Here is a 115,343-nt window from a genome sequence, read left to right as displayed (position 1 = left end):
GTCGCTGTACGGCGCTCATTACCCAATGTCACACAGACTGCGCTCTGTTTTCACGAAGGGTTGATTCACTGCAGGTATAGATTCACTGCAAGAGCAACGCCAGCGTCCCCCACGCCCGCGCCGATCCCCGATTACTACCTCGCTGCCTGAACGGGCGGCTGGGTACGCCACTCTGCACGCCTTTCGAGCCCCCTGATGAACACGATGCCTCCCTTCAGTCGTCCAATGCCGTCCCCTGTCGCGCGCAAGACGAGCCAGCGCTCGCGCCGGCGTGATGTGCGCGGCCGATTCGTCCCCGCCGTTGCATCGGTGGATCGTGGCGAGCCGGTCCTGTTCGTCGTTTCTGAAATGGCCGACTTCATCAAGGCCGGTGGCCTCGGTGATGTCGCCGCTTCATTGCCGCGCGCGTTGCGCGGTGCGTGTGATGTGCGGGTGCTGATTCCGGGCTATCCGGAGGTGCTGTCGCGGCTGCGCTCGATCGAAGTGGTCGGCAGCGTGGCACCTCGCGGCCACCTGCCAGCCTGCCGCATCGGACGGGCGATGCAGAGCGACGGGCTGCCGATCTACGTACTGCTCAACGGGCCCTTGTTCGACCGCGAAGGCACGCCGTACGTCGACCATGCAGGCAAGGAATGGAAGGACAACGCGATCCGCTTCGCGACCCTGTCGCACGCCGCGGCGGAAATCGCCGCGGGCCGCACCGGCATGGAATGGAAGCCCGGCCTGTTGCACCTCAATGACTGGCCGACCGCGCTGGCGGCCGCCTACGTGCGCTGGGACGGCACCCAGGTGGCGACCCTGCTGACCATCCACAACCTGGCCTATCAGGGCCTGTTCCCGTACGCGCTTTCCGAGGCGCTGGGGATCCCGGCCGGGCACCTGGAGGAAATGCAGTTCTTCGGCCACATGTCCTTCCTGCAGGCGGGGATCGTCAATGCCACGCGACTGAATACCGTAAGCCTGAACTATGCCGAGCAGATCACCGCACCGGCCGATGGGTGCGGGTTGGATGCGCTGCTGGCGCGACGCGCCGCGCGCGGTCATCTGAGCGGTATCGTCAACGGCATCGACGCCAGCTGGGATCCGCGCTCGGACCAGCACCTGAGCGCCCATTTCAGCGTGCAGCAGTGCGCTGGCCGGGCCGACAATGCCGCCAGCGTCCGCCAGGCCTTCGGCCTGCGCGACAGTGGCGGCCCGTTGTTCGCAGTGGTCAGCCGGCTGGTGCACCAGAAGGGCCTGGACATCACCTGTGACGTGGCCCCGCAGATCATCGCGGCCGGTGGCCAGCTGGTGGTGATCGGCGGCGGTGAGCCGCAGGTCGAACAACAGGTCCGCGCGCTGGCGCGGCGTTTCCCCGGCCAGGTCGGTGCGTGGATCGGATTCGATGAGCAACTGGCCCGGCAGATGTTCGCCGGCGCCGATTTCCTGCTGATGCCCTCGCGCTTCGAACCGTGCGGGCTGAGCCAGATGTATGCACAGCGGTTCGGCTGCCTGCCGATCGCGCATGCCACCGGCGGACTGGTGGATACCGTGGATGACGGCGTGACCGGCTTCCTGTTCCATGAGGCCACCGCCAACGTGATGCGTCGCTGCGTGGAACGCGCCCTGCGCACCTTCCGCATGCCGTCGCTGCTGCGGTCGATGCAGCGTGCGGCGATGCTGCGCCCCAGTGGCTGGGACATCGCCGGGCGGCACTACCTCGACCTGTACCAGCAGGCAAGGCAGGTGGCGGCATGATGGATGGTGAGCATGGTCCATCGCCTGCCGTGGTGCGCGAAACGGATGTATCCGCAATGATTGATCCCCTTCCTGAGCCGTTGCTGGCGCTGTCGCGCGGCGAACCGGTGGACCCGTTTGCCTGGTTGGGCGTGCATGCCGATGGCAAGGGCGGGCACGTGCTGCGTGTGCTGCTGCCGGAAGCCCGGGCGGTGTGGGCGCGGATGCCAGGCCAGGCGGCCGAACAGGCGCTGGCTGCCACGGCGGCCGATGGGCTGTTCCAGCTGGCGGTGCCGGGCCCGGGCCGGGCGATGCTGCGGATCAGCTGGGCCGAGGGTGAGCAGCGGATGGAAGATCCGTATGGGTTCTGGCCGCTGCTGCCGGATGACGTGCTTGCAGGAATCCGCGACGGTGACGGCGAGGCGATGCGCGCGCTGGGCGCCCTGCCGATGCAGGTCGACGGCGTGGACGGCGTGCGTTTTGCGGTGTGGGCACCCAATGCGCAGCGCGTTGCGGTGGTCGGTGAATTCAACGGCTGGGACGGGCGCCGCCACCCGATGCGGCTGCGCCATGATGGCGGCGTCTGGGAGCTGTTCCTGCCCGGCGTGGCGGCCGGTGCGCGCTACAAGTACCGCATCACCGGGGCCGACGGCACGATCCTGGCCGACAAGGCCGACCCGATGGCGCGCTGGGCTGAACTGCCGCCGGCCACCGCCTCGCGCGTGGCGCCGGCCGAGGCACGGCAGTGGCAGGATGCGCAGTGGATGCAACAGCGCACCGCCGCACGCCACGCTCCCCTGTCGATCTACGAAGTACATGCCGGATCCTGGCAGCGCGATGCGGAGGGCAACGCCTACGACTGGAACGCGCTGGGCGACCGCCTCATCCCGCACGTGCAGGGACTGGGCTTCACCCACATCGAACTGTTGCCGGTCAGCGAGCATCCCTTCGGGGGCTCGTGGGGCTACCAGCCGCTGGGTATCTACGCACCGACCGCGCGCCACGGTACGCCGGAGGATTTCGCGCGCTTCGTCGACCGCTGCCACCAGGCCGGTATCGGCGTGATCGTCGACTGGGTCAGCGCCCATTTCCCCAATGATGCACACGGGCTGGAGCGTTTCGATGGCACCGCGCTGTACGAACACGCCGACCCGCGCGAAGGCTTCCACCAGGACTGGCACACCCTGATCTACAACTACGGCCGCAATGAAGTGGCCGGCTACCTGATCGGCAGCGCCTTGGAATGGATCGAACGTTTCCATGTCGATGGCCTGCGCGTGGATGCGGTCGCTTCGATGCTGTACCGCGACTACAGCCGCAACGAAGGCGAGTGGGTGGCCAACGAACATGGCGGGCGCGAGAACCTGCAGGCGGTCGCCTTCCTGAAGCGGATGAACACCACGCTGCAGGCACGCTTCCCCGAGGTGATGGTCATCGCCGAGGAATCCACCGCATGGCCCGGGGTCACCGCGCCGGTGGAGCAGGGCGGGCTCGGCTTCTCGCACAAATGGAACATGGGCTGGATGCACGACTCACTGCGCTACATGCAGCATGACCCGGTGCATCGCCAACACCACCACAGCGAGATGACCTTCGGCCTGGTCTACGCGTTTTCCGAACGGTATGTGCTGCCGCTTTCGCATGACGAAGTGGTGCACGGCAAGGGCGCGCTGCTGGCGCGCATGCCCGGCGATGAGTGGCAGCGCTTTGCCAACCTGCGCGCCTACTACGCACTGATGTGGGCGCATCCGGGCAGCAAACTGCTGTTCATGGGCGGGGAGTTCGGCCAGGCCCACGAATGGAACCATGACGCTGCACTGGACTGGGAGCAGGCCGGACGCCCGTTCAACCACGGCGTGGCCTCGCTGGTCGGTGACCTCAACCGGCTGCTGCGCGCTCAACCGGCGCTGCACCGCGACGAGCAGGACGAACGCACGTTCGAATGGAGCATCGGCGATGACCATGCCAACAGCGTGTTCGCCTTCGTCCGCCACGATCCGCACGGGCACGCTCCGCCGTTGCTGGTGGTCAGCAACCTGACCCCGGTGCCACGCTACGATTACCGCGTAGGCGTGCCGCGCGCCGGGCAGTGGCGTGAGGTGCTCAACACGGACAGCGCCTTCTACGCCGGCAGCAATGCGGGCAACGGCGGTGCACTGCATACCCAGCCGCACAGCATGCACGGGCAGCCGCACTCGCTGCAGCTGACCCTGCCGCCGCTGGCCACGCTCTACCTGCAGGTCGACGCATGACGCCAGCGGGGAGGGGGCGGCTGGGCGCATGGCCGCTCGGCGACGGACGCTATGCGTTCAGGCTGTGGGCGCCCGATGCCGGGCAGGTTGCACTGGTACTCGATGGCGAGGTGCATCCGATGCAGCCCGAACACGAGGGCTGCTTCTTCCTGGAGGCCTCCGGCAGCAGCGGAACGCCGTACCGGTTCCTGCTCGATGGCCAGGTGCAGGTGCCCGATCCTGCGTCGCGCTGGCAGCCGCACGGGGTGGACGGCGCCAGTGCACTGCTTCCCGATGATGGCCACGCGTGGCAGTCACGATGGGACGGGCGGCCCTGGCAGGAACTGGTCATCTACGAGGTGCACCTGGGCTGCAGCGGGGGCATTGCCGGGCTGATGGCGCAGTTGCCTGCGCTGGCCGCGATGGGTATCACCGCGCTGGAACTGATGCCGGTGGCGCAGTTCCCGGGGCGGCGCAACTGGGGCTACGACGGCGTCTTCCCGTACGCGCCCGCCGAGGCCTACGGGCATCCGGACGCGCTCAAGGCGCTGGTCGACGCCGCCCACGGACACGGCATGGCGGTGCTGCTGGACGTGGTGTACAACCATTTCGGGCCGCAGGGCAACCTGCTGGACACCTATGCCTCGGCATTCTTCAAGCGCGATGCACCCACGCCGTGGGGCGAGGCCATTGATTTCACCCAGTCGCAGGTCAAGCGCTTCTTCGTCGACAACGCCTTGATGTGGCTGCAGGAGTATCGTTTCGACGGCTTGCGGCTGGACGCGGTGCAGGCGATCACCCCGAATGCGTTCCTGGGCGAACTGGTGCAGGCGATACGCGAGGGCTGCCCGGGGCGGCCGCATGTTCACCTGGTGCTGGAAAACGAGCGCAACCAGTCGCGCTGGCTGCGGGGGGACTACCAGGCGCAGTGGAACGATGACGTCCACAATGCGCTGCACGTGATGCTGACCGGCGAAGTGGAAGGGTATTACGCCGACTACGCCGGGCGCGCACCCCAGTTGCTGGCGCGCGCGCTTTCGGAGGGATTTGCGTGGCAGGGCGAGCGCAACCACAAGGGCGAACTGCGCGGCGAGCCGAGCGCGGACGTGCCGCCGCAGCGCTTCGTGGTCTTCGCCCAGAATCACGACCAGATCGGCAACCGGGCATTCGGCGAGCGGCTGGTGACACTGGTCCCCGCTGCGCATGCGCGCGCCGCGCTGGCGCTGGTGCTGCTGCTGCCGATGGTGCCGTTGCTGTTCATGGGCGAGCCGTGGCAGGCGCGGCAACCGTTCCTGTTCTTCACTGATTACGTGGCGCCGCTGGATGACCTCGTACGCGAGGGGCGACGGCGCGAGTTCGCCGGTTTCGCCGCGTTCGCCGATGCCGAGCAGCGCCAGCGGATCCCCGATCCCAATGCGCGCGCCACCTTCGATGCGTGCCGGGTCATGCTGCCTGCGGCCGGTGATGCAGATGCCGATGCGCATCTTGCCGTGTTCACCGAACTGCTTGCGCTGCGTCGTCGCTACCTGCAGCCGGGACTGGCGCAGGCGCGCTCGCTGGGCGCGCGGGTGCTGGGACGGCACGCGGTGCAGGCAGGCTGGCAGCTGCCGGAGGGGCAGTGGTGGATCGCGATCAACGTGGGCGAGTCCGAGGTGGAGCTCGCGCTTCCCGATGGCGCGCTGGTGTGGGAACAGCAGCCCGCCGCGGCCGGCAGGATCGCCGCCGGCAGCGTGCGGGTGCACTGGGTGGCAGGATGAGCGGCCGCCATCCGTTGCAGCAGCGCGCTGACCAGGCCGGCCTGCAGGTACGCTGGACCGACGTGGCCGGCGTGGAGCGCGACGTGGCGTGGGATGTGGTCGAAGCGGTGTTGCTGTCGCTGCAGGGCAACACCGACGAGGACGGCGTATCCCCGCCGCTGCTGACCTGCATCGCTGGCCAGGGACTGCGGGTGCCTGCTGCGGGATCCGGGCCTGCCTATTGGATAGGCGAACAGGGTGAGGAGCTTCCGGCGCAGCAGGTCGGTCCCGATCAGTGGCTTGCGCCGGCAACGCCGGGCTATTGGCACTGGCGCCAGAGCGAACGCCTGCAGGCGGTGGCCGTGGCGCCGTTGCACGCATGGTTCCCCGACAGGGCCGATGGCCCCCGCTACTGGGGCATTTCCACGCAGGTGTACGGCGTGTCGGCCTCAGGCGATGGCGGGATCGGTGACAGCGGCGGGATTGCAGCGTGGCTGCCGCGCCTGCAGCGCCATGGTGGGGACGCGATCGGGCTTTCGCCGATCCACGCCAACATGCCGATCCGCAGCAGCTTCAGTCCGTATTCGCCGAGCGACCGGCGCTGGCTGGAGCCGTTGCATGGCGCGCCCCTGCAGCACCTCGCCGAGGCGGCCCTGGCGGTGCGTGCCGCCGATCCCCGGCTTGATGCCGATCTTGCCCTGCACGAAGCGGCCGGTCAGATCGACTGGCCCGCGGCGGCGGCGGCGAAATGGCAGTGGATAGGCCGGTTGCCCGCGTGGCTGCAGACGCACCGCCCTGGCCATTGGCACCTGATCGAATCGGAAATAGCCGCCTACGGTGCGCCGCTGGCGTCGTGGGCCAGCCAGACCGCCGCCCTGTCCCGTACGCCGGCTTCAGTGCAGGCGTTCGGGCAATGGCTGGTGCAGTCGAGCTGGCACCAGGTGCAGCGTGATGCACGTGAACGCGGCATGGCGATCGGGCTGATCGCCGACCTGGCGATCGGCTTCGATCCGGCCGGGGTGGAGGCGCATGACAACGCCGGTGCCGTGCTGCAAGGGCTGGAACTGGGCGCACCCCCGGACGCCTTCAATCCGCATGGGCAGGCGTGGGGCATCACCGGGTATGCGCCACGTGCGCTGCGCGCGCAGGGCTATGCGCCCTTCATCAGCCTGCTGCGCGCGGTGATGGCGCGGCGCGGCGGCGTGCGCATCGACCACATCCTGGGCCTGCTGCGGCTGTGGGTGCTGCCGCGGGGTGCCGGCGCGGGGCAGGGCGTCTACCTGCGCTGCCCGTTCGATGATCTGCTCAACCTGCTGGTGCTTGAATCATGCCGCCACCGCTGCGTGGTGATCGGCGAGGACCTGGGGGTGGTGCCCCCCGGCATCCGCGATGCCCTGGCGTCGCGCGGCGTACTGGGCATGGACGTATTGGCCTTCAGCCGCGATGGACAGGGATTCCTGCCGGCCAGGCAGTGGCGTGCATCGGCAGTGGCGATGAGCTCCACCCATGACCTGCCACCTGTTGCAGGCTGGCTGCAGGGCCGCGACCTGCAGTGGCGGCGTCGACTGGGCTGGACCGGCGAAGCGGCGCAGCAGCTGCAGCTGGAACAGCGCCAGGCCGAGGTGCGGCAGCTGGCCGCGCAGGTGCAGGCCGAAGGACTGGACAGTGGCGACCTGCAGCGCGATGCGTTGGCCTTCACCGCGCGTACGCCGTCGGTGCTGGCGCTGCTGCCGCTGGAGGACGCGGCGGGGATCATCGAGCAGCCGAACCTGCCCGGTACCGTGGACGAGCACCCGAACTGGCGGCAGCGGTTGCGGCTGCAGGACGACGACACTGCGCTGGACCAGCGCCTGTCTGCGTTTGCCGCGCAGCGGATGCCGGCGGTGGGCGCATGACCGCGCTGCGTGCCAGCGTGCGCCTGCAGCTGCATGCCGGCTTCGATTTCGATGCCGCCGCAGCCCAGGTCGATTATTTCGCCCGTCTGGGCATCAGCCACCTGTACCTTTCACCGATCGCGGCGGCCGTACCGGGGTCGACGCACGGTTATGACAACATCGACCCCACCCGGATCAGCCCCGAACTGGGCGGCGAAGCCGGTTTCGCGCGGTTGGCCGAGGCGGTGCGGGCACATGCCATGGGCATCCTGCTGGACATCGTGCCCAACCACATGGCGGCGCATCCGGGCAATCGGTGGTGGAGCGACGTGCTGCGGCATGGACGACGCAGCGCGCATGCAGGCTGGTTCGATATCGACTGGGAGGCGCCCGGGTGCGAGGGCACGCTGTGGCTGGCGGTGCTGGACAGGCCGCTGGCCGCTGCGCTTGCCGACGGCGTACTGAGCCTGGACATCGGTGCGACCGGTCCCTGCCTGCGCCACCACGACCTCACTTTGCCGCTGTCACCGCTGAGCTTCCCGGCGGCGGCCGACAGCTGGCCGGCCTGGGTCGAGCGCTGCCAGCGCTCGCCGCAGCGGTTGCATGACCTGCTGCAGCGCCAGGCCTACCGGCTGGCGTGGTGGCGCAGCGGCGCTGACCGCACCAACTACCGTCGCTTCTTCGACATCGATGGGCTGGTCGCGTTGAAGGTGGAAGAAGCGCAGGTGTTCGAGGCGGTGCACGCGCTGCCGCTGCGGCTGGTCGCCGAAGGCCACGTCGATGGCCTGCGTATCGACCATGTCGACGGGCTGGCCGATCCGGCCGGGTACCTGCAGCGGCTGCGGACGTGCCTGGACGGCGTGGCCGCGCAGCGCAGTCTCCCGCCCGGTTCGATCACCCTGCACGTGGAGAAGATCCTCGCCGACGGTGAAGCACTGCCGGCCGACTGGACCTGCGATGGCACCACCGGTTACGACTTCATGGACCAGGTGGGTGCCTTGCTGCATGACGGCGCGGCCGAACCTGCCCTGCAGGCGCTCTGGCAGGCGCAGAGCGGGGACGGACGCGGTTTCGATGCCTGGCAGCAGCACGCCCGGCTGCAGATGCTGCAGGGCTCGCTGCGCTGCGACCTTGATCGGTTCCTGCGCGGCCTGGCCGAACCCTGCGCGAACGATCCCACGGCTGCGGACCTGACCGGCGGCATGTTCGAACGTGCTGCGATCGCCCTGCTGCAGCATTTCCCGGTGTATCGCACCCACGGGATGCGCTCGGCGGCCGACCTGCAGTGGCTGAACCGCGCCGCCACGGCAGCCGCTGCGCAGCTGGGTGAAGGCGATCGCGCGGCGCTGCGGCATGTCTGCACGTGGCTGGGCGAGCAGCCGGCCCTGCGCACCCGGTTCGAACAGCTGACCGCGCCGCTCAACGCCAAGGCAGTCGAGGACACCACGTTCTATCGGTACGCGCGGCTGCTGTCGCGCAACGAAGTGGGCAGCGACCCGGGCCGGATCCACCTGCCGCTGGAGCAGTTCCTGGAATGCGCCGGGCAACGCGCGCAGCAGTGGCCGCAGGCCCTGCTTGCCGTGGCCACCCACGACCACAAGCGCGGTCCGGATGCGCGCTGTCGGCTGGCGGTGCTGAGCTGGAACGTGGCGTACTGGGCAGGCCAGCAGCGCCACTGGAATGCGCTGGCGGCCGCGGCCGGGCATCCGTGCCCGCTGCCGGGTGCCGAAACCAGCATGCTGTGGCAGACCCTGGTCGGCAGCTGGCCACTGCAGGCGGAAGCCGTGGATGCTGCCTTCATCGCGCGCGTCGGTGGGTGGTTGCAGAAGGCCCTGCGTGAAGGCAAGCGGGTGAGCAGCTGGAATGACCCCGACCCGGGCCTGGAGCAGGCGGCGGCCGACTGGTTGGCGTGGTTTGGCGGCAGCCCGGAGGCGGCGGTGCTGCGTTCGGCCGTGGAGGCGTTCGTGCATGGCATTGCGCCACATGCGGCGCGCCTGGGACTTGTACAGCTGGCGCTGCAGCTTTGCTGCCCGGGGGTGCCGGATATCTACCAGGGCAACGAGGGCTGGGATACCAGCATGGTCGATCCGGACAACCGCGGCGCGGTGGACTACGCGCAACGGCGTGCATGGCTGGCCGCTGCACCGGACTGGCAGCAGGCACTGCGGGCCTGGTCCGATGGAGCGCCCAAGGCGCTGCTGCTGGCCACGCTGCTGCGCTGCCGCGCCGCCATGCCGGACCTGTTCAGTGCCGCCCCGTTGACGGCGCTGGCCGCACACGGTGCGGTATGGGCGCTGGGGCGGCTGGCCGGCCCGCACGGCATGGTACTGGTGGTCGATGCCGCCGCGTCGGTGGACATGGCGCTGGCCGGGCCCAGCCTGTTACGGCAGGGCGCCGGCCACGCCGGCCGCGTCACGCTGCCAGTGGGACACTGGCGCAGCCTGCTGGATGCACGGCGGTGTGAAGGAGGGCAGGACGTCGATGCGGCCTCGCTGCTCGATGGGGCCCCCGTGGCGATCTGGGTTCTGGACGACGGAGATGAGGATGGATGCTGAACAACGCACGGCGCGCACCGCCGCGCTGGCCCACCAGATATGGGAAGCCGAAGGTCGTCCCGATGGGCAGCAGCAGCGGCACTGGCAGATGGCCGAACGGCTGGTGCTGGCCGATATAGCAGCCGCCCATGAAAGGGACCCGGAGGCAGACAGTGGCCCTTCGTAAGTGGACGCAGACGTCGCGGGTCCGCGAAGGGCTGCCGTATCCGCTGGGTGCCAGCTGGGACGGGCTGGGGGTCAATTTCGCGCTGTACTCCCGGCATGCCACCCGCGTCGAGCTGTGCCTGTTCGACGAACGCGGGCGCGAAAAAGAACGCATCGCGCTGCCCGAATATACCGACGAAATATGGCATGGCTACCTGCCTGATGCGCGCCCGGGCCAGCGTTATGGGTACCGCGTGCATGGACCCTACGCGCCGGATGCGGGGCATCGCTTCAACCCCAATAAACTGCTGCTTGACCCCTATGCCAAGCAGATCGTGGGTGAACTCAAGTGGGCGCCGCACCTGTTCGGCTACACCATCGGCCATCGCGACCGCGACCTGAGTTTCGACAAGCGTGACAGCGCCGCCTACATGCCGCGTTGCGCGGTGATCGACCCGGCGTTCAGCTGGGGCAGTGAACGGGCCCCGGCCACCCCGTGGGACCGCACCGTGATCTACGAAGCGCACGTGCGCGGGCTCACCATGCGCCATCCGTCCGTATCCAAGGACGAGCGCGGCACGTTCTCCGCGCTGCGCCACGATGCGCTGGTGGACCATCTCAAGCACCTGGGCGTGACCGCGATCGAGCTGCTGCCCGTGCATGCCTTCGTCGATGAGCAGCACCTGCTGCAGCAGGGCCTGCGCAACTACTGGGGCTACAACTCGATCGGCTTCTTCGCCCCGCACCCGCGCTATCTGTCGCTGGGCACGGTGGCCGAGTTCAAGCAGATGGTCGCGCGCATGCACCATGCCGGGCTGGAAGTGCTGCTGGACGTGGCCTACAACCACACCGCCGAAGGCAACGAGCTGGGCCCGACGCTGTCGTTCAAGGGCATCGACAACACCAGTTATTACCGGCTGGGCGATGATCGTCGCTACTACATCAACGATACCGGCACCGGCAACACCTTCGACCTGACCAACGCCGGTGCGCTGCGCATGGTGATGGATTCACTGCGGTACTGGGTGACGGAAATGCGCGTGGATGGTTTCCGCTTCGACCTGGCCACCATCCTGGGCAGGGAAAGGCATGGCTTTGACCCGTCCTGCAGTTTCCTGGACGCGGTGCGCCAGGATCCAGTGCTGAGCCAGGTCAAGCTGATCGCCGAGCCCTGGGACATCGGTCCGGGCGGCTACCAGCTGGGGGCCTTCGCGCCGGGCTGGGCGGAATGGAATGATCGATTCCGTGACACCAGCCGTGCGCTGTGGCGTGGTGATGGCGGGCAGCTGCCGGGCTTCGCCGCGCGCTTCACCGGCTCGGCGGACCTGTTCGACCACCACGGCCGACGTCCATCGGCCAGCATCAACTTCGTCACCGCCCACGATGGGTTCAGCCTGCACGATCTGGTCAGTTACGAGCACCGGCACAACCTTGCCAACGGGGAAGAGGGGCGCGACGGACACGGCAACAACCTGTCCAGCAACCACGGCGTGGAAGGACCGACCGAACAGCCGGCGATCCTGGCGCTGCGGGCGCAGCAGATGCGCAACCTGCTGGCGACGCTGCTGCTGTCACAGGGCACCCCGATGCTGCTGGCCGGCGATGAATTCGGTCATACCCAGCAGGGCAACAACAACGTCTACTGCCAGGACAACGAGCTGGCGTGGATCGACTGGGAACGCGCCGAACAACCGTTGGCGCAGGCCCAGCTGGCCTTCGTCCGCCGCCTGCTGCTGCTGCGTCGCCGCTATGGACTGCTGCGCCGCAACCGGTTCCTGCGCGATGCAGGACAACGCAGCGGCGATATCCACTGGTTCACCCCGGAAGGACACCGCATGCAGGAGGTGCACTGGCATGACGGTGAGCGACGGGCGCTGACCATCGTGCTCGATGGCCGCAGTCCGGACAGTGGCCTGCAGGAGCCGGGCCGGCATGTCAGCCTGGCGCTGTTGATCAACACCGGCACCACGCCGCAGGCCTACCGCGTGGGACTGGACGGCATGGAATTCCGCAAGGTCCTGCTGCAGACCCCGGAAGCGCCGTTGCAGCAGGACCACGAGGGTCAGTGGCAGCTGCCCGCCCACAGCCTGTGCCTGCTGGCGGCAAGCAGCAGCTGACGGTGCGGCGCAGGGCAGGGCGGCCGCTGCCGGCGCCTCAGCCCTGCCCGGGGCGGCGGATGCGGGCCAGGCGGGCAACCAGCTCGGCATGCAGCTGCGGGTACTGGTCATCGCTGAAGGCGGCGGCCATCGGCGAACCGGCCAGCTGCCGCGCTTCGTCGGCGCGTGCGGCATCCAGCGCATCGCTGCGCGCGGCCAGGTCGGCCAGCACGATCACCTCGCCGGGTTGCACTTCGACGTAGCCGCCGGACACATGCAGGTACAGCGGCGCGCCGCCCTGTTCCGGGAACAGGTGGATGAAGCCTTCCACCAGCGGTGCAAGCAGCGGCAGGTGGCCGGCCATGATGCCGAACCGGCCGTCCGCGCCGGGCAGGCTGGCTTCGCGCACCCGTCCTTCCCAGCACAGTCCGGCCAGGCTGACCACGCGAAGGGGAAAGCCTTGGCGGGCGCCGGAAATAATCGGTGGAACGTCGGCCGGGGTCATGCAGCGGGCCTTGTGGTCGGGCCTCCAGCTTCCTACGTTGCCGCGGCTGCCGCTGTGACGTAGCGCAATTGCCATGTCAAAGGCCTACAAACCTTCCCGTCACGTTGCGTTGCGGTGCACTACGCTCATCATCTGGCTGTATTCATGGCCGCCGCGACGAGGCGGGCCTACCTCTGGAGGCGATGTGTGACGGTAACGAACGTGGACAATGGCGGGCTGGCGGGCAAGCGGGTGCTGGTCGCCGAAGACGAATACAACATCGCCATGTTCCTGGTGGAATATCTGCAGATGAAGGACGTCGACGTGGTCGGTCCCGCCGGCAACCTGAAGGCGCTCGATGCATTGGTGGACGCGCATGCCATCGACGGTGCGCTGTTGGACATCAACCTGGGCGGTGAGCTGGTGTATCCGCTGGCGGACCGCCTGCTGGAACGGAACATTCCCTTCGTATTGACCTCCGGCTACGACGACAACGTACCCGAGCGTTTCGCCGATGCACCACGCTGTGGCAAGCCGTACCGGCTGGAGGCGCTGACCCAGGCGCTGGAGCAGGCATTACAGGCGCGCGGCGTGCCGGGCAGCGGCTGAGGTGACCATGGCCAGTCGACTGGACCCGCGCAGCGCATCGCAGGGCCGCCTGGCCGGCGCTGCCGGTGCCATGGCGGCCTGCGCGCGGGCCAGCATGGCCGAACGCATCCGCAGTCATGACTGGTCGGCCTCCCCGCTGGGGGGCATGGGCAGCTGGCCTCCGCACCTGCGTGCCAGCGTTGACCTGATGGCCGCCCATGGGTTCCCGATGATCCTGCTGTGGGGTCCGGACCTGCTGCAGATCTACAACGACGGCTATGCCGAAGTGATGGCCGACAAACATCCAGCGGGGCTGGGCCAGCCAACGGCCGAGTGCTGGCCCGAAGTCTGGCACATCAACGAACCGCTCTACGCCAAGGTGTGGCAGGGCCAGACACTGACCTTTTCGGACAAATGCTATCCCTTGCAGCGGCACGGTCGCCTGCAGGACGTCTGGTTCACCATCACCTACAGTCCGGTGCGTGACTGCGATGGTGCGATCGAAGGCGTACTGGTCACCATGTTCGACACCAGCGCCGAGCACGTCGCGCGGGTGGCACGCGAACGTACGGAGCGGGAGTTGCGGCGCACCAACGCCTCGCTGCAGGCCAACGAGGAACGTTTCCGCCAGTTCGCTGCCGCCTCTTCCGATGCGTTGTGGATCCGCAGCGCCGATACCCTGGAAACCGAACTGCTGAGCAGCGCATTCGACGGGGTGTACGGGTTGTCGTCGGGGCAGGCGTCCGGCGCGCTTCGCTGCTGGGCCGCGCGGGTGGTTCCCGATGATCGCCAGGCCGCCATCGACAGCGTGGCAAGCGTGCGCGACGGCACCCCGCGGGTGCACGAATTCCGTGTGCAGCGCGAGGACGACAGCCAGTTCCGCTGGGTGCGCGACACCGTGTTCCCGTTGTTCGACCAGGACGGACGGGTAAGCCGCATCGCAGGCATCGCGCGCGATGTCACCGACGAACGACGCTGGGCCGAGCACCAGTCCGTGCTGGTGGCCGAGTTGCAGCACCGGGTGCGCAACATCATGGCCACCATCGGCTCGATCACGCTGCGCACGCGCGAATCGGCGACCAGCGTGGAGGACTATGCACAACGCTTGTCCGGCCGGGTGATGTCACTGGCGCGCACCCAGGCGTTGCTGACCCGCGCCGGCAATGTCGGCATCGACCTGCGCGGCCTGTTGAACGACGAACTGTCCTCCACCGCCTACGGTGAAGGCCGGTTCCTGCTGGACGGACCCGCCGTCATGGTGCCCCCGAAGGCGGCCGAGGTGATGTCGCTGGCGATCCATGAGCTGGCCACCAACGCGCTGCGCCATGGCGCCCTGCGCGACCCCGACGGCAGGCTGGACGTGAGCTGGAAGTTGCGCGAGGACGCACAGATGCAGCGCTGGGTGGACCTGCGCTGGGTTGAAACCCACGCCACCCGGCCTGGCTGGCAACCGCCGGCGCGCCGCGGCTTTGGTACGTCGCTGGTCGAAGACCGCATTCCCTACGAACTTGAAGGCGAGGGCCACCTGCAGGTCGCCGCCGATGGCACCGAGGCCTGCATTTCCTTCCCGCTGCGGCACCGTGACAGCATCCTGCAGACCGATGCCCCGCAGGGCACGGCGATCGGCGGAGGCTCCGTCGACCTGGGGGATGCTGGGCTGCTCGCCGGCCATCGGGTGCTGGTGGTGGAAGATGATTTCTACCTGGCCCATGACACCGCGACCGCGCTGCGCAGCGCCGGTGCGCTGGTGCAGGGGCCGTGTTCGACCGTGCAGGCTGCGCTGCAACAGCTGGACGGCGGTGCGGTGGATGCGGCGATCATCGACATCAACCTCGGCAACGGGGCGCGGACCGGGATCATCGTCGCGCTGCAGCGCGCCGGGCTGCCGTTCGTGGTGGTCACCGGCTACGACGAAGGCGCGGTGCCGGTCGATGGCGGCCGGTTCGTGCGGCTGCAGAAGCCGGCCACGCCGGCCGGCATTGCGCGCGCACTCGCCCAGCTGGTGCAGACCGGCACGGGCTGACTGCCGCCGGGATTGCGTCTGCGCGAAACCTGAAAGCCATTCGACCTGCGCTTTGTTTCAATTGCCCTGCGCCGCCGATACGGGGCGCGCCCGGATCCAGTCGTTGGCAACGGGTTATGGCTGTACGAAGCAAGGAGGAGGCGTTGCGGACGCGGGTTCGAGTCCCGCCAGCTCCACCACCTGGGTATTGGGGGGCCAATGGCCAGGTGAAGGGGCTGTACTGGTTTCGACGTGGCGAGCAATCGGCGTGGACAGCCCGGGAGGCGACCGACGTTATCGGCGCAAAAACCATAATCGCCAATCAAGTCGATTATCATCAGGCCCGCATCGCGGCCTGATCCACGCAAGCGCACGTGGTCATCGAACGCGCGACACCCCGCCGGCAACGGCGGGGTGTTTTCGTTGGGGCGGCTGGCTCAGGCCGGGCGCGCAGTGTCCACGCTGTCGGCAGCCTGCAACGAGGGCACGCTGGCATCGACCGTTACCGGGGTCGTGCCGCGCAGCAGGGCGCGCGCTTCCTGGTCACTGGCCACTGCCGGCGGCGAACCCCGCAGTGGCAGGCCAGCGGTCTCGCGTACGAACAGCATCGTGACCAGCCCGATCACCGCCGCGCCCATCAGGTAATACGCCGGCACCATCGGGTCGCCGCTGCGTTCCACCAGCCACGCGGTCACCAGCGGGGTAGTGCCGCCGAACAGCGAAACCGATACGTTGAAGGCGATCGACAGCGCGCTGTAGCGCACCGGCGTGTAGAACAGCGCAGGCAGCGTGGAAGGCATGGAACTGGTGAAGCAGACCAGCGCGATGCCCAGCAGCATCAGCCCCAGGAAGATGAGCCCGTCCTCGCCGCTGCGCACCAGCAGCAGGCAGGGAATGGCCAACAGCAGCAGCGCGATGCAGGCGCCGATGATCATCGGGCGGCGGCCGAGTCGATCACTGAACAGCCCGCCGACGATGTTGAGCGGCATCATCACCAGCATCACGATGATGATCAACAGCAGGCCCTTGCTTTCGGCATAGCCCAGGGTGACGGTGAGATAGCTGGGCATGTAGGTCAGCAGCATGTAGTCGGTGACGTTGAACACCAGCACCAGGCCCATGCAGATGAGCAGCTGGCGCCCGTGCACGCGCAGCAGTTCGCCCAGCCCCGGGCGCTCATGGTCGCGCTTGGCCGCTTCTTCGGCATACGCGCGGAACGCCGGGGTTTCCTCCAGCCGCATGCGCATGTACAGGCCGAGCAGGCCCAGCGGACCGGCCACCAGGAACGGAATCCGCCAGCCCCAGTCGAGCATCTGCGCGCCACTGAGCAGCAGGTGCAGGGTGGTGACCGTGGCCGCACCGGCGATGTAACCACCGAGCGTGCCGAACTCCAGCCAGCTGCCCATCAGGCCGCGGTTGCGATCGGTGGCGTACTCGGCGATGAACGTCGCTGCGCCGCCGTACTCACCGCCGGTGGAAAATCCCTGCACCAGCCGCGCCAGCAGCAACAGCACCGGCGCCCAGATGCCGATGCGCTCATAGGAGGGAATCAGGCCGATGGAGAAGGTGCCCAGGGCCATCAGGATCATGGTGAATGCCAGCACCTTCTGCCGGCCGTAACGATCGCCCAATGGGCCGAACACCAGTCCCCCGAGCGGGCGCACCAGGAAGGCGACGGTGAAGGTAGCGAAGGTGGCGATCAGCTGCGCGGTGGGATTGCTGGCGGGGAAGAACACCTGGCCCAGGGTCACCGCAAGGTAGCCATAGACACCGAAGTCGAACCATTCCATGGCATTGCCCAGCGCAGCGGCGCCCACCGCGCGGCGCAGCATGGGTTTGTCGACGACGGTGATTTCTTCGACGTCCATCTGGCGGCGGCGTTTGAACCAGCCGAAATGGGGGTGTGCAGAGGAGGGGTCCTGCATCGTTTTTCTCCTGTGGAAAAGCAACAGCAACAGCAACGGCGGGCCGGCGGCCAGGGGCCGCAGCAGACATGGGGTGAACGGACGGACTGGCTGGAATCAACACAGCGCAGCACCCGCAGGTGCACGGCAACGCGCACCGCGTGGAACGGCAGGCCCGGGGGCTGCAATCAACGAGGGGGTCTTCAAGCATACGTCCGGTCAGCGGGCCACGCTTTGCGGAGTGGGGCGGTGCAGCGTGCCGTGCTGGGCCGGGGCGGGCACTGATGCTAGCCTGCACTGCCCTGCAACGCAGCTGCGCCCATGGATTACCGGCTTTTCCTGTTCGATCTGGATGACACCCTGCTGGATTTCCGCGCATCCGAACGTCTCTCGTTCGCGCGTACGCTGTCCAGCCTCGGTATCGAGCAGCCCGTGGAGCCGCTGTATGCCACCTACCAGCAGTGCAACCGCGCGCTGTGGGAGGCGCTGGAGCAGGGAAGGGTGGACAAGGATTTCCTCAAGGTCGAGCGCTTCCGCCGGCTGTTCGCCGCGCACGCCATCGACGCTGATCCAGTACGCGCCGGCCAGGTGTACCTGGAATGGCTGCCGCAGACGGTGGTACTGGTGGACGGAGCACGCGCCGCCTGCGAGGTGCTGGCCGCGCACGGCGAGATCGGCATCATCACCAACGGCATCGAACAGGTCCAGTCCCGGCGCATCGCGGTATCCGGGCTCGGCGACCTGATCCGCTTCGTCGCCACGTCCGAGGCCTGCGGCCATGCCAAGCCCGATGTGCGTTTCTTCGCTTACGCCACCGCCATGGCCAGCGCCTTCGAACCGCACCGCACGATCATCATCGGCGATCGGCTGGAAGCGGACATCCTGGGTGCCAACCGTTACGGAATAGACAGCTGCTGGTTCAATCCCGCTGGTTCACCCCGGCACGGCGAGGCGATCCCGACCTGCGAAATCAGCAGGCTGGATGCGTTGCCCGCAGTGCTTGGCCTGGCCTAGGCGGCGATCCGCGGCGCGTGCGCGATCAATTGTTGGAAAAGGTGCACGGCATGCACACGCCGGTGTTGCAGGATGCTTACATCGCTGCCTCTACGGTGGTGACTCACGCCGCAGGCAACCCCGCAGAGGAACCACCATGACCGAGCACACCCCCATTCCCGAAGGCACCCTCATCGTCGTCGCCGACGGCGGCTCGGCCCGCGTCTTCACCAACGTCGGCAGCAAGACCGAGCTGAAGCTCAAGCAGCAGGATGAACTGGTCCTGCGCGATGTCAGTGAGGCCGGCGTGTCCGGGCAGGGGCCTTCCGGTGCGGTGCCCAAGGACATGAGCATTTCCCAGCTCAACGAAGCGACCTTCGCCAAGCAGCTGGCCGAGCAGTTGAACGATGATGCACTGAACAACCGCTACGCCCACCTGGTGCTGGTGGCCGATCCGCAGACGCTCGGCCGGATCCGCCCGCAGCTGCACAAGGAAGTCCAGTCGCGCCTGGTGCGTGACCTGGCCAAGGATTTCACCAACGCACCGCTGGAAGACATCCAGCGCGCGCTGGCCTGAGCCATGGCAACGCCTGCAGGAACGCCGCAACCGGAGCCGCTGCGATCGGCTGTCGATGCCAGCGAAGGCTGGCTGCTGCTTGAATTCGGTGCGACGTGGTGCGGTCACTGCCAGGCCGCCAAGCCGGCGGTGCAGGCGTTCGTGCAGGGCCATGCGCTGGACCACCTGTGGGTGGAGGACGGCAAGGGGCGCCCGTTGGGGCGCTCGTTTGCGGTGAAATTGTGGCCCACGTTGATCCTGCTGCGTGACGGGCAGGAGCTGGCGCGGGTGGTGCGACCGTTGCGGGAGCAGGACCTTGCGCTGCTGCAGAATGCGATGACCGTCTAGCAACAACGCAATGCAGCATGAACGGCGCGCGCGCCGATGCTAGGATCGGGTTCCCTGAATCGATCTAAATGCCGCCCATGCCAAACCGAGCGAAGCGTCGATGGATACTCCTGGCTGCCGCCATGCTGCTGGGCCCGACGGCGGCAGTGGCCGGTGCCGCCAGCGTGGGTGAGCGCGCCTATGCCGCCGTTGATCCGTTCATTGGCACGGCAGGCGAGGGGCATACCTATCCGGGCGCGACGGTCCCGTTCGGGATGGTGCAGCTGAGCCCGGATACGCGCATCCAACCGCGTGAAAAGGCCTATGACTGGGCCGCGGGTTACCGCCACGACGACACCAGCATCGTGGGTTTCTCGCATACCCATTTTTCCGGCTCTGGCCATTCCGATCTCGGCGACGTGCTGTTGATGCCCTATACCGGCGAGCCCGGGCTCGAACGCGGCGATCCGGACAAGCCGCGTAGTGGCTATGCCTCGCGCTTCAGTCACAAGGACGAGCGCGCCGAACCGGGCTATTACGCCGTGAGCCTGGACGACTACCGCGTGCGGGCCGAGCTGACCGCGAGCGAGCGGGTCGGCGTGCACCGCTATCGTTTCCCGGCAGGGGAGCAGGCCAAGGTGCTGCTCGACATGCGCACCAGCCTGTATGACTATCCGGGCAAGATCCTGTGGTCGCGCCTGCGCGTGCATGCCGACGGCACGGTGACCGGTTTCCGCGAGACGCGTGGCTGGGCGCCGGGGCGCCAGTTGTATTTCGCGATGCGTTTCTCGCGCCCGGTCACCGGCCATGCGCTGCACAACACCGAAACCGACATCGCCTACAAGGGCTTCCCGCCACCGGGGCACGGCTCACCGCTGCAGCGCGCGCAGGTGGAGGGCCGCCAGTTGGTGGCGACCTTCGATTTCGGCAAGCTCGACGGCCCGCTGGTGGCCAAGGTAGCCATTTCTTCGGTCAGCGAGGCAGGTGCCATCGCCAACCTGGAGGCCGAGGTGCCGGCCTTCGACTTCGACCGCGTGCGTGCCGATGCGAAGAAGAAGTGGATGGACGCGCTTGCGGTGGTGGACATCCAGGCGCCGTTGGCTGACCGTCGCAGCGCCTACACCGCGCTGTACCACTCGCTGCTCGGTCCGACCCTGTCGATGGACGTGGATGGGCAGTACCGTGGTCCGGACAACGCGGTGCACCGTGCCGAAGGATTCCGTCACCATTCCACGTTCTCGCTGTGGGATACCTACCGCGCCCTGCATCCGCTGCTGACCCTGGTGCAGCCGGAGCAGCGCAACAGTGATTTCATCAATTCGCTGATCGCACACCAGGCGCACAGCCCCTACGGCATGCTGCCGGTGTGGTCGTTCCACGGCCAGGAAACCTGGTGCATGATCGGTTACCACGCCGTGCCGGTGATCGCCGATGCGTACCTGAAGGGCATCCGCGGCTTCGATGCCGACAAGGCGCTGGAGGCGATGGTCGCCACCGCCAATTACGGCCCCTACGATGGCATCGCGCAGTACCGCGAGCTGGGCTGGGTGCCGATCGACGAGGAAGGCGAGGCCGCCAGCAAGACGCTGGAATATGCCTTCGACGACTGGACCATCGCGCGCATGGCGCAGGCGATGGGACGCACGGAGGTCGCCGCCGAGTTCGGCAAGCGCGCGGGCAACTGGCGCAACGCATTCGACAAGGAAACCGGCTTCATGCGCGCGCGCAAGCGTGACGGCAGTTTCCGCACGCCATTCGATCCATCGGCCAGCGGCTATGGCACCGACTACACCGAAGGCAACGCCTGGCAGTATTCCTGGTACGTGCCGCAGGACGTGCAGGGCCTGGCCGATGCGCACGGTGGCAGCGATGCCCTGCTGCAGCGGCTGGACCAGGTATTCGAGGCCAAGGTCGACCCGGCCGTGTTCGAACACATGGAAGACATCACCGGGCTGATCGGCTGGTATGCGCACGGCAACGAACCCAGCCACCATGTCGCCTACCTGTACGCCCACGCCGGCCAGCCGTGGCGCACCCAGGCGCGTCTGAAGCAGATCATGGACACCCAGTACGCCGATCGCCCCGATGGCCTGGCCGGCAATGATGACCTGGGCCAGATGTCGGCCTGGTATCTGTTCACCGCGCTGGGCTTCTATCCGGTGGCACCGGGCAGTGGCGAGTACATCATCGGGCGGCCGTTCCTGCCCAAGGCCACGTTGAACCTGCCCAATGGCAAGGTCTTCACCATCGTCACCGAAGGCTTGACCGCCGGCCACGGCTACATCGCGTCGGCCACGCTCAACGGCAAGCCGCTGCAGCGCGCCTTCCTGCGCCATGACGAGATCGTCGCCGGGGGCGAGCTGCGATTCGTGATGCAGGCCAAGCCGAACACCGCATGGCCCGGGGAAGACGCCGAAAGGCCGTACTCGATGTCCGGCATGCAGCAGCAGTAACCGGCGCCTCGCATCGGCGCACCTGCCCATGGCGGCGAGCCCTGCTTGCCGCCATGATCGGTGACACGGAACCCGCAGGTGGCACGATGTCGATGGTCTTATCGCTGATGATGCTGGGCGTCACGCTCACGCACGCACCGGGTGCGGCCGTCGCCGCAGCGTCGAAAGTCCCATCCGATGCCGAGGCGCGGACCGCGATACGCGCGGAGCTGCGCCGCATTCCCGGCAGTGACATCGAACACGACTTCCGTCCCTTGCAGGTCCACGTAGCGGACCTCGATGGCGACGGTATCGCCGAGATCATCCACATTTACAGTTCCACCTATACCGGTGGAACGTTTGAACAATCCAATGAGCTGGTGGTGATGACCACGCTCTCCGAAGGTGATCGCCGCGGTCAGGTGCCGCATCCGGGTGCAAACGCCATCGATGACAGCGACATGGCAGCGATACGCGCAGCTGGCTATGCCACCGATGCCGAGGAACACGTGCCGGGCCGGCTGGACGCGCTGCAGGTGGTTGGTGGATCGATTATTGTGCGCTTCACCGCTGCGGCGGGCTCCACGTTCTGCTTCGAAGAAGACCGCGCGCGTGCGAAGCTGGAGGACTGCCCGACGCCTGGGGCGCATGTGTGGCGGTTCGCTTGGCGCCCGGGGCAATTGCAACGCATCCGCTGAGCCCTGCCTTTGTTTTTTTATCTGCGCCGCGCAGCTGGCGGCCACCGGAACCTGTCGGACGGTCGGGCGGTGGGGGTGCGCGGGGGCGTTGAGCGCCATGGATGGCGCGAACGAGGCCCGCAGGATGCGGCTCCTGCCGTCCCCCGTGCAGCCGCACCGCCCGGGCCGCCCGCACAGCATTCAAGACTTCCTGCGGTCCAGGAATCAGGGATCCAGCAGTCCCAGGGAACGTGCATGCGCCAGGTCCTGCGGGGTGTCGATGTCCAGTTCCAGCCCGTCGGCCGGCAACAGCAGCAGCGCATCGTCGGCCAGCGCGCGCAGCCGCGCGCGGAAGCCGGCATTGGAGGCGGATTGCGGCAGCTGCGTGAACCAGTGACCGGGCACCACCGCGGGCACGCCGGCGAGCCCCTGCAGCCGGGTGGCCGCGCAACCGGAGCGTGACCGGCGCGCGCCATCCAGCAGCCGCTGCAGATGCACAGCTGTCAGCGCCGGCTGGTCCGACATCAGCACCAGCACCTGCGCATGGTCGGCTACCTGCCGTGCAGCAACCTGCAGGCTGCTGGCCAGGCCATCGGCCGCGTTCTCGTTGATGACGGTCACGTGCGGCAGGTCCTGCAACTCGGCCTGGTAGGCGGTCGGGTCGCTGCCCAGTACCACGACGAGCACCGCGGGGCGGGTCTCCAGCGCGATGCGCGCCGCCCGGTGCAGCAGGGTTTCGCCGTCGCGGCGCAGCAGCTGCTTGGGCTGGCCCAGCCGCGTGCTGCTGCCGGCGGCGAGCAGCACCACGGCATGTCCGCCGCGCCCGCTCATGCAGACGCCATCACACCGTGGCGCCACGACTGCAGCTGCGCGGCAATGCTCAACGCGATCGCGTCGGGGCCGCGCCCACCGAGATCCAGCCCGACCGGCGAATGCAGGCGTGGCTGCAACGCGAGCCGGGCCGTGTCGGGCAGCAACGAGAACAGGTCATCACGGCGCCGGGTCGGGCCCAGCAGGCCGATGAAGGGCACGGGGCAGGGGGCCAGCGCCTCCAGCGCCTGCAGGTCGAGTTCGAAATTGTGATGCATCACCAGCACGACATCGGGCACGACGGAGGCGTCGGCCAGCGCGGCCGGAGCCGCCAGTGCCTCGACCTCGACGTGGCTGCGCTCGCGCCATGCAGCGCGCGGGTCAACCCCACGCACCTGCCAGCCGAGACCCCGCAGCATGGGCCACAGCGCGGTGACTTCCGGTCCCGCACCGAGCAGCAGGACGCGCGGTGGCGGCATCCAGCGCAGCGACCACAGGCCTTGGGTCGCACCGAACGCACAGGGATCGGAGGGCAGCAGCTGATCCACCACCTGACCGGCGCAGGCCAGGTGCACGCCGCCGCCGGCATTCATGTCCAGCTGCAGCGGACCGTGGCCGCGCAGCCAGGCCTGGAGCACCTCCGCGCACCCGGCCAGCGCGGCCAGCGGCAACAGCAGCAGGCGCTGGCAGCCGCGGCAGCCGACCGCGTTGCCGGAAAACAGCGCGGAATCATCGCGGGTATCGATCTCCATCCAACCGATGCGGCCTGCATCGGCGCAGTCCCGCGCCACGCGTTCGATCTCCGGTTCAAGGCAACCGCCACTGAGCCAACCGACCTGGGTGTGTTCGCCGAACAGCACCATGGTGCCGGCCCGCGCATAGGTCGAGCCTTCCGTCTCCAGCACCACCGCCAGCGTGACCGGCTGGCCAGCGCCGCACGCGGCGGCCGCCGCCTCCAGCACCCGGGTCATCCCGGCATCGTGCACGTCCACCACGGGGATCGCAGGCAACCGGGTCATGCGATGTCCGGCAGCCCACCGAGCAGCTTGTCCAGCGTGATCGGATAGCTGCGCACCCGCACGCCGGTCGCGTTGTAGATCGCGTTGGCCACCGCCGCACTCACACCGCACAGGCCCAGCTCACCCACGCCCTTGGCCTTCATCGGCGAAGAGATTGCATCGGCTTCATCCAGGAACACGACCTCCTGGTGCGGCACATCGGCATGCACGGGAACTTCGTATCCGGCCAGGTCATGGTTGACGAAGAAGCCCAGGCGGGTATCGACGGCCAGCTCTTCGGACAGTGCCGCGCCGATGCCCATCGTCATCGCGCCGATCACCTGGCTGCGCGCGGTCTTGGGATTGAGGATGCGGCCTGCGGCACAGACGGCGAGCATGCGGCGGATGCGACTTTCGCCGGTGGCCACGTCCACGCCGACTTCCACGAAGTGTGCAGCGAAGGTGGACTGCTGGTACTTCTCTTCCAGCGTGGCGAACTCAATGCTGTCTTCGGCCACCAGTTCGCCATCGGCGGCAGCCTTGCCCAGCGCTGCCGAGCGGTTGCCATCGCGGACCTTGCCATCGGCGAAGGTGGCGGTGTCGGCGTCGTAGCCGAGCTTGCCGGCAATGGCTGCGCGCAGCTTGGTGCAGGCCGCGAACACGCCGGCGGTGGCGCTGTTGGCGCCCCACTGGCCGCCCGAGCCGGCCGAGGCCGGGAAGCTGGAATCCCCCAGCTTCACCGTGACCTGGTCCAGCGTCACGCCGAGCATTTCCGCGGCGGTCTGGCCCAGGATGGTGTAGCTGCCGGTGCCGATGTCGGTCATGTCGGTTTCGACGGTGACATGGCCCTTCGAATCCAGCCGCACGCGCGCACCGGACTTCATCACCAGGTTGTTGCGGAAGCCGGCTGCCACGCCCATGCCAACCAGCCAGCGGCCATCACGACGCTGCGCCGGCACGGCCGAGCGCTTGTCCCAGCCGAAGCGCTGCGCACCGTCCTGCAGGCACTGCACCAGCTGCCGTTGCGAGAACGGCCGTTCCGGGTTGGAGGGATCCACCTGGGTGTCGTTGCGGATGCGGAACTCGACCGGGTCCAGCTTGAGCTTCTCGGCCATCTCGTCCATGGCGATTTCCAGCGCCATCAGGCCCGGTGCCTCGCCCGGTGCGCGCATGGCATTGCCTTCCGGCAGGTCCACGGTGTGCAGGCGCAGGCCGGCCAGACGGTTGGCGCCGGCATACAGCAGCTTGGTCTGCTGCACGGCTTCTTCCGGCGAACCGCCGCTCAGGTTGCCCGACCACGATTCGTGGCCGATCGCGGTGAGCGTACCTTCGGCCGTGGCACCCAGCCGGATGCGCTGCACGGTGGCAGGCCGGTGGGTGGTGTTGTTGGCGATCAACGGGCGTTGCAGCGCCAGCTTGACCGGTCGCTTGGCCGCACGCGCGCCAAGCGCCGCCAGCACCACGTCGGAACGGATGAACAACTTGCCGCCAAAGCCGCCGCCGATGTATGGCGACACCAGGCGCACCTTGTCCTCCGGCAGGCCGAGCGTGGTCGCCAGGTCCTTCTTTCCCCACGCGATCATCTGGTTGGAGGTCCACACGGTCAGCTGGTCGCCGTCCCATGCGGCCAGCGAGGCGTGCGGCTCCATCATCGCGTGCGACTGGTCCGGGGTGTGGTACGTGGCGTCCAGCGTGACCGGTGCATCGCCGTAGGCCTTTTCAAAGTTGCCCACGCGCGCATCCGGGTCGGTGTCCTGCAGCGGGTTGCCGGCCTTCTTCGCAGCATCCAGGTCGAACACCCCTTTGGTCGGGGCATAGCGGATCCGCACCAAGTCCGCGGCGGCGCGTGCCTGCTCGAAGGTTTCGGCCACCACCAGTGCCAGGGCCTGGTGGTAGTGGTCCACCTTCGGGCCTCCCAGCAGCGGGGCGGTATTGCGGTCGCCCTTGTGCAGGGTGCCGGCGTTGTCGGCGGTGACGATGGCCAGCACGCCGGGCGAAGCACGTGCGGCGTCGAGCTCCATCGCGGTGACCCGGCCCTTGGCGATGCCGGCGCCGACCACGTAGCCATACGCTGGCGATGCGGCGACGTCGTGCCACTCATACGCGTAACGGGCGTGTCCGGTGGTCTTCTGCGGGCCGTCGATGCGGTCCAGCGGTTTGCCGACCACCTTCATCTGGTCGATGGGATTGGTGCCTGCGGGGGTATCGAATTTCATGGATCAGCTCCTCGCCTGCATCAGGACCGAGGCCAGCGTGCGTTCGGCAAGCTGTACCTTGAACTGGTTTTCTGGACTGGGCGTGGCGCCCTGCAGCAGGCTTCCCACTACCGCGCGCGCGCCCTGCGGCAGCAGTGCGTCGGCCGCATCGCTGCGCCACGGCTTGTAGGCTACCCCGCCCAGCGCCACGCGGCCGCTGCCATCGGCTTGCAGCACGGCGGCGACCGACACCAGCGCGAACGCGTAGGAGGCACGGTCGCGGACCTTGCGGTAGATATGCGTGCCGCCCAGTGGCGCAGGCAGGGTGACGGCGGCGATCAGCTCGCCCTTGTCCAGCACGCTGTCGATGTGCGGCGTCTTGCCGGGCGCGCGGTAGAAATCGTCCAGCGCGATGCGGCGGGTGCTGCCATCGGGGCGCACGGTCTCCACCGTTGCATCCAGCAGCATCATCGCCACGGCCATGTCGCTGGGGTGGGTGGCGATGCACGCGGGGCTGGTGCCGATCACCGCCAGTTGCCGGCTGACGCCGCCGATGGCCGCGCAGCCACTGCCGGGCAGCCGCTTGTTGCAGGGCTGGGCGGTGTCGTAGAAATACGGGCAGCGGGTGCGCTGCAGCAGGTTGCCGGCGGTGGTGGCCTTGTTGCGCAGCTGTCCGGACGCGCCGGCCACCAGCGCACGGGTCAGCAGGGCGTAGTCGCGGCGGATGCGGCTGTCGGCGGCCAGGTCGGTGTTGCGCACCAGCGCGCCGATGCGCACGCCACCATCGTCGGTGGCCTCGATGGTATCCAGCTTGAGCCCGTTGACGTCGATCAGGTGGCTGGGGATCTCGATCTCCAGCTTCATCAGGTCCAGCAGGTTGGTGCCGCCGGCGATGAAGCGGGCACCCTGGGTGCGTGCGGCCGCCGCGGCGGCTTCGGCCGGGGTGCGTGCGCGTTCGTAGGTGAAGGCTCTCATGCGCGCTGGCCCCCCACGTCTTCGATGGCTTCGATGATGTTGGAGTAGGCACCGCAACGGCACAGGTTGCCGCTCATGCGCTCGCGTATTTCCTCGGCGCTTGCCTCGCTGCGCGCGCCCAGGTCGGCGGTGACGTGGCTGGGAATGCCGTCCTTGATTTCCTTCAGTACCGCAACGGCCGAGCAGATCTGCCCCGGCGTGCAGTAGCCGCACTGGTAACCATCATGTTTGACGAAGGCGGCCTGCATCGGGTGCAGGTCATCGGGGGATCCCAGGCCTTCGATGGTGGTGATCTCGGCGCCTTCGTGCATCACTGCCAGGCTCAGGCAGGCATTGATGCGGCGGCCGTCGACGATCACCGTGCAGGCGCCGCACTGGCCGTGGTCACAGCCCTTCTTGGTGCCGGTAAGGTGCAGGTGCTCGCGCAGGGCGTCGAGCAGGGTCACGCGGGTATCCAGCTTCAGCGCGCGTGCCTTGCCGTTGACCTTGAAGGCGACCTCGGCGGTGACCGGGGCGCGCGCGGGGGATGCGATGCCGGGCACGTCAGCCATGGCGGCAGGTGCGACCAGCACCGATGCCGAGCCCGCGCCGAGCTTCAGCAGGGTGCGCCGGCTGAGCGCGAATTCGGGAGGGGTAGTCATGCAAGGCAGTTCCTCTGTGGCTGATGCAGGCGTGGCTGAGGGGACTGCGGCGCTGCGTGTGGGACACCGCGCCGGCGCGTGCAGCATGGCCTGCAGCCGGTAATCATGAAGTGAACCGGTCATCGGCGTGACCGTCGGGCTCGTGGATCGGGCAGCCATTGAAGCCACTGCGGAAGGTGCGCGAGGCCTGCATCACCACGCGGCGGGCGCGATTGATGCTGCCCAGGGGCCGATGCGCGGCGAGTGTGTGCCAGGGCGCGAAGGCGAGCTTGTCTTCAGCCTGCGGTGACGCCGAAGGATCCCATGCCGCCTGCTGGCCAACGATGAGGTGCGCCACGGTCTGCCACGGGCTCAGTTCCTCGGGCCAGGCCACCGACGCGTCTTCCAGCGGCATCTGCGCGAGGTCGCGGCACAGCTGCACGCGCAGGGCCCATACCGCAGGTTCCTGCAGGGCAGCGAAGAAGGCGACGACCGCCTCGCGCTGGGTGTCATCGGTGGACGCCAGGGCTTGCCCATGCAGTGCCTGCAGTGCGGGGGAGACGGGGGCCAGCGAGAACTTCGCCATGAAAGGACCATACAAATACGGGACCTGGCTGAAATAGGTTTCACCCAGTGGGTGTCGCTGCGGCTCGCCGCCCATTCCCTTCAGCGTACTGCTTTGGCCACCGACGCTTTCCAGCGCGGCCTCTGCGGTGCGCAGCGTCGCGGAGATCACCTTCTTGGTGCGCGGCATGCGTTCGGTGGTCGCCGCGAGCAGCTTGGACGAGCGCAGGAAGCCGGCCACGCCGGGTGTGCTGAAGGCCGGTCCATTGACCATCAGGAAATCCTGGGTGTGCTGCTCCTCGTCGCCGGGCAGGCGCTGGCCTTCGACATCGAGCACCTTCAGCGCGATCGCGCGCGGGGTGGATACGCTGTCCGGAAGCTGCTCGGCCGGCGGTGATGACAGCCGCACCAGTGCGTCGTGGCGTCCCGGCCTGGCGAACAGCCCGTGGGCCAGCTCGGACGGCAGGCCTTCGAAGATCTGCAGTTCGGCCTTGAGCAGGCCCTGGCCCTTGGCATGTACGGCCCGGTGCGCATGGCCTTCGGCCTCGGCGACAGTCTGCGACATGCGGGTGAACACATCGGTCAACGCTGCGATGTGGGCGGCTTCGTCGGCCTCGGGTTGTTCGTAGGCGGGATCGAAGCGGAGAGGGGGAGGCGTAGCGGTCATGGGGCGTCCTGCATCTGCTGTGGAAGGGCTGTCGATGGATGGCGTTCCAGCCTCCAGCGTGCTCCACGCGCGGTGCAGGGCGCGTGGCGGTGCGCCCACCCCGGCTTCACATGTGCGCCGCTGCGGCCCGGTCAGGGCGTCGGTGACAGCGCGGGGCGCGCTGCCCAGGCACGCAGCAGCGGCAGGGGATCGTAGGCACCGTCCGCACCGTAGATGCCCCAGTGCAGGTGCGGCGGGGTGCCCTTGGCATTGCCGGTATCGCCGACGTAGCCCAGCAGCGTGCCTGCATCGACCACCTCGCCGCGCTCCAGTCCTTCGCGCCAGTCGTCCAGGTGGGCGTAGTAATAGCGCTCCATTGCCGGCCCCTGGATCCACACCTGGCGCCCCCCCAGTCCGCCCTCGCGGACGTCCGTCACGATGCCGCGGGTGGCGCTCCGCACGGCGGTGCCGCGTGCGGCGAAGATGTCCACGCCGGCATGCGTGCGGTCGGCGCCGCGTGGGGCACCGAAGGTGTCGGCCACCTGGCGTGCGCGGACGCCGTCGACCGGGACCGGCAGCGCGGTGGGTGCGGGCAGCCGCGAAATTTCCCACATCGCGCGGGGTACGGCGGCCCAGCGGCTGTTCCAGAACGCACCGCCGGCGACGATCAGCACGGCGATCCACAGCACGCGCAGCAGCCAGCGGCGGAGTTGTCGGGCCCGCGAGGGCCTTGCAGGTGCAGTAGCGGGATCAGGCAAAGGGCGCAGCCGGTCTGGGCAGGGGGCCCCAGCATGGCAGCGCCGGTATCAACGGCGCGTCGCCGTCGGCAGGTAACTCAGCCCTGCAGCCACTGCGTGCAGCCGGTGGACGCCGCGCGCGACGGCGCGGCACCGGCCGCGGTTGGACAGTGCTGCTGCATGCGCTCGCGCAGCCGGGCCAGGGTTGGCGCGCCGGCATGTTCGCTGCTCCACGCCTGCAACTGGCTGCCGAGGCGTTCGAAGCGCTGCCGGGTACGCTGGTGGTAGCCGGCCGGCTGCTGGTCCAGTTCGGCGATGACCCGGGTTGCCGCCGCCTCGATGGCGGCCGTGTCATCCGGCGCCAGCCGCAGCAGGCCCTCTACGTACAGCACGCCCCACTGCACCCGCGTGGCAGGACCCTGCGCGCCCTCGTACGCTTTGCGCAGCCAGTCCACGGCGGCGGTCCGGTCACCGCGCGCTTCGGCCAGCTCGGCCAGTTCGGGCATGTAGTAGTAGGGCGTCTGGCTGCGCTTGAGCTCGGCCAGCAACAGCGCTTCTGCAGCGGCGTCGTCGCCGGCCTGGCGCAGCGCATGGGCGGCGGTACCCAGGGTGGCCTGGCGCTCGTGCGCGCTGGTTGCTGCGGCATTGGCCGCCTGCACCCGTTCGCGCACGCGGGCGGTCAAGCCGGCGGGCAGTTCGCCTTGCGGTTGCTGCAGGCGGGCCAGGGCGATTTCGGTGATGGCGCGCGACAGGGCATCGTCCGGCCGATTGCCGCGCGCGGCATCGGCGCGCTGCAGGGCCGCCAGCAGTTGCCGGCCCAGCGCGTCGGTGGACGCCGGCCCGGTGCTGGCCAGCTTGACCAGCGCTGCGCCCCGGTAGCCAAGCAGATCGCGGTTGCGGCGCACTTCGTCCGGCTGCGCGAGCACCACCTGCAGCAGTTCACGCACCCGGGTGGCCGGTGCCTGCGCGTCGTCGGTGCTGGCCAGTGCCAGCAGGGCAAAATGCCGCTGCAGCGCTGGCTGCGGCGCAGCAGCAGCCAGTTCGCCGAGCAGGCTGGCGCTGTCCTGGCTGCCGCTCAGGCGGCTGGCGTCGACCTCCCAACCGTAGTCACCCAGGACCTGCCAGTCTTCAGCGCTCAGCTTTCCGGGTTCGGCCAGCGCCAGCTTCAAGGTGTCGGCCACCGCGCTGCGTCGGCCGGCCGCAACGGTGAGCACGCGGGTCAGTTCGGCGCTGTCATTGCCGCCGGCCACGCGTGTCAGTTCGTTCTGCTGGGGATCGAGCACGATCAGGGTCGGGTAGCCGCGCACGCCGAAGCGTTCGCCCCAAGCCTGGGCGCCTTCCTCGTCACCGTCCAGGTAGACCGGCACATAGCGCTCGGTGAGCGCGATGAAGGCAGGATCCTTGAACAGCCCCGCCTTGAGCTGGTTGCACGGCGGACACCAGACCGCGCCCCAGTACAGCAGCACCGGCTTGCCACTTTCCTTGGCTTCGGCAAAGGCATCGTCGACATCGCCATGGCGCCACGCGATCTGCGCAGGTTCGGCCTGGGCTGCTGCCTGGGCAGCAGGAGCATCGGCCGTGGGCGGAGAGGGCGTGCAGGCAGCCAGCAGGCCGACGATGCAGGCGACGTGGACAGCAGGGATCAGGCGCATCGAAGGAATCCGCAGTGGGGGAGGAGGGGCACGCAACGGCATTGCGCATTGTAGGAATCACGCCGGCGGCATGCGCGGCGTCGCTGATGCCCGCTGCTCATGTGCACACATCCGGCGGCGATATGCGATGTACGGCAGGCGCGTGCGGCGGGCGTGCGTAGCGGCTGGGCGTGCATCGCACGGTGACGATTGTCACGAAAGCACCGATCGCCTTCATCGCCAGCGGCAAGTTGCAGATAACCACTGCGTATTTCCCGGTTCGGCGTCGGGCAGGGTTAATGAATGGGCACCACCTTTTCCTCCCCCGACGTGTGTTCCCTTCAATGACTCCTGCTCGTACTTCATTGCGCCGGCATGGCCTGGCGCTGGCGATCGTTCTCGCCACCACTTCCCCTCTGTTGCACGCACAGTCCACTACCGGCGCGATCAGCGGCCAAGCGCCCGCGTCCAGCGCGCGCATCATCGTGCGCAGCGATACCGGCCTGGCCCGCGAAGTGGCCGTCGATGCGCGCGGCCGCTACAGCGCGTCGCAGCTTCCGCTGGGCCGCTACACGGTGGAGGCGCGCGATGCCGATGGCAACGTGCTGCAGACCCGCCAGGACATCGCGCTGACCGTGGGCGCGAGCACCGACGTCTCCTTTGCCGCGGTGACCAGCCTGTCCGGCGTGCAGGTGAGCGCAGATCGCGCCGCCGCCTCGATCGATGTCAGCAGCGTGGATTCGCGCACCGTGGTCACCGCCGAACAACTGCAGCGGCTGCCGCTGGGACGCTCGGCCGAAGCCATCGCGCAGCTGGCCCCTGGGGTGGTGGCCAACAGTGGCAACGGGACCTATGCCGGACCGACCGGCGCCCAGCTGGTCAGCTTCGGCGGCTCTTCCGCTGCGGAGAACGCGTATTACATCAATGGCTTCAACACCACCGATCCGCTGCGCGGGCTGGGTGGCCTGACCTTGCCCTACGGCAGCATCGACCAGCAGGAAATCTATACCGGCGGTTACAGCGCCAAGTATGGCCGCAGCGATGGCGGGGTGATCAACGCCGTCGGCAAGCGCGGTACCAACCAATGGCGTTTCGGTGGCCAGCTGACCTGGGAACCGGCCGCCACGCGCGCAGACAAGGACGATGTCTACTACCCCGCCAACGGGGCGCTGTACGCTCCGGAAAGCCAGGACCGCCAGTGGGTCACCACCAGGAGCGTGTATGCCGGCGGTCCGCTGCTGGAGGACCGGCTGTTCTTCTTCGGCTCGTATGAGCTGGAGCAGCGCGAAGGAACCGACGTCAAGAACGTGGAGTCGACCAATTCCTACTCGCGCTACGAATATGACCGTCCGCGCTGGTACGCCAAGCTGGACTGGAACATCACTGACAACCACCTGCTGGAGCTGACCGGCGCCTCCACCCGCAATGTGTTCCGCGGCGACAGCTTCGCCTACGACTACGACACGCTGAGCCGCGGCGCACGGCGTGGCGCCGAAGACACCACCAAGACCGGCGGCAGCCTGTGGACGGCCAAGTACACCGGCTACCTGACCGACAACCTCACCGTCAGCGCGCAGTACGGCAAGCTGCGTTCGGACGACTACGTCGGCAACCCGGCCTACGATGGCAGCCTGGTGTACCTGTCCACGCCGAACCTGCAGAATCCTGCGCTCAACGGCGGCAGCCCGATCACCAACGCGCAGACCACGTCTTTGCTGGTGGATCCGGACCGCGGCAACCGCAGCGACAACCTGCGCCTGGACGCGAACTACGTCTGGGGCGACCACAGCATCACCGTGGGCATCGACAACCAGAACGCAAGGGCCCTGAACCGCGGCTCGGTCGGCTCGGCCGACGGGTATTACTGGATCTACGGCCAGTCCAACCCGGACCTGCCGATCAATACCGGCCTGGGCGTGCCGGCCACCGGCGGCTTCGTCAATGGCCAGGACGGCTATTACGTGCGCCGTTATGACTACAGCGCACTGGCCTCGGTGCGCTCGGCGCAGCGGGCGCAGTACATCGAAGACAACTGGCAGGTCACCGACAACCTGCTGCTCAACCTCGGCCTGCGCCTGGACCAGTTCACCAACTTCAACCGCGATGGCGATACGTACATCAAGCAGACCAGCGGCCAGTGGGCGCCACGACTGGGCTTCAGCTGGGACGTGGACGGTGATGGCCGTTTCAAGGTGTACGGCAACGTGGGGCGCTACTACCTGGCGTTGCCGTTGAACCCGGCATTCAACGCAGCCGGGGCCACCCTGGCCACGTCGACCTATTACACCTATGGCGGCATCGATGCCAATGGCTACCCCACCGGGCTGACGCCGTTCTCCGGGGCGGTATCGTCCAACAACAACTACGGCCTGCTGCCGGACCCGAAGACGGTGGCGACCTCCGGTATCGAACCCTCCTACCAGGACGAGTTCATCCTCGGCTTCAACAAAGCGTGGGGGCAGGACTGGGTATACGGCGCGAAGGCGACCTATCGGGTGCTGCGCAGTGGCGTGGATGACTACTGCGACATCGACGCGGTGCTGTCCAAGGCCGGTGAACTGGGTTACGACGTGACCCGCGACAGCAATCCGGTCAGCTGCTGGTTGATCAACCCCGGCCGCGCCAACACCTTCAACCTGGTCGACACCGCCGGCAATTACGTGAGCGTGCCGCTGAGCAATGCAGAGATGGGCTTCCCGCGCTTCAAGCGCAATTACTACGCGGTGAACCTGTCACTGGAGCATCCGTTCGACGGCCGCTGGTACGCACGTGCCGACTACAACTGGTCGCGCAGTTACGGCACCACCGAAGGGCAGCTGCTGTCCGGCATCGGCCAGACCGCGGTCTCCACCACCCAGGCCTGGGACTATGCCCAGCTGATGGAGCACACCAACGGGCCGCAGAGCAACGATGCCACGCACCAGTTCAAGCTGCATGGCTACTACCAGATCACCCCGCAGTGGCTGGTATCGGCCAACCTGAGCGTGATCTCCGGGACGCCGTTCAGTGCGTTGGGCTCCTATGGCCCGGACTTCAGCGATCCCTCCGGCTATGGCACCGCCTACCACTTCTACAATGGCCAGCCGGCGCCTCCGGGCAGCCAGGGCCGGTTGCCGTGGCGTCGCCAGCTGGACCTGGGCGTGTCCTACCGGCCGGCGCTGGCCGACGGGCGGCTGGGGTTCAACCTGGATGTGTTCAACGTGTTCGACAGCCAGGCGGCGCTGTGGCGCTCGCCGTACTCGGAGCTGGATCCGGGCCAGCCGGACCCGCTGTACGGCGCGGCCACCGTGCGCCAGGCACCGCGCTCGCTGCGCGTCAGCGTGAGTTACGACTACTGATCGGGGCAGGGTGCCTGCCGAGGGTGGGCACCCTGCGCGCAGCAACGGTCAGCTGCTGCGCTCTTCGTCCAGGTTGCCGCGCACCGCGCGCGCCAGGTCGATGCGGGTGAAGGGCTTGGGCAGGATCGCGATATGCCGCCCCAGGTGGTTGTTGGCCTGGTGGTCGCGCGGATAGCCGGAGGTGAACAGGATGCGCAGCGCCGGCTTGCGCTGGCGGGACTGGCGGGCCAGCTCCCAGCCGGTCATGCCGGGCATCACGATGTCCGAGAACAGCAGGTCCACGTCGACGTCCGGGCGGTCCAGCAGGCGGATCGCCGACGGTCCGTCATGCGCTTCCAGTACGCGATAGCCCAGCTGGCGCAGCGCTTCCACGGTGTAGGCGCGTACGTCGTCGTTGTCCTCGGCGACCAGGATGGTTTCATCCTGCGCCTCGTATTCGGCATAGCCGTTCTGCTCGGCCAGCCGCGGACCCGGCAGCGGCAGGTCCGAGCGCGGGAACAGCATGGTGATCACCGTGCCGGCACCCGGCGTGGACTCCACCTGCACGTGGCCACCGGACTGCTTGACGAAGCCATACACCATCGACAGGCCGAGGCCGGTGCCGCGGCCGACTTCCTTGGTGGTGAAGAACGGCTCGAACACCCGCGCCATCGTTTCCGCGCTCATGCCCTGGCCATTGTCACGCACCCGCAGCACCGCGTACTGGCCCGGCGGCACGTCCGGGTTCTGTTCGGCAAAGCCTTCATCCAGCACGCCGGTGCCGGTCTCCAGCAGCAGCGTGCCGCCATCGGGCATCGCATCGCGTGCGTTCACCGCCAGGTTGAGGATGGACGCTTCCAGCTGCCCGGGATCCACCTCCACGCACCAGACATCCGGGGCGACGGCAATCTCCAGATGCACCAGTTCGCCGAGCGCGCGCTGCAGCAGCTCCTGCATGCCCAGCACCTGCTCGTTGAGGTTGACGGCCTGGTTCAACAGCGGCTGGCGGCGGGCGAAGGCGAGCAGGCGCTGGGTCAGGCTGGCCGCGCGCATCACGCCCTTCAGGGCGTTGTCGAGCGGACGCGCAATGGACTGGGCACCGTCGCCAAGGCGGTCGGTCAACAGCTTGGCATGTTCCACGTTGCCGGCGATGACGGTCAGGATGTTGTTGAAATCGTGGGCGATGCCGCCGGTCAGCTGGCCGACGGCCTCGATCTTCTGGCTCTGCCGAAGCGCCTCTTCGGCGAGCCGGCGCGCGGTGGTTTCCACCGCTTCGCAGACCACCGCGGTGACGGTGTGCTGGTGGTCAAGCAGCGGCCGGAATGAAAAATCGAACGAACGCGTGCCGGTAGGCAGCTGCAGTTCCAGTTCGTGGCGCGACTCGCTGCCCTCGGCGGCGGACTGCACCGCGCTGCGCACCGTCTGCGCCGCATCCGGACTGGCCGAAAACCAGGCCGACTCACAGAACAGCGCGTCGCTGACGTCGGCCTTTTCGCTCAGGATCGCCGCCAGCGAAGCGCGGTTGGCGTCCAGCACGCGGCCGTCGGGACTGATCAGCACCTGCAGCTGGAAACTGGACTCGAACACGGCCTGCAGCCGGCTCTCGCTCTGGCGCAGGTCGGCGGTCCGCTGCTCGACCTGCTGCTCGAGGAAATCGTTCGCATCGCGCAGCAGCAGCTCGGCCTGCTTGAGGTCGCTGATGTCGCGCGCCAGCGTGTAATAGCCGGCCACTTCGCCTTCTGCGGTGATCTCCGGCACGCCGTCCAGCAGCACGTGGCGCGGGCTGCCGTCGGCGCGCTGCAGCTCCAGTTCGAAGCTCACGCGTTGGCCCTGCAGTACCTGCTGCAGGTGGGGCAGGGCGGCATCGAACAGGCCGGCGCCGACCACGTCGCTGACCTGCAGGCCGATCAGCTCCGCCGGTGGACGACCATGCCAGGCCTCGTAGGCATTGTTGGCGAAGCGGTAGCGGTGGTCCGGCCCCAGGTGCGCGATCAGTGCGGGCATGGAGTCGGTGATCAGCTGCAGGCGGTCGCGGCTCTGCTTCAGTTCCACTTCGGCGGTGCGCAGCTTGGCGCGCGATTCCGCTTCGCGGATCGCCCGCAGGATGGCATCGGGCAGGCGCTGCAGGCGCTGCTTGACCACGTAATCGCGCGCGCCGCGGGTCAGCGCCTGCACCGCCAGCTCTTCGGTCAGCGTGCCGGAGACGAAGATGAAGGGCAGCTGCGGCACCTGTTCGCTGGCCAGGGTCAGCGCGGTGTCGCCGTCGAAGCCGGGCAGCACGTGGTCGGCGAGGATCACGTCATGGCGTTCGGCGTCGAGCTCTGCGATGAAGGCGTCGCGGGTCCATACGCGATGGACCTGGAAGTGCATGCGGGCGCGCGTCAGCTGCGCCTCGATCAGTTCCGCGTCGAGCGCACTATCCTCAAGCATGAGGATGCGGATCGGCGCATCCCTGGCAGTTTCAGTCATTCGTGCGGCCTTGGCCTGAGGGTCGGATCGGGTGCGGCGGCGGATTGTTGGTGATGCCCCAGAACATGCCCAGCCCCTGGATGGCGTCGAAGAATTCCTTGAAGTCCACCGGCTTGACCACGAAGGCGTTGACGCCCAGCTCATAGCTGCGCACCAGGTCCTGCTCCTCGCGCGAGGAGGTCAGCATCACGATCGGGGTGCGGCTGAGATGGCGGTCGCCGCGCACTTCGGCCAGCACTTCCAGTCCGTTCAACTTGGGCAGTTTCAGGTCCAGCAGCACCACCACCGGGCCGCCGTGGTTGAGGTCCTTGTAGGCGCCTTCGCTGCGCAGGTACTGCAGCGCTTCGACACCGTCGCGCACGTGGGTGACCTGGTTGAGCAGCTGGCAGCGTGCCAACGCATCGAGGGTCAACTCGGCGTCCTTCGGGTTGTCTTCTACGAGCAGGATGGGTCGCAGGTCCCTCATGCAGTGCCTCTCTGGGAATACGGAATGGTGAAATAGAGCGTGGCGCCCTTGCCGAGTTCGCCCTCGGCCCAGGTACGGCCGCCGTGGCGGCTGACGATGCGGTGCACGTTGGCCAGGCCGATGCCGGTGCCCTCGAACTCGTCGGCATGGTGAAGGCGCTGGAACACGCCGAACAGCTTGTCGACATAGCGCATGTCGAAGCCGCAGCCGTTGTCCTTGACGAAGAAGATGTGCTCGTTGTCGCCGCGCTCGGCACCGACCTCGATGGTCGGTTCGGCACTGTCACGGGTGAACTTGATCGCATTGCCCAGCAGGTTCTGCCACACCAGGCGCAGCATGCTGGAGTCGGCTTCCACGCGGGGCAGGGGGGCGATGTTCCACTGGATGGTCCGTCCTTCGGTTTCCATCACCAGGTTCTGGCGCACGTCCTCCACCAGCGCGCCCACGTCCACGTTCACCAGGCCCATGCTGGAGCGGCCCATCTGCGAGAAGCTCAGCAGGTCATCGACCAGCGTGCCGGCCGACTTGGCCGACTCGACGATCGTGGCCAGGAAGCGTTTTTCGGTATCGGTCAGCTTGTCCGCCGCCGAACTGCCAAGCAGCTCGGAATAGCCGACGATGTGCCGGAATGGCGCGCGCAGGTCGTGGCTGACCGAATAGGAAAATGCCTCCAGTTCCTTGTTGCTGCGCAGCAGCTGCTCGTTGAGTTCGGCCATTTCCTCGGCCTTGCGCAGCACGATGTCGACGATGGCCGTGCGCAGCTCCAGCGCGGCGTCGCGGTCCACGTCCTGCCAGGGCGTGGACTGCTGGCGTACGGTTTCCTTCCAGGCTTCGAAGGACAGCCGCGGCGACAGCGTGCCATCGACCACCGCCTTGCGCGGTTCGCCCCCCCAGCGCACGGTACGCATCACTTCCGGGCGGAACCACAGCACGAAGCTGTCGTGCAGCTGGGAAATGGAGATGGCCATCAGGCCGCTGGCGACGTCGGCGAACGCGCCGGCCTCGGCCCACGACGCGGGCAGCGAGTCGGTCTGGAAGACGTCCTCGCCGGCGTGTTCCCGGGTCAGCCAGTCCACCAGCGCATTGACCTGGGTCTGTCCCGGCGTCTGGCCCAGCAGCACGCACTGGCCACGGTGGATGATCGCCGCACCCGCCGCGCCGGTGAGGTCCAACAGGCTCTTCTCATCGCGGCCCAGCGCGGCCATGAAGTCTTCGTCGCCGGCCATCCGGCCGAGCAGGCGGACCTGGATGGCGCGGCGCGAGATGCGCTCTTCCACGACCATCGCGCGTTCTTTCAGCGCGATCTGCAGCGACAGGATCTGGCCGATGAACTCGCACGCGGTGCGCACGTGGTAGGGCACGCGCCGCGGCTGCTGGTTGTGGCAGGGCACCAGGCCCCACAGCCGACCTTCGCTGACCAGCGACACCGACATCGAGGCGCCCGTGCCCATGTTGCGCATGTACTGCAGGTGCACCGGGGACACGCTGCGCAGCACCGCCAGGCTGAGATCGGTGGGCGCTGCGTCGGCATGGGCGGCGCTGCGCAGCAGCGGCACGGCCTGGTAGTCACTGTCGGCGATCAGCCGCACGCGGTTGCGGCGGTACAGCTCGCGCGCCTGGGCGGGGATGTCCGATTCGGGGAAGCGCAGGTCCATGTAGGACGGCAACCGGTCGTTGCGGTCCTCGGCCACGACCGCGCCGTTCCAGTCCTTGTCGAACTGGTAGATCATCGTGCGATCGAAATTGGCCAGCGCACGTACGTGGCGGGCGCCGATCTCGCACAGCGTGGCAATGTCGGACACGGTTTCGATCTCGCCCATGAAGCGGCGGATCTGCGGATACAGGTCTTCCAGCGAGCCGGGCTCGCCTTCCACCGGTTCTTCCAGCTCGACCAGGAAATGGGTGTCGCTGCGGTGGGCCAGCACATGGTGGCGGCCGAAGCGGCCCAGCTGCACCGAGCCCAGGAAGACGCTGGAGCCCGGTGCCAGCAGGTCCAGGTGGCGCCGGTAGGGCGCCAGGGCGCCGCCCAGCACGCCATCCAGGTGCTGGTCCAGCGGGTCCCCGAAGTACTCCAGCACCTGGGCCTGGGTGATCGCGCGTTCCTGCACCTGCATCGTCAGCGGGTCCACGACCAGCAGCACGCCGTAAGGCTGGATGGCCCCGGGCGTGTGGATCGGCTCGCGCGCGCAGCTCGACAGGTCCAGACCCGCGTCGGTGGCATCGTTCATGGGAACTCCTGGGTAACAAACCCGCCCACGGCGGCGAAGGCAGCGCGGGCGCCGTCCTCGACCTGCCGCTCGTCGGTTTCAGGCAGGACGATGGCGTTCAAGGCGGTGGTGAAGCTGCGCCAGTGGGCGGCGATGCCCCCGGCAGGAGGAGCGAGGTGGCTGGCGCCAAAGGCCTGGTCAAGCCCCAGTGGCGCGGCCAGTTTGTAGATCACCGCCCCACCCAGCGCCGCGCCCTCGGCCACGTACAGCCAACCGAGTGCGGCAGGCACCGGCAGCGCAGCGGGCAGGCTCGGGACGGTGGACGGCAAGGGCGCGCGCAGGTCGGTCAGGTCGCGGGTGATGCCGGGCAACCGGCGCCGCGTTTCCAGTCCGGGCAGCAACGGCTGCAGCGCGGCGCGGGCGTAAAGCGTGTCGATCTGCTGGTGCAGGCGATGCTGCACGCGCAGGAACGCGGCGAAGCGCTCGCGGCTGTCGAAGATCCGTTGGGCCATGATGCGCTGGTCCAGCCGCTCGTGCGTTTCATGGGTGGCGCGTTTCAGGCGCTCGGCACGGGTAGGCGGCAGGGCCGGGTCAAGTACTGGCATCGACGACGACGGGCAGGACGCACGATAGGGGAGACGCTGCAGGTTATCAGATGGGCCGATCGCGTCGTGTCAACGTAATTTCATGCGGAATGCCCCAATCTGTCCGGCAACGGCCCGCTGCGCTCGCCGACCATGGGTCGGCGCTACCGCATGGGTGCCCGCGATCGGGTAGCGCCGAGCCGTGCTCGGCGGAATCTGTCCGCCAACGGCCCGCTGCGCTCGCCGACCATGGGTCGGCGCTACCGCCCGGGTGCCCGCGATCGGGTAGCGCCGAGCCGTGCTCGGCGGAATCTGTCCGGCAACGGCCCGCCGCGCTCGCCGACCATGGGTCGGCGCACCGGCCTACATCAGGCCCAGCGTCAGCAGCGCCAACACGGCGTAGCGTCCGGCCTTGGCGATCACCACCAGCGGCAGGAACACCCGAAGTGGTTCGCGCATCACGCCGGCTGCCAGGGTGATCGGATCACCAATCACCGGTGCCCACGACAGCAGCAGCGACCAGCGGCCGTAGCGCCGGTACCACGCCTGCGCCTGTTCCAGCCTGGCCGCGGATACCGGAAACCAGCGCCGCCCCTGGAAGCGCTGCACCTGCATGCCAAGCCACCAGTTGACCAGTGATCCCAGCACGTTTCCGGCAGTGGCCACGGCTACCAGCAGGACCGGTGGCCCACCCTCCAGCAGCAGCGCCACCAGCACCGCTTCGGACTGCGCAGGGATCAGCGTGGCCGCGACAAAGGCAGCCAGGAACAAGCCAAGAAGAGAAAGCATGCGCCATTCTACGGTCGCGCATCACCGGCGAGCTTGAGCAGATCGGCCAGCAGTACCTGGTAGGCCGCGTCCGCGGCCGGGCCATCGCCCTGGCGCAGCACCCAGGAGGGATGCACGGTCACCAGCGCGCGGGTGCCGTCGTGCAGCGTGTGCCACTGCCCGCGCCCCTCGCTGAAACGGAACGAGGCGCCCAGCAGGGCCGACGCGGCGGTAGCCCCAAGGCAGACCACGGTATCCGGACGCACCTGCTCGATCTCCCCCGCCAGCCAGGACCGGCACGCCTGCACGTGCTCGCGGTCAGGGCGCTGGTGCACCCGCACCTTGCCACGGCGCTGGAAGCGGAAATGCTTGACCGCGTTGGTCAGGTACAACGTGCTGCGGTCGATGCCCGCCTCGCCCAGCGCGCGATCCAGCAGTTTCCCCGCCGGGCCCACGAACGGTCGGCCGCTGAGGTCTTCGCGATCCCCCGGCTGCTCACCGATCAGCATCACCCGCGCGTCGGCTGGACCCTCGCCGAACACCGTCTGGGTGGCAGGCTCCCACAGCGCGCAGCGCCGGCAGGCAGCGGCACGATGCCGTTGCAAGGCCAGCGAGTCGGGCAGGGTGTCGGCGGCGCGCGCAGCGGCAGCCGAAGGCAGCAGCGGCGCCTCCGGGATCCGGCGCTGCGGCGCCACGGCTTCGCGCGCATGCATTTCCTCCACGCGCGTACCGGCATCGCGGACGAGCCGGGGCAGCAGCGCGGCCTCCGGCAGGTGTTTCCAGTATTTGACCGGCATCTCCTGGCGCATCATCCGTTCATTCAGACGCGCCGGATTGAAAATGCTGGCGTAGTAGGTGCGCCACAGTTCCTCGCGGGAGTCATCGGCGGGGGCGTCGCTGCGCTGCGCACCGGGGCCGGCGCTCAGGCTGCTGCCATCCCAGTACGCGCTGCGCGAAGGCGACAGGATCGCCCAGCGCATGCCGGCGAAGCGACGCGCGAAGAACGGCGCGACGCGGTCCACGATGTGGTGGTCCGGTTCGAACCAGGCAATGAAGGCATCGTCCTCGCCGGGCACCTCGCGGAACCGCACGAAGGCCTTCATCTTGTGCGCATCGCGGCGTACCGCCTGGGCCAGCGCATGGGCGCGCTGCACATCGGCATCGGCGGGGTTGGACAATACCTCGCGCTGGCCATGGGCGATCCGCCACAGCAGCCGGTACAGCAGGGGCAGGCGCTGCGGATCGCGATGGCACAGCACGCTGGCCGCCAGCTCCAGGAAGGCCTTGGACACGCGCGGGCCGGCAGCGCCACCGGCATCACCGGACATCGGCGCGCCGGCAAGCGCCGGTGCATCCAGCAGCGAGGCATCGGTGCCCTCCAGCCAGTCGATCTGCTCGGGTGCCACGCCGGCAGCCAGCCCGAGGCGCGCGGCCGCTCGCCAGGCATCCAGTGACCACGGCGGGTCGATCCGTGCCGACCAGCGCAGCATCTCAGCTGGCAAGGCTTTCGCCGAACAACGAGCCCTGTCGCGGCGGCGGCGCCAGGCTGGCGCGCAGGCTGGCTGGATCGTCCAGGCGGCGATGCGGATGGTGGTCCAGCAGCTGCACGAAGGGCAGCAGCTTGCGCATCGGCGCCCGCAGCCGCGCGACATCGGCTACCCGCAGGCGGCCGTGGCGGCGCGCCATGAGCACGCGCTTGACGTTGCGCACACCCAGCCCCGGCACCCGCAGCAGCAGCTCCTTCGGTGCCAGGTTTAGGTCGACCGGGAACTGCTCGGGATGGCGCAGCGCCCAGGCCATCTTGGGGTCGATGTCCAGGTCCAGCATGCCGTCCTGGGTGGTGTCGGTGATCTCTTCGATGCCGTAACCATAGAAACGCAGCAGCCAGTCGGCCTGGTACAGGCGATGCTCGCGCTGCAGCGGCGGCGGTTGCAGCGGCAGCGCCTTGCTGGCATCGGGGATCGGGCTGAAGGCGGAATAGTAGACCCGGCGCATGTGGTAATTGCCGTACAGCTGGTCGGAGGTGGTCAGGATGTCGCGGTCGCTGGCCCCGTCGGCACCGACGATCATCTGCGTGCTCTGGCCGGCCGGCGCGAAGCGCGGCGCCCGCTTCTGCGCGCTGCGGTCGGGCGCGGCCACCCGTGCCGGCCGTGCACGCTCCTCCCTGGATTCCTCGATGCGCCAACGCAGCTCACCCATCGCGCCGCGGATGGTGGGCATGGTCTTCTCCGGCGCGAACGCGGCCAGCCCGGCTTCGGTCGGCAGCTCGACGTTGATCGACAGGCGGTCGGCGTACCTGCCCGCCGCCGCCAGCAGCTCCGGCGAGGCTTCGGGAATGGTCTTGAGATGGATGTAGCCGGCGTAGCGGTGTTCTTCGCGTAGCTGGCGTGCGACTTCCACCATGTGTTCCATGGTGTAGTCGGCGCTGCGGATGATGCCGCTGGAAAGGAACAGGCCTTCGATGTAGTTGCGCTTGTAGAAGTCCAGCGTCAGGGCAACCACTTCGGCCACGCGGAAGCGCGCGCGCGGCACGTTGCTCGATACCCGGTTCACGCAATAGGCGCAGTCGTAGATGCAGAAGTTGGTCAGCAGGATCTTCAGCAGGGACACGCAGCGACCATCGGGCGTGTAGCTGTGGCAGATGCCTGCACCCTCGGTGCTGCCGATGCCGCCGGACTTTTTCGAATCGCGCTTGCCGGCCCCGCTGGAGGCGCACGAGGCATCGTACTTTGCCGCGTCGGCGAGGATTTCGAGTTTGCGCAGGGTTTCCATGGGACCACGCTAGAGAGGGCGCGTCTCAGGCTGTGAGACGGACAGCAACGGCAATCTGAAGATTTCAGCCGAGCTGCCATGACGGTTTCGGCTCTGTTAGCAGGAATACTAACAGGTGCTGGCTGTCATCTGTGTGTATGCGTGCGCCGGCAAGCTGAGCGGCCCCGCAGTTGACAGGACATTCCACGTGGCATTCTTCGGCAGCCCCCGATCCGCCTTGCTGCTGTTGCTGGCCCTGGCCCTGGGCCCGGCCGCTGCCGCCGCAGCACCTGCGGCGGTGCGGCTCAACGATGTGCTCGCTGTCGGTACCCACAACAGTTACAAGCTGCCCATGCCGAACGCCCGGCTGCAGGCGCTTGCCGGACGCGATCTGGACATGGCGCAGGCGCTGGACTATGCCCACCGTCCCTTGGCCGAGCAGCTGCAGCACGGGGCGCGGCAGCTGGAGCTGGACGCCAATTACGATCCGCAGGGCGGCCATTACGCGGCCGGATCGGCCGACCCGGACCTGCAACGGCCGGGCTTCAAGGTGCTGCACATGCCCGGGCTGGACAACGCGAGCAGCTGCGTACGCCTGCAGCAGTGCCTGCAGCAGCTGCGCGCCTGGTCCGATGCACATCCCCGGCACGTGCCGATCCTGCTGTTGGTCAACGCCAAGGATGACCAGAACGCACGGCTGGGCGGCATCGATGCGCTGCGCTTCGATGCGGCGGCGTTCGACGCGCTGGATGCGGAAATCCGCTCGGTGCTCGGGCCCGGCAAACTGATCGTGCCCGATGACGTGCAGGCCGGCTACCCGACCCTGCGCGAGGCCGTGCTGGCGGGAAACTGGCCGGTGCTGGAACACGCACGCGGTCGCTTCCTGTTCGCCCTGGACGAAGGTCCGGCGAAGGTGGCGCTGTATCGGGGCGATCGCCCTTCACTGCAGGGCAGGGTGCTGTTCGTCAACACCGATGCCGACTCACCGGCCGCCGCCTACATGACCCTCAACGACCCGATCGGCCAAGCGGAGCAGATCCGCCGCGCGGTGCAGCAGGGTTTCATCGTGCGAACGCGCGCCGATGCGGAAACCCGCGAAGCGCGCACCGGGGACACCCGGCGGCGCGAGGCGGCACTGGCCAGCGGGGCCCAGTATGTATCGACGGATTATCTCTGGCCCGATCCGCGCTTCGGCACGGAATACCAGGTGCCGCTGCCGCGCGGGGCGGCAGCGACCTGCAATCCGCTGCGCGCACGCCACTGCGCGCTGCCGGATCTTGAAGCCATGCCCTGAAGCGCAAGCGGCTCAGGGCACCATCGCGGCCGAATTCACCAGGCCCACGGCGATCGCCACGCCGGCCGAGAACCAACCGGCGCTTTCGTTGCCGGCGTCGATCTGGTCAGGGCCGCGTCGGGTGATGATGGCGCGGGAGATGCCAAAGGCCAGCACCTGCATCACCGCAGCGATGGCCGCCCAGATCGCGGCATCCACCAGCGAGACCGAGTTGCTGATCACTGAATTGATCGGCAGCGCCAGGCCGATCAGGGCACCGGCCATGCCGATGCCCGCGGCCTTGTTGCCCTGCCGGATCAAGGTGATTTCCTTGTGCGGGGTAATCAGCGCCACTAGGGTGATGGCCAGCAGCAGGATCAGCAGGCCGATGCCCATGAAGGCGGCGAAGGCGAGGAACGACTGGCCGGTGATGACGTAGTGCATGCAGATCCTTTGGAGGTCGTGAGGCAGATAGCCCCCAAACCTACCGCATCAGCCCACCGATTGCCTGAAGCCTGCGTCGCGGACGCGAAGACTCAGGCCGCCTGGTACGGCGGATAGTCCACGTAGCCCTTGGCACCGCCGCCGTAGAAGGTGCTGCGATCCGGCGGCGTCAGTTCCCAACGGTTGCGCAGTCGGGCCACCAGGTCCGGGTTGCTGATGAAGCTGGCACCGAAGGCGGCCAGATCGATCACCCCCTCGGCAATCAGCGCCTCGGCACTGTCGCGGTCCAGTCCGCCGGCCAGGATCAGCGCCGTGGCGGGCAGCGCCTGCTTGATCTGCCGCAGCAGCGCGTCGAAGCCGGATTCACCACCGGCGTCCACCGTGGTGCCGCCGACCTTGAAGCCGGACTGGTTCATCACGTGCACATAGGCCAGCCTGCGGCGTCCGATGTGCTCGGCCAGCGCGGTGTAGGTCTCGTCGATGCGGTCATGCAGCGGCATGTCGAACAGCTGGCCGTACGGCGAGATGCGGATGCCGGTGCGCGCGGCGCCGACGCGGGCCACCACCGCATCGATGACCTGCAGGGTGAAGCGCAGGCGATCGTCCAGCGTGGTGGCGGCGTACTGGTCGTTGCGGTCGTTGACCAGCGGGTTCATGAACTGCTCGAACAGGTAGCCGTTGGCGGCGTGGATCTCGACGCCGTCGAAACCGGCTTCGATGGCATTGGCGGCCGCCTGCGCGAAGGTGTCGACGATCCGCGGAATCTCATCGGTCGCGAGCTGGCGCGGCGCCGGCGGTTCGACCAGCGCCGGATTGCCCGCCGCGTCGCGCCCAAACGCCTGCGCGCCGACCGGCTGGCGCGAACTGGCACTGACCGGCAGCTGCCCGTCCTGCTGGATGGTCGGGTGGGATACGCGGCCTACATGCCACAACTGGGCGAACATGCGCCCGCCCACGGCGTGCACCGAGTCGGTCACCAGCCGCCAGCCGGCGATCTGCTCGGCGCTGAAGATGCCCGGGTTGAACAGGTAACCCTGGCCTTCGCGCGAAATCGGGGTGCCTTCGCTGACGATCAGGCCGGCCGTCGCGCGCTGCGTGTAGTACAGCGCGGTGCGCTCATCGGCAATGTCATGCGGCGCGCGTGCACGGGTCAGCGGGGCCATGACCACGCGGTTCTGCAGGGTCAGGCCGGAAAGGGGGAACGGCTGGAACAGGGAGCTGGACATGGGGAGCCGATGCGGAAGGGGAGAATGGCGGTCATCGTAGACAGGTGCCGAGGGAGCTACAATCCGCCATAACGGCAATTCATTATTGCGATAATCGCAATCGAGGCATGCGTGCAACTCAACGCCCTGCGTTACTTCCTGATGGTGGCCAGCAGCGGCAGCTTCCTGGCCACGGCGCGTCACTACCAGGTGCCGGCGTCATCGGTGTCGCGTCATGTGGCGGCGCTGGAAAAGGACCTCGGACGCCAGCTCCTGTATCGCAGTACGCGCGCGGTCAGCCTGACCGAAGAAGGCGAGCGTTTCCTGGCCCAGGCGCGCGAGGCGATCGAACTGCTGGACCAGGCGGCGGAGGAGATCGGCGGCAGCAGCGGCGAGATCCGCGGGCTGGTACGCATCAATGCACCGGAGGCGTTCGGCCGCCTGCACGTGGCCGACGCGGTGCATGCGCTGCAGGACCTGCACCCCGGGTTGAGCGTGGAGCTGACCCTCACCGATGCGTTCATCGACCCGGTGCAGGAGGCCGCCGACATCATCATCCGGATCGGCGTGCCGGTGGATTCGGGCTTGATCGGCCATGCGGTCCCCGGCAACACGCAGCGCCTGCTGGCCAGCCCCGGCTACCTGCAGCAGCATGGCGTGCCGTCCGCCCCTGCCGACCTGCTGCAGCACCGCTGCCTGGTCTACAAAGGCCAGATGGGCGCACAGCGCTGGTACTTCCAACGCGCCGGTGAGGGGCGCGTGGAGACGATCAACGTCAGTGGCCCGCTGCGCAGCAACAACGCCGAAGTGCTGCTGGCAGCGGCGCTGAAGGGCAGGGGTATCGTGCTGTTTCCCACCTGGCTGCTGGACCCCGGCAGCCTGCAACGCCGTGAACTGGTTGCGCTGTTGCCGGAGTGGTCGGCCTCGGCGATGGCCGAACAGGCGCAGATCCAGCTGCTGTCACCGCAGAGCCGGTTGCGTTCGCGCAAGATCCGCGAAGTCACCGCGTTCCTGCAGCAATGGCTGGGGTCGCGGCCGTATGTCGACCCGGTGCCTTGGCAATGATGCGACGTGAGGAGCACCGTAGAAAGGCGATGACGCAGCCTGCACGCCCGGCAGCAGAGTCTTGCCTGTCCCAGGCCGCACTCCCGCCGCCTGCCCAGCGAGCAGCCCATGCGCGATACCGTACACGCCCGTTATGCCACCCCCTCGCGCGTTCGTGAGGGCCGTCCGTTCCCCCAGGGCGCCACCTTTGATGGCAAGGGCACCAATTTCGCGCTGTTCAGCGCCCACGCTACCCGCGTCGATCTCTGCCTGTTCGATGAAGCCGGCAACGAGCAGCGGATCGAACTGCCCGAATACACCAACGAGGTCTGGCACGGCTACCTGCCGGATGTGAAGCCGGGACAGCGCTACGGCTACCGGGTCCATGGCCCGTACGCACCCGCCGAGGGCCATCGCTTCAACCACCACAAGCTGCTGTTGGACCCGTATGCGCGCGAAATCGAGGGCGATCTCACCTGGAGCGACGAGCTGTACGGCTACACCATCGGCCATCCCGACGCGGACCTCAGCTTCGACGAGCGCGACAGCGCCCCGTTCATGCCCAAGGCCGTGGTGGTGCACGACGACTACGACTGGGAGGACGACCAGCATCTGTTGACCGCCTGGAACAGGACACTGGTGTACGAAACACACGTGCGCGGCTACACCATGCGCCATCCGGAGGTGGCCGAAGCCGTGCGCGGCACCTGCGCCGGGCTCGCCCATGATGCCGTGCTGGACTACATCAAAGGGCTGGGCGTCACCGCGGTGGAGCTGCTGCCGGTGCAGGCCTACCTGGATGACAGCCACCTGCTGGAAAAAGGACTGCGCAACTACTGGGGCTACAACACGCTGGCGTTCTTCGCGCTGAAGAGCCGCTACCTGGCCAGCGGCCACCGCGACGAGTTCCGTGACATGGTCAAGGCCATGCACCGCAAGGGGCTGGAAGTGGTGCTGGACGTGGTCTACAACCACACCGCCGAGGGCAACCAGCTGGGCCCGACGCTGTCCTTCAAGGGCATCGACAATGCCACCTACTACCGGCTCGCCGACGACAAGCGCTACTACATCAACGATACCGGCACCGGCAACACCTTCAACCTCAGCAACATGCAGGCGATGCGCTTCGTCACCGATTCGCTGCGTTACTGGGCGCAGGAGATGCATGTCGATGGCTTCCGCTTCGACCTGGCGACGATCCTGGGGCGCGAACCGAGCGGTTTCGACCAGCGCGGCAGTTTCCTCGATGCCTGCGGGCAGGATCCGCTGCTGTCACAGGTGAAGCTGATCGCCGAGCCCTGGGATTGCGGCCCGGGTGGTTACCAGGTGGGCCGCTTCCCGCCGGGCTGGGCCGAATGGAATGACAAGTTCCGTGACAACGCGCGCAGCTTCTGGAAGGGCGACGAAGGCACGCTGGCCGAGTTCGCCACCCGCTTCACCGGCTCGGCCGACCTGTTCGATCGCCGCGGCCGCCGCCCGTGGTCGTCGGTGAACTTCATCACCGCCCATGATGGCTTCACCCTGCATGACCTGGTCAGCTACAACGAAAAGCACAACAGTGCCAACGGCGAGGACAACCAGGACGGGTCCAACCACGATGGGTCGTGCAACTACGGCGCCGAAGGCGAGACCGACGATGCGGACATCAAGGCGCTGCGCGAGCGGCAGATGAAGAACCTGCTGGCCACGCTGCTGCTGGCCCAGGGCACGCCGATGCTGCTGGCCGGCGATGAGCGGGCACAGACCCAGGGTGGCAACAACAACACCTACTGCCAGGACAACGAAACGGCCTGGATCGACTGGCAGCGCGACCCCAGCGACGGCCGGCTGGCCGACTTCGTGCGCGAGCTCACCGCATTGCGCCGCCGCTATCCCATCCTGACCCGTGGCCGCTTCCTCAATGGCCAGTACAGCGAGGAGGCCGGGGTCAAGGACCTGTCCTGGCTCAATCCCAGCGGCGCGGAAATGGCGGACGCCGACTGGCATGACGGCGGCGCACGTGCGGTGGGCCTGGTACTGGAAGGCAAGGCCCAGCAGTCCGGTGTGCGCGAGCACGCCACCGATGCGACCTTGCTGATCCTCATAAACGCGTGGCACGAAGGGGTGAGCTTCAACCTGCCCGATGACGAGGACATGCCGCTGCACTGGAAGCTGATGCTGTCCACCGATGAAGCGCTGGACCGCGAATCGGTGCCGAAGGGGGCAAGTGATTTCCTGGCGCCACCGCGCAGCGTGACCGTGTTCGAACGGCGCACCTGAAGGTGTGGAAGTGAAGGAGGGGAGGGCGGCGCTGGCCGCCCTTTCCGCAACCGCGTGTCAGACGATCTGCGCGGTGGGTTTGTGGGTGGCCAGCCAGATCGCCTGCCACAGGCCGGACAGGCCGATCAGGGCGTAGATCGCGCGCGGCCACATGCTGTCCGCACCGCAGGCCAGCCCGATCAGATCGACCTGGAACTGCCCCTGCAGTCCCAGGCAGATGGCACCAAACAGCACCATGATCAACGTCGCGATGTTGAACGCTCGCACTGCCTTGCCCCTGGTTTCTTTCGTGGATGGCGACAGGGTGGCGCCTGCGGCGTGCGAGCACCGTGATCCTGTGCTTCACGCCTCGTCAACCGCAGCGTCCACCTGGGCTCCACGCGCGCCTGCCTATGATCAGTGCACCCCCGTCCCGGCAGACCTCCCGCATGATCCCCACTTCCTATTGGCGCAAGAGCTGGGGCAGCTTCGTGCGGCCCAACACCGGGTCGTTCGACATTCGTGATGTGTCCTGCCTGCAGGAACCGACGTCGCTGCGCATCGTGCACCTGTACCGCATCGATGCCTGCTGCCTGGGATGCAACCACGTGTTCTCTGCGCGCGACGGCCACGGCATGGCCACGGTCACCGGCGCCCGCGTGCTGACCTGTCCGGGCTGTTCCGCCAGCCAGGCGGTGTCCAACAGCGAACTGGCCGGTTTCTTCACCGCCGGCACGGCCACGGCCACCGCGCCGGTCACGCCGCAGGCTCCCGGGCAGGTAGCGGCTGCGGCATGAGCCTGGCCGCATCGGCTTGCTCGTAGGCCTGCACGCTGGCGGGCAGCTCGGCATGCAGGAAGTCCACGAACAAGGCGATCCGCCGCGAATACATCGACTTGACCAGGTGGGTCTCCGAGAACATCCGCGGTTCGCCTGCGGTTTCCGGCAGCACTTCCACCAGGCGCCCCGTACGCAACAGGGCGGCCACTTCCCAGCGCGAGCGCTGCATCACGCCCAGACCGGCCACCGCCCAATCCAGCAGGGTGTCCGGGTCGTTGGACCGTGCGACAGCGTTGAGGGCCACGCGCTGCCGTTGCGTCCCCGATCCGATCGTCCATAGCGGCGCTTCGCTGTTCCTGCTGCCGTTGTCGATGCAATGGTGCGTGGCCAGCGCGTCCACGCGCATCGGCGTGCCATGGCGCTGCAGGTAGACAGGGCTGGCCACCAGTATCCGCTGGCTGCTGAACAGTGGCCGCGAGATGAAGCTGGGATGCGGTGCGATGCCACCGCGGATCGCCACGTCGATCGAGTCCCCGATCAGGTCCACCGCCGCCCGTGACATCTGCAGGTCGATGCGAACCTCCGGGTGCCGGGCCATGAAACGGGCCGACAGCGGCCCCACGATGTGCCTGCCGAGTGGCACCGGGCAGGCCACGCGCAGCGTGCCGGCCTGATCGTCCCGATCCGCGTGGGCCTCCAACGCGGCCTGTTCCAGCAATTGCAGGATTTCCTCGCTGCGCCGCAGATAGGCTTCGCCGGCGGGGGTGAGCGACTGCCGCCGGGTGCTCCGCACCAGCAGCTTGACCCCGAGCCGCGCCTCCAGCTGGCGCAGGCGTTCGCTGACCATCGACGTGGCCATGCCCAGGGTGCGCGCGGCGGCGGTGAGGCTGCCCGCGCGCGCTACGGCGACGAAGGCCCTCATCTCGGCGAAATCATTCATGGCAGGCAGATATTCGGCTACGGCGAAAACAGTTTTCACCATATCCCGGTTAATTGCGCAGGGCCAGCTGCACATAGTGGTCGCAATACGCGTGACACACTGCAGCACGCACTGCACTACACGCCAGCCAGATCGCACCGGAGCCAGCGATGTCCAACGAAAACAACGAAGCGAGCGCTTCGCCGTCACGGCGACGCTTTTTCCAGGCCTTGACCCTGGTTCCGGTAGTCGCCGCGCTGCCCGCCTGCAAGGAAGCGCCGAAGGGAGCGTCGGCCGGCGCATCGCCGGCGCAGGACAGCGCGCCCTACCAACCGGCTTTCTTCAGCGCAGCGGAGTGGGCGTTCGTGGTGGCCGCGTGTGATCGCCTGATCCCGGCCGATGACATCGGCCCCGGGGCAGTGGAATCGGGGGTGCCGGAATTCCTCGACCGCCACATGCAGACCCCGTACGCCAGCGGTGCGATCTGGTACATGCAGGGGCCGTTCCTGGAGGCGCCGTCCGAATTCGGCTACCAGGGCCGGCTGGCGCTGAGGGACATCCTGAAGGTCGGCATCGCGGCGATGGACGCGCATTGCCGCAGGGCGTTCGACGGCAAGGGCTTCGCCGCACTGACGGTGGAGCAGCAGGAACAGCTGCTCACCCAGGCCCAGGATGGCAAGCTCGGGCTGGAGGAGATCAGCGACAAGGTGTTCTTCAGCAACCTGCTCAACGAGGTCAAGAACGGCTACTTCGCCGATCCCAAATATGGCGGCAACAAGGACATGGGCGCGTGGAAGATGATCGGTTACCCGGGCATGCGCGCCGACTACATCGACTGGATCAGCGTGCGTGACAAGCCCTATCCGCTGGGTCCGGTCGATCTGTCCGGACGGAGGGGCTGAGCGTGGCGATCAGCAAACCGAAAGTGGATGTCCTGATCGTGGGCATGGGCTGGACCGGGGCGATCATGGCCAAGGAGCTCACCGATGCCGGGCTGCACGTGGTGGCGCTGGAACGCGGCGGCGACCGCGATACGCAGCCTGATTTTGCTTATCCCAACGTGGTGGACGAGCTGGAAGGGTCGGTGCACCGGCGTTACCTGCAGAGCCTGGCCCAGGATACGTTGACCATCCGCCACAAGGCCGCCGATACCGCCGTGCCCTACCGGCAGATGGGCTCGTTCAAGCCCGGTACCGGCGTCGGCGGGGCCGGCAGCCACTGGTCCGGCTGCCATTTCCGCGCGCTGCCGGAAGACTTCCGCCTGCGCAGCAACATGGAACAGCGCTACGGCCGCGGCTTCATTCCCGACGACATGACCATCCAGGATTTCCCGGTCAGCTACGAAGACCTGGAGCCGCACTTCGACCACTTCGAATATGTCTGCGGCACGTCCGGCAAGGCGGGCATCATCAATGGCGTGCTGCAGCCGGGCGGCAATCCGTTCGAAGGCTCGCGCAGCCGCGAGTTCGCATTGCCGCCCAACCCGGACTACCTGGGCGCGGAAATGTTCTACAAGGCGGCCGAGGGCATGGGCTGGCATCCGTATCCCATTCCCGCGTCCAACACCTCGCGCGCCTACACCAACCCGTATGGCTGCCAGATGGGCCCCTGCAACGCCTGCGGGTTCTGCAGCGACTACGGCTGCCTGAACTATTCCAAGGCCAGTCCCAACGCCTGCATCCTGCCGGTGCTGCGGCAGCGCGACACCTTCGAACTGCGCACCCATGCGCAGGTGCTGAAGGTCAACCTGGACAGCACCGGCAAGAAGGCCACCGGGGTGACCTACCTGGATGCAACCGGCCGCGAGATCGAACAGCCAGCCGACCTGGTGCTGCTGTGTGCGTTCTCCTATATCAACGTCCACCTGATGCTGGTGTCCGGCATCGGCACGCCATATGACCCGCAGACCGGGCTGGGCACCGTTGGCAAGAATTACTCCTACCAGAACCTCAACCGGGTGGTGCTGTTCTTTGACAAGAGCGTGCAGGCCAATGGCTTCATCGGCATCGGCGGTGCCGGCGCCACCATGGACGACCTCAACGGCAACCAGCTGGACAACGGCAAGGCCGGCTTCGTTGGCGGCGGCCTGGTCTGGGCGCGGCAACCCGGCGCGGGCCCGGTGCGCGGCATCAACGTACCGCCCGGCACGCCCTCGTGGGGCAGCAAGTGGAAGCAGGCCGCGGTGGATTCGTTCCGCCATTCGTTCTATTACGAAGTGCAGGGCGCGTGCATGTCCTACCGGCAGCATTACCTCAGCCTGGATCCCACCTACCGCGATGCGTTCGGGCGTCCACTGCTGCGCATGACCTTCGATTGGCACGACAACGAGATCAAGGCCTCGCAGTTCCTGGTCGACAAAGCGCTGCAGATGAGCCGGATCCTCAATCCAATTGCGGTATCCGGTGATGCGAAGAAGGACGGCAGCCACTACGACATCACCAAATACCAGAGCACCCACACCTGCGGCGGCGCGATCATGGGCCATACACCGGCAGACTCCGCGTTGAACCGTTACCTGCAGTCCTGGGACGTGCCGAACGTGTTCGCCATCGGTGCCAACGCGTTCCCGCAGAACAACGGCTACAACCCGACCGGCATGGTCGGCGCGCTGGCCTACTGGGCGGCCAAGGCGATCCGCGACAAGTACCTGGCCGATCCCGGCCCGCTGGTCCAGGCATGAGGGCGCGGGCATGAAGAAGATCCTGCTGACCCTGCTGGCGCTCGCCCTGCTGGTGCTGTTGGCGTTGTTCGTCTACGCCAGGCTGCCCACCGAAACCCGTCCGGTCACCGCGTCGGGGGGCATGGAGCGTGCGGCGATGATTGAACGCGGGCGCTACGTGGCCACCGCCAGCGACTGCGTGGCCTGCCATTCGACCCCAGGCGGTGCCGCGTTCGCCGGTGGCCTGCCGATCGCTTCGCCGATCGGCACCATCTACAGCACCAACATCACGCCCGACCGGAAAACCGGCATCGGCGAGTACAGCCTGGATGACTTCGACCGCGCGGTACGCCATGGCATCACCCCGCACGGCGACACCCTGTATCCGGCGATGCCGTATCCGTCCTACGTGCGCCTGACCGATGCGGACATCGAGGCGATGTACACCTACTTCATGCACGGCGTGGCACCTGCGCAGGCGGAGAATCGCCCAGCCGGCATCCGCTGGCCGTTGTCGATGCGGTGGCCGCTGGCGATCTGGCGCAAGCAGTTCGGCCCGGATCCTGCGCAGGCAGGAAAAATGCAGGGCAGTTACCCCGACGAGGAAATCGCCCGCGGCGCGTATCTGGTGCAGGGCCCTGGCCACTGCGGCAGTTGCCACACACCACGCGCGCTCACCCTGCAGGAGAAGGCGATGGACGAGTCCGGCGCCGAGTACCTCGCCGGCGGCCAGGTGATCGATGGCTGGCTGGCGGTCAACCTGCGTGGCAACAAGGCCGACGGACTCGGCAACTGGAGCCGGCAGGACATCATCGACGTGCTGAAGACCGGGCGCAGCGAGCGCCATGCGGTCGTCGGCAGGCCGATGGCCGACGTGGTCCAGCACAGTACCCAGCACCTGACCGATGCCGACCTCGGCGCGATCGCGGCGTACCTCAAGAGCCTGCCTGCCACCCAGCAGGACCCATCTTCCTTTGTGGCCAATCCGCAGACCGCCAGCGAACTGCGTGCGGGGGTCAACAACAGCCGTGGCGCCGAACTCTACGTAGACAACTGCGCGGCCTGCCATCGCAGTGATGCCGAGGGCTATCCGCGGGTGTTCCCCAGCCTGGCCGGAAACTCGACGATCCTGGCCAAGGATCCGACCACGCTGGTGCGGTTGGTGCTGGAAGGAAGCGAGATGCCAAGCACCGTGCATGCGCCGTCCAACCTGGGCATGCCCGGCTTCGCCGAGCGCCTGAGCGATGCCGACGTGGCCGAACTGGGCACGTTCCTGCGCGGCAGCTTCGGCAACAAGGCGCCTGCCGTGACGGCGACGCAGGTCGCCAAGGTGCGGCGGGATATCGAGAAGATGCGCACCGAGCACGACGAGGCGGCGCACGATCCGACCGAGGTGGAGTAGGCGGATCCGCGAGCATTATCGACACGTGTCGTGAAGACGGCCGGGCTCGGCCGTCACACTTTCGATCCAATACGGGAGCGACACTGAAGCCACGAAAACGTGTCACGGATACCATGACCATCACAACTGCTACCCCCTCGGCGGCGCCACGAATCCTGGTCGTTGAAGACGAGATCGAACTTTCCACGCTGCTGCAGACCATTCTCAACGGCGAAGGCTATGGCGTGGAACAGGCGTATTCGCTGTCCGATGCACTGCATTCCATCGACGATGAAGTCTTCGATGCGGCGGTGCTCGACGTCGAGCTGCGCGACGGCGTCGTGTTCTCCGTCGCCGATGCGCTGAAGGCACGCGGCATCCCGTTCTTCTTCCTGTCGGCGGTGTACAAGGGCGTGGTCCCGGTGGCCCACCGCGACGTGCCGTTCCTGAGCAAGCCGTATGAGATCGAGGAGCTGAAAAGCTACCTGACCGACACGCTCGGCCAGCGCAGAAGCAGCCGGCGCAGCGGGCATCACAGTCCCTAGCAGGGGCTGATGGCACCATCCGGGTCACCTTCCACCGTACCCAGGAGCAGATTCCATGGTGTCCAGCCCCTCCCTTCATCGAGCGTGGGTAATCCACCCCGTTCATGCTGCCGTGCTCGGCGGCGTACTGCCGCTGTTCCTGGCAACGCTGCTGGCGGATTACGCCTACTGGAGCAGCCATGAAATCCAGTGGAGCAACTTCGCTGCCTGGCTGCTGGTCGGCGCGATGGTGATGACCACGCTGGCCCTGCTGGCCGGCGTCATCGGCCTGGCCCGTCATCGTCACGGCCTGGCCTATGTGGTGGTCCTGGCGGTCACCTGGGTGCTCGGTTTCTTCAATTCGCTGCACCATGCGCGTGATGCATGGGCGGTCATGCCCGGTGGGCTGGTGATGACGGTGATCGGCACGCTGCTGGCACTGGTCGCCACCTGGATCGGCCTTTCCACCCTGCGCGTGGGAGGTGTCCGATGAGCCGCCAGATGATCAAGGTTCTCTCCGTTTCGGTGCTGGCCACCGCGCTCGCCGCCTGCGGTGGCAAGGCGCCGCAGATGGACCAGTACGGCGCCACCCCGGACATGCCCGCGCCCAAGCGCGACCTCATGCCGGACATGACCATCGCCAAACCTACGGCCTGGGGCGATACCGTGCCCACGGTTCCGGCCGGCTACCGCATTTCCGCCATTGCGACCGAGCTGGGCATTCCGCGCCAGACCCTGGTGCTGCCCAACGGTGACATCCTGGTGGCCGAAGGCCGCGGCGGCAATGCGCCCAAGCTCAAGCCGAAGGACGTCATCGCCGGCAAGATCAAGGCCAAGGGCAACACCGCCGTGAAAAGTGGCAACCGCCTGACCCTTCTGCGTGATGCCGACGGTGATGGTGTGTATGAGATGAAGACCGTGTTCGCCGACAAGCTCAACGCACCGTACGGACTGGCGATGATCGGCAACGTGATCTATGTCGCCAACCAGGACGCGCTGGTGCGTTTCGACTATGTCGATGGGCAGACCCAGGCCAGCGCGGCACCGACCACGGTCACCGAACTGCCTTCGGCGATCAACCATCATTGGACCAAGTCGCTGGCCGCAAGTGCCGACGGCCGCTACCTGTACGTGGGCATCGGCTCCAACAGCAACATCACCGAACGTGGCATGGCCGCCGAGGTGGATCGCGCGGTGGTATGGCAGATCGACGCGCAGACCGGTGCCCACAAGACCTATGCGACAGGCCTGCGCAATCCCACCGCGCTGGCGATCCAGCCGGGTACCGGCACGGTCTGGGCGGTGGTCAACGAGCGCGATGAGATCGGTCCCAACCTGGTACCGGATTACCTGACGTCGGTGAAGGAAGGCGCGTTCTACGGCTGGCCTTACAGCTACTGGGGCAAGAACGTGGACGATCGCGTGATGCCGCAGGATCCGGCGAAGGTGGCCAGTGCCATCGCTCCGGATTACGCACTGGGCTCGCACGTGGCCGCGCTGGGCGTATCGTTCTCCGGGCCGACCATGGGCGCGAAGTTCGCCGATGGCGTGTTCGTCGGCGAGCACGGCAGCTGGAACCGCAACCCGCCGGTGGGCTACAAGGTGGTCTTCGTGCCGTTCCGTGACGGCCGCCCGGCCGGTGAGCCGATCGACTTCGTGTCCGGCTTCCGCGGCGAAGATGGGCTGACCCGTGGTCGCCCGGTCGGCGTCACCGTCGATCCGCGCGGTGCGTTGATCGTGGCCGATGACCTGGCCAACACGATCTGGCGCGTCACCCCGGACACGGCCACGGCACCCGCGCCGGCCGAGACGCCGGTGCAACCGCCCGCACCGATCACCCCCTGACCGATCTCCCGGCAGCGCCGAGCCATGCTCGGCGCCTGCCGGTGGTCAGCCCAGCGCTGCGCGCACGCGCATGGCCAGCTCGTCCACGGTGAACGGCTTGCCGATCATCTGCACGCTCGGATCCAGCATGCCGTCCTGCACCAGCGCGTTGCGGCTGTAGCCGGTGGCGAACAGCACCTTCAGGTCCGGCCGGCGTCGCAGCGCTTCGTCGGCCAACTCGCGGCCGTTGACCTCCGGCATCACCACATCAGTGAACAACAGGGCCACGCCCGGGTGCGCATCAAGCAGCTTCAGCGCCGCCGCCGCACCGTCAGCGGCAAGCACCGGATAGCCGAGCTCGGTCAGGGCATCGATGGAAAACTGGCGCACGCCGGGCTCGTCTTCCACCACCAGCACCAGCTCCTGTCCACCCACCACCTCGAACGCATCGTCCGACGTCGTTTCAGGCAGCGGATCGACAACCGCCATCAGGCGCGGAAGATAGAGCTTGACCGTCGTACCCCGGCCGATCCCGGACTCGATGCGCACATGTCCGGCGGACTGCTTGACGAAGCCGTACACCTGCGAAAGCCCCAGTCCGGTTCCCTGGCCGACCTTCTTGGTGGTGAAGAACGGCTCGAAGGCCTTGGCCATCACCTCCGGCGACATGCCGCTGCCATTGTCGGCCACCGCGATCAGCACGTAGTCGCCTGCCGGAACGCTGCCGGCGCTGGCATCCTCCTGCGCACAGTTGGCCGTCTCCACCGTGAGCCGGCCGCCGCCGGGCATCGCATCGCGTGCGTTGACCGCAAGGTTGAGGATCACGTTTTCCAGCTGGTTCGCATCGGCGAAGGTGGACCACAGGTCAGCGGCCAGCACGGTTTCCAGGCGTACGCTGCTGCCCAGCGAATGCACCAGCAGGTCCGACATGCCGGCCACCAGGCGGTTGGCATCCACCGGTACCGGCTGCAGGGGCTGCTGGCGCGAGAACGACAGCAGCCGCTGGGTGAGCTGCGCGGCGCGGCGGGCGCCGTCCATCGCCATGTCGATGTAGCGCTTGGCGCGTGGATCCTGGTCGCCGAGGCGTGCCGCCAGCAGGTCCAGCGGACCGATCACCGTGGCCAGCATGTTGTTGAAGTCATGCGCGATGCCACCGGTCAACTGGCCCACGGCCTCCATCTTCTGGCTCTGGCGCAGCGCTTCTTCTGCCCGCGTACGTTCCATTACCTCCTCCAGCACGCGGGCCTCGAGGTGCTCGTTCAGTTCCTTGAGGCGCGCGTCGGCGAGACGGCGCGCGGTGACCTCGATGGCCACGCCCAGCACGCGCACGCAGCGGTCGCCTTCGAACAGGCCCCGGCCCTTGGCCGCCACCCAGCGCACCACGCCATCCTCCTTGCCCACGGTGCGGTACTCCACGTCGTAGAGCGCGCGCAGGGCAGGGTCGGCAGCGGCCGCGAACGCAGCGCTGGTTTCGGCGCGGTCATCCGGATGCAGTCCGCCGTAGAAATCCTGCAGGGATACGTCCACGTGGGCCGAAATGCCGAACATCGCCTTGGTGCGCGGCGGCCAGATCAGCACGTCGTGCACCAGGTCCACGTCCCAGAAGCCCATGTCACCGGCTTCGGTGGCGAAACGCAGGCGCTCCTCGCTTTCAGCCAACGCGGCCTCGGCGGCCTTGCGCGAGGTCAGGTCCAGCATCGCGCCGATCATGCGATGCGGCTCGCCCGAGGCGCCGCGCAGCACGGTGCCGCGGTCCAGCACCACCGCATAGCTGCCATCGGCACGGCGGAAGCGGTACTCGCCGGTCCACGACGAGGTCTCACTGGCGATCACCGCATGGATATGGTCGTCCACGCGCTGGCGATCGTCCGGATGGATGTTGTCCAGCCACCACTGCGCGGTGGTTTCGGTCAGTGCGTGGCCGAACAGGGCGCACAGCGCTTCGTTCCAGACGACGTGGCCATCGGACATCCGCCAGTCCCATATCGCATCGTTGGTGGCCCGTGCGGCCAGCCGGTAGCGCTCTTCGATCTCCTGGTGTTCGGCGGCCGCCGCCTTGCGGTCGGTGATGTCCAGCGAGGTTCCAACCAGGCCGACGACGCTGCCGTCGGCATCGCGCAGCGGAGCCTTGGTCGACAGCCAGACGGCGCGCCGCCCGTCAGGGAAGCTCACTTCTTCTTCCAGTTGTTCGCTGCGGCCATTGGCCATCACCCGTTCGTCGGCGGCCATCACCGCCGCGGCCTGCACCGGGTCGCTGAGCAGCTCGGCATCGGTGCGTCCGATGTAGCGCTCCGGTGGCAGCCCGATCAGCTCGGTCGTGCCACGGTTGCCGATCAGCAGGCGGCCCTGGCGGTCCTTCGCGTAGACCACGCCGGGCGCTGCTTCGACAAAGGACCGCAGCAGGACCTGCGCCTGGTCGCGCTCGGACTCCAGCCGCCGGCGTTCGTCGATGTCGATCAGCACGCCGGGAAAACCGACGGCGCGGCCGTCGGCATCCAGGTCGACCCGGCCGACCGCCTCTATCCAGCGATACTGGCCATCATTGCCGCGCGTGCGGTACTGATGGGAGTAGCGCCCGCCACGTCGCAGGGCGGCGGCGATCGCCTGCTCCAGCCCCGCGCGGTCATCGGGGTGCACGGTGGACACCACCTGGTCCAAGCGCAGCTCGCCCTGTACGGCGGCCGGCTCCAGGCCGAAGGCATGGGCCAGGGCATCATCGACGGTCAATCTGTCGTGTGTCACATCCCAGAACCAGGTGCCGACGATCGCCCCGGCAGCGAGCGCCAGCTTGACCCGCTCGGCGTCGCGCTCGGCGTGGGGGGCAGGGGGAGGGGGAAGGTTCAAGGAGTTCTCACGGCAAAGGCCCGGGAATGACGCATTCAGGACGCCTAGATTATCGTTGCCGGGCAGTGCTGGGAATGTTGCCTGCTGCACGCGGGTGGCAGGCCGACGCCAGCGCCGCCGGCGTTGTGGCACAGTTGCAGGCATTGCACGTCCAAGGTGTCCGGGAGACAAGGAATGAACAGGAAAGTGGTGATGTTGGTGCTCTGCCTGGTCGCAGGTTCGGCGATGGCAGGCGGCAGTGCACGGTTCGGCAACAAGCTGGTGAGTACCGGCGACGCTGCGGGCAAGGTGACGCAGGTGGCGGGCAGGCCGGATCGGGTGATCCAGCTGGAAACCGACTTCAGCGGCAACATCGGGGAGCGGTGGGAGTACTACAAGGCGCAGAAGACCATCCACATCATCTTCCGGGACGGCAAGGTGACCGAGGTCAACGAGCTCTACAACTGAGGGTGCCCGCAGGATGCCTGCTTCCGCGTGCGGAACGCGGCCACGTTCATGCGGTTTCCGCAGGCCGCCATGCTGCACCGGCGGCGCCGGCCTGAAGGGGTGGGGTCCACCAACAGCAGGTCCTTGAGCGGGTGCTCGCCCCTCGGCCTGAATCGATCTAAACTCGGTCCATCCGCTACGGGAGGGCAGGGTATGGCAAAGATGAAGGCAGTAGTGGCGGCCATGATGGCAGCCGCGGTATCGCTTGGCGCAGCCGCCGCACCGGCAGGTCCACAAAGGCCTGCGGTGCCGATGTCCGGTAACCCCATCCTGCCGGGATGGTATGCGGACCCGGAAGCGGCGGTGTTCGGCAGCACGTACTGGATCTATCCGACCACCTCCGCGCCGTATGCGGAACAGACCCATTTTGATGCCTTTTCTTCACCTGACCTGGTGCACTGGACCCGGCATCCGGACGTACTGACCAAGGCCAGCATTCCGTGGGCCAAGGAGGCGCTGTGGGCGCCTGCGGTGGTGGAAAAGGGCGGTCGCTATTACTTCTTCTTTTCCGCCAATGACATCAAGACGGACGAGGAAACCGGCGGCATCGGCGTGGCCGTGGCCGACCGGCCTGAAGGTCCTTACCGCGACCTGCTGGGCAAGCCGCTGATCGGGACGTTCCATAATGGTGCCCAGCCGATCGACCAGTTCGTGTTCGAGGACGACGACGGTGCCTGGTACATGATCTACGGGGGCTGGAAGCACGCCAACATCGTGCGGCTGAAGGATGATTTCACCGGCGTGCAGCCGCATGAGGACGGCACGCTGTACAAGGAAATCACCCCGGCCCCGGAATATGTGGAAGGCTCGCTGATGTTCAAGCGCGGCGGCCGCTATTACTACATGTGGTCCGAAGGGGGCTGGGGCGAGCCGGAGTATTCGGTGGCCTATGCCATCGCCGACACGCCCACGGGCCCGTTCAAGCGCATCGGCAAGATCCTGCAGCAGGATCCCAGCATCGCCACCAGTGCCGGCCACCACTCGGTCATCCACGCGCCCGGCTCGGACAACTGGTACATCGTCTACCACCGTCGTCCGCTGGGGGAGACCAGCCGCCATCACCGCGCCACCGCGATCGACCGCATGCAGTTCGATGAAAACGGCCTGATCCTTCCGGTGAAGATGACCCTGGAAGGTGTGCCGGCGGAGCGCGTGCAGGGCCGCTGACCTCGGTATGCTGCAGCGCAGCAAAACCAGCTAGACTGCGGGCGAAGCCCCGCTGTTCGCACGCCGCGCACCAGAACGGGGAAAACGTTTCACTTTCTCCCTTCTGGTTCGTCCTGGTACCTATGGAGCCCGCCATCCCCGAACGTTCACCGGATTTCCCGCCGCCGTGCGATGACCCAGGCGGTGGGCCGGCCGGCGTGCAGGACGGGCCGGCGACGACTGCGGGGCCGGTGACCGGCGCCCAGGCGGCGGAGCTGATGCGCAACCTCAACACCACGCTGATCCGCTTGCTGCAGCTTCGACTGGGCTCTTACGAAGACGCGCGCGACGTGGCCCAGGAGGCTTATGCGCGCCTGTTGAACCTCGGCAATGACCAGGTCGTCAGCTTCCAGCGTGCGCTGCTGTTCAAGATCGCGCAGAACCTGGCAACCGACGTCCTGCGCAGGCGCGCCTACACCGAACTGCCCGAGCCGGAAGGGCTGGAGCTGTGGCCGGACCCGGAGGTCGATCCAGAGCGGTCGGCACGCGCGCGGCGGGTCATCGAGCGCCTGCCTGCCGTGCTGGCCGAGTTGCCGCCGCGTTGCGCGGAGGCCTTCCGGCTGGTGCGGATGGAGCAGTGCAGCTTCAAGGAAGCCGGCGAGCGGCTGGGGCTGACCGACAGGATGGTGCGGATACATGTCGCGCGTGCGTTGGCCTTGTGCCAGTCGCGGTTCGATGAACTCACGGACGACGGCAGGACCGCTGAACATGATTGACCAGAACACCACCCCCCGCGAGATCGCCCTGCAGGAGGCCGCCGATTGGCTGATCCGGCTGACCGATGCGGATCCGCAGGAGGGTGACATCGAGGCATGGAACGCCTGGATGGAAGGCTCTGCAGTGAACGCGCAGGCCTTCGATGACATCCAGCTGCTGTGGGACGCGGCGGCTGAGGTGGGCGTTGATCGCGTGCTTGCCGCGCGGGGCGCAAGCGGGGAAGCGGCGACCGCGCCAGGGAGTGCTGGGTTGAATGGGGAACCGACAGGGACTGCGCGCGCCGCCGCGCGCCGACCTGCGCGGCGGTCGCGGGGCCTGCGCTGGGGAGCGCTCGCCGCCGGGGTCGCCGCCCTTGCGATAGGCGTGGGCCTGCTCCGCCAGCCGCCTGCCGGAGAGCCGCTGGAACTGCGCATGAGTGCGGGCATCGGGGCGCCGCGACACCTTGCGCTGCCGGACGGCAGCAGCGTCGACCTGGATGCAGGCAGCGAGCTGGTGGCCCAGTTCAGCCGGCACCGTCGGCAGGTCGAGCTGGTCTCCGGCCAGGCCTATTTCGCCGTGGCCAAGGATCCGGACCGTCCGTTCGAAGTACGTGCCGACGGCGCGCTGGCGCAGGCCCTGGGCACCCATTTCAGCGTTGCCCGTCGCAGCGACAGCGTGCGCGTGATGGTCAGCGAAGGCCATGTGCAGGTAAGTGACCTGCGCAGCAATGGCAAGGGCATCCAGAACCACGTGGTCCAGCTGCTGGCCGACCAGGGTGCGACGCTGGCCGAAGGAGGTCCCCTGCAGGGCCCGTTGCCGGTGGACGCGCCGTCGTCGCTGTCGTGGCTGCAGGGCAACGTGGTGTACCGCAGTGAATCGCTGGGCAATGTCGTGGCGGACCTCAACCGGCACTCGCGCGTGCGCATCGTGCTGCACGATGCGCAGATGGCCCGGTTGCCGGTAACCGGACGCTGGAGTACCGCCGATCTGGATATCTGGCTGGAAAGTGTCGCCCAGGCGCTGTCCCTTTCCATCGTGCGTGGCCCGGATGAAATCCTGCTCGCCCCTCTGGAAGGGGACGCACAGGGAACGAAACAGTAGCCGCCTGCGACGCCCCCCACCGCCTTCCTTGTTCCGGGAGTTTTCATCAGACCTTGAGCGCACGCTTCCGCCGGAAACTCGCCCTACCAGCGGCGGCGCGCGCGCCTTCCGCCGCGGGGTATTGGCCGCGCGTCGTGTTGCTGATGGGCCTGGGCGGATGGTCGGCGGCGGTGCTCGCCGAGGATCGATCAAAGGCCCTGTCGCTTTTCCTGATACGGCCGCAGTCGCTCCAGGAGGCCCTGATCAGCTTCTCGGAACAGTCCGGGATGCAGTTCGTTGCGATCGGCGACCTCAGGCATGCGCCGATCACCACGGAGGTGCGTGGGCGGCTGACCAACGAGCAGGCATTGGCACGCCTGCTTGCTCGCAGCGGGTTTGATTTCAGCGTCCAGCGCAACGGCGTGGTGACGGTTGCACCCGCGACCGCCACGCTGCCTGCGCAGCCATCCCCTGCGGTGGTCGCGCTCGCGCCAACCGAACTGGCGGGCGTGGAAGTCACCGCCAGGCGCCGTGTCGAACGGCGCATCGATGCGCCGCTGGCAATCACCGCGCTGGGCGGCACGCAGCTGGACGCAGGCGGGTTCCAGAATGCCGCCCAGGCCATCGATTCGGCGCCGGGGGCTTCTACTGTCGACGTCGGCGGTGGCTTTACCCAGGTGCAGATTCGCGGTGTTTCCAGCTCGCTGGGCGGCAACGACAACGGTTATTACCTCGATGAAATCCCCTTCACCGGGGTGACCGTGCCCTGGCACCCGGATGCCCGTGCCTTCGACCTGGATCGCATCGAAGTGCTGCGTGGCCCACAGGGCACGCTGTTCGGCGAAGGCTCGATGGGCGGCACCGTGCGCATCCTGACCAACAAGCCGGAGCTGGACCGTTTCGCTGCGCTTGCGCAGGCGGGTTGGTCTACCGCCGAGGGCGGCGGGACCGGCTGGAACGCCAAGGCCATGGCGAACCTCCCGTTGCTCGAAGACCAGCTTGCGCTGCGAGTGGTGGCGACCGACGAGTCGCTGCCCGGCTGGGTCGACGACGTGGCGGCGGAGCGCCGCGACATCAATCGGCACCGGGTAACGACCCGACGCGCACGGCTTCGCTTCGAACCCTCTGAAAACTGGCGGTTCGATGCGGCGCACTGGTCGTATCACTCCGCAGCGCCTGGCGGCGGGTATGCCGCGGACGACGCGATGGAGGTGGGCAGCTATTACGCACGCGATGCGGACTGGCGCACCTCCAACCTGGTCAGCACCTACCAGGGCGGGGAATCATCGGTCACCTATACCTACGCGGTTGCCGAACTGGAGCAGCGCCAACGCGGCGACATCCTGCCGGGCACGCGTTACGACAGTGACACTGCCATCGCGGTACGTACCCATGAACTTCGCTGGAGCTCCACCACCCCGCGCAGGCTGTCCTGGACGGCAGGCGCCTATCGCCGTGAGGCGCGTCGGTCGGACGTGAGCGTGATAGGCGCCGTGGGGCCCAGCAGCTCGCGGCAGGACAACGGCGGCGGGGCGCTGTTCGGCGAGCTGACCCTGCAGCTGCCGTGGGCGGGATGGACGGCCAACGCCGGACTGCGTTACTTCACTGATCATGTCGAAGGCGCCTCGCTCGGCATCGGCGCGGAGAGCGTGCTGGACGAGCGCTTCCAGAGCTGGAATCCGCGGGTCGGGATAGCGTGGCAGCCGGTCCCGGATACCACGCTGTATGCGAGCACTGCGAAGGGCTTCCGTTCTGGCCAGCTGCAGCCTGTTACTTCCTACGTGCTGGCGCAGGCGGCAGGGATCGCGTTGCCTACCCGGATACGTCCCGATCAGATCGTCACCACGGAACTGGGGGCCAAGACGCTGATGGATGGGGGGCGCCTGCTGGTGGAAGCGGCGCTGTTCCACAGCCGTTGGCAGGACGTGCCGGTGCGCGTTCCGGTCACCGATGTATTCAATGGACTGGTGAACTCCGATGGGGCGCGGATCCGCGGCATCGAATTCGGGCTGACCTACCAGCCATGGGACCGCCTGGCCATGCAACTGGAATCGACGCTGATCGATGCGACCTACACCACGGATGTCGCAGGGACCAGCATCCGCCGCGGAACCCAGGTCTACAACACCCCGCGCACGACGTGGGGCGCGTCGCTGGAGTACCAGTACCCGGTCGCGCAGGATCTTTCCGGCGTGGTCCGTGCCGGCGTTCGCCACCACAGTGCACGCCAGGTCGCGCTGACCCAGGGCACGCCAGGCGACGCCATCGTTTCAGCGGACGCGCGCATTACGTTGGAGTCGGCGCAGGGCTGGAGCGCATCGGTGTATGGCGAAAACCTCAGCAACGAAGACGGTGCCGACGATGCGCGCAACACCCGCGGCATCGCGACGCGACTGCGCCCGCGCACGTTCGGTGTCGAGTTCGCGTTTCGTTACCGATGAAATAAAAAATAATTTCGTTTTTATTTCACTTCTGGTTCATCGGTACGTCACGGCTTGTAAGAGGGCCTGCACCACACCTGGCCCTCGAACGCGCAACCGCGCGCCCCCCGAGCCGTCAGGAGATTCCCGTGAACCGCATTGCCCGTTCCACGAACATGTCGCTGTCCGCGCCGTCGCTGATGCGACACAAGACGCTCTCCCTTGGTATCGCGGCAGCGCTGCTGATCGCGCCTGGGGTGCAGGCCCGGGACGCGGCAGCCAACGAAGTCGCTGCAGATGCAGTGCCCAGGACGGAGACAGCTACCGAGCTGGGCAGCGTGACCGTCAGTGCGCGGAAGCGCGAAGAGCGCCAGATCGATGTCCCGATTGCAATGAGCGCGATCACCGGTGAACAGATCGATGCCTTCGGCATCAGCAATGTCGCTGAAATCATCGCGATGACGCCAGGCGCTGGTTCCGTCGACAACGGGGGCGGCTTCACCCAGGTACAGATCCGCGGCGTCTCCAGCTCACTGGGCGGCAACGACAACGGTTACTACCTCGACGACATCCCGTTTACCGGCGTCAGCGTGCCGTGGTATCCCGAAGCGCGTTCCTGGGATATCGATCGGGTGGAGATCCTGAAGGGGCCACAAGGCACGCTGTTCGGCGAGGGGTCGATGGGCGGTACCGTTCGCATACTGACCCGGAAGCCCGATTTCAATGAATTCAACGGCGCGGTGGAAGTGTCTGCGTCTTCCACCAAGGACGGCAGTGACGGCTGGGGCGGCAAGGCAACGGTTAACATCCCGCTGATCGAAGACCGGCTGGCAGCGCGTGTTGCGGTCACCGATGAGAAGCTCTCCGGTTGGACCGATGACAACGCCACCGGCGACGAAGACATCAACGAGCAGCGGGTCAAGACCGGGCGGGTGAAGCTGCGCTTTGCCCCGGTCGACCAGTGGACGATGGACCTCGCGTACTGGAAGTACAAGTCCGAAGCGCCGGGCGGCGGCAACGGCGCGCTCGATGACCTCACTACCAATTCGTTCTACAGCAATGACGATGAGTGGCATACGGCGAGTTTCGTGAGCACCTACGAATTCGAAGGCTCCCAGCTGTTCTACTCGTTCGCCGATGCAGAGCTAGACTATGCCAACGACGGCATGTTGAACCCGACCACCACCTATCTGAGCAACATCAACCTGCAGGTGCGTACGCAGGAGCTGCGCTGGTCGTCCACCGGTGATCGCCTGGTGGACTGGACGATGGGCTATTACCTGCGCGAAGCCGAGCGCAACGATTCCTCGCAGGTCGGCGGTGCGCCACCGAGCAGCTCCACCCAGACCAACGATGCGTATGCGCTGTTCGGCGAGGCGACGGTGAAACTGCCCGATCCGCGCTGGGCGGTGACCGCCGGCCTGCGCTACTTCAGCGATGACGTCGACGCGATCTCGGTATCGACCACGCGCACCTCCACGCTCAACGCCACCTTCGACAGCTGGAACCCGCGCGTATCGCTGTCCTACAAGCCGGAACGTGACACCACGCTGTATGCCAGCGCCGCCCGCGGCTTCCGTTCCGGCCAGCTGCAGCCGATCTCGTCCATCCTGCTGGCCGAAGCCAATGGCGTCGACCTGCCTTCCACCATCCGCCCCGATTCGATCACCACCTACGAGGTGGGCGCCAAGTCGCTGTTCCTGGACGGCAGCCTGCTGGTGGAAGGCGCGCTGTTCTACAGCGACTGGAAGGATGTCGCGGTGCGTGTGCCGATCACCTCCACCATCAATGGCCTGACCAATTCCAAGGGGACCGAGAACAAAGGCGTGGAGTTGAACGTGGTGTACACCCCCACGGCGTCGCTGATGCTGCAGGTCGGTGGTGCCATCATCGATGCGACCTACGTCGCGGACGTTCCGGGCACGCCGCTCAACAAGGGCACCGATGTCTACAACGTGCCACGCAACAGCCTGTCCGCGTCGGCCGCTTACAGCTGGGATATCGCCACCGACCTGCGCGGCGTCGTGCGATCCGGCCTGGTGCATGACTCTGCCCGCGAAACCGCGCTGACCGCCGGAACCCCCGGCGATGCCATCACGATGCTCGATGCGCGTATCGGCCTGGAATCGGACAACGGCTGGTCAGCGTTCCTGTACGGCGAGAACCTGACCAACGAAGACGGTGCGCTCAACGCGCGGACCACGCTCGGCGTGGCCAACCGTCTCCGTCCGCGCACCTATGGGGTCGTCTTCCGTTACGGATTCTGAAATCCATCGCGGCCGGGTGCCTGTTGTCGCAGGCGCCGGCCGCCGCCAAGGAGAAACTTGATGAAGCGATTCACCCCCCGCTCGCTGCGGGCCTGGATGTTGGCCGCTGTTGTACTGACGTGCGCCCCCGCGGTAGCCCAGGAGATCGATGACCAATGGCTTGAGCAGCCGCATGGCGCGAAGGCGCTGGAGTGGGCGCGCGCGAAGACCGCCGCCTCCCAGCAGGCCATCCGCGGGTTGCCGGTATACGCAGCGGTGAAGGCGGAGCTGGCCAGCGCGCTGGCGACCGGCGCGGCCGAGCCGGACATCACCCTGATGGGTCCACGCGCGTTGCGCTTCCTGCGCAATGCAGCGCATCCGCACGGCCTGCTGCAGGTGGCCATGCGCGATGGCCAAGGCGTGCCGGGCGCGTGGCGGACCGTACTGGACGTAGAAAAGTTGCGCCAGGAAGAAGGCGCGCCGATGGAACTGCAGGCCTACGACTTCACCAGCAGCTGCCTCGCGCCCGCGTTCAGCCGCTGCCTGCTGCGGCTTTCCCCCGGCGGTGGCGACGAAGTGGAGCTGCGCGAGTTCGACCTGGAGCAGGGGCGCTTCGTCGTCGACGGGTTCCGTACGCCGAAGGCGCGTGCCTTTGCCGAATGGCTTGGCCCCGACCAGATCATGGTGGAGCACACGGCCGAAGGGGCGCCGAAGACGCTGGCCGGCTGGCCCGCCTCGGTTCGGCTGTGGAAGCGCGGCCAGCCGCTGCGTGATGCGCGCGAGGTGTACGCCGCGCAGCCGTCCGATGCGATCGTGCAGCTGTCGGCGGTGGGCGAGGGCGCGCAACGTCGCGGTGTCATCGTGCGTTCGATCAACTACTCCACCTTCGAAGTGTTCGCGGTGGGGCAGGATGGGCAACTGCAACAGGCTGCGCTGCCGCGCACGCTCAAGCCGATGGCCGTGCAGGCGTCGGTGGGGAACCAGGTGGTGGTCCAGCTGGGCGCCGATGAGGTGGTCGAGGGAACGGCCTATCCAGCCGAAACCCTGCTGGCGTGGAATACCGACCCGGCGGTCCCTGCAGGCCGCAAGGTAACGCGGATCTACACACCCGGTGGTGGTGATTACCTGGGCGGCCGCAGTGATATTGCCAGTGCACAGGGAAAACTGGCCTTCGTGGTCAATCGCAGGCTGGTGCCCCGCGTCTTGCTGGCTACGCCGGGCGAGGCGGGCTGGAAGGTGGAAGAGGCGCTCTCCGGGCGCCCGGGTGACAGCATTTCAGTGCGCGGAGGGGGGAGCTCGAAGGACGACCTGATCGTGGCGACCAACGGCTTCGTGACGCCGCGCCGGCAGGAACTGTTGCGGCAGGGAGCGCCGCCCACGCTGCTGGCCAAGGATCCCCAATGGTTCGATGAAAACAGCTACGTGACCGAAATCCGGACGGCGACCTCGCGCGACGGCACCACGGTGGATTATTACCTGCTGCAACCGAAATCGCCGGCCAGGCCCGGTCCGCAACCCCTGTTCATGACCGGCTACGGCGCGTTCGGTATTTCCTACCGGCCTGGCTATTTCGACTACACCGTGGGCGGCCCGGCGTTCAAGCTGTGGCTGGATCGGGGTGGCTCGCTGGCCATCCCGGCGATCCGCGGCGGGGGCGAGCGCGGCGAGGCCTGGCACCAGGCGGCGATCCGCAAGGACCGCCAGCGCTCCTACGATGATTTCATCGCCGTGGCCGAACAGTTGATCGCTGCTGGCTACACCACGCCCGCCCAGATCGGGGTGTTCGGCATGTCCAACGGCGGCCTGCTGTCGGCAACGCTCGGAACCCAGCGCCCGGACCTGTTCGGCGCCGTGGTGAGCGATGTGCCGCTCACCGACCTGATCCGGATGCGCCACATGGGCATGGGCGCGGCGTGGATCAACGAGTACGGTGACCCGGACAAGGCCGACGAGGCCGCTGCGATGCTGGCTTACTCGCCGATGCAGAACGTGCGCAGCCAGACCCGTTATCCGCCGTTCCTGGTGACCATCTCCACGGAAGACAACCGCGTGGGGCCGGGGCATGCGCGCAAGCTCGCTTCGCGTCTGTACGGTGTCGGCGCCCCGGTCCATTTCCTGGAGGACGAGGAGGGCGGTCACGGGGTCAGCGATGCCTTCCGCAATCCGGAGCTGATGGCGCTGCGGATGACCTTCCTGATCGATGCGTTGATGCCGACCGACACCGGCGCGCAGTGAAGGGACGACTCCCGCCTCGCAGTCCGGGGCGGGAGTCTTCCCACTTGCGCAGGGCGCGCCACGTGCAGCGGCCGATCCAGGCCGGGCGGCGCCGCGGCTATACTCCGCCTTCATCCTCAAGGAAGCGCGATGGCCGTCCTGCTGCTTGCGATCGTGGTCATCGAAGGGATGCTGCTGCTGTCATGGTGGCGGCCTTACTGGGTATGGGGCGTGCCGATGTTCCGCCGTCGCATTGCCGCGCCGTATCCGGCCTTGAAGGCGTTTCCGTTCCACCGCCTGGAGCGCGAAGTGGCCGCGGAGAAATGGCCGGATATGGTGTTCCGTCCGCTGGACAAGCGAAGCCATGCGTTCCGCGAAAGCTTCGGCCTGCATTTCGGCTGGCGCTACCCGCCGCTGATGCGCGGCCAGATCGAGGTCGACCTGCGGCGCAGGCAGATCCAGGTCATCGGGCGCGGCAGCTGGCTGTTGATCGTCGCCGTGGTCACCGCCATTCCCGCGCTGAAGGTCGCACCCGGCGGCGTGCTGGTGGCCGCCGTGGTGCTGGTTGCCAGCTATCTGGTCCAGCGCCACCGTTTCCTGGCCGTCGTCGAGGCGATACGCCGGGTGCTGGACCAGCCGGCGGCTGCCTAGCGCCCGCCCGTCAGCAACAGCCGGGCCTGGGTTCCCCAGCCGCCGATCAGCACATCGGGCCTGCCGTCGCCGTCCAGGTCGCCCTGGCCCATGCTCCAGCTGCGGCCCACGGTGATGCCCGGCACCACCGCAAGCGTGACATCGCTGAAGTGGCCGCTGCCATCGTTCTGCCAGGCGCGCAGCTGCAACGGTACGAACCCCGGCACCTGGATCGCGCCGACCAGCAGGTCCGGGTGGCCATCGTGGTTGAAGTCGACCACGGTCCCGGCCCAGCTGGAGAACGTGTGGGCGGGAAGGCGCTCGGCGGTCTCGTCGCGGAAGCGTCCCTTGCCATCGTTGACCAGCAGGCGCGTCTGCGGATCCTTGTCCCAGGCGGCATTGTTGCTGGTGATGTTGAAGAACAGGATGTCCGGGCGGCCATCGCCGGTGACGTCGGCCACGTGCACTTCGCGGGTCTCCATCGGGACCTTCAGCTCCAGCCGGTGCGACTGGTCGTTGAAGCGTCCGCGGCCATCGTTGATGAGCAGCCGGTTAGGATGTGCCGGGCTGGCCAGCACGGCGTCCAGGTCGCCGTCACCATCGATGTCGGCCAACGCCACGCCCTCGGTCTGCGCATCGCCTTGTGGCAGGTGGGTCGCGCTGGCATCGATGAAGTAGCCGGGTCGTCTGGCGTCGCCCAGGAAAAGAAGACTGCGCGACGCCTGCACAGGCGCATCGGCGCCGTGGCCGGTTTCGCCGGTGCTGCCGATGAAGATGTCAGGCAGCCCATCGCCATCCACATCGCCCACCGCCAGTCCATTGCCCTGGCTGCCGGCGGGCAGCCGCTCGCTGGCTTCGGTGAAGCCGCCCTTGCCATCGCCGAGGAACAACTGGTGCACCTCGTCGGATTCACTGATGAACACCATGTCGGTGTGGCCATCGCCGTTGAAATCCGCAGTACGCACATGCTCGTTGTCACGCATCGTGCGGCCGAACGCATCCGGGACATAGCGCAGCTTCCCGCTGCCATCGTTGAGGTAGAGCCGGTTGACGCCGTGTTCCACCGATACCACCACGTCGCGGTGCCCGTCGCCGTTGACGTCCACGAATACCGAATCGGTCGAATGCAGGCTGGGCGCGGCCGGGACATGAGTTGCCGTGGCATCGACGAACACCGGGGAGGGGGCTTCCTTGATCAGTTCGAACGCGTCCGTGGCCGGATCACGGGGTTCTGCGCGCTGGGCGGTGGCAGCGTGCGGGGCGGTCAGCAGGACCAGGCTGGTGGCCAGCAGGGGAATCGAAAACGGTGTCGGCATGGGGCGCTCTTGCTGCAGGAACCAGCCTTGAACCTAACCGCAAAGCGGTCGCTTCTGCAAAATCGCCTCTGCATGCCACTATCATGCCCGCACGCGGCCTTGGCCAACGGAACGTATTTCAATGTCTGACATGCATCTGGTACTGCAGGAACTGTTCAAGGTCGGCCGGCTGGAGCGCCGCGAGATCACGCTGGTCGCTGCCCCGAGAACCTTCCCCATCTGGGACCGCGTGGAAAAGCTGCTGAAGATCAAGGGCCCGGAAGCCAGGACACTGACGCGCCACATGCTGTTTGACCTGTATCGGCTGTTTCCCCAGCTGAAAGGTGAGATCGAGCTGACGCGTTACATCTACACCTTGGGCACCTTCAAGCCGGCCCGCGTGCCTGCCGATGGTTACCTGCTGGCGCGGCGCTCGGAGGTCGATGGCAGTGACATCGCCATGTTCCATGCCCCGGCCGAACAGGTGCAGCAGGCGTGGGCGGATGCCTTTGCGCCCGATGCGCCCGGCGCCTACGTGTCGCGGTTCATCGCCCCGGCACTGCGGGACCGGCTGCTGACGGCCTACGGCGTGTCCGACGATGGCGGCAGTGCGTGTTTCCATGAGCTGCATCCTTACGTGCTGGCCCACCGCGACCACTACCTGAAGACCTATGGCGTGGACATCGGGACCGCGCAGGAAGCGGACGACGCGAATGCGTGACGCGTCACGTTGATGCGTCTGGCGGCCGGCGGGCGATCTCTATCTCCTGGCCATCCCAGGCTTCGCGCCGCGCCTTGTCCGGGTCATTTTCAATCCGGTCCGCACGATCCAGGATCAGCGTGGGGCGCTGCGGCAGGACATACGTCGGCCAGCTGCCGCCGGGGTCACCGTCACGCACGAAGGCGATCCAGTACGCCCGCATGCGCTCGGCCAGTGCGCGCCGCTGACCGCTGAGCGGGCCGCCTCGCAGGGCGGTGAATACCACCCCGTTCAACGGCCATAGATAGGTCAGGTCCACCGCGTGCGCCGCGCCGAGCAACACGCCGCCCAGGTCAAACCGGTACACCCAGGCGCGGTGGCCGCGGGCAACGTGGCGCTCGGCGAAATGGCGCGTCGGCATCTGGAAGTTGGCATCCGTCGCCAGGTTTCTGTTTCCGGCCCGGGTGTCCGGGTACGTGGCGGCGATGCGTCCGGCAGCAGTCCTGCCCAGCAGCCAGCCGACCTGTGCCAGCAGTTCGCCGCGCTCGCGCAGCAGCATGCTGCGCGCGCCGGGGAGCTCGAAGAAACGGATCTCTTCGCGCATCGCGCCGGCCAACAGGGGAATGGGCGGCGTGTCGGCCAGCCGCGCGGCGTCGAACGAAGCGGGCAGCAGCTCGCCATCGTAGATCGGCGCGGCCGGAATCATGCCGGGGAACGACGCGGCGACCTGCGCCTGCGCATCGAGAAAACGCGCCACCGGCGCCGCTTCCAGCGCCGCGCGGCTGCCTGCATCGTCGCCCAGGATTTCCCGGTAGCGGATCGCCTGGCGCGCGGCGATGTCACGGTCGTGCAGCAGGTTGAGTGATCCGCTCTGCAGGATCGCGGCACGGAACAGCGGCTCCACCCCGCGCGCCACCAGCAGCAGCGAAACAGAGGTCGCGCCGGCGGATTCGCCGGCCACGGTCACCTTGTCCGGGTCGCCGCCGAACAGCGCAATGTGGGCGCGCACCCAGCGCAGGGCGGCGATCTGATCGTGGAGGCCACGGTTGTTTGGAATGCCCAGCGCGGAAAAGTCGCTGAAGCCGATCGCACCCAGGCGGTAGTTGAAGGTCACCACCACGATGTCGCCGCTCGCTGCCAGTGCATTGCCAACGTAGAGCGATCCCGCGCCTGTCTGGAACCCACCGCCGTGGATCCAGACCAGCACCGGCCGCCGTGCCTCATCCGCGGCGGGGGACCAGACATTCAGGAAGAACGGGTCGTCGGATTCGCTGCGCGCTCCGCCGGCTCCCTTCGCCTGTGCGGCCGTTGCCCCGAAGTCCGCACAGTCCACTGGATCGGCCGGCAGCGCTTCCACCGCAGGCAGGCCGAAGCGGCTGGCGCGTGCGTAACGGATGCCGTGCCATGCCACCACGCCGCTGTCGAGATGGCCCTGGAACGGTCCCGCCTGCAGCGCGGCGTCCGCGCCGTCGGCCGTCAACGAAGCAGCGCCCGCGGCAGCCGGATCGGTAGCGCGGCGTACCGGTGTGGAGCAGGCGAGCAAGGGGGCAGCGGCGAGCGTCATTGCCCCGGCGCGAAGGAAGCGGCGACGTGTCGGCTGGAAGGGGTAGGGCACGCGGCAGGCTCGGCAGGGCTGTGTCCGTTACCGTAGGGCCGCATGCGCCACGGCCACGTGAGTGCGGCCGTCGCAGGGCTAGCCGCTGGTACGCGGGCTGCCGATGGCGGACGACCCAGGCGACATTTTCGTTACCCGCTGCCGATGGTCGTGCACGTTGTCGCCGCTGATCCGCCTCTGCTCGGTACCGGTCACCGTGTGCACCTTTCTGTCATTGCCAGTGACCGGCGCCGTCACCACGGCGGTCTCGCGCTCGAACGCGTGGGATTTGTCGGTATTGCGGTAATACCGGTAGAGCGTCCAGTACAACGCGGTTGCACTGGCTGGACCCAGCGCAAGCAGCGCCACGATGCCACCGCCATCACTGCTCATATCGACATTCCCAGGAACCAGAGGACCGCACCTTCGACCACCGTACCCACGCCCAGCGCCGCCAGCAGCAGCTTCCACTGCTGCACCGGTACGCTGCCCATGGTTTCACCCGTGCGGCCATTCACCGCGATGTAGTGCAGCATGCCCTTGCCCCGCTGGCGGTAGGAGTACAGCCACACCGGGACGTACATCGACACCCAGCGCGAGCCATGCACGTCGACCTTCTCCATGTCCCAGCGCACGCCGCGGTCATAGCGCTGCACTGAAGGCTCCATCCGTGATCGCGCGATCGACAGCAGCTGGTCTTCCAGGCGCGGTCGCAGCTGCTCGATGTCCACGTCGCGCTTTTCCGACGAGTACCCCACCAGGTAGGACGCATTCCACTTCAACGCATTCTTGGTGTCGAAGGGCAGGATGGTATTGATGACGTTGTTGGTATTGGCCTTGACGTCCAGCCGGCCACGCCGCGCCGACGACTCCAGCGGCAGGTCGTCGACGGTGAAATCGAGCTGCCGCTCCACGTGGTAGACGTCTGCGTCGTAGTAGGTCTTCTTGTTCTTCTCGGTGCCGCGGGTATAGCGACGCGTCTCGATCTCGCCGCGGCCCACGACGCTGGCGCTGGCGTTGCTGTCCACCACCATGTAAGGCAGGTACACGCCGATGACATTCTCCGGCGTGAACTCGGTCTTGAACGCCTTCAGCGCGAAGAAGCGCCGCTTGTCGACGAACTGGCGGATGCGCGCTACCGCATCGGTCTTGCTGACCTTGAACGGCAGCACGGCATCGGGCACGGCGCCGTTGGCCACCTGTTCGTTGACTCCGAATACGTGACGGCACCAGTGGCAGCGTGCGGTCATCGTGCTCTCGGTGTTGATCGTCACTTCCGCGCCGCAGCCCGTGCACTTGAAGCTCATCAGGCTGGCGGCATCGGCGTCGATGGCGCGCGCGCCGGAGGCGATCACATCGCCGCGCAGGTCCGCGATGCCCACGCCCAGGCCGAAGGCTTCTTCGATCCGGTGGCCGTGCCATTCGTTGCGACAGTACTGGCACACCAGCACATCGGTGCCCAGCGCATGGCGGATATCACTGGACCCGCACTTGGGGCAGCGATTCAGCCCGTCCTTCAGCTCGGCGGCGGACGTATCCAGGGCCACCGGGTCCGGCGCCAGCAGTTCGTCGCGGATCGGTGGGGGCAGGGTGGCCGGATCCACGGCAAGGCTGCCGGGCAGCGGTGGCATGTCCTGCGGCGATCCGGGGCCGACCGGGGAAGCCGCCCCGGGCAAGGGCGGCGGCGTTCTGGGCGTGGTCATCGTTGAGGCGCCTGGCGTCTTACAGTCCCAGCGCCTTGGCTTTCAGTTTGTCGTAGTCATCCTGGGTGATGAGGCCGAGATCCAGCAGCTCCTTGGCTTTCTTCAGCTGGGTCACCGTGTCATCGGCGGCAGGCGCGGCAGGCGCGACCGGTTGCTGCAGGCTGCCGGCACCGAACATCCCCGATGCCATGCCAACGCCCACCAGCCCGGCGGCACCGCCACTTTCGCCGGCCGACTGGATCCCCTGCGCCACGCTGGCCTGCAGGTTGGAATTGCCGCGTGCACCCGCCAGCGCATCGGCGCGCTGCACGGTCTTGAGCAGTTCACGGGTGTTGGCGTCGTACTCGATGGAAACGATCGCGGTCTTGACGATGGCCAGGCCACGATCGGATTTCCACTGGTAACCCTGTTCAACCGCGCTGGACAAGCTCTGCGCGAAGCCCAGCGAATCCTGCTGCAGCTTGGTAATGCGGTTGCCCTTGCCGGGGTCGTTGGTATACAGGCTGAAGGCAGGCGCCAGCGAGCCGACCACCTCGTTGAACAACTGGCTGGCCGCCGCGTTGTCCAGGTCGGTGAAGTCGAAGACCTGGCCCGGCTGCAGGTAGCTGGCGGGGACGAAATTCTTCACGAACAGGATCGGGTCGATGATCTTCAGCGTGTACGAACCCCGGGTCACCGCGCCGACCTGGGTGCCGAGGAAGCCGTCATCCCAGTAGATTTCCGACTGCGTACCGAAGCGGTTGTCCGGCAGTTCCTTCAACGAAACGAAGAAGGCAGCCTGCTGCGAGCCCGGCTGTCCGCCGAACTTGAAGCGTTCCCAGCTCTGCCGGATCAGCGAACTTACCAGGCCGTCACCGGCGAAGATCGACTGCGAATGGGTATCGTCCGATTCCCAGATATAGCCGCCCGGCTCAGCGACAAAGGCGGTGACCGCGCCGTCCTGCATCAGCAGCAGGCCATAGCCCTCGGGCACCACGATCTTCGAGCCGTTGCTGATGATGTTGGTCGAGGCGCTGGTGTTGGAACCTCGCCCCGCATTGGTGCCACGCGGCACCGCGGCAAACAGCGCTGCCGTGGACGGCAGTCCGTTCGGGACGGTATGGAAATCCTTCCACTGGTCGGCCAGAACACCGCCAACCGCACCTGCCACCGCCTGTCGAAGACCCATGACAATTCCCTGTTGTTCGTGGACAGGCACCACGCCCGTCGTGCTCGTTGGACTATATCAGCCGGTGTACCCGTGCGGCACGCGCTGGAATCAGGGCAGGTTGCACTGCATCTTGCCGTCCACGTAATAAGGCTTGGGCACGTTCGGGTTCTCGCTGGTCTTCTCGAACACCACCTCCAAGGAGTCCAGGTCCGGCGTCCCCTTGCGGTCGGTACAGGCGGCCTGGAGCTTCTGCTTCACCGCGGTGATTCCGGCCTCGCGGGTGGCACCGTCGGCGCTGTTGGTGAGGTTGGCGACTTCGGCGAAGGCCGCCGGGCTGGCGCCGAACAGGCAGGCGGCGATCAGGGACACGTGCAGCTTCTTCATGGACTCTCCTTGTTGGGTGGGCAGTCGGTGCCCGGCCAGCAGGATAGGGCGCGCGGGTTAAGGTCCCGTGGACTGCCGGGTTCCATGGGGATCTCGGCTAGACTGCCGGGCAGTCGTGCTGCGGAGTACGCAATGCCTTCCACGGTGATCGGGGCTGCCGCCCGCCAACTGGTGCAGGAAGAGTGCCTGGCCATCGCCAATGCATTGGCGTCGCGGTCGGATATCCACGTGGGCGTGCATAGCGCCCGCAAGGCGATCCGGCGTCTACGCGCGGTGCTGGCGCTGTTCGCAACCGACGAACAGCCCCTGCAACGCACCGACCGTGCGCTGCAGCGCCTGGGCCGTGGTCTTTCGGCGCTGCGCGATGCACATGTGCTGGTGGAGACCGCGCAATCGTTGCAGGCCGACGCACCGTCCCCCGGCTGGGCCAGCGTCATCACGCATCTGCGTGCCCGCCGTGACCGCCTGCTGCAGCGCGCCCGTGCGCAGGATCCGGGTTTCCAGAAGAAGCGGCGTGCGGTCCAGCGTGTCGGCCTGGAGCTGGATGCGCAGCGCTGGGAGCGGGTGCGCAAGGGGGATCTTCGGCGTGCCTTGGCCCGCAGCCAGCGCAGAGCGAAAAAAGCCGCCGCGCGTGCCCGCGACAGCGATGACCCGGAGGCACTGCATGACTGGCGGCGCAGGGTGCGGCGGCTGCGCATGCAGCTGGAGGTGATGGCCCGGCTGGACGGCGGGCTGGTGCAGGATCATGCAGGCAGTGACGGCGGCAAGCATGCCAAGGGTCTGCGCCGGCTGAGCGATGCGCTGGGCCGGGAGCAGGACCTGCGCCTGCTGCGCAACCAGATCCGCGCGATGCCCGGGCTGCAGGACAAAGCGCAGCTGATGGCGCTCACGCGGTGACGTTGGAAACGTGACGACCAACGGTCGTCACCCACCCTGCGCAAGCAGACGGCCAGCGGCCGTCGCTACCGACGCGCGCCTTACCAGTCGGTGGGCGCGTAATCCTTGAGGAACTGGCCCCACACGTGCTCGCCGGTGTTGAACCCGTGGATGATCGGATCGACGATGCGCGCAGCGCCATCCACGATGTCCAGCGGCGGATGGAAGCGCTCTTCCTGCACCTTCTTGGCCGCGATATCCGCCGGATCTTCGTCGGTCACCCAGCCGGTATCCACGCTGTTCATGTGGATGCCGTCGTTCTGGTAATCCGCCGCCGAAGTACGCGTCATCATGTTCAACGCGGCCTTGGCCATGTTGGTATGCGGATGACGGGTGGTCTTGAAGTTGCGGTAGAACTGGCCTTCCATCGCCGACACGTTGACGATGTGCTTGTCGCGCTCCGGCGTGGCCAGCATCAGCGGCTTCAGGCGCGCGTTGATGATGAACGGCGCGATCGCATTCACCAGCTGGGTTTCCAGCAGCTCCACCGACGGTACTTCGGCCATCAGCAGGCGCCAGGAATTGCGACCCCGCAGATCGACCTGCTGCAGATCCTGGTCCAGCCGGCCTTCCGGGAACAGATGCTGCTGGCCCACCAGCTCGTCTTCCAGCAGGGCCACCTGGGACAGCTCGGCGGCACGGGTCAGCCCATCGGCGCCGTTCAGGCCGCGGTCCTGCACCGCCGGCAGGGCGATCGCCGAGGCATCACTCAGCAGCTCCGCGCTGCGCAGGCCCTCGTACTGACCTACCAGGCTGCGCACCGTTTCGGGCAGCTCGTGCAATGCAGCCGTCTCGCCGGCCATCATGTGCGCGTAGAACTGCGGCGGACGGCGCACCGTCTGGCAGGCGTTGTTGATGATGAAATCCAGCCGCTTGCGGGTTGCCAGCAACTCGCTGCAGAAGGCTTCCACGCTCGGGGTGTGGCGAAGGTCCAGCCCGTAGACCTGCAGGCGATGGCCCCACACCGCGAAATCCGGTTCTTCGGCGTAACGGGCAGCCGAGTCGCGCGGGAAGCGCGTGGTGACGATCAGCTCGGCGCCGGCGCGCAGCAGCTTCAGGCCGGCCTGGTAGCCGATCTTGACCCGCCCACCGGTGAGCAGCGCGACGCGGCCGCGCAGGTCGGCGGTTTCGGTCCGCTTGTGGAAGTTCAGTTCGGCGCAGGCCGGGCACATCTGGTCATAGAAATGATGCAGCTGCGTGAACTTCTGCTTGCACACGTAGCAGTGGCGCAGTTCCGGCGAATGTACGGGCTCGGCAGCCACCTCGGCGCCTTCGCCATTGCGTGCATCGTGCAGTCCGGGTGCATGCGGCGGGAAGTAATTCGGGGTACTGAAGACGGGCTTGCGGCGCAGGGTCCGGATACCGGTCTGTTCCAGCAGGGCTTCGGCCTTGCGCACTTTTTCCTGGTGGCGGACCTTGGCCTGCTGCTTGAGCATCGCCCGGCGTGCCTTGGGCTCGGGGTGGTACACCTTGGCAACCACCTGGTGCAGGCGCACGCGGTCGGCTTCGGGCAGCGCATCCAGCACGCTGCGGTCGGCTTCGATGGCCTCCAGCAGGTCCAGCGCGGCGCGCAGGCGGTCGGTCAGGGGCTGTTCGTCGGCCACGGGCGCGGCGGGTGGGGCGGTGGTAGTCACATCGAATCCGGAAGGAACGGCACTAGGCCAGGAATGGACAGCAGAGCGGTGACCGGCTCGATGCGGGTCCATGCTGTTGCGGGCCGGGCAAGGCCCGGACGGGGGCCATTGTCCCTGATCGATGGGGGCGGATGCCAGCGGGGCGGCATCACCGCGGCTACCCAGGTGGGGGCGCGACTCAGCCTGCGGGTTGCGTGGCACCCTTGTGGACGTTCTTGTCCGGCTCCTGCGGGGCGTCCGGATTGCCATTGCGCGCAAGCCATATGCACGACGGACCCACGATGGCCAGGATGCCAACGATCACGATCAGCAGCATCTTCGTGCTCTTTTTCATTCAAACCCCTCGCGTGCGGACATTCAGCCGAGCATAGGCGGATCGGCGTCGTTCGCATGTGTTTCCCGCGGCCGGTGCGGACGTCGCCTCGACGCCCGCCCGGTTGCTGGCGCTTACTTCGGCATCAGTACCGTATCAACGACATGGACGACGCCGTTGGACTGCATGACATCGGCCGTGCTGACCGACGCCTTGCCGCCCTTGGCGTCGACGATCCACAACTTGCCCTCGTGCAGCTTGAAGGTGAGCGGTTCGCCCTGCACCGTCTTCAGCGTGGCGGTGCCGCCCTGCTGGGTGGCCGCCGCGGTCAACTGGGCAGCAGTGTGCACGCCGGGCACCACGTGGTAGGTCAGGATCTTGGTCAGGGCTGCCTTGTTTTCCGGTTTGACCAGGGTGTCCACGGTGCCGGCTGGCAGCTTGTTGAAGGCGGCGTTGGTGGGCGCGAACACGGTGAACGGCCCGGCACCGTTGAGGGTATCCACCAGTCCGGCTGCCTTGACCGCGGCGACCAGCGTGGTGTGGTCCTTGGACGCACTGGCGTTTTCCACGATGGTCTTGGCCGGATACATCAACGCACCGCCGACCGTCGGCGGATCGGCGGCGAAGGTGGGGGCCGCGAAGGCACCAAGAACGACGAGGCTGGTGGCAAAAGCGATCTTCTTGAAAGTAGCTTGCACGTTGCTTCTCCTGTTCGTCCCCGGAATGGGGGTACTGAAGGTACGCAGCCGACAGCGGGCTGGATGCAGCCGGCTGGTTTTTCTTTCAAGGATGAGGAAGACGTGAACATCGCACCCCTGATGCACGCTTCGAAGTGCCGCAGTCCAGGGGGCTGGGCGAGAATAGGCGCCGTTTTGCGTGATGCAGGGTGTTGTGCGTTGTATGTGCAGGTTGGTCGTGATGTTCGTTGTACTTGTCATTCCCTCGTGGGCGCTCGCCGCGCCCGTCGAAATCGCGGGCCGTGCCACGGTGGTCGACGGTGACACCCTTGCGGTCAACCAGAAGCGGGTAAGGCTATGGGGAATCGATGCGCCCGAGAGCGCGCAGCAGTGCGCGGACCCGCAAGGCAGGTCATGGCCCTGTGGGCGTCGGGCCGCCAATGCGCTGGATGGGCACCTGCAGGGCAGGACGGTGCGCTGCGTGCAGCGCGATGTGGATCGCTATGGCAGGTCGGTCGCCGAGTGCTTCGTCCAGGCCGAATCGGTGAACGCCTGGATGGTTCGATCCGGCTGGGCCGTGGCTTACCGGGAATACGCCACGGCTTACGTCGGTGCAGAACAGCAGGCCAAGGCAGGCAAGCGCAACCTGTGGCAGGGGGCGTTCCAGATGCCGGCCGACTACCGCCGCGCACAGCGTGCAGTGCACGCCGGCGCGACCGGGACCGCGCGCGCGCCGACCAGCGGTTGCCGCATCAAAGGCAATATCTCCAGTGCGGGCGCGAAGATCTTCCACATGCCGGGGCAGCGCGATTACGCGCAGACGCGGATCCAGCCGGAAAGTGGTGAGCGCTATTTCTGTTCCGCGGACGAAGCGCGTGCGGCAGGATGGCGCGCGGCGAAGCGGTAGCGTGCGCCGCCGGCGTGGGCCGCAATCGTGCTGCGCCGCAGCGATCAGCGCGCCGTGACGGGCGCCCGGGCCACGTGCTGCAAGGGTTTGCGCGCGGCACGGGCCAACAGGTTTGACAGCGCTGTCAATCAGGACATAGAAACGTCCAGCGTCGCCGGCAGCTGCGGCCTGTGCCAGCGCTACCTGTTCTGATCCGAATGGAGTCCACTGATCATGAAACCCTTCAAGCCCCTGCTGCTGTGTGTTGCCCTGGCACTGGCCTGCGGCACTGCAGCCCATGCGGCCACGCCGGCCGGCCAGATCCACCCGTCGCAATGGCCGCAGCCGACCTGGCCGCTGGCCACCGACCCGGCCATCGAGCGTCGCATCGACGCGCTGATGGCCACGATGAGCGTGGAGGAAAAGGTCGGCCAGATCGTGCAGGGCGACATCGGCAGCATCACCCCGGAAGAGGTGAAGAAGTATCGCCTCGGCTCGGTGCTGGCCGGCGGCGGATCCGACCCGGGTGGGCGTTACAACGCCAGGCCGGCGGAGTGGTTGGCCCTGGCCGATGCCTACTGGGAAGCGTCGATGGATACCAGCGGGGGTGGTCATGCGATCCCGATCATCTGGGGCATCGACGCGATGCACGGGCAGAGCAACGTGGTGGGTGCCACCTTGTTCCCGCACAACATCGGACTGGGCGCGACGCGCAACCCGGAGCTGCTGCGCGAGATCGCCCGCATCACTGCGGCTGAAACCCGCACCACCGGCATGGAGTGGACCTTCGCACCGACCGTTGCCGTGCCCCAGGACGATCGCTGGGGTCGCGCGTATGAAGGCTATTCCGAGGATCCGGCGCTGGTTGCCAGCTATGCCGGTGTGTTCGTGGAAGGCTTGCAGGGCAAGGCCGGCGCTGCCGACTTCCTGGACGACCACCACGTGATGACCACGGTCAAGCATTTCCTGGGTGACGGTGGCACCACCAATGGCAAGGACCAGGGCGATACAACGGTCTCCGAAGCGCAGTTGCGCGACATCCACGCTGCAGGCTACGTGCCCGCCATCGCCGCCGGCGCACAGTCGGTGATGGCCTCGTTCAACAGCTTCCATGGCGAGAAGATGCACGGCCACAAGCCGCTGATGACCGATGTGCTGAAAGGCCGGATGAACTTCGGTGGCTTCGTGGTCGGCGACTGGAACGGCCATGGCCAGGTCAAGGGCTGCACCAACACTGACTGCGCCCAGACCTATATCGCCGGCATGGACATGGCGATGGCCCCGGACACCTGGAAGGGCCTGTATGAGAGCACCGTCAAGCATGTCAAGGACGGTACCTTGCCGATGGCACGGCTGGACGATGCAGTGCGCCGGATCCTGCTGGCCAAGATGCGCATGGGGCTGTTTGAAAAGCCCAAGCCGTCCGCGCGTGCGCTCGGTGGCAGGTTCGAACTGCTGGGATCGCCGGAGCATCGCGCCGTAGCGCGGCAGGCCGTGCGTGAATCGCTGGTGCTGCTGAAGAACCAGGATGGCCTGTTGCCGCTGTCACCGAAGCAGCGCGTGCTGGTTGCCGGCGATGGTGCCGACAACATGACCAAGCAGACCGGCGGCTGGACGCTGACCTGGCAGGGTGACGGCACCAAGCGCGAGGACTTTCCCAACGCCGACACTCTGTGGGATGGCCTGAAATCGCAGGTGCAGTCAGCCGGCGGCAAGGCCGAACTGGCCGTGGACGGTGCGTACACCCGCAAGCCGGATGTGGCGATCGTGGTGTTTGGCGAAGACCCCTATGCCGAGTTCCAGGGGGATCTGCCGGACCTGATGTTCAAGGGCGGCCGCTCGGGTGATCTGGAACTGATCCGCAAGCTGAAAGCCGACGGCATTCCGGTCGTGGCCGTGTTCATCAGCGGGCGTCCGCTGTGGTTGAACCGCGAGATCAATGCCGCCGACGCCTTCGTCGCCGCCTGGTTGCCGGGATCAGAAGGCGCGGGCGTGGCCGATGTGCTGCTGCGCGGTGCCAACGGCAGGCCCCAGCACGATTTCAGCGGCAAGCTCAGTTTTTCCTGGCCGCGCCGTGCCGACCAGTACGCCAACAACGTGGGCCAGCCGGGCTACGACCCGCAGTTCGCATTCGGTTACGGCCTTACCTATGCGGACAAGGGCAACCTGCCGCCGCTTTCCGAAGAGCCGGGCATCGACCCGACCAAGTCGCGCACCAGCACCTGGTTCGACCGCGGCGTGGCCGCGACCGGCCTGACCCTGCGCCTGACCGGGGCTGACGGTGAGGCGATGGACATCGTGCACCCCAGCGCGACCACGCCCGACGGGTCGCTTGCGATGACGGCGATCAACACGGACGTGCAGGAAGGCGGGCGCCAGTTCACGTTCAGCGGCAAGGGACTGGTTGAGCTGAGGTCCAACGCGCCACTGGATCTTGATCGCGAGACCAACGGCGACGTTTTCGTGATTTCCACGTTGCGGGTGGATGCGCTGCCCGCCGGTGCGCCGGTCAGCTACCTGGCAACGAGCGGAAAAACCACGCGTGGGGAGGTTTCGATCGCCCAGGCACTGGCGTCAGCCAAGGTCGGCGAGTGGACGCGCGTGGGCGTTCCGCTGCGCTGCCTGCGCATTGCCGGGGTGGACATGAAGAGCGTCGAGATTCCGATGGCGCTGCAGGCAGGGCAGGGCGTGCGCCTGTCGCTGGCGAAGGTCGCCATTGGAACCGACTACGACCAGAAAGTGACCTGCGGCGGGTGATGCGAACGCCCTGGTATCCGCCGACCATGGGTCGGCGCTACCTTGAACGCGTACGGACCCGTGAACGCGCACGGATCCGGTGCATCGCTCACGCGTTGCTACGCTCGGCGCATCGGGCAATCAGCGCGGCACTGCCCACGGCGATCGCATCCTCCACCGCGCCGGTGGGCGTCTGACCGTAACGTGCGATCGCACGCATGCGCAGGTTGAAGGTCAGGTAAGCCATGCCGACGGCGGTGCCGGCGCCCAGCAGCGCGCCGATTCCACGCTGGCGGTGCGGGGCAAGCGCGGCGCCGGCGATCATGCCGGTCGCTACGCGGGCCACCATGCCGGCCGGAACGATGCGGTCCGGGGCCGTTTTCATCTTGTCGCCAAGCAGTTCGCCGCCCGCCAACGCCAACATGCCGGCCGACGCCAGCGGATTGGACAGCAGGCGCGGCGCCCCGTTGTCAGCAGGCAGGGTGCCGGTGCGGGCTGCGTTGGTCACCGCGGCGAGCGGGGTCATGGCGCGCATGCCGGCAACGGCGCCCATCAATATCGAGTGGATCAGGGCCATACAGGGTCCTCAGGGCTTCGGGGGCTTTTCGTAATCGTCGGGCGTGGCCGTGTGCTCGGACTCCGGCATGTCCTTGTCTTTCCACCGCGCATCATCATTGCGGTGCTTGTCGGGGGTGTCCGGCTTGTCCTGGTCGGCGACATCGGCGCCGGGATTGATCGGTTGCTTGGTCATGGTCAGCTCCGTGCAGCGTGTGTCCCTGCCGCGATGGCAGGGATCCCCGTGCGACTGGAACATGCGCGAGGGCAGGTGAGCGCGGTGTCCCCGGCAGCTGCACACGCCCCGCACACGCCGGTCACTCCGCGGGTACGGACGCACAGGTATCAGTAGGACCCGGTTTCAAGAAGGATGTCCCGATGCATGCAGCGACCGCACACGGCAGGAATGCTGTCTGCACGGGGCTCCCACACCCAAGCACCTCGGCTGACTGACATGGACCGACTCTCCGACCACGCCGCCCCCGCGCTGGAGGCGGCCGCACGTGAGGTGATGGCAGGCCAACCCTGCCTGCCGCTGCCGGGGCGTGGACACACCCTGGCGCGCTGGCGCGAACTAGCCGCCATTGCCGCGCGCGACCTGTGCCTTGCCAAGGTGCTGGAAGCGCACTACGACGCCCAGGCGATCCTCTCCGACCTGCACGCAGCGCCACTGGATCGACAGTCGCTCGCGGCGGTGTGGGCCGCTGAAGGGCCGCAGGCCACCTTGGTGTTCGACCCCGCGACCGGCACGGTGAGTGGCGATAAACCCTGGTGCTCCGGCGCAGGGTTGGTTGACATCGCACTGGTGACGGCGCGCGGCCCGGAGGGGTCGCAACTGCTGCGCATCCATGCCGATGCGGCCGGTATCCGGCTTCGCCCGCAGACCTGGCACGCAACCGGCATGGGCGGCATCCCGAGCGGCTGCGTGCAGTTCACCGACGTCCCTGCCGAGCCAGTGGGCAAGCCCGGCGCGTACCTGTCACGGCCGGGTTTCTGGCATGGCGGGGCCGGCATCGCCGCATGCTGGTATGGCGCAGCCGCGGCACTTGCGGCGCCGCTGCAACGCTCGCCGCGCGTGGCAGGCGACGCACAGACCGCCTCGTTGCTGGGCCAGGTCGACATGCGGCTGCAGTCGGCGGCGGCCCTGATGCGCGAACTGGCGGCGTGGATCGACGCGATGCCGACCGCGCCGCACCAGGCCGACGTCCTGCGCGTGCGCAGCGTGGTGGAGCGGACCTGCACGAGTGTGCTGGATGCGGTTGCGCGGGCGCTCGGGCCCGGGCCGATGTGCCTGGACGATGACCACGCACGTCGTTGGAGCGACCTCACCGTTTTCATCCGGCAGAGCCATGCCGACCGGGACTGGGCTGAACTCGGCCGCGCCGTGCAGGCACAGGAGCGGCCATGGACGCTGTGACCCCGCAGCGCATCGAAGGGCAGGGCACGCTGGAAGCGGACTGGGCTGGCAGCACGTGGCTGGCTTCGCTGCCCATCACGCCCGCACAGGACCTGCTTGAGGGCACGCGCCGGCTGCTGGTGGTGTCTCCCCACCCGGATGACGAAGTGCTGGCCTGCGCCGGGTTGATGCAGGCGGCACTGGCGCACGGCGTTGCCGTGCACGTGGTGTCGGTGACCGACGGTGAAGCTTGTTACCCGGACCAGGCCCTGTGGCCGCCCGCCCGGCTGCGTGATGCACGTCGCCACGAGCTGGCGCAGGCCGTGCGCGTACTGGGGCTGGATGCCACCCATGTCACCCCGCTGGGGCTTCCCGATGGCGGGGTCAGCACCCACGAAGCAGAACTGACCGCGCACCTGACGGCACAGCTGATGCCGGCCGATCTGATCATCGCGCCGTGGATCGGCGACGCGCATCCGGATCACGAGGCCACCGGCCGTGCCGCGCTTGCCGCCGCTGGCGCGCGCGGCGCACGGGCGCTGCAGTACCCCGTATGGGCCTGGCACTGGCTGGATCCTGATGCACCCGCCGCCCCCTGGCCTACCGCCATGCGCATCCCGATGGACGCCGCCATGCGTTCGCGCAAACGCGAGGCCATGCAGGCGTTCGCCACCCAGACCGGCGACGTCGAGGGGCTCGATTGCCAGCCGATCCTGCCGGCGCACGTCACCGCACGTTTCCATCGCGCTTTCGAGGTGCTGATCGGATGAACACCGCCGCCTATTTCGACGCGCTGTACCAGCAGGCCGATCCGTTCCATTACCGCAGCCGCTGGTACGAGGCGCGCAAGCGGGCCCTTACCCTGGCCTGCCTGCCGCGTCCGCGCTACACAAATGCCTGGGAACTCGGCTGCTCCAATGGGGTGCTCACGGCGGAACTGGCCGCGCGGTGCGATGCGCTGCTGGCAACGGACATCAACCAGCAGGCGCTTGCCGAGGCCGCCGGATCCGTCAGTGACTGCCCCCATGTCACCCTGCAGCGTGCCCATCACCCTGGCCAGTGGCCGCCGGGACGCTTCGACCTGATCGTGGTCAGCGAGGTCGGCTACTACCTGGATGCGGGCGAGCTGCAGCAGATGGCGCTGCAGCTCGACGACAGTCTTGCCGAAGACGGCCTGCTGCTGGCCTGCCACTGGCGGCATCCGTTTGATGAGGCGCGCAGCACTACCGAGAACGTCCATCGTCTGCTCCGCGGCGGTCTGCTCGAAGCATTCAACTATCAGGACGAAGACCTCGTGCTGCAGGCGTGGAGCCGGCAGCCGACGAGTGTGGCGACATGGGAGGGGCTGCGATGATCGCAGTGATCGTACCGGCGCATGATGAGGCGGCCTCCATTGGCCGCTGCCTGGCGGCAATTTCCCTGGCCGCCGCCCACCCCGGCCTGCGCGGTGAAGCGGTCCAGGTCGTCGTGGCGCTGGACAACTGCAGCGATGCCACGGGGTCTGTCTGCAGCCTGCAGGGTGCTTCCACGGTGACCCTCAACGCACGCTGCGTCGGCATCGCGCGTGCGGCGGCAGCGGATCATGCATTGGCCTTGGGTGCGCGCTGGATCGCCAGCACCGACGCCGATACCGTCGTGCCTGCCGACTGGCTCTGCCGCCAGGTGGAGTGCGGGGCGGATGCCTTCTGCGGCGTGGTGGAGGTCGTGGACTGGCTGGACTATCCGCAGGCCGTACGCGATGCCTTCACCCGCAAGCCAGTGACCGATGGGCATCGGCATATCCATGGCGCCAACATGGGTATCAGCGCGTCGGCGTACCTGGCGGCAGGCGGCTTCAGCGCCGTGGTCACCGGCGAAGACGTTGCCCTGGTGCATGCGCTTGAGCAGGCGCACGCCTCGATTGCCTGGCTGGCGCAGCCCGCTGTTGCCACCAGCGCACGACGGACCGCGCGGGCACCACACGGCTTCAGCGGGTTCCTGCGCGCACTCGAACGCGAGGTACTGGACGTGGCACCGGCGCTGTCGCCGGTACCGGTACTGCAGCGGTGACCTTCCAGCCGGTGGACCTGCTGGGCTGGGCGGCCACGGTGGTGCTGATCCTTACGCTCGGGCGCCAGATCCACAAGCAGCAACAGGCGGACTCGGTCGAAGCGGTGTCCACATGGTTGTTCATCGGCCAGATGACCGCCTCCGTGCTTTTCATTGCCTACAGCGCAATGGTCGGTTCGACCGTTTTCGTGGTGACCAACACGCTGATCCTGATCACCGCCATCACCGGGCAGGTCCTGGCCGTACGTCGACGGCGACGTCAGGCCGGCACGTGATCCTTCGCATCGTCCACACGCCGAGCGCAGGATTCGTTCGCGTGCGCTCACGTACCGTAGGGTCCAGCCCTTCCACGGAACACCAACCATGACCCAGCGTGCCCCCCGCATCCACACCGAGGCCGCCGCCATCGACCGCCTCAAGGCGCTGCAATCCGAGCTGGATGCGGAGATGATCGCCGAACTGCACATGCAGGACGGAAGCGTCCTGGTCGGCACCGTGGTCGAACGTCCTGCCATCCAGCAGTTCCTCGACAGCGACGGCAACGAGGGCAGCAATGGCCTGCTGCGCCTGGATTCCGGTGAGGCCCCCGTACAGCTGCTGTGGCTGGACCAGGTGCAGCGCGTGGTGCGGATCGGCTCCCGCTGACCCCACCTGCGGCAGGTCCGGCGGCTACGCAGGCGGCAGCCCCGGGTCGATCCCGGTCAGCTGCACCGAGATATCCCACAGACGGCGTGCAGCCACCGGATCCAGGGCCGATTCCCCGCGCCTGGCCGGGCCCGATACGCCTCGCGCTTGTGCCAGTCCGGTGGGGCCATAGTAGCCACCGGGCTCAACGTCGCCGGTCGCTGCCTGCAGCGTCGGCCACGCGCCCTGCACGGCGGTATTGAGGAACCTGCCCACCAGCGGGCCCACCCACTGCGCGATGCCTACATGACGGCCCAGGCGGGTATACGCCACGCCGGGGTGACAGCCCACCGCCACGATGTGCGAGTTCGCGGCGCGCAGGCGCCGGTCCAGTTCAAACAGATGCAGGGCGTTGGCCAGCTTGCTGCTGCGGTAGCGCGCAGCCCGCCGATAGCCGGCCTCGGCATTGAGGTCATCCCATTCCATCCTGCCTTTGAAATGGGCGATGCTCGAGGTGATCACGACGCGCGCGCCCTGCGTTTCGGCGAGTTTCGGCAGCAGCAGGGACGTCAGCGCAAACGGTCCGAGGTGGTTGACCCCGAACTGCAGTTCGAACCCCTGCCGCGTACGCGTCAACGGCGGAATCATCACTCCGGCGTTGTTGATGAGCCCATCGATCCGCGCTTCTTGCTGCGCCACCGCGACCGCGGCGCGTACCGAATCCAGGTCAGCCAGATCCAGCGGCATCCAGGCCAGATCCGCCCTGGGTGCGCTGTGCCGGAGGTCGACAGCGGCGGCCTCGAAGGTTGCGGCGTTCCGACACCCGAGCAGCACGCGGGCGCCACGAAGCGCCAGCACGCGCGAGGTTTCCAGCCCTATGCCGGCATTGGCACCGGTCACGATGAAGGTCTTGCCCGACTGATCGCGCACGTCCGCCGCGGTGAATCCAGCAGAGGCTGGCATGGTGTACTCACTGGATGAAAGAAATCAGCACGACGCTACCCCACGGGACGCGGTGCGGCCAGTGGTCTGATCTTTCGCGCGACGAAGCGTTCCATCACGCGTTGACGGTTTTCCGTCAGCGTGTCGTTTTTATGAAAGCGCGATGGCTATCATCCTCCCGCTGACGCACTGCGGCATTTGGTCGCAGCAGCGCCGCATCAGCGGGCGTGGACCCACGGCGGATGAGCATTCCTCTGCCCAGGCCCACCACCCATCTCACCCGGAATCCCTGTGGCATGGCCGATGGCCGCGCCCGGCGAAGGGTGCTGTCTGCAATCCAGAGGTCCTCATGCAAAGCGTGTCATCCAAACTTGCCCAAGGCGCCGGCATTCTGTTCGCGCTGCTGGGCGTGCTGCTCGCCGCCGGCGGCGTGTGGCTCATCACCCTGGGCGGATCGTGGTTCTACCTGTTGGCCGGCGCCGTGCTCGCCGCCACCGGCGTCGCCCTGGTCCGCCTGCGTGCCAGTGCGCTGTGGATGGCGCTCGGCCTGCTGCTGTTCGCCGCAGTGTGGGCGCTGTGGGAAGTCGGCCTGGACTTCTGGCAGCTGGTGCCGCGCCTGATCGCCTTCCTGGTGGTCGCCATGGTGACCGCCGCCTTCGCGCCACGCCTGCATCGCCGCGACCTGGCGCCTGCACTGCGCTGCCGTCCCGCCGGTGCGCTGGCCGGTGTACTGGCGCTGGGCCTGGTCGGCTTCTTCGCCGGCATGTTCGTGCCGCATCCGACGGTGGAAGCCGATGGCTCGCGTGCCAAGGTCACCAATGCCGCTGCAGGGCAGGCCGCCGGCAACGACTGGCCGGCTTACGGACGCACCAGCAGTGGCGATCGTTACGCCCAGTTCGACCAGATCAATACCACCAACGTGAAGGATCTGCAGGTCGCGTGGACCTACCGCACCGGCGATCTCGCCATCGATGGCGCCGAGTACCAGGTCACGCCGTTGAAGATCGACGACACCGTGTACCTGTGCACCCCGCTCAGCAAGGTCGTGGCGGTCGACGCCACCACCGGCAAGGAAAAGTGGCGCTTCGATCCGAAGGCCGTGGTCAGCGAAAGCACCCAGGGCTGGAAGCGCTGCCGTGGCGTGGGCTATGCCGACCTGGATGCGCTGGACACCGCCACCGCTGCCAGTACCGCCACCGCGCCCGCTCAGGCGGTCGCCGCCAACACCCCCGCTGCACCGGCGATCTGCCGCAAGCGCATCATCGAAACCACCATCGATGCGCGCCTGCTGGCGCTGGATGCGGAAACCGGCAAGCTGTGCGAAGACTTCGGTGACAAGGGCTACGTGGACCTGGGCATCGGCATCGCGCCGGCGCCGAAGGACAGCGATGCCGGCACCTACAACGTCACCTCCGCGCCGCTGGTGGCCGATGGCGTGGTGATGGTCGGCGGCCGCTTGAACGACAACCTCACCGTCGGCGAACCGGGCGGCGTGGTGCGTGGCTATGACGTGGTGACCGGCAAGATCCTGTGGGCATGGGATGCCAAGCGTGGCGCCACCGACAGCACCCCGCTGCCGGAAGGCCAGCTGTACCCGCTGGAAACCCCGAACTTCTGGGGCACCGCCGCCTATGATCCCAAGCTGGGCCTGGCCTACTTCCCGCTGGGCAACCAGACCCCGGATTTCTGGACCGGCAACCGCCACGACTACTCCGATGAGTACACCGATGCGGTGGTCGCGGTGGAGCTGAAGACCGGCAAGGAGCGCTGGCACTTCCGTACCGCCAACATCGACCAGTTCGACTATGACGTGTCCTCGCAGCCGATCCTGTATGACATGCCCGGCAAGAATGGCGAAACCACGCCGGTGCTGGTGCAGCTGACCAAGCGCGGCCAGGTGTTCGTGCTGGACCGCCGTACCGGCCAGCCGGTGGTGCCGGTGGAATACCGCAAGGTCTCCACCGATGCGATGCCGGGCATGAAGGTGGCCCCGACCCAGCCGCATTCGGCGATCGCCGTCGGCGTCGAGCCGTTCAAGGAATCGGACATGTGGGGCGCGTCGATCTTCGACCAGCTGTACTGCCGCATCCAGTTCAAGCAGATGCGCTGGGAAGGTGAGTTCACCCCGCTGTCGGACAAGCAGCGCACGTTGATCTACCCGGGTTACTACGGTGGCTTCAACTGGGGCGGCGGCGCGGTCGACGCCAGCACCGGCACGCTGATCGTCAACGACATCCGCATGGCGCAGTGGGGCCGCTTCATCAAGCAGGAAGAAGCCAAGCGCATCGGCTACAAGCCGTCCACCGAAGGCGAGTACTCCACCCAGACCGGCACGCCGTGGGGCGTGGAGCGCTCGATGTTCGTCTCGCCGCTGGGCGTGCCGTGCTTCAAGCCGCCGTTCGGCACGATGACCGCCATCGACCTGTCCACCGGCAAGACCCGCTGGCAGGTGCCGATGGGCACCATCAAGGACGCGCCGGTGCATGGCATCGCCCCGGGCGTGGACATCCCGCTGGGCATGCCGACGATGGGTGGCCCGCTGGTGACCAAGGGCGGCCTGACGTTCTTCCACGGCAGCCTGGACTACTATGTGCGCGCCCTGGACAACGACACCGGCAAGGTCCTGTGGCAGGGTCGCCTGCCGGTGGGCGGGCAGGGCGCTCCGATGTCCTACGTGGGCAAGGATGGTCGCCAGTACGTGGTGGTGGTGGCTGGCGGTGCAACGCGCACCGGCACCAACGACAACCGCGGCGATTATGTGATTGCCTACGCCCTGCCCAAGGCCGGCAAGTAAGTCCGCCCCCTTCATTGAGTGCGCCATCGATGACTCCCGCTGCCCCCAGCCGCTCCGCCCGTACGCCCCGCCTTGCGCAGGTGGCCGAGCTGGCCGGTGTCAGCGAGAGCACCGTCGACCGCGTGCTCAATGAGCGGGGCAGCGTGTCCGATTCGATGCGGCTGCGGGTGATCGCCGCTGCACGCCAGCTGGAACTGCGCCGGGTCCTGCCCAGCGTGCACCACGGCGTGCTGCACATCGACGTGGTGATGAGCAACGTCAACACCCCGCATTACCAGCGGCTGGAAGCCGCCTTGATGTCACAGGTGCAGATGCTCGGCACCCGCGTCAGCCTGCACCGGATGTTCTGGGACGAGAAGGACGAGGCGGCGTTGATCCGCTTCCTGGAGCACCCGCCGCATCCGCGCGCGGGCCTGCTGGCCTTCGTGCGCGACGTGCCCCCCATCCGCCTGGCCCTGCGCCATGTGCAGGCGCAGGGCATTCCGGTGGTGACCGTGACAAGCGATGTCACCCAGATCGCCCCGCATCCGTATGCCGGCATCGACAACTTCAAGGCCGGCCGCGCCGCAGGTTACCTGGTCGGGCGCTTCACGCACCGGCCCGGCAGCGTGCTGCTGTACGTGGCATCCACGGATTTCGGTGATCACCGCGAACGCGTAGCCGGCTTCCGCAAGGTCATCCACGAACGGTTCCCGCACCTGGACGTGCGCGAGCCGGTGGCCCACCACGACCAGCCGGATATGGCGCATGCGTCGCTGGATGAACTGCTGCGCCAGCGCGATGACGTGGTGGCGATCTATGACACCGGATCGGCTGCGGCAGGCATCGCCAAGGCGCTGCGCAAGCGCGCCCCGACGCCGATGCCGGTATGGATCACCCACGAAGCAACGCGCGAACATGCCGAATTGATGGCACGCGGGAAGATCGCCGCGGTGATCGACCAGGACCCCGAAGCGCAGGCCATCCAGGCCCTGCAGTACATCCTGCACCAGCGCGGCGAGCTCGATTCGCCGCCGCCTGCAGGGCCCACCCGGTTCCGCATCATCACCCCCGAAGATGTCGACCCCGGCGAACTGCTTGCCTGACATGCGGTAACGCCAACCCCACGCAACGACTGCATGGCGTGATGCCATGCCGGAGACCTCCCCCATGAATCGTCCTACCCCCTGCCGGCACTGGCTGCCGCTGGCTGGCCTGTTGCTGTCATCCAGCGTTTCGGCCGCACCGCACCTGTTGCCCGATGCCGACGGGCGCCGCGCTGCGCTTGCAGCACGCGGCGTTGAACTCACCGCCAGCTATACCTCCGAGGATGCGACGAACCTTTCCGGCGGAAGCCGGCGCACCGGCACCCACGTCGGCCAGCTGGCGCTGGGTGCAACGCTGGACCTTGAACGCCTGGCCGGCTGGTCCGGGCTGCAGGCGCAGGTGTCGGTGACGCGTCGCGATGGCGCCAACCTCAACCAACGCGCCGCATTGGGTCAGCTGCTGCAGAGCCAGGAAGCCTACGGCCGCGGCCGCATCTGGCGGCTGGGCAGCCTGTGGCTGGGCAAGCAGTGGAACGAGGGCCGGGTGGGGCTCAAACTCGGTCGCATGGCCGTCGGCGATGATTTCAACACGCTGGACTGCACCGCGATGAGCCTGACGTTCTGCGGCAGCCAGCCGGCGATGATCGTCGGTGATTACTGGTTCAATGGGCCGCTCAGCCAGTGGGGCGCGGTGCTGGACGTCGCACCCACCGAACAGACATACCTGCGCCTCGGCGCGTACCAGGTCAATCCTCGCTACGCCGATGAAAGCGGAGGCGGCCTGCGGCTGGCCCCCTCCGGCACCGTCGGCACGCTCACCCCCGTGGAATTGGGCTGGCAGGGCAGGGTGCGTGGATTGCAGGGGCACTACGCAGTGGGCGGTTGGTACAGCAGCGCGCCCCGGGCTGACGCCTGGCAGGACCCGACAGGCGGCGCATGGGCCAGCAGCGGTCTGGATGCGGCCCTGCGCAGCGGCGCCTATGGCGGCTGGATCAGCCTGCGCCAGCAGTTCAGCGCGGGCGACGGCAGCAGCGCGCAGTCGGGCCTGCGTGGCCAGCTGGACCTGGTCCGTACCGATCGCCGTACCGGCAACATCGATGCCACGGTGCATGCCATCGCAACCTATACCGGCGTCGGCGCGCGCGCGTCGGACCAGATCGGGCTCGGCGTGGCCGCTACCGAAGTCAACCCGCGCTACGCACGGCAGGCCAATGGGGCACAGGGCAGGGCGAAGACCGAGTACACCGCCGAAGCGTTCTATGTCTGGCAGGCGTGGCCGGGCGTCAGCGTGCAGCCGGTCGTGCAGTACGTGGTGCATCCGGGCGGGCTGTCCCAAAACCACGATGCGATGGTGCTGGGAGTGAAGACCAACCTCGCGTTCTGAGGACGGTGCGGCGCTCAGCCCGCGTGGGCGTCCCAGACCACCATCACCTGTTGGATGGCCGCATCCATGGCCTTGAAGGTCTTGCCATCGCGGGCCAGCGTGGTCAGGCCCAGCAGGAAGCTGTCGAACACGAACGCCAGTGCGGCCGGGTCGGTCCGTGGCCGGAGATCGCCCTTGGCGATGGCGCGATCCACGCAGGCCCGGATGCCGGCGCGCGTGTGCGCACGCGAGCAGGTAAGCGGCGCGGTCAGCGCGGTGAGTTCCGGCGAGGGTGCACTCATCACCCCGAGCGCCACCATGCAGCCCTTGGGGTGGCCGCGCTCGCACTGCATCCGGGCCGATCCGCGCAGGGCGAGTTCCAGCGCCTGGCGGGGCGCCAGAGAGGTGTCCCACAAGCAGTGGGTCACCTGCGCGAAGGTGGCCAGGTAGCGCTCCATGCACTCCTTGAACAGCGCTTCCTTCGACCCGAACGCGGCGTAGAAGCTGGGCGCGGTGATACCACCGCCGATCGCCGCCTTGAGCTGGGCCAGTGACGTGGATTCGTAGCCCTGTTCCCAGAACAGGTGAAGCGCCTGGTCGACCGCCGTGTCACGGTCGAAGCTGCGTGGTCTGCCGATCTGTGCCATGGCCTGCTCCGGTAGCGTGAGATAAATACTATTCGATACAGAACGTGTTGACAACGCGAACGACTGCGACTTATATATACCGACCGATACATATGTGGCGCGCCGTCATGGCCGCCTTTTTCATGGTCTTCATCTGTACCGAACGGTACGTATCGATGACTGGCCTGCCCTCGAACAAGGAACGCGTGTGACTTCTGCAACCTCTTCACCCCTCGTCGCGGCCCACGCGCCGCTGCCCATCGCGGCTTTGCTGGCGCTGGCGATGACCGGCTTCATCTGCATCGTGACCGAGACCTTGCCGGCCGGCCTGTTGCCGCTGATGTCCGCCGGCCTCGACATCACCCCGGCGATGGCAGGGCAGACCGTCACCGCCTACGCGCTGGGATCGGTGCTGGCAGCGATTCCGCTGACCATCGCCACACAGAAGTGGCGGCGGCGCAACGTGCTGTTGCTGACCATCGTCGGTTTCCTGGTGTTCAATTCCATCACCGCCCTGTCCACCGACTACAGCCTGACCTTGGCGGCACGCTTCTTTGCCGGCGCAGCGGCAGGCCTGGCGTGGAGCCTGCTGGCAGGCTACGCCAGGCGCATGGTGCAACCCGAACAGCAGGGTCGGGCGATGGCGATCGCCATGGTGGGAACGCCGATAGCGCTCTCGCTGGGTGTACCACTGGGCACCTGGATGGGCGGCCTGCTGGGCTGGCGCACCGCATTCGGCGCCATGTCCGCGTTGACCGTCCTGCTGATCATCTGGGTGCTGGCCAAGGTGCCCGATTACCCCGGCCAGTCGGCAGCCCAGCGGGTGTCGCTGCGCAAGGTGCTCAGCACCCCGGGCGTGCGTCCGGTACTGGCCACCGTGATGGCCTGGATGCTGGCCCACAACATCCTGTACACCTATGTGGCACCGTTCGCGGCGCACGCCGGGCTCGGCAACCGGGTGGACGTGCTGCTGCTGGTGTTCGGTGCCGCCGCGCTTGCGGGTATCGGCGTGACCGGCAAGCTGGTGGAGCGCCACCTGCGCAGCACCGTGTTGGCATCACTGGCAACCTTCTTCGCGATCTCCGTGGTGCTGGCACTTGCGCAGGGCCTGCAGCCGGTGGTGTATGCCTGCGTAGCGGTCTGGGGCCTCACCTTCGGCGGCGCGGCGACCCTGCTGCAGACCGCCTTGGCCGACAGCGCGGGGGAGGGCGCCGATGTCGCGCTGTCACTCAATGTCGTGGCCTGGAACAGCGTCATCGCCGGCGGCGGTGTCGTGGGTGGCGTGCTGCTGGACCAATGGGGCGCACAGACCTTCCCGGCCGCGATGGCCGTGCTGCTGGCGATTGGATTCCTGATCGCATGGCGCGCGCGCGTGCATGGGTTTGCCGCAGGCCAGCGTGCGGCCGTTGCCGGCCACTAGTTGTTGATGCCTGACGCGCTGGCAGCCGCATGTGCGGGTCTCCTTGCATCGGCGCGGCCGTCATTCGCCAGCGCGTGCTGCCAGAACGTCCCAGATCCGCCCCTGCCGTTGCGCGGCGGTGGTGATGTTGATCACCGCCTGTTGCCCCAGCCGATCCTGCAGCTGCTGCAGGTACAGGCTTCGCGGGCTCACCACGTGGCCCACCGATTGCATGCGGCCGGCCGGCTCTTCAGGCGGGAACTTTCCGGGTTGGAGGTGGCCGACCTGCCCCACGCTCCAGTTCATCGCGAACGGCGGCGCCTGCACCACCAGGATATCGTGCTCGGTATTCCAGAACATCTGCTGGGCCCCGGCCCAGCCGTGTCCGGAGCCGCTGTACCGACGGTTCTGCGCACGCAGCATGTAGCCCTTGGTGTTGTCGTACAGCACCCCGGTCGACCAGCGGTGATGCGGGCCGCTGTCATTGCTGTCGTCCACCGCCAGGCAGTCCAGGTAGACGTTGGGACCGGGTACCCGCGCACCGGTGACGAAGGTATGCCGTCCGCCGTGGTTGTAGCAGCGTTGGGTCAGGTTGAAGGCGGAATTTCCTTCGTACAGGAACACGTAGCGACGCGCGCCCTGGGTCTGTCCATAGCGTGGATCGAGGTAGGCGATATCCTGGAAGGTGTTGAAAAGTGCGCCGTTACGGGTCACGAATCCATGCGAAACGTAGCGCACGGTGACATCGCGGATCCACGAATCGCGCACTGCACCGAAGCGGATGCCGGTGAAGGGGCCGGTGTCGGCAGTACCATTGACCGTTCCCGTTTCCCGGTTGCCTTCCAGTCGCAGGTCCTCGATGCCGACCTCGGCTATGCGCTCGGGACGGGTGCGGTAGACGCTGCCGCCACCGAAGCGCGACTCGATGGCATCCATGATCGGCGCATCAAGGCTCAGCGTGCCCCGGTCCACCGCGGTGACCACGCGTTCGTTGTACACGGTGTAGTCAGTGGCGACCCAGCCATAGCGCGCGGTATCGATACCATCGGGGCCCAGCCAGCGCGCATTCGGCTCCCTGACAACGGCTACCGGATCACCGACACGATAGCCCGCCGTCGATGCCACTTCGACCTGCATCGCCCCCACCGGCACATGATCCGCACGGATCCGGGTCCGGCGCGGGTCCCGGTCCGCAGCGGGCATGCGTGATTCGGCGTCACCGACCTCGATGATCCTGCCCTGGCGTTCGGTCACCGTTGAATGGATCACCGTACCGTCTGCGCCGCGGCCTTCACCGCGCAGCACCACGCCACCGGAACGCAGGGCCAGTGTCCGGCTCACCGTGTAGTGGCCGCGTCGCAGCAGGACGGCGCCGCGCAGGCCCCGGCTGTCCGCAGGTCGTGCAGCGACCGCATCGATGGCCGCCTGGATGCGCGGGTAGTCGTCTCCGCCAGCCTCCGGCGCGACGATCTCCAGCACCGGAATGCTGGAACGGGCCGGCAGACTGACGCCACCTCCGCGATAGCCCGCGCGTGAGAAGTCCGGCACGATGTTGCGAGGACGCGTCGCCCCGCGCTCGGCATAGAGACCGTAGTGCAGGCGCTGGCTGTCGCCGCTGAGCGCAACGAGTGGCGCATCTGGCGACGCATCAACGGGATGGGTGAATGGCCCCGGCGCAGCGCTCGCATCAGCTGCACTTGCTTTGTCCGGGCCAGCAAGGTGCGCGGTGACGTCAGCCGGCAGGGCATCGGCGCTGCAGCACGGCGAGGCGCAGGCGAGAAGGAGTCCGAGGATGCGCATCACGGTGGGCTGACAGGTCCTGTGTCGACCCGGAATCCTAGCATTGGACCAGCAGCCTCACGACGAGGACGCCATTGGCAGCCTTTTCCGCGCCGAGCGTGAGTTGCCGCGGTCAGTCCGGGCAAGCGCGTCGGCCCACCGTCGCCACCGCAAGTTCCAGCATTGCCAACGCGGCCAGTGCCCAGATGAAAGTGGACGTGCCAGCGGCCACCAGCAGCCATCCACCCAGCGCAGGAAAACCGAATATCCCGATGAAGTAGGCGACCACGAACCAGGTCAGCGCCGCGTGGCGGTTTTCCAGTGCCGATGCATTGACCGCCCAGGTCTGGATCACCGGGTACAGAAGACCGTAGCCGGCGCCGGTCAGGATGGCGGCCGCAGCATGGAAGGCCGGATGCACGGCGCTGCCGTGCAGGCACACCAGTCCGGCGACAAGGCAACCGAGCAGGCAGATGATGACCGGCCTGCGCGGCCAACGTGAAAGGTGGCGCACCAGCAGCAGCCGCAGCAGCACCGCGGTCCCTGCATGCAGCGCGAAGAAGGTGCTGGCACTGGCCGCGCTGCCATCGGTGAGCGAGCCCTGGAAGGCCATCATGCCGGAGAACACGGCCCCGCCCAATCCGGCCATCAGGATCGGGCGGATCGCCACGGAACCGGCCAGCACGCGGATGTTGCGCACCCACGGACGCAGCATTTTCCGCTGCGGTGATCGCGGTTCACGGATGCCGAAGGACGCCAGCAGGACCGCGGCCAGGAGGCCTGCGATACCGACCCACAGAAACGCGGATGCAAACGGCAGGCCGCCATGTTCCAACAGTGCGGCGAGCACGATCGGGCTGCCGCAGATGCCGGTCATCTGGAACGCGCTGAAGCGGGTAAAACCTGGGCCCCGCTCGCTGTCATCCAGCCGTTCGGACATCGCCAACGGTGCGCCGAGATAGAACATGCCCCAGCCCAGGCCGATCAGCATGGCGGCCAGGCGGGGTAGGGAAGCCGGTTCGATTCCGCCCAGGCTTCCCAGCAGCAGATAGCCGACTGCCATGGCCAGCGCGCCCAGTGCCGCCAGGCGCGCGGCATCGACCCAACCCGCGCACCAGCCCACCAGCGGCACGCCCAGCAATGTCCCCAGCAGCGCCATGCTGAGCGTGGTGCCTGCATCCAGTTCACTGCCGCCTTGGGCAAGAAACCACGACGTGACCAGGAAGGTTGCGCCGTAACCGGCAGCACTGAAGAGCGTGCCGAACAGGATGAGCGGCGGGGAATGGGGGCGCATGGGTCAGCTCCCCGGCGGCGGGGCCGCTGGCACCATCGACCTGAGCGTTGCCACCGCCTCGGCAAGACGTGCGCCGACGTGCCTCACTTCCTCTTCGGTATTGAACCGACCTATTCCGATGCGCACGCTGGACTGGATGCGCGCCTCGCTGGCGCCCAAGGCAAGCAGAACGTGTGACGGCGACTGCTGCGCCGACGTGCAGGCCGAGCCGGAAGACAACGCGATATCCGGCAGTTCGAGCAACAGCGAGGAGGCATCCACGCCGGCGAAGGAAACATTGAGCGTACCGGGCAGACACGCGGTCAGGTGGCCGTTGATCTCCACGCCGGGCACGTGGGTAGCAAGATAGCGGCGAAGGGTATCCTTGAGCCCGCGCACCCGCCACGATTCAGTTTCCAGGGTCTGCTGTGCCAGTTCCGCCGCGCGGCCGAAGCCTACGATGCCGGGCACGTTGAGCGTGCCCGAACGCAGGCCGCGCTCATGCCCGCCGCCTACGATCAGCGGTGAGAGGGACAGGCTCGGCTTCGCCGAATCGACGTACAGCGCGCCAATGCCCTTGGGTCCGTGGATCTTGTGCGCGGAAAACGAGGCCAGGCTGATGTTCATGCGCCTGACGTCGATGGCGACCTTGCCGAACGCCTGGGTGGCATCGGTATGGAAGGGAATGTCGCGTTCCCGGCAGAGGGCGCCGATATCTTCCAGCTGCTGCAGCGTGCCGGTTTCGTTGTTGGCGGCCATGATCGATACCAGCCGCGTGTCTGCCCGGATCGCGCTTCGAATGTGCCGGGGCGAAACGATGCCGTCAGCGGCGGGGGGCAGGCAGGTCACCGACACGCCGTTGTCGGCGAGGCGGGCACAGCTGTCCAGCACCGCCTTGTGTTCGATCATCGAGGTGATGACATGGCCACCGGACGCGCCCTGGAGCGAACGCAGTCCGGCCAGCGCCAGATTGACCGACTCGGTCGCACCGGACGTGAAAATGATATCCGCCGGCCAGGCCGCATTGATCGCCTTGGCGATTGCCGCCCGCGCCGTGTCAACGGCATCGCTCGCAGCCCAGCCGAAGGCATGGCTTCGGCTGGCGGCGTTGCCATAGCAGCCTGTCATGTACGGCATCATGGCCTGCAGGACGTCCGGATCAAGTGCCGTTGTGGCATTGTTGTCCAGGTAGATCGAGTGCTGCCCGTCATCCATCGGTGCGCCCCGATGCCGCTGCTGCAGACGCCTCTGCAGCGGCGCCTGCGGGCTTCGGCGCGATCCACGCGCCCTGGCTTACCACGCCACTGTCGCTGACCAGGTTCAGCCGGATCGTAGAGGTGCTGCCCAGCAGGTGGCTGAGCTGGAGGCCGCGCCCATAGGCAAGTCGTCCCGACCATGCACTGTCTTCGAAGAACACCTCCAGCAATGTCGTGCCGGATGCCGCATCGCCGGCCGCACGCGCGAAGTACTCCGTGGTGATGGCGGCGCAGGTCAGCCGCTGCGTAGGCACCTGCGGATCTTCGCCAGCCGGCGGCTCCGTGATGCCGGCCAGCATGCTGCGCACCAGGCGTTCGGGCACGCCTCCGAGGGCCAGGGTATGGGACAGATGCTGGCGGGCGGAATCCTCGTGGATGGCGTGGATGTCGCCGAGCGCTATCTGATGACGCGTGGCAGCAGTCTCGAACACCGTGCGGATGGCGGGATGCAGGTGGCTCAGACGGGGACGCCGCTTCTGCGAATTGCTGAGTCCGTCATCCAGGAACTGCGTACGGAAGATGCCGCGATGATCGAAGGCCACCGACACCCGCGGCATCGGCAGTCCAGCCTCGCGATAGCCACGCGCGAGGGCAAGGGCGGCGTCGAATGCCCGAAGCTGGGCCTGGACCTCGATCACGCCGTCACTGTCGAGTGAAACACGGGAATTGCCGGCCAGGATGCCGACCCCGCCGGGCCGGTGCGGTGGTACGCCTGGGACCTGTTCGGAACGCTGTGCTGCACTGCCCATGTATCCTCCGTTGAATCGGGTTGATCCATCCGTGACGGGCGCCGGACGCCGTCTTGTTGAATCAAGTCTAGAAGTGCAGGGGGAATGCTCAATGGGCTATCACGACACCTCATTGCGTAATCCGCCGCCCCGTATGATGGCTCCAGGTTTCGCCCCAGGATCGACACTCCATGCCTGTTTCCATGCACGAACTTACTGCGCCCGCATCGCGCCCCCCTGCATTCCGCGTGGCCGCGTGGCTGCTGATGCTGCTCGGCATGTGGCTGGCGCTGCGGCTGGGGCTGGTGGTGACACTTCTGTCGGGGCTGCTGGTCTTTCACCTGACCCATCTGCTCGCCGGACTGGTGGAGGGCAGGCTGCCTCCCGGTCGTGCCAGGGCGTTTTCGGTGATCGTGCTCGCGGTGCTCATCATCGGCGCATTGAGCCTGGCCGGTGTCGGCCTGGCGGCCGTCTTCCGCAACCAGACCGGGGGACCGGACGCGCTGCTGGCGCACCTGATGGACATCCTCAACAGCTCGCGCCACCAGGTTCCGGCAGTGCTGCGTGCCTATATCCCGGAGGACCTGGAAGCGCTGCGCACTGCGCTGAACGAATGGGCTGCAGAACACCAGCGCCAGCTGGGCGTGGCGGGTACTTCGGTGGTGCAGGTCGGCGTGCGGGTATTGATCGGCATGGTGCTGGGCGCGATGGTCGCGCTTTACGACGAAATGCCGTTGCCGCGCATGGGCCCGCTTGCGCAGGAGCTGGTCGGCCGTATCAGCCGGCTGGCCACCTCGTTCCGTCAGGTGGTGTTCGCCCAGGTCAAGATCTCACTGCTGAACACCCTGTTCACCGGCATCTTCCTGTTGGTGGTGCTGCCCGTGATGGGGGTCCAGCTGCCGTTGGCCAAGACCCTGGTGCTGATCACCTTCGTGGCCGGGCTGCTGCCGGTGGTGGGCAATGTCATCTCCAACACGATCATCACCATCGTGGCGCTTTCCGTGTCGTTCTACGTTGCCATGGGCGCACTGCTGTACCTGATCGTCATCCACAAACTGGAGTACTTCCTCAACGCGCGCATCGTCGGTGGCGAGATCCGTGCGCGGGCCTGGGAGCTGCTGCTGGCGATGCTGCTGATGGAAGCCGCATTCGGGCTTGCCGGCCTGGTCGCCGCGCCGGTGTTCTATGCCTACATCAAGCGCGAACTGCTGGACCAAGGCTGGATCTGATCCAACGGTTGCGTTCCGGCGCGGCGGTGCCTGACACAGGCCGCGCTTCGCGCTCGCCGAGCGTGGCTCGGCGCTACCGGCGTTCACCCGCGTTGACCTGCCCTGGTACCGCCGAGCCGTGCTCGGCGGCGTTCCGCTCCGGCGCTGCGATGCCTGACACGGGCCGCGCTTCGCGCTCGCCGAGCGTGGCTCGGCGCTACCGATGCCCAGGTCCGCCGGCAAAGGTTCAACTGCCCACGGCAGGTGACAGCTGTCACTTGTTCCGCGCCGGTTTCCCGCGATGATTGTCATGCCGTAGCCGGGACTTCCTGGCTCGCATCCCATCACTTCAAGGACGTCCCGTGCAGATGCTGCAGCTCTTCGTTTCGCATACCCCGATCTGGGTCTGGGTGCTTCTGGCTTTCCTGGTCATGCGCGGCGTCATGGCGATGAAACCGGGTGAAACCTCGCTGTCGAAACTGGCGATCGTGCCGGGCCTGTTCACGGCGTGGGGTGTGTGGTCGATCAACGTCCGGTATCCCGCATCGTGGGAAGCCTGGGCACTGTGGATGGTGGGAATTGCCGCCGGTGCGGGCATCGGCTGGATGCTGTTGCGGCGGGTGCAACTGCGTGTTGAGCCAGCCACCGGGAAGCTGTGGCGCGGTGCGGACTACAGCCTGCTGCCGCTGTTGCTGGTGACGTTCGTGGTGAAGTACGGCTTTGAAGCGGCGCTGGCGATGTCGCCGGCACTGGTGGCGGACAGCGGCTTCCGTGCCGCCTATCTGCTGTTGTCCGGTGGATTCACCGGGATCTTCATCGGCAAGTACTGCCGGTACCTGGTGGCTTCGCGTGCGCGGGCGCAGGACCTGGTTGCGCCGGTGGGCTGACAGGGGCCGCGCTTCGCGCTCGCCGAGCGTGGCTCGGCGCTACCGGGTTGCGCTCGCGTCGACCTGTTTCGTTGGCGCGCGGGCCCTCATGTGGCGCCGGCCCTGCGCTTGGTCAGTGAAGCCTGCACGTTGCCCGCAGCGCGTCGGCCGGCCAGGAAGGCGTGGTCCGAATTGTAGTATTCCCATTCGCTGTAGCGCCCGGCCAGCTCGATGTCATGGGTGAGCAGCCAACTGCGGATGGTGTCCACGTTCGCGGCGCGCGCATGGTCGTAGAGGACATACGCGTAGGGCATGTCCACGATGGATGTCGTCAGGATCGGATCCTCCGCGCGCAGCATGCCGACCTCGACACATTCGCGGATGCAGCGCGCTATCAGGGCATCACCGTCCAACGGAAGCGGCTTGGTCGGCGAGTAGGTGATCTCGCAGGTCAGCCCGAAGCCACCGGGCGGATTATTGTGCGGACTCGCATTCCCCTGGACGAAGATGCGATGGAAGATGGTGTCCTCCGGATAGTAGATCCAGTGCTTGTCGGTCAGGTCTGCCCGGCCAACGCCGAGGTTCACGCAGCGCACCGATACGTGGCGCAGGCCGCCCGCTGCCAGCCGCACCCGCTCCGGCGCTTCGTCACCCATCAGCGCGATGAACTCGGGCAAGGGGAGCGTGCTCACCAGGTGCTGCCAGCGCATGCGCTGGCCGTCGGCAAAGCTTACCTCACGGCGGCGCACGGACACCGCGCTGACCCGCCTGCCCAAGGAAAGTTTTCCTTCCAGCAACGGAAGAAAACCATCCATCAGCGCCTGGAAGCCACCCTTCAGGGGATACCCGAAGCGGGCGTTGGGGCCGACCGGGGCGGCCACCGGCTCCAGCGCACCCTCGATCATCTCCTGCAGGTCCGGCAAGGGCACCCGTCCGCCCAGCCAGGACGTTTCCATCTCATGCAGCGGGACCGTCCACAACTTGGTGTTGTAAGGCACGGCAAAGTGCTTGGCCACGCCGGCGCCCCAGACCTGGTAGATGAACTCTTCGAAGTTCGCCGGCGGCCCGGAGCGCGCCATCGACGCGACGTTGACCCCGCTGGCCGCATCTTTCGGATCGCCTTCGGTTATGTCTGCCATGACCGTGCCATCGGCACAGCAATCAGCGGGCGCTGCACGTTTCGGTACAGGCTCGGCGCGCGCCGCGGCGTTGGCGGCTGGCAGGCCAGCGGGTGTTCCGGTCGCCGTGATCGGGCCGAACCGGGCTTCGATCGCGCCGACCAGGCATTCCTTCAGCACTGCGGGAGGCAGGCCGTACAACGCCCCCTGGAACGGATAACGGGTGTGCACGCCCTTGCTGTAGACCCACGCCTCCCGGTTCTGCCAATGCAGGTTATCGCCGAGCAGGGTCTGGTAAAGCCGCAGCACCGTGGCATCGTTGGAGAACATGATGTGGCCGGCATGGTCGAAGCGGAAACCCTGATCGTCCAGCGAGCGGCACCAGCCACCCACGGTCTGTTCTTTTTCGACCAGCACACTGCCCGCGCCGTAGTGGTAAGCGGCAGACAGCCCGGTGGGGCCAGCGCCCAGGATCAGGCACGCCACCGGCGCCTCTTCGATGCGAACCACCTGGCCGCCGGCAAGATACAGCGCGGCGCGGGGGCTCAGCCCCGCTTTTACCGTATCGAAGATGCACTCGGCCATGGCGTCGGCGGTCTGGTCCCACGACGTCGCGGAGGTCAGCCGATCCTGGTCGGCAATCCGGTTGCGGCGCGTGGTTTCCCGTTCACCCAGCGCCGCGTCGCAGGCGGCGATGAAGTCCTCGCTGCTCACCGCGACCTGCACGCCGTCCGCGTAAAGCCGGATCACATCGCGCACCGCGGTACTGACCACAGGCTTGCGCGCCGCCATGTACTCCAGCGTCTTGGTGGGGCTGATGTAGGCGGTGGATGCGTTCAACGCGAAGGGCAGCAGGCAGACATCCCAGCCGGCGATGAGCGCTGGCAGCTCGTCATAGCCGCGCTGCCCCAGGTAGTGCAGGTTCGCCGCGCGCGGCAGGCTCTGCGGGTCGATCTTCACCACCGGCCCCACCAGGTCGATCTCCCAGCCCGGGTGCGCCGTGGCCAGGGCGTCCAGCAGCGGCAGGTCCAGCCGCTCATCCAGCACGCCGAAGAAGCCCAAGCGGGGTGCGGCGGCCCTGGCGGCGGGGTCACGCTCGCGACGGGCCTGGGCAAAGTGCGCCACATCCACGCTGCTCGGGAAGCAGACCACGTTGGGGTTGTGCGGGTGCTTGGCGTCGTACAGGGAAGGCCCGCCGGTGAATACAACGCCGGCGATGTCCAGCAAGGTACGTTCCCTGTCCATCAGGCGCTCGGGGGCATCCTTGAACGCCCCGAGTTGATCCATGCAGTCATAGATGATGGCGACCGGCTGCAGTGACTGGAGCAGAGGAAGCGCCATGGGCGTATACAGCCAGACGGCCATCTCCGGCTCGCCGTGCTCGGCCAGCCACGCGTGCAGCAGCGCATCCAGTACCGGGAACTGCGCATCGGCGAAACCCGGATCAGCCAGCGGGCTATGCGGCCGCAGCACCGTTACGCCGATGCACGGCTGCAGCACTTCAAGCCAGGCCTCGCGGTCGGGGTCATGCACCGGCTCTTCGAAGAACACGATGGGCCAGCGCTGGCCAAGGCGCGACAGCACGTGCTGCGGGCGCTGGTACACGAAATCCCAGCGAAGGTGCGAGAAGACCAGGAGCTGCTGCATGCCATTTCTTCCAGGTTGGAGGGGGATGTGGTGCGCGAGGGACGTACGGGCCTGGAGGTAGGCGAGTGCGTAATCGCGGACGAGCGAAAGCGGCTTCAACGCAAGGTTCGGTTGGACATCCCAAAGCCCGCTTTGATGCCAGTGCAGCGGAGATTCCCAATCCGGGCGATCCACCACTGGATAGAGACAGATGCCTTCGAGGCGTGCGCCTGCATCGGCGGCGTAACGCACCTGCTGGGCGATGTCACTCAGCCAGGCGCCCCGACCACAACCCACGTGGCTGGTCTCACTCAGCGTGAGGGGCACCCCATACCGTTGCTGCAGCTTGACCAGCAGGCGGGAAAACGGGACGCGCTGTGGATCAGCGCGGTGCCAGTCCAAGGGGCGCTGGCTACCGGCTTCCCATTGATTGCCGTGGTAGTAGTTAACCCCGATCAGGTCAACGTAGCCGGGCGCGCCACCCAGCGATGGCTGCACGCGGCCCATCAGCGCATCCAGCACTTCGAACTGTCCCGCGTGCAGGCGTTCGGCCTGCTGCCGCAAGGCGGGGCTCGCCAGCGGCGCCACGACATGGATCAACGGCTCGACCCACAGCATCCGCGCAGTTGGATCCACCCGCCTGAAGGCGCTGCAGCCAGCCAGTGCGGCGCGGATCAGCAGCGACTTGAGCCGGCCTGCCTCTGCGGGACGGTCGCCTGCATGCGGATGGATGAGCCCGGTATGGGTCGCCGCCCACGACAGGAACGAGATTTCGTTGATCGGGTTGATCAGCCGAGGCGAGGGACTGGCGTAGTCCGCGAGCGCGGTCGCTGTGGCCTGGCAGAAGGCCGCGAAGCGCTCCACGAATGCCGTCTTGTTGCCGTCCAGGAGGTCCAGGTCAGCGGGAACCCCGTAGTGCATCAGCGTCCAGCGTATCTCCAGCCCAGCGCGCTCCGCTGCCTGCATGCGCGCATGCAGGCTTTGGAAATTGAAACCATCGCCTTGTTCGCACGTGCGCCAGCCCAGGCTTTCACGCACCGCACTGAAGCCCATCCGCCTGAGGCGCCGGTAATCCGTGTCCAGCCTGGCCAGGTGGCCACTATCGACTGCCATCGACAAGGCCCTGCCGCTGCCGTTGACGTGGTCGGCGCCTTCGAAGCCACCGATCCACTTCATCGCTCAGCCCAGCAACGGGCGTGGCGGACCGTCTTCCACGGTGGGCGCCGTGCCGAGCTCGGCGCCCGTCAGCGGGTCGGCAAGCGGGTCGGACGCGGTCCGCGTGGCCATCGCGTCCAGCGCCTCCTCCTGCGACGCAGTCAGGCCATCGACCGTCGCCTCACCGTCGCCGCCATCGAGCGCGTACTGCTCCTCGCGCGAGGAGATGACCGTCCAGGCTTCACCGCTGTTCCAGGGGCCTTCGACATCGCCATCGCCCTGCGACATGTCCATGTAGAGGTCGGTGTATTCAGGATCACCCGGCAGCTTGCCCGGCGGGAAGTTCGGCGAAATGGCATACAGCGCCTTCTCGAAGGATTGCTGGTGCGCGATCTCGCGCGTCATCAGGAAGCGCAGCGCGTCCTTGATGCCCGGATCGTCGGTGACGTTGATCAGCCGCTCGTAGACCAGCTTGGCGCGTGATTCGGCGGCGATGTTGGAACGCAGGTCGGCGGTGGGATCGCCGATGGAGTCGACGTAGGCGGCCGTCCACGGCACCCCGCTGGAATTGACCAGGGCAGGCCCACCCCCGTACAGGATCGACTGCGTGTGGCTGGTGCTGTTCTGGGTCATGCCGCGCATCTCGATCGCTTCGATCATGCCTTCGGACAGCTCCCCTTTGGTGCCCTTGTTGAGCATCGCGATGATCGAGCCGATGATCTCCAGGTGGCTCAGCTCTTCGGTCGCCACGTCCAGCAGCAGGTCCTTGCGACCGGCATCCTCTTCGCCCAGCGCCTGGGTGAAGTAGCGCATCGCGGCAGCAAGTTCGCCCTGCGGGCCACCGAACTGCTCAAGCAGCAACGAGGCCAGGATGGGGTCGGGTTGCTCGACGTGCACGGTGTACATGAGGCGCTTGTTATGCATGAACATGGAGCGGTACTCCTGATTGGCAGCCACGGATCGTGCTGCGTAGGTGGGCGAGCCGCGTCTGCGGCAACACCTGCCGGCCCGGTAGTGGGCATCATTCGGCGAACTGATGGGCGCGACGCTACGCTGGCCGATGTTAGCCAGCGCACGCGATGAAGTGAGGGTGAGGCGAGGTAGCCCTATACAGGTGCGGCCGTGGCCGCGCTTCGCGCTCGCCGAGCGTGGCTCGGCGCTACCGGCCTGCGCCGGCGTCGGCCGGGGTTCCGTTCTGGCGGTGCGATGTCTGATACAGGCCGCGCTTCGCGCTCGCCGAGCGTGGCTCGGCGCTACCGGCGTGCACAGGCGTTGGCCGGCCTTCCGTTCCGGCGCTGTGATGTCTGATACCGGCCGCGCTTCGCGCTCGCCGAGCGTGGCTCGGCGCTACCGGCGTGCACTCGCGTCGGCCTGCCCTGGTAGCGCCGAGCCGTGCTCGGCGGCCTTCCGTTCCGGCGGTGCGATGTCTGATACACGCCGCGCTTCGCGCTCGCCGAGCGTGGCTCGGCGCTACCGGAGTGCACTCGCGTCGGCCTGCCCTGGTAGCGCCGAGCCGTGCTCGGCGGCCTTCCGTTGTGGCGGCGCGATGTCTGATCCACGCCGCGCTTCGCGCTCGCCGAGCGTGGCTCGGCGCTACCGATTCAGGCGGTCAGCCAGACCCGGATCAGCGACACCAGCTTGTCCACGTCCAGCGGTTTGGCGACGTAATCGTTCGCACCGGCCTGGATGCACTGCTGCTGGTCATCGGGCATCGCCTTGGCGGTCAGCGCGATGATCGGCAAGGTGTCGAAGCGCCGGTCCTGCCGGATTTCACGGGTGGCGGTCAGGCCATCCTTGACCGGCATCATGATGTCCATCAGCACCAGTTCAATCGGCGCGGGCCCGCTGACCGCGGCGGTCAACGCATCGATGGCATCCTGGCCATTGCGCGCGATCGTCACCTTGCAGCCGTGTGGCTCAAGCACGTTCATCAGCGCGTAGATGTTGCGGACATCATCCTCCACGACCAGCACGCGACGCCCTTCCAGCGCGGTATCCCGGTGCTGCGCGGTGCGGATCATGCCCTGCTTGGATTCCGGCAGCTCGCTCACCACCTTGTGCAGGAACAGGGTCACTTCATCGAGCAGGCGCTCCGGCGAGCGCGCACCCTTGATGATGATGGAACTGGAATAGCGGCGCAGCCGCACCTCTTCGGCGGCTGACAACACCCGCCCGGTATAGACGATGATCGGGGGCAGGGCATCCACGCTCTGCGCGCTCAGCATCTCCAGCAGCTCGAATCCCGAGGCATCGGACAGCGTCAGGTCCAGCACCATGCAGTCGAAGCTGTGTTCGGCCAGCGCCTGGAGGCACTCCGCCGCAGAACGCGCGCCGATCGTTTCCACGTCGGCCAGGGCCAGCAGCTCGCGCACGGCGTCCAGTTGCACGGCGTCATCTTCAACCACCAGCACCAGGCGCGGACGCAGCGAAAGCCGGCGCTCCAACGAGAGCAGCACCTCTGCAAGGGCCTCGCGGGTTGCAGGCTTGCCGAGGAAGCCGACCGCGCCCAGCGCCAGTGCTTTTCGCGAATGATCCATCGCCGAAACCACATGGATGGGGATGTGCCGCGTGTGCATGTCGCGCTTGAGTACATCCAGCACCGACAGGCCTGACTGGTCGGGCAGGCCGACATCCAGCACGATGGCGTGGGGCAGCTCTGCACGCGCAGCGGCCAAGGCCTCGCCCGCGCTCTGTGCGATCCGGTAGCGGAAGCCCATCTCGGACGCCAGGTCGCCGATGATCTGCCCGAACGCGGCGTCGTCCTCGACGATCAGGATCAGGCCGCGTCCGTTGCCGCCCGTACTGGCTGCCGGGCGCACGTCCTGCACGGCGATGGCGGTGGGTGCCGCGAAGCCGGTCGCAGCCGGTTCCAGCGGGGCCATCGCCACGGAAACCGCAGGGCGCCCGGGGTTCGCGAGCCGGGTCGCGACCACCAGCCGGAAACGGCTGCCCTTGCCGGGTTCGCTGTCCACGGTAATGTCGCCGCCGAGCAGGCGGGCCAGCTCCTGGGAAATGGAGAGCCCCAGCCCGGTTCCGCCGTAGCGGCGACTGATCGATCCGTCGGCCTGCTGGAATGCTTCGAAGATACGTACCTGCTGTTCGGGCGCGATGCCGATGCCGGTGTCGGTCACGGTGAACACGACCTCGCCTTCGCCACCGGCCGAAGCGGAGACCGTCACGCCGCCCTGTTCAGTGAACTTCAACGCGTTCGACAGCAGGTTCTTGAGGATCTGTTCGATGCGCTGGCGATCGGATTCGATCACCGGCGGGCAGTCGGCCATCATCAGCACGTCCAACGACAGACCCTTCTCGCTGGCCACAGGGCCGAGCAGGGCGGCGATGCCCGACAGCAGTTTCTCCACGCCAAAGCGCTCGGCATGCACCTCGATATGCCCGGCCTCGATCTTGGACAGATCCAGGATCTCGTTGATGAGGTTCAGCAGGTCGGTGCCGGAGGAGTGGATCGTCCGCGCGAACTTCACCTGTTCGGCACTCAGGTTGCCGTCGCGGTTATCGCCCAGCAGTTTGGACAGGATGAGGGCGGAATTGAGCGGCGTGCGCAGCTCGTGTGACATGTTGGCCAGGAACTCGGACTTGTACTGGCTGGCGCGCTGCACTTTGTGCGCTTCGGCCAGGATGGCGGCGTTGGCGCGTGCCAGCTTGTCGCGCTCTTCTTCGAGTTGCTGTGACTGGTCGAACAGCTGGCTGTTGGTCTGTTCCAGTTCGGCCTGCTGCTCCTCCAGTTCGTGCTGGGAACCGCGCAGCGCCCGGCTCTGTTCCTCCAGCTCTTCGTTGGAAACCTTCAGCTCCTCGCTCTGCACCTGCAGGGCTTCGGTCTGCCGCTGGGTCTTGGCCAGCAGTTCGGACAACCTCGCCCGGTAGGCGGCCGAGCGCAGCGCCACCGCCATGTCCGCCGAGGCGAGCTCGAGCAGTTCGACGACCTCGGCCGGCACCGCGCCGAAGAAGCCCAGCTCGATGATCCCGCTGACCTCGCCTTCGTGGATGCTGGGGGCGATCACCAGGTGGCGGGGCAGGGCCTGACCGAGACCGGAGGCCACCGTGAAGTAGCCCGGCGGGACATTCGAGACGACCAGCACGCGCTTCTCATCCACCGCCCGTCCAAGCAGGCTGCCGCTGGCACGCAGCGTGTGGGTGCCGTCCGCTTCGGCGGCTGCACCCACTGCCCCGACCTGCCGGAATCCGCTGGCTGCGGGCTCGAACAGCATGCCGGCCTGCGCGCCGGTAAAGCGGGTCAGGAAGCCCAGGCTGGCACGGGCCAGCGCGCCGCTGTCGAGATCGCCGCCGGTGGCGGTGGCCAGCTCCAGCCGGCCCCGCTGCAGCCAGGCATCGCGTTCGCGTGCCCGGGTGTGGCGGCGCAGCAGGATCGCGATGAAGATCGTCAGCACGATACCCAGCGCCGCACTGGCGGCGCCGGAGCTCAGCGCCGCGCTGTAGGCCGATTCCATCTCCTCAAGGCGCCCGGCGCGCTTGTCCAGCTCGATCGCGCCCATGGTCGCCAGCCGGGCCCGGATGTCATCCATGGCCGCCTTGCCGCGATTGGAGGCGACCACGGCCAAGGTGGGCTCGAGTCCCTGGGTGCGGCGCACTTCGATGGTTTCATGCAGCTCGTCCAGCTTGTCCTGGACCCTGCGCGCCAGCAGCTTCAGCCGGTCACGCTGCGCCGGGTCGTCGGCCAGAGCCTCTTTCACCGTGTCCAACCGCGTGCTGGCAACACCGAGGGCGGCCCGATACGGTTCAAGGTAATTGTCGTCGCCGGTCAGCAGATACCCGCGCTGGCCGGTCTCGGCGTCCTGCACGGCCGAAAGCACGTCGGCCAGCGCGGTCATCGTCTCCTGCGAGCGAAGTACCAGCGCGCTGCCCTCGCGGATGGTGTGGATGTTCTTGCCGGCCAGGAACCCGCTGCCGAGGAAGAACAGCATGACCGCCAGCAGCGGTCCCAGCGTGCGGAAGGCGGTTCCGGCCTGGGTGGCTGCGCGGGAATGGGACGTGGAGGTCATGGCGTGGCACGAGGGGTGGATGCAACCGTTCAGATTAGCATGCCGGCGGGCCACGCAAGCAGTTGGGGAATCCATGCCTCGGACGGGGCGGGACGGGGGCGGGGCGGCGATAGAATGCAGGTCACTCCCAACAAGGATGTTGAAGCCATGGTGCGTGCGGCACTTGTCTCTCTTGCCCTGATCATGCTGCACCCGCAAGCCCATGAAGAAACCACATGGCGGGGTACCAGTGACGTATCGCAGGTTAGTGGCTCGGGCGATGTACTGACGCCTGGGGGATCACGACTGCACCTGTCATCGGGTCAGGAAGGCAAGGAAGCGTTCTTCGGTTCGATCGCCTCGCTGGGCCCCGCACCGTCCCGGGCTCTTT

At 67.3% G+C, this 115,343-nt stretch carries 92 protein-coding genes and 1 pseudogene; 50 read left to right on the top strand and 43 right to left on the bottom strand.

Features of this window, described 5'->3' with window-relative positions:
- Positions 1-204 precede the first annotated feature (204 nt).
- The 7 genes from glgA to glgX (ABB28_RS05505) are packed head-to-tail and all read left to right on the top strand — an operon-like array spanning position 205 to position 12,373.
- Complete coding sequence (glgA, locus tag ABB28_RS05530; protein ID WP_425479526.1) at positions 205-1,737, top strand: glycogen synthase GlgA; 1,533 nt, start codon at positions 205-207, stop codon at positions 1,735-1,737.
- A 56-nt stretch (positions 1,738-1,793) separates the two neighbouring features.
- On the top strand, positions 1,794-3,968 hold the full coding sequence (gene glgB, locus ABB28_RS05525) for a 1,4-alpha-glucan branching protein GlgB (RefSeq protein WP_057507690.1): 2,175 nt from the start codon (positions 1,794-1,796) through the stop codon (positions 3,966-3,968).
- Complete coding sequence (gene treZ / locus ABB28_RS05520; protein ID WP_057507673.1) at positions 3,965-5,704, top strand: malto-oligosyltrehalose trehalohydrolase; 1,740 nt, start codon at positions 3,965-3,967, stop codon at positions 5,702-5,704. Before glgB ends, treZ begins: the two co-directional genes overlap by 4 nt.
- Positions 5,701-7,578 (top strand): 4-alpha-glucanotransferase, encoded by a 1,878-nt coding sequence (locus tag ABB28_RS05515; protein ID WP_057507672.1) that lies wholly within the window; start codon positions 5,701-5,703, stop codon positions 7,576-7,578. Before treZ ends, ABB28_RS05515 begins: the two co-directional genes overlap by 4 nt.
- Positions 7,575-10,112 carry a malto-oligosyltrehalose synthase gene (treY, locus tag ABB28_RS05510; RefSeq protein WP_057507671.1) on the top strand — a complete coding sequence of 846 codons (2,538 nt, stop codon included), beginning with the start codon at positions 7,575-7,577 and terminating at the stop codon, positions 10,110-10,112. The genes ABB28_RS05515 and treY overlap by 4 nt, the downstream gene beginning before the upstream one ends.
- On the top strand, positions 10,102-10,278 hold the full coding sequence (locus ABB28_RS17710) for a DUF2934 domain-containing protein (RefSeq protein ID WP_083491946.1): 177 nt from the start codon (positions 10,102-10,104) through the stop codon (positions 10,276-10,278). The genes treY and ABB28_RS17710 overlap by 11 nt, the downstream gene beginning before the upstream one ends.
- The gene (gene glgX / locus ABB28_RS05505; RefSeq protein ID WP_057507670.1) at positions 10,265-12,373 is read left to right on the top strand and encodes a glycogen debranching protein GlgX; all 2,109 of its coding nucleotides are present in this window, start codon (positions 10,265-10,267) and stop codon (positions 12,371-12,373) included. Before ABB28_RS17710 ends, glgX (ABB28_RS05505) begins: the two co-directional genes overlap by 14 nt.
- Positions 12,374-12,410: 37 nt before the next feature.
- Here the strand turns inward: glgX (ABB28_RS05505) and atpC are convergent, their stop codons facing one another.
- Positions 12,411-12,857 (bottom strand): ATP synthase F1 subunit epsilon, encoded by a 447-nt coding sequence (atpC, locus tag ABB28_RS05500; RefSeq protein ID WP_057507669.1) that lies wholly within the window; start codon positions 12,855-12,857, stop codon positions 12,411-12,413.
- A gap of 186 nt (positions 12,858-13,043) precedes the next feature.
- On the opposite strand from atpC, the gene ABB28_RS05495 reads away from it, so the two are divergent.
- A complete protein-coding gene (locus ABB28_RS05495; protein WP_161809858.1) occupies positions 13,044-13,445 on the top strand; it encodes a response regulator in 402 nt (133 codons plus the stop codon).
- A 7-nt stretch (positions 13,446-13,452) separates the two neighbouring features.
- Positions 13,453-15,447 carry an HWE histidine kinase domain-containing protein gene (locus ABB28_RS05490; protein ID WP_083491950.1) on the top strand — a complete coding sequence of 665 codons (1,995 nt, stop codon included), beginning with the start codon at positions 13,453-13,455 and terminating at the stop codon, positions 15,445-15,447.
- A gap of 416 nt (positions 15,448-15,863) precedes the next feature.
- On the opposite strand, the gene proP is transcribed toward ABB28_RS05490, so the two are convergent.
- A complete protein-coding gene (gene proP / locus ABB28_RS05485; protein WP_057507667.1) occupies positions 15,864-17,351 on the bottom strand; it encodes a glycine betaine/L-proline transporter ProP in 1,488 nt (495 codons plus the stop codon).
- 300 nt (positions 17,352-17,651) lie between these two features.
- Between proP and ABB28_RS05480 the strand changes: the two genes are divergently transcribed.
- The 5 genes from ABB28_RS05480 to ABB28_RS05460 all read left to right on the top strand — a co-directional run bounded on the left by ABB28_RS05480 (position 17,652) and on the right by ABB28_RS05460 (position 22,336).
- Positions 17,652-18,344: a YjjG family noncanonical pyrimidine nucleotidase gene (locus tag ABB28_RS05480; protein ID WP_057507666.1), complete on the top strand. Its 693-nt coding sequence runs from the start codon at positions 17,652-17,654 to the stop codon at positions 18,342-18,344.
- Positions 18,345-18,480: 136 nt separating this feature from the next.
- The gene (locus ABB28_RS05475; RefSeq protein WP_057507665.1) at positions 18,481-18,900 is read left to right on the top strand and encodes a host attachment family protein; all 420 of its coding nucleotides are present in this window, start codon (positions 18,481-18,483) and stop codon (positions 18,898-18,900) included.
- Between the two features lie 3 nt (positions 18,901-18,903).
- On the top strand, positions 18,904-19,227 hold the full coding sequence (locus ABB28_RS05470) for a thioredoxin family protein (RefSeq protein ID WP_057507664.1): 324 nt from the start codon (positions 18,904-18,906) through the stop codon (positions 19,225-19,227).
- A 122-nt stretch (positions 19,228-19,349) separates the two neighbouring features.
- The gene (locus ABB28_RS05465; RefSeq protein WP_245625291.1) at positions 19,350-21,659 is read left to right on the top strand and encodes a GH92 family glycosyl hydrolase; all 2,310 of its coding nucleotides are present in this window, start codon (positions 19,350-19,352) and stop codon (positions 21,657-21,659) included.
- An 86-nt stretch (positions 21,660-21,745) separates the two neighbouring features.
- Entirely contained in the window at positions 21,746-22,336 is a 591-nt protein-coding gene (locus ABB28_RS05460) for a hypothetical protein (RefSeq protein ID WP_057507663.1), read from the top strand.
- Positions 22,337-22,540: 204 nt separating this feature from the next.
- Here the strand turns inward: ABB28_RS05460 and ABB28_RS05455 are convergent, their stop codons facing one another.
- The 8 genes from ABB28_RS05455 to ABB28_RS05420 all read right to left on the bottom strand — a co-directional run bounded on the left by ABB28_RS05455 (position 22,541) and on the right by ABB28_RS05420 (position 31,512).
- Complete coding sequence (locus tag ABB28_RS05455; RefSeq protein WP_057507662.1) at positions 22,541-23,146, bottom strand: nucleotidyltransferase family protein; 606 nt, start codon at positions 23,144-23,146, stop codon at positions 22,541-22,543.
- Entirely contained in the window at positions 23,143-24,144 is a 1,002-nt protein-coding gene (locus tag ABB28_RS05450) for an XdhC family protein (protein WP_245625290.1), read from the bottom strand. The genes ABB28_RS05455 and ABB28_RS05450 overlap by 4 nt, the downstream gene beginning before the upstream one ends.
- Complete coding sequence (gene paoC, locus ABB28_RS05445) at positions 24,141-26,339, bottom strand: aldehyde oxidoreductase molybdenum-binding subunit PaoC (protein ID WP_057507661.1); 2,199 nt, start codon at positions 26,337-26,339, stop codon at positions 24,141-24,143. The genes ABB28_RS05450 and paoC overlap by 4 nt, the downstream gene beginning before the upstream one ends.
- 3 nt (positions 26,340-26,342) lie before the next feature.
- On the bottom strand, positions 26,343-27,293 hold the full coding sequence (locus tag ABB28_RS05440) for an FAD binding domain-containing protein (RefSeq protein WP_057507660.1): 951 nt from the start codon (positions 27,291-27,293) through the stop codon (positions 26,343-26,345).
- Positions 27,290-27,934, bottom strand: coding sequence for an aldehyde dehydrogenase iron-sulfur subunit PaoA (gene paoA / locus ABB28_RS05435; RefSeq protein ID WP_057507659.1), 645 nt, complete (start codon positions 27,932-27,934; stop codon positions 27,290-27,292). The genes ABB28_RS05440 and paoA overlap by 4 nt, the downstream gene beginning before the upstream one ends.
- 103 nt (positions 27,935-28,037) lie before the next feature.
- Positions 28,038-29,144 (bottom strand): catalase family protein, encoded by a 1,107-nt coding sequence (locus ABB28_RS05430; RefSeq protein ID WP_057507658.1) that lies wholly within the window; start codon positions 29,142-29,144, stop codon positions 28,038-28,040.
- A 131-nt stretch (positions 29,145-29,275) separates the two neighbouring features.
- Entirely contained in the window at positions 29,276-29,890 is a 615-nt protein-coding gene (locus ABB28_RS05425) for a M23 family metallopeptidase (protein ID WP_211260370.1), read from the bottom strand.
- Positions 29,891-29,958: 68 nt separating this feature from the next.
- Positions 29,959-31,512 (bottom strand): thioredoxin family protein, encoded by a 1,554-nt coding sequence (locus ABB28_RS05420; protein ID WP_057507656.1) that lies wholly within the window; start codon positions 31,510-31,512, stop codon positions 29,959-29,961.
- A 323-nt stretch (positions 31,513-31,835) separates the two neighbouring features.
- Between ABB28_RS05420 and ABB28_RS05415 the strand changes: the two genes are divergently transcribed.
- Complete coding sequence (locus tag ABB28_RS05415) at positions 31,836-34,829, top strand: TonB-dependent receptor (RefSeq protein ID WP_057507687.1); 2,994 nt, start codon at positions 31,836-31,838, stop codon at positions 34,827-34,829.
- A gap of 48 nt (positions 34,830-34,877) precedes the next feature.
- Here the strand turns inward: ABB28_RS05415 and ABB28_RS05410 are convergent, their stop codons facing one another.
- The 7 genes from ABB28_RS05410 to ABB28_RS05380 all read right to left on the bottom strand — a co-directional run bounded on the left by ABB28_RS05410 (position 34,878) and on the right by ABB28_RS05380 (position 44,074).
- Positions 34,878-37,238, bottom strand: coding sequence for a PAS domain-containing protein (locus ABB28_RS05410; RefSeq protein ID WP_245625289.1), 2,361 nt, complete (start codon positions 37,236-37,238; stop codon positions 34,878-34,880).
- A gap of 31 nt (positions 37,239-37,269) precedes the next feature.
- Positions 37,270-37,743, bottom strand: coding sequence for a response regulator (locus ABB28_RS05405; protein WP_057507654.1), 474 nt, complete (start codon positions 37,741-37,743; stop codon positions 37,270-37,272).
- On the bottom strand, positions 37,740-39,971 hold the full coding sequence (locus ABB28_RS05400; protein WP_057507653.1) for an ATP-binding protein: 2,232 nt from the start codon (positions 39,969-39,971) through the stop codon (positions 37,740-37,742). Before ABB28_RS05400 ends, ABB28_RS05405 begins: the two co-directional genes overlap by 4 nt.
- Positions 39,968-40,555: a biliverdin-producing heme oxygenase gene (locus ABB28_RS05395; protein ID WP_057507652.1), complete on the bottom strand. Its 588-nt coding sequence runs from the start codon at positions 40,553-40,555 to the stop codon at positions 39,968-39,970. The genes ABB28_RS05400 and ABB28_RS05395 overlap by 4 nt, the downstream gene beginning before the upstream one ends.
- Before the next feature lie 342 nt (positions 40,556-40,897).
- Positions 40,898-41,323: a YqaA family protein gene (locus ABB28_RS05390; protein ID WP_057507651.1), complete on the bottom strand. Its 426-nt coding sequence runs from the start codon at positions 41,321-41,323 to the stop codon at positions 40,898-40,900.
- Positions 41,324-41,331: 8 nt separating this feature from the next.
- Complete coding sequence (locus ABB28_RS05385) at positions 41,332-42,792, bottom strand: UdgX family uracil-DNA binding protein (protein WP_057507650.1); 1,461 nt, start codon at positions 42,790-42,792, stop codon at positions 41,332-41,334.
- A gap of 1 nt (position 42,793) precedes the next feature.
- Complete coding sequence (locus tag ABB28_RS05380) at positions 42,794-44,074, bottom strand: putative DNA modification/repair radical SAM protein (protein ID WP_057507649.1); 1,281 nt, start codon at positions 44,072-44,074, stop codon at positions 42,794-42,796.
- A 187-nt stretch (positions 44,075-44,261) separates the two neighbouring features.
- On the opposite strand from ABB28_RS05380, the gene ABB28_RS05375 reads away from it, so the two are divergent.
- Positions 44,262-45,347: a Ca2+-dependent phosphoinositide-specific phospholipase C gene (locus ABB28_RS05375; RefSeq protein ID WP_211260368.1), complete on the top strand. Its 1,086-nt coding sequence runs from the start codon at positions 44,262-44,264 to the stop codon at positions 45,345-45,347.
- A 12-nt stretch (positions 45,348-45,359) separates the two neighbouring features.
- Here ABB28_RS05375 and ABB28_RS05370 read toward each other — a convergent pair whose 3' ends face one another.
- On the bottom strand, positions 45,360-45,770 hold the full coding sequence (locus ABB28_RS05370) for a DUF350 domain-containing protein (protein ID WP_057507648.1): 411 nt from the start codon (positions 45,768-45,770) through the stop codon (positions 45,360-45,362).
- A gap of 92 nt (positions 45,771-45,862) precedes the next feature.
- A complete protein-coding gene (locus ABB28_RS05365; protein ID WP_057507647.1) occupies positions 45,863-46,996 on the bottom strand; it encodes an alkene reductase in 1,134 nt (377 codons plus the stop codon).
- Positions 46,997-47,107: 111 nt separating this feature from the next.
- Between ABB28_RS05365 and ABB28_RS05360 the strand changes: the two genes are divergently transcribed.
- Together ABB28_RS05360 and glgX (ABB28_RS05355) are read left to right on the top strand one after the other, a co-directional pair.
- Positions 47,108-48,040 carry a LysR family transcriptional regulator gene (locus ABB28_RS05360; RefSeq protein WP_057507646.1) on the top strand — a complete coding sequence of 311 codons (933 nt, stop codon included), beginning with the start codon at positions 47,108-47,110 and terminating at the stop codon, positions 48,038-48,040.
- Between the two features lie 108 nt (positions 48,041-48,148).
- Positions 48,149-50,278 (top strand): glycogen debranching protein GlgX, encoded by a 2,130-nt coding sequence (gene glgX, locus ABB28_RS05355; protein ID WP_057507645.1) that lies wholly within the window; start codon positions 48,149-48,151, stop codon positions 50,276-50,278.
- Positions 50,279-50,335: 57 nt separating this feature from the next.
- Here glgX (ABB28_RS05355) and ABB28_RS05350 read toward each other — a convergent pair whose 3' ends face one another.
- The gene (locus ABB28_RS05350; RefSeq protein WP_211260367.1) at positions 50,336-50,545 is read right to left on the bottom strand and encodes a DUF378 domain-containing protein; all 210 of its coding nucleotides are present in this window, start codon (positions 50,543-50,545) and stop codon (positions 50,336-50,338) included.
- A gap of 161 nt (positions 50,546-50,706) precedes the next feature.
- Here ABB28_RS05350 and ABB28_RS05345 point away from each other — a divergent pair, with 161 nt between their 5' ends.
- Positions 50,707-51,054: a hypothetical protein gene (locus ABB28_RS05345; protein ID WP_057507644.1), complete on the top strand. Its 348-nt coding sequence runs from the start codon at positions 50,707-50,709 to the stop codon at positions 51,052-51,054.
- Here ABB28_RS05345 and ABB28_RS05340 read toward each other — a convergent pair.
- A complete protein-coding gene (locus ABB28_RS05340) occupies positions 51,014-51,976 on the bottom strand; it encodes a LysR family transcriptional regulator (protein ID WP_161809857.1) in 963 nt (320 codons plus the stop codon). The two genes, ABB28_RS05345 and ABB28_RS05340, sit on opposite strands and share 41 nt — an antisense overlap.
- A 149-nt stretch (positions 51,977-52,125) precedes the next feature.
- On the opposite strand from ABB28_RS05340, the gene ABB28_RS05335 reads away from it, so the two are divergent.
- From ABB28_RS05335 to ABB28_RS05310, 6 genes are all read left to right on the top strand, one after another.
- Complete coding sequence (locus ABB28_RS05335; RefSeq protein ID WP_057507642.1) at positions 52,126-52,857, top strand: gluconate 2-dehydrogenase subunit 3 family protein; 732 nt, start codon at positions 52,126-52,128, stop codon at positions 52,855-52,857.
- A 2-nt stretch (positions 52,858-52,859) separates the two neighbouring features.
- Positions 52,860-54,635 (top strand): GMC family oxidoreductase, encoded by a 1,776-nt coding sequence (locus ABB28_RS05330; protein ID WP_057507641.1) that lies wholly within the window; start codon positions 52,860-52,862, stop codon positions 54,633-54,635.
- Between the two features lie 10 nt (positions 54,636-54,645).
- On the top strand, positions 54,646-56,016 hold the full coding sequence (locus tag ABB28_RS05325; protein WP_057507640.1) for a cytochrome c: 1,371 nt from the start codon (positions 54,646-54,648) through the stop codon (positions 56,014-56,016).
- Between the two features lie 113 nt (positions 56,017-56,129).
- Entirely contained in the window at positions 56,130-56,540 is a 411-nt protein-coding gene (locus tag ABB28_RS05320) for a response regulator (RefSeq protein WP_083491943.1), read from the top strand.
- A 55-nt stretch (positions 56,541-56,595) separates the two neighbouring features.
- Positions 56,596-57,012: a DUF2231 domain-containing protein gene (locus tag ABB28_RS05315; RefSeq protein WP_057507639.1), complete on the top strand. Its 417-nt coding sequence runs from the start codon at positions 56,596-56,598 to the stop codon at positions 57,010-57,012.
- The gene (locus ABB28_RS05310; protein ID WP_057507638.1) at positions 57,009-58,364 is read left to right on the top strand and encodes a PQQ-dependent sugar dehydrogenase; all 1,356 of its coding nucleotides are present in this window, start codon (positions 57,009-57,011) and stop codon (positions 58,362-58,364) included. The genes ABB28_RS05315 and ABB28_RS05310 overlap by 4 nt, the downstream gene beginning before the upstream one ends.
- Before the next feature lie 45 nt (positions 58,365-58,409).
- Here the strand turns inward: ABB28_RS05310 and ABB28_RS05305 are convergent, their stop codons facing one another.
- Complete coding sequence (locus ABB28_RS05305; protein WP_245625288.1) at positions 58,410-61,187, bottom strand: PAS domain-containing protein; 2,778 nt, start codon at positions 61,185-61,187, stop codon at positions 58,410-58,412.
- Positions 61,188-61,361: 174 nt separating this feature from the next.
- On the opposite strand from ABB28_RS05305, the gene ABB28_RS05300 reads away from it, so the two are divergent.
- Positions 61,362-61,634, top strand: a complete 273-nt coding sequence (locus ABB28_RS05300; protein WP_148049403.1) for a hypothetical protein — start codon at positions 61,362-61,364, stop codon at positions 61,632-61,634.
- On the opposite strand, the gene ABB28_RS18525 is transcribed toward ABB28_RS05300, so the two are convergent.
- Positions 61,625-61,858, bottom strand: coding sequence for a CGNR zinc finger domain-containing protein (locus tag ABB28_RS18525; RefSeq protein ID WP_083491949.1), 234 nt, complete (start codon positions 61,856-61,858; stop codon positions 61,625-61,627). The two genes, ABB28_RS05300 and ABB28_RS18525, sit on opposite strands and share 10 nt — an antisense overlap.
- 67 nt (positions 61,859-61,925) lie before the next feature.
- Between ABB28_RS18525 and ABB28_RS05295 the strand changes: the two genes are divergently transcribed.
- The 7 genes from ABB28_RS05295 (at position 61,926) to ABB28_RS05265 (ending at position 72,186) form a co-directional block, all read left to right on the top strand.
- Positions 61,926-62,840, top strand: a complete 915-nt coding sequence (locus tag ABB28_RS05295; RefSeq protein WP_245625287.1) for a glycoside hydrolase family 43 protein — start codon at positions 61,926-61,928, stop codon at positions 62,838-62,840.
- 122 nt (positions 62,841-62,962) lie between these two features.
- Positions 62,963-63,595: an RNA polymerase sigma factor gene (locus tag ABB28_RS05290; protein WP_057507635.1), complete on the top strand. Its 633-nt coding sequence runs from the start codon at positions 62,963-62,965 to the stop codon at positions 63,593-63,595.
- Positions 63,588-64,676: a FecR family protein gene (locus ABB28_RS05285; protein WP_057507634.1), complete on the top strand. Its 1,089-nt coding sequence runs from the start codon at positions 63,588-63,590 to the stop codon at positions 64,674-64,676. Before ABB28_RS05290 ends, ABB28_RS05285 begins: the two co-directional genes overlap by 8 nt.
- A gap of 143 nt (positions 64,677-64,819) precedes the next feature.
- Positions 64,820-67,096 (top strand): TonB-dependent receptor, encoded by a 2,277-nt coding sequence (locus ABB28_RS05280; protein ID WP_057507633.1) that lies wholly within the window; start codon positions 64,820-64,822, stop codon positions 67,094-67,096.
- 128 nt (positions 67,097-67,224) lie between these two features.
- Positions 67,225-69,342 (top strand): TonB-dependent receptor, encoded by a 2,118-nt coding sequence (locus ABB28_RS05275; protein WP_083491941.1) that lies wholly within the window; start codon positions 67,225-67,227, stop codon positions 69,340-69,342.
- A 60-nt stretch (positions 69,343-69,402) separates the two neighbouring features.
- A complete protein-coding gene (locus ABB28_RS05270) occupies positions 69,403-71,556 on the top strand; it encodes a prolyl oligopeptidase family serine peptidase (RefSeq protein ID WP_057507632.1) in 2,154 nt (717 codons plus the stop codon).
- 129 nt (positions 71,557-71,685) lie between these two features.
- On the top strand, positions 71,686-72,186 hold the full coding sequence (locus ABB28_RS05265; RefSeq protein ID WP_057507631.1) for a hypothetical protein: 501 nt from the start codon (positions 71,686-71,688) through the stop codon (positions 72,184-72,186).
- Here the strand turns inward: ABB28_RS05265 and ABB28_RS05260 are convergent.
- A complete protein-coding gene (locus ABB28_RS05260) occupies positions 72,183-73,481 on the bottom strand; it encodes an FG-GAP repeat domain-containing protein (RefSeq protein WP_083491940.1) in 1,299 nt (432 codons plus the stop codon). The two genes, ABB28_RS05265 and ABB28_RS05260, sit on opposite strands and share 4 nt — an antisense overlap.
- 121 nt (positions 73,482-73,602) lie before the next feature.
- On the opposite strand from ABB28_RS05260, the gene ABB28_RS05255 reads away from it, so the two are divergent.
- Entirely contained in the window at positions 73,603-74,181 is a 579-nt protein-coding gene (locus tag ABB28_RS05255; protein ID WP_057507630.1) for a hypothetical protein, read from the top strand.
- Between the two features lie 4 nt (positions 74,182-74,185).
- On the opposite strand, the gene ABB28_RS05250 is transcribed toward ABB28_RS05255, so the two are convergent.
- The 5 genes from ABB28_RS05250 to ABB28_RS05230 form a co-directional block, all read right to left on the bottom strand.
- Complete coding sequence (locus ABB28_RS05250) at positions 74,186-75,724, bottom strand: carboxylesterase/lipase family protein (protein ID WP_083491939.1); 1,539 nt, start codon at positions 75,722-75,724, stop codon at positions 74,186-74,188.
- Positions 75,725-75,853: 129 nt separating this feature from the next.
- The gene (locus tag ABB28_RS05245; RefSeq protein WP_057507628.1) at positions 75,854-76,147 is read right to left on the bottom strand and encodes a hypothetical protein; all 294 of its coding nucleotides are present in this window, start codon (positions 76,145-76,147) and stop codon (positions 75,854-75,856) included.
- Complete coding sequence (locus ABB28_RS05240) at positions 76,144-77,457, bottom strand: TFIIB-type zinc ribbon-containing protein (RefSeq protein WP_057507627.1); 1,314 nt, start codon at positions 77,455-77,457, stop codon at positions 76,144-76,146. The genes ABB28_RS05245 and ABB28_RS05240 overlap by 4 nt, the downstream gene beginning before the upstream one ends.
- A gap of 19 nt (positions 77,458-77,476) precedes the next feature.
- The gene (locus ABB28_RS05235; RefSeq protein ID WP_057507626.1) at positions 77,477-78,625 is read right to left on the bottom strand and encodes an SPFH domain-containing protein; all 1,149 of its coding nucleotides are present in this window, start codon (positions 78,623-78,625) and stop codon (positions 77,477-77,479) included.
- 90 nt (positions 78,626-78,715) lie between these two features.
- Positions 78,716-78,991, bottom strand: coding sequence for a hypothetical protein (locus ABB28_RS05230; RefSeq protein ID WP_057507625.1), 276 nt, complete (start codon positions 78,989-78,991; stop codon positions 78,716-78,718).
- Positions 78,992-79,123: 132 nt separating this feature from the next.
- Between ABB28_RS05230 and ABB28_RS05225 the strand changes: the two genes are divergently transcribed.
- The gene (locus tag ABB28_RS05225; protein ID WP_057507624.1) at positions 79,124-79,888 is read left to right on the top strand and encodes a CHAD domain-containing protein; all 765 of its coding nucleotides are present in this window, start codon (positions 79,124-79,126) and stop codon (positions 79,886-79,888) included.
- Between the two features lie 80 nt (positions 79,889-79,968).
- Here the strand turns inward: ABB28_RS05225 and ABB28_RS05220 are convergent, their stop codons facing one another.
- The 3 genes from ABB28_RS05220 to ABB28_RS05215 form a co-directional block, all read right to left on the bottom strand.
- Entirely contained in the window at positions 79,969-81,561 is a 1,593-nt protein-coding gene (locus ABB28_RS05220; RefSeq protein WP_057507623.1) for an SDR family NAD(P)-dependent oxidoreductase, read from the bottom strand.
- Positions 81,562-81,739: 178 nt separating this feature from the next.
- Positions 81,740-81,895, bottom strand: coding sequence for a hypothetical protein (locus ABB28_RS18115; protein WP_161809856.1), 156 nt, complete (start codon positions 81,893-81,895; stop codon positions 81,740-81,742).
- A gap of 113 nt (positions 81,896-82,008) precedes the next feature.
- Complete coding sequence (locus ABB28_RS05215) at positions 82,009-82,572, bottom strand: fasciclin domain-containing protein (RefSeq protein WP_057507622.1); 564 nt, start codon at positions 82,570-82,572, stop codon at positions 82,009-82,011.
- 202 nt (positions 82,573-82,774) lie between these two features.
- Here ABB28_RS05215 and ABB28_RS05210 point away from each other — a divergent pair, with 202 nt between their 5' ends.
- Both ABB28_RS05210 and ABB28_RS05205 read left to right on the top strand, forming a co-directional pair.
- A complete protein-coding gene (locus ABB28_RS05210; RefSeq protein ID WP_057507621.1) occupies positions 82,775-83,458 on the top strand; it encodes a thermonuclease family protein in 684 nt (227 codons plus the stop codon).
- A gap of 213 nt (positions 83,459-83,671) precedes the next feature.
- Positions 83,672-86,194 carry a glycoside hydrolase family 3 protein gene (locus tag ABB28_RS05205; protein ID WP_057507620.1) on the top strand — a complete coding sequence of 841 codons (2,523 nt, stop codon included), beginning with the start codon at positions 83,672-83,674 and terminating at the stop codon, positions 86,192-86,194.
- 88 nt (positions 86,195-86,282) lie between these two features.
- Here ABB28_RS05205 and ABB28_RS05200 read toward each other — a convergent pair whose 3' ends face one another.
- Both ABB28_RS05200 and ABB28_RS18180 read right to left on the bottom strand, forming a co-directional pair.
- A complete protein-coding gene (locus ABB28_RS05200) occupies positions 86,283-86,750 on the bottom strand; it encodes a DUF4126 family protein (protein WP_057507619.1) in 468 nt (155 codons plus the stop codon).
- A 9-nt stretch (positions 86,751-86,759) separates the two neighbouring features.
- Positions 86,760-86,924: a hypothetical protein gene (locus ABB28_RS18180; protein WP_170184001.1), complete on the bottom strand. Its 165-nt coding sequence runs from the start codon at positions 86,922-86,924 to the stop codon at positions 86,760-86,762.
- A gap of 258 nt (positions 86,925-87,182) precedes the next feature.
- Between ABB28_RS18180 and ABB28_RS05195 the strand changes: the two genes are divergently transcribed.
- From ABB28_RS05195 to ABB28_RS05170, 6 genes are all read left to right on the top strand, one after another.
- Entirely contained in the window at positions 87,183-88,145 is a 963-nt protein-coding gene (locus tag ABB28_RS05195) for an acyl-CoA dehydrogenase middle domain-containing protein (protein WP_083491937.1), read from the top strand.
- Positions 88,133-88,894 carry a PIG-L deacetylase family protein gene (locus ABB28_RS05190; protein WP_057507618.1) on the top strand — a complete coding sequence of 254 codons (762 nt, stop codon included), beginning with the start codon at positions 88,133-88,135 and terminating at the stop codon, positions 88,892-88,894. The genes ABB28_RS05195 and ABB28_RS05190 overlap by 13 nt, the downstream gene beginning before the upstream one ends.
- Positions 88,891-89,478, top strand: coding sequence for a class I SAM-dependent DNA methyltransferase (locus tag ABB28_RS05185; protein WP_057507617.1), 588 nt, complete (start codon positions 88,891-88,893; stop codon positions 89,476-89,478). The genes ABB28_RS05190 and ABB28_RS05185 overlap by 4 nt, the downstream gene beginning before the upstream one ends.
- On the top strand, positions 89,475-90,173 hold the full coding sequence (locus tag ABB28_RS05180; protein WP_057507616.1) for a glycosyltransferase family 2 protein: 699 nt from the start codon (positions 89,475-89,477) through the stop codon (positions 90,171-90,173). The genes ABB28_RS05185 and ABB28_RS05180 overlap by 4 nt, the downstream gene beginning before the upstream one ends.
- An 11-nt stretch (positions 90,174-90,184) precedes the next feature.
- Positions 90,185-90,448 carry a hypothetical protein gene (locus ABB28_RS05175; RefSeq protein WP_245625286.1) on the top strand — a complete coding sequence of 88 codons (264 nt, stop codon included), beginning with the start codon at positions 90,185-90,187 and terminating at the stop codon, positions 90,446-90,448.
- Between the two features lie 88 nt (positions 90,449-90,536).
- Positions 90,537-90,818, top strand: coding sequence for a DUF3247 family protein (locus ABB28_RS05170; protein WP_057507614.1), 282 nt, complete (start codon positions 90,537-90,539; stop codon positions 90,816-90,818).
- Positions 90,819-90,842: 24 nt separating this feature from the next.
- Here ABB28_RS05170 and ABB28_RS05165 read toward each other — a convergent pair whose 3' ends face one another.
- Positions 90,843-91,760 carry an oxidoreductase gene (locus tag ABB28_RS05165; RefSeq protein ID WP_057507613.1) on the bottom strand — a complete coding sequence of 306 codons (918 nt, stop codon included), beginning with the start codon at positions 91,758-91,760 and terminating at the stop codon, positions 90,843-90,845.
- Between the two features lie 337 nt (positions 91,761-92,097).
- Between ABB28_RS05165 and ABB28_RS05160 the strand changes: the two genes are divergently transcribed.
- The 3 genes from ABB28_RS05160 to ABB28_RS05150 all read left to right on the top strand — a co-directional run bounded on the left by ABB28_RS05160 (position 92,098) and on the right by ABB28_RS05150 (position 96,942).
- On the top strand, positions 92,098-94,533 hold the full coding sequence (locus ABB28_RS05160) for a membrane-bound PQQ-dependent dehydrogenase, glucose/quinate/shikimate family (protein WP_245625285.1): 2,436 nt from the start codon (positions 92,098-92,100) through the stop codon (positions 94,531-94,533).
- 29 nt (positions 94,534-94,562) lie between these two features.
- Entirely contained in the window at positions 94,563-95,618 is a 1,056-nt protein-coding gene (locus ABB28_RS05155; protein WP_083491936.1) for a LacI family DNA-binding transcriptional regulator, read from the top strand.
- A 64-nt stretch (positions 95,619-95,682) separates the two neighbouring features.
- The gene (locus ABB28_RS05150; RefSeq protein ID WP_057507610.1) at positions 95,683-96,942 is read left to right on the top strand and encodes a carbohydrate porin; all 1,260 of its coding nucleotides are present in this window, start codon (positions 95,683-95,685) and stop codon (positions 96,940-96,942) included.
- A 14-nt stretch (positions 96,943-96,956) separates the two neighbouring features.
- Here the strand turns inward: ABB28_RS05150 and ABB28_RS05145 are convergent, their stop codons facing one another.
- Positions 96,957-97,568: a TetR/AcrR family transcriptional regulator gene (locus ABB28_RS05145; RefSeq protein ID WP_057507609.1), complete on the bottom strand. Its 612-nt coding sequence runs from the start codon at positions 97,566-97,568 to the stop codon at positions 96,957-96,959.
- Positions 97,569-97,755: 187 nt separating this feature from the next.
- On the opposite strand from ABB28_RS05145, the gene ABB28_RS05140 reads away from it, so the two are divergent.
- Positions 97,756-98,967 (top strand): MFS transporter, encoded by a 1,212-nt coding sequence (locus ABB28_RS05140; RefSeq protein ID WP_057507608.1) that lies wholly within the window; start codon positions 97,756-97,758, stop codon positions 98,965-98,967.
- Between the two features lie 60 nt (positions 98,968-99,027).
- Here the strand turns inward: ABB28_RS05140 and ABB28_RS05135 are convergent, their stop codons facing one another.
- The 4 genes from ABB28_RS05135 to ABB28_RS05120 all read right to left on the bottom strand — a co-directional run bounded on the left by ABB28_RS05135 (position 99,028) and on the right by ABB28_RS05120 (position 104,003).
- A complete protein-coding gene (locus ABB28_RS05135; protein WP_057507607.1) occupies positions 99,028-100,746 on the bottom strand; it encodes a right-handed parallel beta-helix repeat-containing protein in 1,719 nt (572 codons plus the stop codon).
- Positions 100,747-100,858: 112 nt separating this feature from the next.
- Entirely contained in the window at positions 100,859-102,019 is a 1,161-nt protein-coding gene (locus ABB28_RS05130; protein WP_057507606.1) for an MFS transporter, read from the bottom strand.
- A 3-nt stretch (positions 102,020-102,022) separates the two neighbouring features.
- Positions 102,023-103,213: a cysteine desulfurase family protein gene (locus ABB28_RS05125; RefSeq protein WP_057507605.1), complete on the bottom strand. Its 1,191-nt coding sequence runs from the start codon at positions 103,211-103,213 to the stop codon at positions 102,023-102,025.
- Positions 103,206-104,003 carry a hypothetical protein gene (locus ABB28_RS05120; protein WP_211260365.1) on the bottom strand — a complete coding sequence of 266 codons (798 nt, stop codon included), beginning with the start codon at positions 104,001-104,003 and terminating at the stop codon, positions 103,206-103,208. The genes ABB28_RS05125 and ABB28_RS05120 overlap by 8 nt, the downstream gene beginning before the upstream one ends.
- A gap of 182 nt (positions 104,004-104,185) precedes the next feature.
- Between ABB28_RS05120 and ABB28_RS05115 the strand changes: the two genes are divergently transcribed.
- Both ABB28_RS05115 and ABB28_RS05110 read left to right on the top strand, forming a co-directional pair.
- Entirely contained in the window at positions 104,186-105,211 is a 1,026-nt protein-coding gene (locus ABB28_RS05115; protein WP_057507604.1) for an AI-2E family transporter, read from the top strand.
- A gap of 347 nt (positions 105,212-105,558) precedes the next feature.
- Positions 105,559-106,077, top strand: coding sequence for a DUF6622 family protein (locus tag ABB28_RS05110; RefSeq protein ID WP_057507680.1), 519 nt, complete (start codon positions 105,559-105,561; stop codon positions 106,075-106,077).
- A gap of 86 nt (positions 106,078-106,163) precedes the next feature.
- Here ABB28_RS05110 and ABB28_RS05105 read toward each other — a convergent pair whose 3' ends face one another.
- From ABB28_RS05105 to ABB28_RS05095, 3 genes are all read right to left on the bottom strand, one after another.
- Complete coding sequence (locus ABB28_RS05105) at positions 106,164-109,976, bottom strand: NAD(P)-binding protein (RefSeq protein ID WP_057507603.1); 3,813 nt, start codon at positions 109,974-109,976, stop codon at positions 106,164-106,166.
- Positions 109,977-109,979: 3 nt separating this feature from the next.
- Complete coding sequence (locus tag ABB28_RS05100) at positions 109,980-110,885, bottom strand: manganese catalase family protein (RefSeq protein WP_057507602.1); 906 nt, start codon at positions 110,883-110,885, stop codon at positions 109,980-109,982.
- 671 nt (positions 110,886-111,556) lie between these two features.
- Positions 111,557-114,973, bottom strand: coding sequence for a response regulator (locus ABB28_RS05095; protein ID WP_083491934.1), 3,417 nt, complete (start codon positions 114,971-114,973; stop codon positions 111,557-111,559).
- 114 nt (positions 114,974-115,087) lie between these two features.
- On the opposite strand from ABB28_RS05095, the pseudogene ABB28_RS18225 reads away from it, so the two are divergent.
- Positions 115,088-115,343, top strand: a pseudogene (locus ABB28_RS18225) (hypothetical protein); the annotation flags it as partial.

The organism is Stenotrophomonas chelatiphaga (genome assembly GCF_001431535.1).
In the GTDB taxonomy this organism is placed as follows: Bacteria; Pseudomonadota; Gammaproteobacteria; order Xanthomonadales; family Xanthomonadaceae; genus Stenotrophomonas; species Stenotrophomonas chelatiphaga.
The sequence above is the reverse complement of the archived record's forward strand: the minus strand, read 5'-3'. Positions and strand labels throughout refer to the sequence as shown.

Excerpts from the sequence above, each read along its gene's own strand:
- glgA (WP_425479526.1), top strand. The coding sequence starts at position 205 with ATGCCTCCCTTCAGTCGTCCAATGCCGTCCCCTGTCGCGCGCAAGACG.
- glgB (WP_057507690.1), top strand. The coding sequence starts at position 1,794 with ATGATTGATCCCCTTCCTGAGCCGTTGCTGGCGCTGTCGCGCGGCGAA.
- treZ (WP_057507673.1), top strand. The coding sequence starts at position 3,965 with ATGACGCCAGCGGGGAGGGGGCGGCTGGGCGCATGGCCGCTCGGCGAC.
- ABB28_RS05515 (WP_057507672.1), top strand. The coding sequence starts at position 5,701 with ATGAGCGGCCGCCATCCGTTGCAGCAGCGCGCTGACCAGGCCGGCCTG.
- treY (WP_057507671.1), top strand. The coding sequence starts at position 7,575 with ATGACCGCGCTGCGTGCCAGCGTGCGCCTGCAGCTGCATGCCGGCTTC.
- ABB28_RS17710 (WP_083491946.1), top strand. The coding sequence starts at position 10,102 with ATGGATGCTGAACAACGCACGGCGCGCACCGCCGCGCTGGCCCACCAG.
- atpC (WP_057507669.1), bottom strand. The coding sequence starts at position 12,857 with ATGACCCCGGCCGACGTTCCACCGATTATTTCCGGCGCCCGCCAAGGC.
- ABB28_RS05490 (WP_083491950.1), top strand. The coding sequence starts at position 13,453 with ATGGCCAGTCGACTGGACCCGCGCAGCGCATCGCAGGGCCGCCTGGCC.
- proP (WP_057507667.1), bottom strand. The coding sequence starts at position 17,351 with ATGCAGGACCCCTCCTCTGCACACCCCCATTTCGGCTGGTTCAAACGC.
- ABB28_RS05480 (WP_057507666.1), top strand. The coding sequence starts at position 17,652 with ATGGATTACCGGCTTTTCCTGTTCGATCTGGATGACACCCTGCTGGAT.
- ABB28_RS05475 (WP_057507665.1), top strand. The coding sequence starts at position 18,481 with ATGACCGAGCACACCCCCATTCCCGAAGGCACCCTCATCGTCGTCGCC.
- ABB28_RS05470 (WP_057507664.1), top strand. The coding sequence starts at position 18,904 with ATGGCAACGCCTGCAGGAACGCCGCAACCGGAGCCGCTGCGATCGGCT.
- ABB28_RS05465 (WP_245625291.1), top strand. The coding sequence starts at position 19,350 with ATGCTGCTGGGCCCGACGGCGGCAGTGGCCGGTGCCGCCAGCGTGGGT.
- ABB28_RS05460 (WP_057507663.1), top strand. The coding sequence starts at position 21,746 with ATGTCGATGGTCTTATCGCTGATGATGCTGGGCGTCACGCTCACGCAC.
- ABB28_RS05455 (WP_057507662.1), bottom strand. The coding sequence starts at position 23,146 with ATGAGCGGGCGCGGCGGACATGCCGTGGTGCTGCTCGCCGCCGGCAGC.
- ABB28_RS05450 (WP_245625290.1), bottom strand. The coding sequence starts at position 24,144 with ATGACCCGGTTGCCTGCGATCCCCGTGGTGGACGTGCACGATGCCGGG.
- paoC (WP_057507661.1), bottom strand. The coding sequence starts at position 26,339 with ATGAAATTCGATACCCCCGCAGGCACCAATCCCATCGACCAGATGAAG.
- ABB28_RS05440 (WP_057507660.1), bottom strand. The coding sequence starts at position 27,293 with ATGAGAGCCTTCACCTACGAACGCGCACGCACCCCGGCCGAAGCCGCC.
- paoA (WP_057507659.1), bottom strand. The coding sequence starts at position 27,934 with ATGACTACCCCTCCCGAATTCGCGCTCAGCCGGCGCACCCTGCTGAAG.
- ABB28_RS05430 (WP_057507658.1), bottom strand. The coding sequence starts at position 29,144 with ATGACCGCTACGCCTCCCCCTCTCCGCTTCGATCCCGCCTACGAACAA.
- ABB28_RS05420 (WP_057507656.1), bottom strand. The coding sequence starts at position 31,512 with ATGCGCCTGATCCCTGCTGTCCACGTCGCCTGCATCGTCGGCCTGCTG.
- ABB28_RS05415 (WP_057507687.1), top strand. The coding sequence starts at position 31,836 with ATGACTCCTGCTCGTACTTCATTGCGCCGGCATGGCCTGGCGCTGGCG.
- ABB28_RS05410 (WP_245625289.1), bottom strand. The coding sequence starts at position 37,238 with ATGCTTGAGGATAGTGCGCTCGACGCGGAACTGATCGAGGCGCAGCTG.
- ABB28_RS05405 (WP_057507654.1), bottom strand. The coding sequence starts at position 37,743 with ATGAGGGACCTGCGACCCATCCTGCTCGTAGAAGACAACCCGAAGGAC.
- ABB28_RS05400 (WP_057507653.1), bottom strand. The coding sequence starts at position 39,971 with ATGAACGATGCCACCGACGCGGGTCTGGACCTGTCGAGCTGCGCGCGC.
- ABB28_RS05395 (WP_057507652.1), bottom strand. The coding sequence starts at position 40,555 with ATGCCAGTACTTGACCCGGCCCTGCCGCCTACCCGTGCCGAGCGCCTG.
- ABB28_RS05390 (WP_057507651.1), bottom strand. The coding sequence starts at position 41,323 with ATGCTTTCTCTTCTTGGCTTGTTCCTGGCTGCCTTTGTCGCGGCCACG.
- ABB28_RS05385 (WP_057507650.1), bottom strand. The coding sequence starts at position 42,792 with ATGCTGCGCTGGTCGGCACGGATCGACCCGCCGTGGTCACTGGATGCC.
- ABB28_RS05380 (WP_057507649.1), bottom strand. The coding sequence starts at position 44,074 with ATGGAAACCCTGCGCAAACTCGAAATCCTCGCCGACGCGGCAAAGTAC.
- ABB28_RS05370 (WP_057507648.1), bottom strand. The coding sequence starts at position 45,770 with ATGCACTACGTCATCACCGGCCAGTCGTTCCTCGCCTTCGCCGCCTTC.
- ABB28_RS05365 (WP_057507647.1), bottom strand. The coding sequence starts at position 46,996 with ATGTCCAGCTCCCTGTTCCAGCCGTTCCCCCTTTCCGGCCTGACCCTG.
- glgX (WP_057507645.1), top strand. The coding sequence starts at position 48,149 with ATGCGCGATACCGTACACGCCCGTTATGCCACCCCCTCGCGCGTTCGT.
- ABB28_RS05345 (WP_057507644.1), top strand. The coding sequence starts at position 50,707 with ATGATCCCCACTTCCTATTGGCGCAAGAGCTGGGGCAGCTTCGTGCGG.
- ABB28_RS05340 (WP_161809857.1), bottom strand. The coding sequence starts at position 51,976 with ATGAATGATTTCGCCGAGATGAGGGCCTTCGTCGCCGTAGCGCGCGCG.
- ABB28_RS05335 (WP_057507642.1), top strand. The coding sequence starts at position 52,126 with ATGTCCAACGAAAACAACGAAGCGAGCGCTTCGCCGTCACGGCGACGC.
- ABB28_RS05325 (WP_057507640.1), top strand. The coding sequence starts at position 54,646 with ATGAAGAAGATCCTGCTGACCCTGCTGGCGCTCGCCCTGCTGGTGCTG.
- ABB28_RS05320 (WP_083491943.1), top strand. The coding sequence starts at position 56,130 with ATGACCATCACAACTGCTACCCCCTCGGCGGCGCCACGAATCCTGGTC.
- ABB28_RS05315 (WP_057507639.1), top strand. The coding sequence starts at position 56,596 with ATGGTGTCCAGCCCCTCCCTTCATCGAGCGTGGGTAATCCACCCCGTT.
- ABB28_RS05310 (WP_057507638.1), top strand. The coding sequence starts at position 57,009 with ATGAGCCGCCAGATGATCAAGGTTCTCTCCGTTTCGGTGCTGGCCACC.
- ABB28_RS05300 (WP_148049403.1), top strand. The coding sequence starts at position 61,362 with ATGAACAGGAAAGTGGTGATGTTGGTGCTCTGCCTGGTCGCAGGTTCG.
- ABB28_RS18525 (WP_083491949.1), bottom strand. The coding sequence starts at position 61,858 with ATGGCCGCCACTACTGCCTTCATCTTTGCCATACCCTGCCCTCCCGTA.
- ABB28_RS05295 (WP_245625287.1), top strand. The coding sequence starts at position 61,926 with ATGTCCGGTAACCCCATCCTGCCGGGATGGTATGCGGACCCGGAAGCG.
- ABB28_RS05290 (WP_057507635.1), top strand. The coding sequence starts at position 62,963 with ATGGAGCCCGCCATCCCCGAACGTTCACCGGATTTCCCGCCGCCGTGC.
- ABB28_RS05285 (WP_057507634.1), top strand. The coding sequence starts at position 63,588 with ATGATTGACCAGAACACCACCCCCCGCGAGATCGCCCTGCAGGAGGCC.
- ABB28_RS05280 (WP_057507633.1), top strand. The coding sequence starts at position 64,820 with ATGGGCCTGGGCGGATGGTCGGCGGCGGTGCTCGCCGAGGATCGATCA.
- ABB28_RS05270 (WP_057507632.1), top strand. The coding sequence starts at position 69,403 with ATGAAGCGATTCACCCCCCGCTCGCTGCGGGCCTGGATGTTGGCCGCT.
- ABB28_RS05265 (WP_057507631.1), top strand. The coding sequence starts at position 71,686 with ATGGCCGTCCTGCTGCTTGCGATCGTGGTCATCGAAGGGATGCTGCTG.
- ABB28_RS05260 (WP_083491940.1), bottom strand. The coding sequence starts at position 73,481 with ATGCCGACACCGTTTTCGATTCCCCTGCTGGCCACCAGCCTGGTCCTG.
- ABB28_RS05255 (WP_057507630.1), top strand. The coding sequence starts at position 73,603 with ATGTCTGACATGCATCTGGTACTGCAGGAACTGTTCAAGGTCGGCCGG.
- ABB28_RS05250 (WP_083491939.1), bottom strand. The coding sequence starts at position 75,724 with ATGACGCTCGCCGCTGCCCCCTTGCTCGCCTGCTCCACACCGGTACGC.
- ABB28_RS05245 (WP_057507628.1), bottom strand. The coding sequence starts at position 76,147 with ATGAGCAGTGATGGCGGTGGCATCGTGGCGCTGCTTGCGCTGGGTCCA.
- ABB28_RS05240 (WP_057507627.1), bottom strand. The coding sequence starts at position 77,457 with ATGACCACGCCCAGAACGCCGCCGCCCTTGCCCGGGGCGGCTTCCCCG.
- ABB28_RS05235 (WP_057507626.1), bottom strand. The coding sequence starts at position 78,625 with ATGGGTCTTCGACAGGCGGTGGCAGGTGCGGTTGGCGGTGTTCTGGCC.
- ABB28_RS05230 (WP_057507625.1), bottom strand. The coding sequence starts at position 78,991 with ATGAAGAAGCTGCACGTGTCCCTGATCGCCGCCTGCCTGTTCGGCGCC.
- ABB28_RS05225 (WP_057507624.1), top strand. The coding sequence starts at position 79,124 with ATGCCTTCCACGGTGATCGGGGCTGCCGCCCGCCAACTGGTGCAGGAA.
- ABB28_RS18115 (WP_161809856.1), bottom strand. The coding sequence starts at position 81,895 with ATGAAAAAGAGCACGAAGATGCTGCTGATCGTGATCGTTGGCATCCTG.
- ABB28_RS05210 (WP_057507621.1), top strand. The coding sequence starts at position 82,775 with ATGTGCAGGTTGGTCGTGATGTTCGTTGTACTTGTCATTCCCTCGTGG.
- ABB28_RS05205 (WP_057507620.1), top strand. The coding sequence starts at position 83,672 with ATGAAACCCTTCAAGCCCCTGCTGCTGTGTGTTGCCCTGGCACTGGCC.
- ABB28_RS05200 (WP_057507619.1), bottom strand. The coding sequence starts at position 86,750 with ATGGCCCTGATCCACTCGATATTGATGGGCGCCGTTGCCGGCATGCGC.
- ABB28_RS18180 (WP_170184001.1), bottom strand. The coding sequence starts at position 86,924 with ATGACCAAGCAACCGATCAATCCCGGCGCCGATGTCGCCGACCAGGAC.
- ABB28_RS05195 (WP_083491937.1), top strand. The coding sequence starts at position 87,183 with ATGGACCGACTCTCCGACCACGCCGCCCCCGCGCTGGAGGCGGCCGCA.
- ABB28_RS05190 (WP_057507618.1), top strand. The coding sequence starts at position 88,133 with ATGGACGCTGTGACCCCGCAGCGCATCGAAGGGCAGGGCACGCTGGAA.
- ABB28_RS05185 (WP_057507617.1), top strand. The coding sequence starts at position 88,891 with ATGAACACCGCCGCCTATTTCGACGCGCTGTACCAGCAGGCCGATCCG.
- ABB28_RS05180 (WP_057507616.1), top strand. The coding sequence starts at position 89,475 with ATGATCGCAGTGATCGTACCGGCGCATGATGAGGCGGCCTCCATTGGC.
- ABB28_RS05170 (WP_057507614.1), top strand. The coding sequence starts at position 90,537 with ATGACCCAGCGTGCCCCCCGCATCCACACCGAGGCCGCCGCCATCGAC.
- ABB28_RS05165 (WP_057507613.1), bottom strand. The coding sequence starts at position 91,760 with ATGCCAGCCTCTGCTGGATTCACCGCGGCGGACGTGCGCGATCAGTCG.
- ABB28_RS05155 (WP_083491936.1), top strand. The coding sequence starts at position 94,563 with ATGACTCCCGCTGCCCCCAGCCGCTCCGCCCGTACGCCCCGCCTTGCG.
- ABB28_RS05150 (WP_057507610.1), top strand. The coding sequence starts at position 95,683 with ATGAATCGTCCTACCCCCTGCCGGCACTGGCTGCCGCTGGCTGGCCTG.
- ABB28_RS05145 (WP_057507609.1), bottom strand. The coding sequence starts at position 97,568 with ATGGCACAGATCGGCAGACCACGCAGCTTCGACCGTGACACGGCGGTC.
- ABB28_RS05135 (WP_057507607.1), bottom strand. The coding sequence starts at position 100,746 with ATGCGCATCCTCGGACTCCTTCTCGCCTGCGCCTCGCCGTGCTGCAGC.
- ABB28_RS05130 (WP_057507606.1), bottom strand. The coding sequence starts at position 102,019 with ATGCGCCCCCATTCCCCGCCGCTCATCCTGTTCGGCACGCTCTTCAGT.
- ABB28_RS05125 (WP_057507605.1), bottom strand. The coding sequence starts at position 103,213 with ATGGATGACGGGCAGCACTCGATCTACCTGGACAACAATGCCACAACG.
- ABB28_RS05120 (WP_211260365.1), bottom strand. The coding sequence starts at position 104,003 with ATGGGCAGTGCAGCACAGCGTTCCGAACAGGTCCCAGGCGTACCACCG.
- ABB28_RS05115 (WP_057507604.1), top strand. The coding sequence starts at position 104,186 with ATGCACGAACTTACTGCGCCCGCATCGCGCCCCCCTGCATTCCGCGTG.
- ABB28_RS05110 (WP_057507680.1), top strand. The coding sequence starts at position 105,559 with ATGCTGCAGCTCTTCGTTTCGCATACCCCGATCTGGGTCTGGGTGCTT.
- ABB28_RS05105 (WP_057507603.1), bottom strand. The coding sequence starts at position 109,976 with ATGAAGTGGATCGGTGGCTTCGAAGGCGCCGACCACGTCAACGGCAGC.
- ABB28_RS05100 (WP_057507602.1), bottom strand. The coding sequence starts at position 110,885 with ATGTTCATGCATAACAAGCGCCTCATGTACACCGTGCACGTCGAGCAA.
- ABB28_RS05095 (WP_083491934.1), bottom strand. The coding sequence starts at position 114,973 with ATGACCTCCACGTCCCATTCCCGCGCAGCCACCCAGGCCGGAACCGCC.